The following is a 114084-nucleotide window of genomic DNA, read 5'->3' as shown; positions in this document are numbered from 1 at the left end:
GCTGGAGGCGATTCGGACTCGGGTGCCCAAGTCGGTGCCGGTCGGCGTGACGACCGGGGCGTGGGCGGAACCGGACCCCGCCGGGCGGCTGGGCCGTGTGCGGAGTTGGGCCTCCCTGCCCGTTCTTCCCGACCACGCGTCGGTCAACTGGCATGAGCAGGGTGCGGAGGAGGTGGCCGCCGCGCTTCTCGAACTGGGGGTGGGCGTGGAGGCCGGCGTCTGGTCGGGGACGGACGGAGCGGAGCGGTTCGCCGCGTCGCCGCTGGGTCCGAGGGTATTGCGCGTGCTGGCCGAGGTGACGGACACGGCCCCGGACACCGCCGTGGACTCCGCCGAGGCGCTGCTTTCCGAACTGGGCGCGGCTCATGGGCGTCCCGTGTTGCTGCACGGGGAGGACGGGGGCGCGTGGCCGGTGCTGCGGCTTGCGGGGCGGTTGGGGTTGGCCACGCGGGTCGGGGTGGAGGATGTGCTGGCGCTGCCGGATGGGAGGCCGGCCCGGTCCAACGCGGAGCTGGTGGCGGCGGGGTTGACGGAGTACGCGCGCGCCGCGTTGTGAGGTGCGGGGCGTTGGTGCGGGGGCCGCGGCGTTGCGCAGTCCAGCGTCGCGGGGTGCCGCTGCGCCCACCCGCGCCGCCCCAGCGGCACGACTGCCCGCAGCGGCGGCGGTCGGCGCCCGGTTCCAGGTACCCGGCGTTGGTGCGGGGGGCGGGGCGTTGCGCAACCCGGCGTCGCGGGGTGCCGCTGCGCCCACCCGTGCCGCCCCAGCGGCACGACTGCCCGCAGCTGGGGCGGCCACGACGCGCCCGCAGCCGCGTACGCACGGAAGGGGACGTGTCGGGGGGTGTCCGCCCGCAGCGGTTGGCGCGTCAACGGACAGTCACTCGTCATCCGACTCCATCGCGCCGTTCCGAGGACGGACACCCCCCGGCACGGCCCCGACCCACCACCCACCGCGTAGGCGCTACGCCCGCCGCCCCTCGACCATCAGCCGCGACCCCGCGAGGCGTTCACCGAAGACGTCGTCCGGATTGGAGAGGACACACGCCTCGAGGGACAGGCACCCACAGCCGATACAGTCGGTGAGGTGGTCGCGAAGGCGGTTCAGCTGCTTGATGCGTTCGTCCAGCTCCGAGCGCCAGACCTCGGACAGGTGCGCCCAGTCCTCCCGCGTCGGCGTCCGCCCCTCGGGAAGTGCCGCCAGCGCCTCACGGATCGTCGCCAGCGGAATGCCGACCCGTTGCGCGGCCCGGATGAAAGCGACCCGGCGCAGCGCGTCACGCGAGTAACGTCGCTGGTTTCCCGAGGTGCGACGGCTGCTGATCAGTCCCTTGGACTCGTAGAAGTGCAGCGCCGAGACGGCGGCCCCGCTGCGCGCCGCCAGCTGGCCGACCGTGAGCTCATGGATCTTCTCTGGAATCTGGGGCACTCCCCGAACCCTACCCTCGACCGTTGACAGGGCCCCCGCAGCCGACCATGCTAAGCAGTCGCTTAGAGAAGCACGAGCACGCAGACCTTCTGACGCGAGAGGCCGGTCATGGCAGAGCCGAGGATCTTCACATCCGTCGACGAACTGAAGTCGGCGGTGGGCGAGCAACTGGGGTACACCGACTGGCTCGACGTCGACCAGAAGCGGATCGACCTCTTCGCCGAGGCCACCGGCGACCACCAGTGGATCCACGTCGACCCGGAGAAGGCGGCCGCGGGCCCCTTCGGCACCACCATCGCGCACGGCTACCTGACCCTGTCGCTGCTGCCCCTCTTCGGACCGCAGCTGATCGCCGTCGAAGGCGTGAAGATGGGCGTCAACTACGGCACCAACAAGGTGCGTTTCCCCGCCCCCGTCCCGGTCGGGTCGAGGCTGCGCGCCACCGCCGCCATCACCGGCGTCGAGGACGTGACCGGCGGCGTCCAGGTCACGGTGGCCTTCACCGTGGAACGCGAGGGCGGCGACAAGCCCGTGTGCGTCGCCGAGTCCGTCGCCCGCTACTACCTCTGACCGCCGGGAGAGGGCTGCTTCTCCCCCACCATCCGCAGCACGAGGTCGGCGTAGAGCGCGCCGACCTCGTCCGGCGTCCACGGCCCGTCGACGTTGAACCAGCGGGCCACATCGATGCAGAGCGAGAGAACGGCCAGGGTCGTGCCCTTCACGTCCAGCACGTCGAACTCACCGGCCGCCACGCCGTCCTCGATGATCCCCCGCACCTCGTCGTCGCACTGCCGGCGCAGCGCCAGGATCTCGGCGCGGGCGTCCGGCCCGAGTGAGTCCAGTTCGTACTGCACCACCCGCGCGGTGGTGCGTCCGCCGGCGTGCCAGCGGACGAAGGAGCTGACCGCGTCGGCCAGGCGCTCACGGGCTGTGCCCTCCCGCCGGGACGCCGTCCGCAGGATCTCGACGGCCTTCTGGTGCCCGATCCTGCTGATGCGGTGCAGCAGCTCTTCCTTGGTCTTGTAGTGGATGTAGAGCGCGGCCGGACTCATCCCGGCGCGGCCGGCGATGTCCCGGGTCGTCGTGGCGTGGTAGCCGCGCTCGGCGAAGGCCTCCACCGCGGCGATCAGCAGTCGCCGCGCCGCGTCGGGCGTGACCTCGCCCCACGCCTGCGCATCGCCGCCGGCCGTCTCCTCCGCCGTACTCATCACTAGCCCCTCTCCACTGGCAGGGCACCACCATACCGCCGAGGGTGAGCGGGCGCTTAGCATGGCCGCTCAGTACCTGCTCCTGAAGGGGGCATGCCATAGAGCTGCTTGGATGACCTTCACCACTCGTCCAGCGGGACATCGAGTTCGAGGCGGCGTCGTTGTGAGGCTGTGACGGAAGAGAGGGTCCTCAGTCGAGTTCGGCAAGGTGGTCGGCGGAGCCCCCGTGCCACTCGATCATGAAAAGGGTGGCGTCGTCACTGGTGCGCCCGCCCCGCTGCTTCTTCAGCGTGTGGGAGAGGCGGCGCAGATCTGCTCGCACCCCTTGTGACGGCTCCTTGCCGAGGCGGTTGACGCAAGCAATGAGTCGTTCCTCACCGAACGGCTCCCCACCCTCGACGCGCTCCTCGATGATGCCGTCGGTGTAGCACAGGACCCGGTCGCCTTGCTGGAGCGTGTGCTCTTTGATCGGCGGCAGTTCACCGCCGAGGCCGATGGGCAGGGTCGTCGCGCTCTCCAGCTGCTGCACGACCTGGCCGTCGCGGATCAGCAAAGGGGCGGGGTGACCCGCGTTGACCAGCTCCAGCTCGCCGGTGGCGATGTTGATGTGCATCAGCTGTGCCGTGACGAAGTGGTCGGGTCCGAACTGCTGGGAGATGGCGTTGTCCATGAACGCATACTTCTCGGGCAGGCTGATGAACGCGCGCCGGGCATGGCGGTAGGCGCCGATCGCGATGGTCGCCGCCGTGGCGGCGTCCAGGCCGTGGCCCATGGCGTCGATCACGGTCGCGTGCAGGATGCTGTCGTTGAGCGCGTAGTCGAAGCTGTCGCCGGCGACCCGGTAGGCGGGTTCCAGCATGCCGGCGACAGCGACCTGCGGGACGGACATCGACAGCGGCGGCAGCAGGCTCCACTGGATCTCGGCGGGCACGCTCATCGGCTCCCGGCGGCGGGCCAGGAAGAACTGGTCGGTGTAGGCGTCCTTGGTGACCAGCAAGTCGGCGACCAGGGTCGCGAGCCTGCGCAGCAGCCGCCGGTCGTCGTCGCCGACGGCATCCAGGGTGAGGGCCATCACCCCCACCTTGTCGCTGCCGTCCAGCAGCGGCAAGTACATCCGGATGCCGTCAGCCTGCTTTACCTCGACAACCTCCACGCGCGCGAAGGCCCGGCCGGCGCAGGAGTCCGCAATCGGCTGGGCCTGGCTGACGCGCAGCTTCCTCCCCGGCAGCGCCACCAGCACTTCCTGCGCGTAGTCCTGAAGCAGGATGGAGACATCACGCCCGCCGATCGTGGCCACTTCCTCCGCGATCAGCGGGGCGATCAGCTGCGGCGGCATCAGCTGCGCCCGGTCCAGCAGCAGGCCGAGCAGCCGCTCGCCGAAGCCTTCGGATCGGTCCACCGCACCGTCTTCCATGGCCCGCCTTCCTTCGCTTCCTCACTCATTGGCGCCGGAGAGCCGGAGGGTCGGGCGGCCTGCTGGGGCCCTGCTGTCCACCCCTCCCATCCTGTCCGGTCGGCCACGCCCCGGCCACTCGTGGGCACCAGCCGCACCATCAGCACCGCGGCGGCCGACGGCGTGAATCGAGGAGGCGCGGCCGGAAGAGTTTCGGGGTGTTTGCTGCCGGGGGGTACGAGCAGGCCGTTCAGTGCTTCTCGAAGGGTGCGTACGAGGGCCTCGCCGCCCCCTCCTGCCGGTCGCGGATCACCTTGGCCAGGGTGAAGGAAGAGGTGACCAGGTACAGCACGGCGATGGCGAGGAAACCCCGCACCCAGGCGTCGGCGCTCAGCTGGTAGATGCCGATCGCGGTGGCCGCCATGGCGACGGCGAAGGAGGCGACGGCCTGGCCGTAGAAGGCTGCCGTGTTCTGCTGCTTGCCCGGTGTCTCACTCATGGGAGCGAGCTTCGGCCAAGGTGGCCCGCGCCACATCCGCCGGCGTACTCAGAAGGTACTCAGAACGCCGAAACCCCCGTCAGGGCCCGCCCGATGACCAGCTTCTGGATCTGGCTGGTGCCCTCGTACAGGGTCATCACACGGGCGTCCCGCAGCAGTTTGCCCACCGGGTACTCGTCGATGTAGCCGTAACCGCCGAAGACCTGGAGCGCGTTGTTGGCGGCGCGGACCGCCGCCTCCGAGGCGAACAGCTTGGCCTTCGACGACTCGACGGCGAACGGCTGCCCCCGGTCGATCAGGTCGGCGACCCGCCAGGTCAGCAGCCGGGCGGCGTCGACGTCCACGGCGATGTCGCTGATCAGCTCCTGGACCAGCTGGTGCCGGGCGATGGCCTTCCCGAACTGCTCCCGCTCCCCCGCGTACCGCACGGCCGCGTCCAGGGCGGCCTGGGCTATGCCGACACAGCCCGCGGCGACCGACATCCGCCCCTTGGCCAGAGCCGACATGGCGACGGAGAACCCCCTGCCCTCCTCCCCCAGCAGCGCGGAGCGCGGCACGCGCACGTCCTGCAGAACCAGCTCGGCGGTGGCCTGGCCGCGCAGCCCGAGCTTGCCGTGGATGGTCCGACGGGACAGGCCTGGTGTGCCGGTGGGGACGAGGAAGGCGGAGACGCCCTTGTGGCCCGGCGCGTCCGTGGAGCGGGCGAAGAGCAGGACGACGTCGGCCCAGGTGCCGTTGGTGATGAACATCTTGGTGCCGTTGATGACGTAGTCGCCGCCGTCCCGCACCGCTCGTGTCGCGAGGTTGCCGGCGTCCGAGCCCGTGCCCGGCTCGGTCAGCCCGAAGCAGCCGACGAGCTCACCGGAGGTCAGCCCCGGCAGCCACCGCCGCCGCTGCTCCTCGCTCCCCCACCCGGCGACGGTCTTGGCCACCAGCCCCAGGGAGACGGAGACGATCCCGCGAACGGACGAGTCGCCCCGGCCCAGCTCCTCGGTGACCAGGCAGTACGCGAGATGGTCGCCGCCGGAACCGCCGTACCGCTCGTCGATCGTCAGACCCAGGAAGCCGACCTCGCCGAGCTTCTTCACGATCGACCGGTCGACCTCCTCGGCCCGGTCCCAGGCGACGGCGTTCGGGGTGATCTCGCGCGCCACGAAGTCCCGGGCGAGCTGCCGTACGGCGGTCTGCTCCTCGCTGAGCTCCAGGTTCACCACGCGCACCCCACTTGAGAACGGCCCTTTAAATTAGCACTGCTAGTTTCTGTCGGCAGCCCTACTATGTGCGCCATGGCCCGACCGCGCAAGCCCTTGCTCAGCACCGACCGGATCGTCGAGACGGCTCGGGCGCTCGTGGACGCGGAGGGCCTCACGGCCGTCTCCACGCGCCGGCTCGCCGCCGAACTGGGGGTCAGCGGGCCCTCGCTGTACAACCACTTCCGCACCAAGGACGAGATCCTGGAGGCGGTCGCCGACTCGGTGAGCGGCCAGGTGGACCTCACGATGTTCCAGGACGGCCGGGACTGGCGGACCGCGCTGCACGACTGGGCCGTCTCCTACCGGGCCGCGCTGCGGGACCACCCGAACATCGTCCCCGTCCTGGCCCGCGGCCCCGGCCGCCGCCCGGCGGGGCTTCGGCTCGCGGACGCGGTCTACGGCGCGATGGTCGAGGCGGGCTGGCCACCGGCGCAGGCGACGTCCATCGGCGCGCTGATGCGGTACTTCGTCATGGGCTCCGCGCTCGGCTCCTTCGCCGGGGGCTTCGTGAACGACGCGAGCGCCTACGATCCCTCCGCCTATCCCCATCTCCAGCAGGCCCATCTCCTCGCCGAGCAGCAGGAGAAGATCGACGAGCGGGCCTTCGAGACGGGTCTGACCGCCTTGCTGGACGGGCTGGCCCGGCAGTACGAGCAGGTGCGGCGGGCGGTTTAGGGGGCTGCGGCGGGACACTTCGGCGGCGGCCGAAGCGTCCGTGTCCCATGCTGGGGGCATGACGACGAGGGACCCGACGGCCACCGGCCTGGCACGGCTCGCGGCACTGTTCGCGGACGAGACCCGGGCGGCCTGTCTGCTGGCCCTGCTCGACGGGCGCGCGTGGACGGCGAGCGAGCTGGCGCGGCACGCGGGTGTCGCCGCCTCGACGCTGAGCGAGCACCTGGGCCGGCTCGTCGCGGGCGGGTTGCTCACCGAGGAGCGGCAGGGCCGGCACCGGTACGTGCGGCTGGCCGGCGCGCATGTCGCGCAACTGGTGGAGGACCTCACCGCACAGGTGGCGCCGGGCACGGCGGTACGGCCGCGGAGTCTGCGCGAGGCGAGCGCCGGTTCGGCGATGGCCCGGGGCCGCACCTGTTACGACCACCTCGCGGGGCGGCTCGGCATCACGGTCACCGACGCGCTGACGGCGCGCGGGCTGCTGCAGCAGGAGACCGGGTTCGCGCTCACCGACGCGGGGCTGACGTGGTTCGAGTCCGCCGGGATCGGCCTCGACCGCAGGAGCCGCCGCCCGCTGACCCGCGCCTGCCTCGACTGGACCGAACGCCGTCCCCATCTCGCGGGCGTCGCGGGCGCGGCGCTGTGCAGACACGCCCTGGACACCGGCTGGTGCGTGCGCGTCGGCTCGGAACGGGCCGTGAAGGTGACGGCGGCCGGTGAACAGGCCCTGTTCGACCTGCTCGGGGTGGAGCCGGCGGCACTGCGCTGATCCCGGGAGCCCGCGGCGCGCCCCCGCACCCGCACCTCGCCCGGACGCCGACGCGCGCCCCTCCACGGCGCACCACCGCCCGAACCCAAGCGCGAGAGCCGCACCGCCCCGGCGACTCCGACACCCCATCCGGCCCCGCCGCGCGAGCCGCGCCCGGCGATCTGCACACCCCCGCGCCCCGTCCGAAATCCGCCAGGTCCCCTTCCTCTCCCCACCTAGCCTCTGGAGCATGATGAACCCCTCCCTGTCCCGTCCCGCCCGCCGGGCGGAGCTGTCGGCCGCCGGTGCGGCCGCGGTCACCGTCGTGCTGTGGGCGTCCGCCTTCGTCTCGATCCGCAGCGCGGGTGACGCGTACTCGCCGGGCGCGCTGGCGCTCGGGCGGCTGCTGGCCGGGGCTCTGACGCTGGGGGTGATCTGCCTCCTGCGACGGGAGGGGCGGCCACCGCGCACGGCCTGGCGCGGCATCGCCATATCGGGCCTGCTGTGGTTCGGCTTCTACATGGTCGCCCTCAACTGGGGCGAGCAGCAGGTCGACGCGGGTACGGCCGCCCTGGTCGTGAACACCGGGCCGATCCTGATCGCGCTGCTCGGGAACCGGCTGCTCGGTGACCCCATGCCGCCGCGGCTGCTGGCGGGGATGGCGGTGTCGTTCGCGGGTGCGGTGACCGTGGGGCTCTCGATGTCCGAAGAGGGCGGCTCCTCGGTGCTGGGAGTGGTGCTCTGCCTGCTGGCGGCGGTCGCGTACGCCGGTGGTGTCGTGGCGCAGAAGCCCGCGCTGGGGGCGGCGAGTCCCCTTCAGGTGACGACGCTCGGCTGCCTGGTCGGCGCCGTGGCGTGTCTGCCGTTCGCCGGGCAGCTCGTCCGGGAGGCCGCCGACGCGCCGGCCTCCGCGACGCTCAACATGGTGTACCTGGGCGTCTTCCCGACCGCTCTCGCCTTCACGACGTGGGCCTACGCCCTGTCCCGGACGACCGCGAGCCGGATGGGCGCGACGACGTACGCGGTGCCCGCGCTGGTGGTCCTGATGTCCTGGCTGTTCCTCGGCGAGGTGCCGGGGCCGCTCACCCTGGCCGGCGGGGTGCTGTGCCTGGCGGGCGTGGCGGTGTCCCGGTCGCGGGCGCGGGCGGCGGCTCGGGCCGGGGCTCCGGGAGCGGCACCGGAACCCCGGCCCGAGCGGGCGGCCCGGGACTCAGCCCGCTGACTCGGCCTCCGCCTTCGCCCCGGGCGCGGGCTCCGGCTCCGCCGCACGCGCCCGGCCGGCGAGGACCTTGATGGACACCAGCGCGATCACCGAGAGCGCGATGATGTAGCCGGAGACGGCCATCGAGGTGCCCGTCGCCTCCAGCAGCAGCACCATGACGAAGGGTGCGAGTCCGCCGCCGGCGACGGCCGCGATCTGGTACCCGAGGGAGGCTCCGGTGTAGCGCATCTCGGGCGTGAACAGCTCGGCGAACAGAGCGGCCTGGGGGCCGTACATGATGCTCAGGAAGCAGCTGGCGACGAACGTTCCGACCGCGAGCCACAGCAGCGAGCCGGTGTCGATCAGCAGGAAGAGCGGTACGGCCCACAGGGCGATGCCGATCGCGCCGAGCCCGTAGATCCGGATGCGGCCGATGCGGTCGGAGAGCGCGGCGGCGGCCGGGATCAGCACCAGCTGGGTGAGGCTGACGCAGAGCGAGACCATGAGCACCGGGCCCTTCTTCATGTCCAGTTCCCGGGTCGTGTAGTCGAGGACGCCGGTGATGAGGATGTAGAAGGTCGCGGTGTTCACGGCGAAGGAGCCGCCCGCGAGGAGCACCGTGCCGAGGTGGCCGCGCAGGATCGTGCGCAACGGCGAGCTCTTCTCGGACTGTTCCCTCTCCGCGAGCGCGCGCTCGGCCTCCCGGAACGCCGGGGTCTCCTCGACGCGGGTGTGGATGTACCAGGCGAGGCCGAGCACCAGCAGACCGACCAGGAACGGCACCCGCCAGCCCCAGGCCGCGAAGGCCGAGTCGGTGGTGAACGCGCCGGCCAGCAGGAAGACGGTGTTGGCGGTGACCACGCCGATGGGGACGCCGAGCTGGACGACGCTGCCGTAGACGCCGCGCTTGCCCTCCGGGGCGTACTCGGTGGCCAGGAGCATCGCACCGCCCCACTGGGCGCCGACGGCGACGCCCTGGGCGACGCGGAGCAGGACGAGCAGGATCGGGGCGGCGACGCCGATGGTGTCGTAGGTCGGGAGCAGGCCGATACCAGTCGTGGCGACGCCCATGAGAGTGAGCGCGAGGACCAGCATCGGCTTGCGGCCGCGCTTGTCGCCGAGGTGGCCGGCGACGATGCCGCCGAGCGGCCGGGCGAGGAATCCGACGGCGAAGGTGGCGAACGAGGCCATGACGCCGGCGGTGGGACTCCCGGCGGGGAAGTAGAGGTCGCCGAGGACGAGGGCGGCGGCGATGCCGAAGACGAAGTAGTCGTACCACTCGACGGCCGAGGCGAGCGCTGCCGCGGTGGCGACCCGGCGGCGGTTGCCGACGGCGGGCGTGGTGGTGACGGGCTGAGCGGAAGGTGCCGTGTCCATGCGGTGCACGCTCCGGTGGGTGCGGGGACGGAAGCGGGGGGTGGCTCGGGTTCCGGGAACGTACTGACCGGACGGTATGGGCGTCAACGGGTCGGACACCAGGAGTTTTTGCCTGTACGTGGCACACATGTGGGTCCGGGCATGCCTGAGGCCCCGGCCTCACCGCACGGAGGCCGGGGTGCGGGCGGGTCGGTCAGAAGACGACCAGTGCGCGGCCGCCCCTGCCCGCCAGCATGTTCTCGAAGGCCGCCGGGATGCCGTCCAGGGAGATCCGTTCCGTCACCAGGGCGCCCAGGTCGAGGCGGCCGTCCCGGATGTGGCCGGCCAGCACGGGGAGGTCCCGCGCGGGGTCGGAGTCGCCGTAGACGCAGCCGGAGAGGGTGCGGCCCCAGTGGAAGATCTCCAGGGCGTTGAAGGTGACCTGCTGGTCCTTGCCGCCGATGCCGACGACCGTGGTGCGGCCGCCGCGGCGGGTGGAGTCCCAGGCCGTACGGATGGTGACCGCGCGCCCGGCGCACTCCACGGCCACGTCGACGCCCTGCTTGCCGGTGAGGCCGCGGATCTCGCGGGCGGTGGTGTCGGACGCGACGAGGTAGTCGGTGGCGCCGGCCGTCCGGGCCAGTTCCTCCTTCTCGGCGGACACGTCCACCGCGATGATCTTCGAGGCGCCCGCGATCCGGGCCGCCTGGACGGCCGCGAGCCCCACTCCCCCGACACCGAACACCGCGACCGTCTCGCCCTGCCGGACCCGGGCCGAGTGGTGGACGGCGCCGTAGCCGGTGAGGACGGCGCAGCCGAGGAGGGCCGCGTCGGTGAGCGGGACGCCGTCGGGGACGGGCTGGACGCAGGACGCCTTGACCACGGTCTCCTCGGCGAACGCGGCGACGTTCAGGCCGGGGTGGAGGTCGGTGCCCTCGGTGGTACGGGCGTAGACGTCCGCGGCGCCGTTCAGGGCGTTGGCGCACAGCCACACCTCGCCGAGCGAGCAGGCGTGGCAGGCCCCGCAGGACGGGGCCCAGTTGAGGACGACCCCGTCGCCGGGCGCGACACGGGTGACGCCCTCGCCGACGGCGACGACCGTGCCGGCGCCCTCATGGCCGAGGACGGCGGGGACGGGCACGCGCATGGTGCCGTTGGACAGGGACAGGTCGGAGTGGCAGACCCCGGCGGCGGCGAGCCGGACGCGCACCTGGCCGGGTCCGGGGTCGGGCAGGTCGATGCCGGTGATCTCCAGCGGGGAGCCGACGGCGGGCAGGACGGCGGCGCGGACAGCCATGACGGAAGGAACTCCCCTGGGACTAGAACTGGAGGGACTTGGTCTGGAGGTACTCGGCCAGGCCGTGCGCGCCCAGCTCGCGGCCCACACCGGACTGCTTGTAGCCGCCGAAGGGGGCGAGCGGGTTGAAGCGGCCGCCGTTGATGTCGACCTGGCCGGTGTCCATGCGGCGGGCGAAGGCCACCGCCTCGGCCTCGTCACCGGCCCACACGGCTCCGGACAGTCCGTAGACGGTGCCGTTGGCGATCCGCAGGGCGTCCTCCTCGTCCTCGTAGCGGAGGATCGACAGGACCGGGCCGAAGATCTCCTCCTGCGCGATGGTCATGTCCGGGGTGACATCGGCGAACACGGTCGGGCTGACGAAGTAGCCCGTCTCGCGCGGTGCCTCGGGGCCGCCGGCGACCAGACGCGCGCCTTCGGCGACGCCCTTCTCGATGTAGCCGCGCACCCGGGCCTGCTGCTTCGCGTTGACGACCGGGCCGATGCGGTCGCCGTACTTGGCGGCGGCGGTGGCGGCGAGTTCGACGGCCTCGTCGTACTGGTCGCGGTGGACCAGCATCCGGGTCCAGGCGCTGCACGTCTGCCCGGAGTTGGACATGACGTTGGCGACGCCGACGCCCACGGCCTTGGCCAGGTCCGCGGTCGGCAGGATGACGTTGGCGGACTTGCCGCCGAGTTCGAGGGCCACCTTCTTGACGGCCCCGGCGGCGATCGCGGCGATCCGCCGGCCGACCGCCGTGGAGCCGGTGAAGGAGACCAGGTCGACGTCCCCGTGCTCGGCGAGGGCCTGCCCGGCGACCGGGCCGAGGCCGGTGACCAGGTTGAAGACACCCGCCGGGACCCCGGCCTCGTGCACCGCGTCGGCGAAGAGGCGGGCCACCAGCGGGGTGTCCTCGGCGGGCTTCACGACGATCGTGCAGCCCGCCGCGAGGGCCGGGGCGACCTTGGCGACGATCTGGTGCAGCGGGTAGTTCCAGGGCGTGATCGCGGCCACCACGCCGACCGGCTCGTGGTGCACGACCGAGTTGCCGGTCTTCTCCTCGAAGGCGTACGTCGCCGCCAGGTCGGCGTAGGAACCGGCGACCGCGATCGGCACGGCGGCGTGGACGGCCTGCGAGAACTTCAGCGGTGAGCCGAGCTCGGCGGTGACCGTCTCGGCGATCTCGTCCGCGCGGGCCACGAGGACGTCCCGGAGGGCGGAGAGGCGGGCGGCTCGCTCGGCCGGCGGGGTCGCGGCCCAGGCCGGGAGGGCGGCGCGGGCTGCCCGTACGGCGTTGTCGACGTCCTCGGCGGTGCCCGCCGGGACCGTGCCGATGACCTGCTCGTCGGCCGGGTTCACGACCTCGATCACATCCTGGCCGGCGGCGGGGCGCCAGACGCCCCCTATGTACATGCCGTCGTGTGCCTTCATCGCGCTTCCTCCGGGGCGGGGCGTCGTCGTCCGGCACATAAACTAGCGACGATAGTTTTCTGACGCCAGACGCCCCGGTGACTCGAACGGATCCCGGCCATCACAGCACGGTGCGGGCCCCGCCGAGGTGTGTGGCTCCTCACTGGGTGCCGGTGAGATGGGCGAAGACCACGAGGTTCCCGGAGTAGCCCTTCCTGCGGTCGTAGGTGCCGGTGCAGGTGATCAGGCGCAGCTCGGGGCGGTCTCGGGCGCCGTACACCTCCTGGCTCGGGAAGTTCGCCTTCTCGTACTTCTTGATCCTGTCGACGGTGTAGACGGCGGTCCGCGCGTCGGCGCGGCGGACCTGGACGATGCTGCCGGGTTCCAGCTCGGTCAGCCCCGCGAACACGGCGGGACCGCGGTCGGTGTCGAGATGCCCGACGGCCACGGCGGTGCCCTGCCCGCCGGGCGGGGCGCCGTGCCGGTACCAGCCGACCAGCTCGGGTTCGTTCTCCGGGGGTGCGGTGAGCCGGTGGTCGCGGTCGAGGCCGAGGTCTTCGACCGGGGCGTCGAGACTGAGGTGGGGGATGAGCAGACGGGTGGCCCGGGAGGGGGGCAGCGGGCGGGGCGACCGTGCGGTGGGGGCGGCGGCGTCGTTCGCCTCGGGGCCGGCGACCGGCGGAGGCTTGGAGGGCCGGGACCCGGGGGTCTCGGGGCCACGGGCGGTGGTCGCGGCCGTACGGGACGTGGGCGCCGTGGGCGTGCCCGTGTGGGGGCCGGTCGCGTGGGAGGGGCTCGGCCGGGCGGGGGCGCCGGTCGAGCCTCCCGGAAGGGCAGCGGCACCCGCGGCGGGACTCGGCGGCAGTGCCGTGGCCGCCCTGCCGGGTTCGCCGCCCCTGTCCCAGCAGACCACGGCCGCCAGCAACGACCCGGCCACCACGATCGTCCGCGTCAGCCGGTAGGCCCGCGTCCGGTACCAGGGCCGGCGGAACCGCCGACGCCGCGCCTTCGAAGCGGTGACGCGCCCGGCCCCGGCCCCACGTCGCACCCCGGCAGCGGGAACCGTCCCGGACCCGGCCCCACGTCGCACCCCGGCAGCGGGAACCGTCCCGGACCCGGCCCCACGTCGCACCCCGGCAGCGGTATCCGTCCCGGACCCGGCTCCACGTCGCACCCCCGGAACGCCGGGGACGCGGGCTCCGGCGACGCGCCGCACCACCGGGGCACCGGCGCTTACCCGGTCCGGCCCCTGCCGCACCACGGCGGCAGCACCGGAGCGTGACCCCCTCCCGCGTCGGCTCCCCGGATCAGCAGCGGCTCCCGCGCCGCCACGCCGTGCCGGAACCGCGGCGGGACCCGCCCCACCGCCACGCCGGACCGACGGCACGCCGCCGGAACCGGACGCCGCCCCGCGCCGCGCCACCGAGCCGGCCCCCGTCCCATGACCGGCTCCACGCCCGGTCACCGAGCCGTCCCCGTAGCCGGCTCCGCGCCGAACCACCGAGCCGGCGCCGGACCCGAGACCAGCCTCACGCCACGCCCCACCACAGCGGCGCGGTACGCGGAACGCGGCCTACGCCGCGCCATCGGAGCGGCGGCGGAGCCGGAACCAGACCGCCCCGGCGACGGCGGCCAGCCCCACGGCGGCGGCGCCGGTGACCGGAGTAAGTGCTTCGGCGCGGGCGATGCCGCCACCGCCCGCCGGCGCGGGGCCGCTCGGAGTGATGGCCGTCGGCGTGGGCCCGGGATCCGGGCAGTCGACCTGGAACAGCTTGAACTTGCCGGCTCCGTTGGCCCGGTCGGTGAGCCAGGTCAGTTTGTACTGCCCGTCGGGAAGGTCGATGAGCCGACTGCGGCCCGCGCCGGTCCCGTCGAGGGTGACGGAGCCGCTCTCGGCCGGCACCTCCGACAGGGTCTGGACGGTCCAGTTGACCGTCTCGCCCGCCTGGAAGTCGAACGCTGCGAGGTAGAAGTCGCAGACTCTCGAATCGTTGCTGCGGCTGGCGGCGGGCGTGTCGCGGGCGTGGATCATGACGTCCCCGTTGTCCCCGGGAGCGGCGGCGGCGGGCACCGCGCTCAGGGTGGTCCCTGTGAGGGTCAGGGCAGCGAGAACGGCCGTGCGGGTGCCGGCGCGGCGCACCAGGGGTACGAGGGGCATGGACATGGCTCTCCAAGTCAGATGATTGTCATACAAACATCTCGTCACCTGACTATGTGTCACCTACCGTCCGGAAACGCCGGAGCAGCGCCCTCGACGCGTCAGCTGTCGCTCTTCCGGCCCAACGCGCTTCCGTCCGGGCGGGGTTCGGCGTGCCCCCCGTTCGCCTCACCGGCCTCGGCCCCCTCGGCCCCCTCGGCCTCCTGGGTACGCGCCTCATCCGGCTTTCCCCTCGACCGCACCGCCACCCCGGACGACAGCAGCAACAGCACCCCCAGCATCACGAACGGCGCCGCCACACCCGCGACCCCGGCGATGAGCCCCGCAGCGGCCGGCGCGGCGACCTGGCCGAGCCGGTTGCCGGTCAGGCGCAGGGCCAGGGCCGTGGAACGGGCGTCGTCGGGAGCGGCCTGGACGACCGTCGTCATCGACAGCGGCTGCCCGACGCCGAGGCAGAAGCCGAGCAGCGTCAGCAGCAGGCCGAGTGCCCACACCGGCACCGGCAGGGCGATGCCCGCGCACAGCAGGGCGGCCAGCAGACAGGTCACCGTGAGCAGCACGGTCCGGCCGAGCAGCCGCAGCAGGGGCGTCAGGACCAGGCGGCAGGCGATGGTGGCCGCCGCGCGCAGGCTGAGCAGGACGCCGATCACGGACGGCGCGATACCCCGGTGCTCACCGACCACCGGAAGGTAGGCGGTGAGGATGTCGGTCGCGGACAGCACGGCGAGGCTGATGAGGATGCCGGCCGGCACGCCCCGGGTGCGCAGGATGCCCCGGACCGGAACGCGGTCGCCCTTGCCCGCCCGGGAGGTGGCTGCCGTGCTCCGGTGCTCGATGCGCCACAGCGAGGTGAGCGCGACCGCCGCGACCGCGCCCGCGACGACCAGCGCGAGCGCGCTGGTGCCCGTCATGTCCTGGCCGCCGATCAGCGCGCCGGCGGCGATCGGGCCGATCAGCTGGCCGAGCGCGGCCCCGATGGTGAAGTGGCCGAAGTTGCGGTCCTGATCGTGCGGCTCCGACTGGCGGGCGACGAGGGACTGGGAACCGATGACGAAGCAGAGATGGCCGAGCCCCATCACCCCGCTCCACAGGGCCATCGCCCACAGGGAGTCCGCTACGCCGCTCAGCGCGCAGCCGCCGGATATCAGGATCACGCCGACGGGCAGCAGGGGCGCGCAGCGGCCGTGGTCGGTACGACGACCGAGGGGGACGGCGGCGAACAACGGCAGCAGCGCGTACACACCGGCGATCACACCGACCGCACGCTCGTCCGCGCCCAGCGCGAGGGCCCGGTAGGAGACGGCGGGCCGGGCCATGGACACCGCCGCCTGCGCGAAGCTGAAGGCGATGACGAGGCGGAGCAGCCAGCCGCGGTTCCCACCGGGCCTCACAATGTCCTCCACGAGAACGGTCGAACGGTCAGATGATGCCGAACAGCATGCCTGCCCCGAGGATGACGAGGCATGTGAGGGCGGCCCACTTCACCACGAACTTCGTGTGGTCGCCGAACTCCACCTTGGCCATGCCGACCAGGACGTAGACGGCGGGGACGAGCGGGCTGGACATGTGCAGCGGCTGGCCGACCAGCGAGGCGCGGGCCATCTCCACCGGGGAGACACCGTGCGCCGCGCCCGCCTCGGCGAGGACGGGGAGGACGCCGAAGTAGAAGCCGTCGTTCGACATGAAGTACGTCAGGGGCAGGCTCAGCACACCGGTGACCATCGCCATGTGCGGGCCCATGCCCGCGGGGATGACGTCCACCATCCACTTGGCCATGTTGTCGACCATGCCGGTGCCCTGGAGGACGCCGGTGAAGACGGCGGCGGCGAAGACCATGCCGGCGACGTTCAGGACGTTGTCGGCGTGGGCGGCCAGGCGGGCCTTCTGGTCGGGGATGCGCGGGAAGTTCACCGTGAGGGCGAGCGCGGCACCGATCAGGAACAGCACCGGGATCGGCAGCCACTCCATGATCATGGCGGTGAGCAGCGTGACCGTGAGCAGCGCGTTGAACCAGTAGAGCTTGGGGCGCAGGGTGGGCCGGTTCGGGTCGAGACCCTGGAAGCCGCCCTCGTCCCGGGCGTCGTCCTCGGGGGTGTCCGTTCCGGAGCCCGCGGCGCCCGTGGCGCCCTTGCGCATGTCGACCTTGCCGTCGCCGGAGCCGCCGCCGGCTCCCACCAGAACCGTCTCGGTCTCCTTCTCCTCCTCCAGCACGTCGTCCAGCGTCAGCACGCCCAGCCGCCGGCGCTCACGCACGCCGAGCACGTAGGACAGGACGAACACGAAGGCCAGTCCGACCAGGAGCGCCGGGATCATCGGGACGAAGATCTCGCTGGCGTCGAGCTTGAGCGCGGTCGCGGCGCGGGCGGTCGGGCCGCCCCACGGGAGCGTGTTCATCACGCCGTTGGCCATGGCGGCGACACCGGTCATCACGACCAGGCTCATCTTCAGGCGCTTGTACAGCGGGTACATCGCCGAGACGGTGATCATGAAGGTGGTGGAGCCGTCGCCGTCCAGCGAGACGATGGACGCGAGCAGGGCGGTGCCCACGACGATGCGCATCGGGTCGGCTTTGCAGAATTTGAGGATGCCTCGGACGATCGGGTCGAAGAGACCGACGTCGATCATGACACCGAAGTAGACGATCGCGAACATGAGCATCGCCGCGGTGGGGGCGAGGTCGGTCACGCCGTCGAGGACGTAGTCGCCGAGGTTGGCGCCCTTACCGACGAACACGCAGAACAGCGCGGGAATCAGCACGAGCGCCGCGATCGGCGACATCTTCTTCATCATGATCAGGACCAGGAAGGTCGCGATCATGGCGAAGCCGAGGATGGTCAACATGAGTGGATACCTAACGTTCGCCCTTGAACATCCCACCAGGGCCGGCGGTTCCCGAGACGTTAGGTCCCGTCAAGCAGCGTTAACAAGACGTTGACGTGCGAGCAATAAGCGCAAAACTGCTGGTCACAGCTTTGCTCAGGTCAGGGGCATGAGCTTTTCGGCCGCGGGGGCGCATTCGACGGGCACGCCGTTGAGGACCGCGTTGCCCGACAGCGGATCGAGCATCCGGCCGTCGAGGAGCTGGTTGACGTTGACGCCGGGGTCCGTGGCGGCGTGGCTGAGGCGGGTTCCGGGACGGTCGTGGCCCCAGCCGTGCGGCAGGCTCACGACACCGCGCCGGATCGCGTCGGTGACCTCTGCCGGTGCGGTCACCTCTCCCCCGGCACCCTTGACCCGGACCGGCTCCCCGTCCCGCACGCCGAGCCGTTCGGCGTCCTCGGGGTGGATGTGCAGGGTGCAGCGGTTGGAGCCGCCGGTGAGGGCGGGCACATTGTGCATCCAGCTGTTGTTGGAGCGCAGGTGACGGCGGCCGACCAGGACCAGTCCCGCGGGGCGTTCGGTGAGGGCGGCGCGCAGTCGGGGCAGGTCGGCCGCGATCGGCCCGGGCAGCAGCTCCACCTTGCCGCTCCTGGTCTTCAGCGGTCCCGGCAGCCGGGGCCGCAGCGGCCCGAGGTCGATGCCGTGCGGGTGCGCCAGCAGCTTCCGCAGGTTCAGCCCGTCCGGCCGTACGCCGAAGCCGTCACCGTAGGGGCCGAGGCGCAGCATCATGTCGAGCCGTCGCTCGGGGCCGTTGTCGCCGGTGAGCTGTGCGGCGAGCTCGCGCGGGTCGCGGCCGCGCACGGGCGAGTGTTCCTCCTTGACCGCCTTGCCGAGCGTCTGGTCGATGACCATCTGGTCGACGGCGGCGGGATCGGCACCGTGCATGCCCGTCACGGCGAGGATCAGCCGGGCCAGGATCTCCGTCTCGGCCATGCGGCCGGGTTCCAGCGGGACCGCGGGGCGGGTGTAGCGGACCTGGTTGCGTACGGCGAGGGTGTTGAAGGCGAAGTCGTGGTGGGGGCTCTGCGACGGCGGGGGCGGGGGCAGGACCACGTCGGCGTGGCGCGAGGTCTCGTTGAGGTACGGGTCGACGCTGACCATGAAGTCGAGCGAGTCGAGCGCCTTGTCGAGCCGGTCGCCGTCGGGTGCGGACAGCACCGGGTTGGCGGCGATGGCGAGGAGCGCGCGCACCGGCTCGCCCTCCTCGGTCGCGGTGTCGATCTCCTCGGCCAGGGCGGAGAGGGGCAGCTCGCCCTTGGCCTCCGGGTGCCGGCTCACCCGGGAGTGCCAGCGGCCGAGGGCGAATCCGCGGCCGGGTCCGGCGGGGCGCGGGGTCCGGTCGGTGGCGGCCTGCGGGAAGAGCGCGCCGCCGGGCCGGTCGAGGTTGCCGGTGAGGATGTTCAGGACGTCGACGAGCCAGCTGGCCAGGGTGCCGTGCGGGACGGTGCAGCTGCCGATGCGGCCGTATACGGCGGCGGTGGGGGCGGCGGCGAGGTCACGGGCGAGGGTGCGGATGAGGCCGGCCTCGACGTCACAGGCCCCGGCGACGGCTTCGGGGGTGAACTCCCGCAGGGCGTCGGAGAGTTCGTCGGCGCCCTGCGCGTGGGGGGACGGCTCGACGAGGCCCTCGTCGAAGAGTGTGCGTGCCATCGCCGCCAGCAGCAGCGCGTCGGTGCCGGGCCGCACGGCGATGTGCCGGTCGGCGAGCTTCGCGGTGCGGGTGCGCCGCGGGTCGATGACGACGAGTGTGCCGCCCCTGGCCTTGAGGGCCTTCAGCTTGCCCGGGAAGTCGGGGGCGGTGCACAGGCTGCCGTTGGACTCCAGGGGGTTGGCGCCGATGAGGAGCAGATGGTCGGTGCGGTCGAGGTCGGGCACGGGGATGGCGTTCGCGTCGCCGTAGAGCAGTCCGCTGGAGACGTGCTTGGGCATCTGGTCGACGGTGGAGGCGGTGAAGACACTGCGGGTGCCGAGCCCGGCGAGCAGCACCGGCGGGTAGAGACCGCCGGCCATGGTGTGCACGTTGGGGTTGCCGAGGACGACCCCGACGGAGTGCGGGCCGTACCGCTCCACGACGGGCCGGATGCCGGCGGCGACCGCGTCGAAGGCTTCCTCCCAGGTGGCCTCGCGCAGTTCGCCGTCCCGGCGCACGAGCGGGGTGCGCAGCCGGTCGGGGTCGGAGTCGACGGCTCCGAAGGAAGCGCCCTTGGGGCAGATGAACCCCTGGCTGAACACGTCGTCGCGGTCACCGCGGGCGTGGGTGACGCGTGTCCCCTCGATGGTGAGCGTGAGGCCGCAGGTGGCCTCGCACAGGGGACAGATACGCAGGGCGGTGCGGGACACGGGTCCTCCCGGGGGCGGCGGCTGCGGCAGACGCGCGGACGCGGAGAGCATACCGACCGGTATGCACCGCGCGGGAGCCCCTGAGGGCCGGGAAGTCGCCGGCCCGGGCCGCAGGCCCTCAGTCGAGCACCCGCCCCAGATAGGCCCGCAGCATCTGCCGCATCTCCTCGATGACCTTGCGGTCCCCGTCCGGCGCGACCCGGAACGCCAGGTGCACCAGGGTGTCGGCGGTCTCGACGGCGACGAGGAAGACACGGCGCAGCTCCTCGTCGGGCTCGCGACCGAGATAGCCGGAGAGGAGGCCGGTGAGGCGGTCGGCGACCAGGTGATTGGGTTCGGTGCGGGACCCGACCGGGATCTGGTTGCCGAAGTCGACGAGGGAGAAGCCCGGGGCGGAGCGCTTCATCTCCAGGTACTCGTCGAGCACGACGTCCATGGCCACCCGCCAGTCCCCCGCCCCGGCATCGGCCAGGCGCCGGGTGACGCGTGCGGAGTACCGCTCGAGGTTGCGCTGGGCCAGGGCGTCGGCCATCTGCCGCTTGTTGCCGAAGAAGCGGTAGACCGAGCCGATGGGGACTCCGGCCCGTTGGGCGACGGCGCGGGTGCTCAGCGCGTCGTAGCCGACCTCGTCGAGGAGGTCGGCGCAGGCGTCGAGGATCCTGGTCAGGCGTTCGGCACTGCGCCGCTGCACGGGCGCACGACGGAGCGATGTCGCTTGGGGCACGGGCTTCATGATGCCTTTCCGGCGCGGTCCGGTGAACCTCGCCCCCCGGCCCGCCGCCGCGCGTCCGTGGCCTGCGGCGGCGACTGGCGCCGGACGTCCGCGCCCGACGCCGGGCCCGGCCCGGGCGCGGACGCGGTGATGTCGGCCGTGTTCTCCACGGGTGCGCCGTCCACCGCCCACACCGTCCCGTCGTCGGCGTGGAGGCGGGCCGTGACGTGGTGGGTGCCGCGCGGCACCAGTCGGCCCGCGAGACGGTACTCGGGCGTGCGGAGCCGGGCGACGAGACGGCCGTCGACGTAGAGGTGCGCGAGACCGCGTCCGGCCACCGCGCGGCCCGCCGCCCCGGCCGGCGAGAAGCGGAACCTCCGCACGGTCAGCCGTACCTCCCAGCCGCCGCCGGTGTCCGGCTGGACCTCGATGCCGACGCCGGGGGCGCTCTCCTGCTCCACCTCACGGTAGGCGCGCCCGTCCGTGCCGCGGCCCTCCGGCAGTCCGCCCACCGGCGTGGGCGACACCGCGTCCTCCCCGGTGCCCCCGGAGCCGCAGCCCGCGGATCCGGCCAGGAGGACACAGACCGCGAGCGCGGCGTGAAATCCCCGCGTCCATGACATGCCGGGAGCGTAGAACGCTCGTCCGGTTCGGCGGATCGTCCTGAAGTCGGGTTCCCGGTCCTCCGTCGAGAGGATGAGCCCCGGAGCGCGCGTCCCCCTTGCGTCGCGGAAATCGCAATCCTACGGTGTCGCATAGGAATCGGACCGCAAGGGAGCAGCGATCATGGGCGATGGGGGTATCACCCGCGCGAGCGCGTTCGAGCGCGACGGAGCGCGGAAGACCGCCGAAGGGCTGACCTATCTCTCCGGCTTCGGCAACGAGCACAGCTCCGAGGCCGTCCCGGGCGCGCTGCCCGTGGGCCGCAACTCGCCCCAGCGGGCCCCGCTCGGGCTGTACGCGGAACAGCTGAGCGGCACGGCGTTCACCGAGCCCCGGGCGCACAACCGCCGCTCGTGGCTGTACCGGATCCGCCCCTCGGCCGCGCACCCGGCGTTCACCCGGATCCCCAACGGCACGGTCGCCACCGCTCCCTTCACCCAGGCCGTGCCCGACCCCAACCGCCTTCGCTGGAGCCCCCTTCCCGACCCGGCCCCCGGAACCGACTGGCTGGCCGGCCTGTGGACCCTGGGCGGCAACGGCGACGCGACCCAGCGCACCGGCGTCGCCGTGCATCTGTACACCGCCAACGCCTCGATGGACCGGGTGTTCAGCGACGCCGACGGCGAGCTGCTGATCGTCCCGGAGCGCGGCGGGCTGCTGCTGCGCACCGAGTTCGGTCTGCTCCACGCGGAGCCGGGCCATGTCGCACTCGTCCCGCGTGGGGTCCGCTTCCGTGTGGAGCTCCTCGACGAGTCGGCCCGCGGCTATGTGTGCGAGAACTACGGCGCCCCCTTCCGCCTGCCGGACCTGGGTCCGATCGGCGCGAACGGACTCGCCAACGCCCGGGACTTCTGCGCCCCGGTCGCCGCCTACGAGGACGTCGAGGGCCCGGTGGAGGTGGTGAACAAGTTCTGCGGCAACCTCTGGACGGCCACCTACGACCACTCCCCGCTCGATGTCGTCGCCTGGCACGGCAACCATGTGCCGTACGTCTACGACCTGCGCCGGTTCAACGCCCTCGGCACCATCACCTACGACCACCCGGACCCGTCGATCTTCACGGTGCTGACGTCCCCGTCGGACACCCCGGGACTGGCGGGCGTGGACTTCGTGGTGTTCGCGCCGCGCTGGCTGGTGGGCGAGGACACCTTCCGGCCGCCGTACTTCCACCGGAACGTGATGAGCGAGTACATGGGGCTGATCGAAGGCGCGTACGACGCGAAAGCGGAAGGGTTCCTCCCGGGCGGCGGCTCGCTGCACAACATGATGTCGGCGCACGGCCCCGACCGGGAGACCTTCGACCGTGCGAGCTCCGCCGAACTGAAGCCGCAGAAGCTCGACGACGGCCTGGCGTTCATGTTCGAGACCCGCTGGCCCCTGACCCTGACGCCGCACGCCGCCGGGGCGGAGAACCTGCAACCGCGCTACGACGACGTCTGGCGGGGCCTGGAGCGGCACTTCAACCCCTTGCACTGATCATTTCCCAACCGGTACGGATGACCCGTGACCTCCTTCGCCCCGGACTCGATCGTCCTGAACCGCAAGCTGCCGCTCTGGTATCAGGTGTCGCAGTCGCTGCGCGCCTCGATCCTCGGCCGCTCGCCCCAGGACCCGCTGCGCCTGCCCACCGAGGAGCAGCTGGCCGGGCACTACGGCGTGAGCGTGCTGACCATGCGGCAGGCGCTGAAGGAGCTGGAGGAGGAGGGGCTGATCACGCGCCACCGGCGCCGCGGCACCTTCATCGAGCCGCATGCGCGGCGGGGCTCCCCGGTCCGCCTGCTGGGCTCGGTGGACGCGATCGTGGCACAGCAGTCCGGCATGACGACGGAACTGCTGGACCACGGCTGCGCCCCGGTACCCGGCGAACTCGCCGAGTTCTTCCCGGATGTGCCCGAGGTGGCGACGTACCACCGGCTGCGCGGCGACGAGCGGACCGGGGAGCCGACGAATCACGCCCGCAACTACGTCCGTCCCGAACTGGCCGCGAGGATCGACCTCGGCGACCTCGTCCGGTGGCCCATGACGAAAGTGCTGCGGGACGTGGTCGGGGCGGACATCGGCCGGATCACGGACACCGTGGAGGCGCGGCTGGCCGACCCGGAGACGGCGAAGCTGCTCCAGGTGCCGCTGCTCAGCCCGATCCTGCACTACACGGGCATCACCTACGACGCCGGGGGCAGGCCCCTGGACGTGGCCGTCATCCAGTACCGGGGGGACCGCTTCTCCTTCACGGTGACGCTCGAAGCCACCTGACCCGCGGGCCGGAGCCACACCGTACGATGCCCAGCGTGACGCACGACGACGCTCCGCCGCTGGCGGATCTCATGCCGTGGTCCGTCGCACCGCCGCGGCTCGGCCGCGGGTGGCCGGCGGGCCCCGATCCGGCGTCCCTGAAGGCCCGCTGGGAAGCCTTGGTGAAGGCCGAGGGGCCCGACCGTGAGGCCCTGTTCGAGCCGAGCCGTTCACGCGGTCTGACCACGGCGGTCGGCCAGTTGCCCGGTCAGAACGGCAGCGGCACGGAGAAACTGGTCCGCGCCTCGGGCCCCTGCCCGGAGCCGGTGCGTGTGCTGTACGCGCCCTTCGACGAGCAGTGGCTGATCCCCGACCAACGGCTGATCGACGCACCCCGCCCGGAGCTGTGGCGAGTGGCGGACGGGCGGCAGGCATTCGTGGTGGAGGCGCCCGAAGGCCTCCTGGTCACCTCACTGCTGCCGCTGCTCCGCCCCGGCCGCGTCCGTCCGCTGTTCCGGCGCCCGGGCGGTCGGGAACCGAACCTGGCGCCCGGGCTGCTGGAGCACCTCGGCGCCCGCCTGGGCAGCACCCCGACGCCGCTGGACGTACTGGCGTGGATCACGGCGACGGCCCGCCCGGACCTCACGGTTCCCCTCACCGGCGACGCCGGGGCGTGGGAACGGGGCCTCGAACTGGGTCACCGGCTGCTGTGGCTGATGCGCCGCGACGGCGATCGCCCGAAGCTCCCCGGCGGCCGCCGGCCCTACGTCCGTGCCCCGCTGCCCTCCCGGCCGGTGGCGCTGCGCTACGACCGGGACGAGGAGGCGCTGTTCCTGGACGAGGGCCGTATCTCCCCGGTGCCGCCGGAGGCCTGGGACTTCGAGGTGGGCGGGGTGCGCGTCCTGCAGGAGTGGTTCGCGACCCGCGTCGCCGCCCCCGAGCCGGGCACACTGGCGGCGATCCGTCCCGCCACCTGGCCCCAGGCCTGGACATCGGAGCTGCTGGAGCTGATCACCGTCCTCGCGCTCCTCGCGGAACTGCGCCCCTTGGAAGAGCCGGACATCGCCGACCCGGTCACGGCCGCGGACCTGCGCACGGCGGGCGTCCTCCCGGTGCCGGGCACGGCCCGCCGCCCCGCGTCGGTACTGGAGGGTCCCGAGGAGGGCCCGGAGGGTCAACTGGCGCTGCTCTAGCGCAGATCGGGGTCGAAGGCGTCCAGGATCCGTTCGAGGGCGCGCCGGAACACCGCCTCCAGGTCGACGGGGCCGCTCTGCTCCGTGAAGGCCGCGGTCATCCGGGGATACGCGCCGGTGGCGATCTGGCTGCCCAGGTAGGCCATGCGGACCGCGTTCTCCTCCTCCGCCGACCACGGCATCGCGCGGGCGCGTTCGGCGGTCGCGATCTCGTTGCCCGTGTACGTCGTCACCACTCCGTTGAGCAGCGCGATCAGCTCCGTCTTCGTGCCGGCCGGCACGTCGAGCGGTTCGAGGCAGGCCAGGCAGTGCTCCAGATAGCGCAGGGTGTTGGGGCTGAAGCCGAACACCCCCGGCATCAGGCGCGGCACCCAGGTGTGGCGGTGCATGATGGCGCGCGTCTCCTCGGCGTTGCGGAGCATGTCCGCGCGCCAGTCGCCCGTGGGCTCGAACATCTCGTGCTCGGCGCCGACGGCGTCGATCATCAGCTCGTACAGGTCCTCCTTGCGGGGGACGTAGTTGTACAGCGACATCGTGCCGCAGCCCAGCTCCGCGGCGACGTGCCGCATGGTGACCCCGTCCAGCCCCTGCGCGTCCGCGATCCGCACGGCCGCCGCCGCGATGTCGGCGCGGGTGAACGCCGGTTTCGGCCCACGGCCGGTGCGCTCGGGGCGCGCCCAGATCACCTCGGGTACGGCCGCTCGGCCTGCCATCGATCATCACCTCGGCCACCATCCTAGTTACGTACAGCGTACGTAGTGCGCTATGGTCGTGCCATGACTTCTACGTACGCTGTACTTAGTGAAGGTCTGGAGAAGCGCTTCGGGGAGGTCCGTGCCCTGCGCGGGCTCGACCTGGCGGTCCCCGAGGGGTCGGTCTGCGGGATCCTCGGGCCGAACGGGGCGGGCAAGACCACGGCGGTACGGCTGCTGACCACGCTGCTGCGGCCGGACGCCGGCTCGGCCCGGGTCGCGGGGCACGACCTCGTCCGCGAGGCCGCCGCCGTACGCGAGAGGATCAGCGTCACCGGGCAGGGCACCTCGATCGACGAGGACCTCACCGGACGCCAGAACCTCCGGCTGTTCGGCCGGCTGCACCGGGTGCGCGGCCCGGCCGGACGGACCGCGGAGCTCCTCGACCGCTTCGGTCTGACCGAGGCCGCCGACCGCCCCGCGTCCACCTGGTCCGGCGGCATGCGCCGCCGCCTGGACCTCGCGGCGAGCCTGGTCCGCCGCCCCGACGTGCTGTTCCTGGACGAGCCGACGACCGGCCTCGACCCGGTCAGCCGCACGCTCATATGGGACGTGGTGCGCGGTCTGACCGCCGAGGGCACGACGGTGCTGCTCACCACGCAGTACCTGGAGGAGGCCGACCAACTGGCCGACGACATCGCCCTGGTGGACCGGGGCCGGGTCACCCACACCGGGTCTCCGGCGCAGCTCAAGTCGCTGGTCGGGGCGCACGCCGAGGTCGTCGTGCCGGACACGGACACCCTTGCGAGGGCGGCGGCCGTGCTCGACCGGCTGACGGGCGCGCAGCCGTCGTTCGACCACGAGCGCAACGCCGTCGGCGCGGTCAGCAAGGACCCGACGCTCACGATCCCGCTGCTGGTGCGTGCCCTGGACACGGCGGGCGTGCCGCTGCTCGACGTGAGCCTGCGTCCGCCGACCCTCGACGACGTGTTCCTGCGCCTGACGGAGACCACGCCGCCCGAGACGACCGGGGCGACCGGGACGACCGACGAGAAGGAGCGTGCCGCATGAGCATGCTGGCGTACCACGGGACCGCGATGCTGGGCCGCCAGCTGCTGCGGCTGCGGAACAACCCGGGCCTGCTGATCCTCACCCAGACCATGCCGATCAGCATGCTGCTGTTCTTCGGCTACGTCTTCGGCAGCGCGCTGGCGGTACCGGGCGAGGCGTACCGGTCGTTCCTCGTGCCGGGCCTGCTGGTGGCGACCGCCTCGGGCGGGATCATGGCAGGCATGTTCCAGGCGGCCCAGGACACGCACCGGGGCGTGACGAACCGCTTCCGCACGCTACCGATGAGCCGGGCGGCCGTACCGCTGGGGCAGGCCGCCGCGGACCTGGTGGCCACCGCTGTCGGGACGGTGCCGTTCCTGCTGGTGGGCCTCGCGGTGGGCTGGCGGGTCGAGGGGAGCGCGCTCGAAGCGGTGGGGGCGCTCGCGCTGCTGATGCTGTTCCGCTTCGCCTGCACCTGGGCCGGGATCTACCTCGGCCTGCTCACCCGCAACGAGGAGGCGGCCGGCCAACTGGGCGGGGCGACGTTCCTGCTGCCGCTGCTGTCCAGCGCGTACATCCCGGCCGACGGACTGCCGGGCTGGCTGCGGACGGTCGCCGAGTGGAATCCGATCAGCGCGGTGGCGACGGCCCTGCGGGACCTGTTCGGCAACGCGCCGGTGCCCGACGGGGCGGCCTGGCCGGTGGCCCACCCCGTCGCGGGGTCTGTCGTGTGGTGCGCCGTGCTGCTCGGGGTGTTCGTGCCGCTGGCCGTGCGTCAGTACGCACACGGCGAGCGCTGAACGGGCGTCCGCTGCCGCGGACGTCGCCCCCGGTCACTGCCGGGCGGGGAGAGGCACCGACAGGGGGCGTACCGCGCTCGGGAACACTCCTGGCGCCGCTGCGTACCGCGGGGATGACGGACGACGAGTGCGCGGCGCCGCACCAGGACGGTGCGACCGCCCGAGCGCGGGCCCCTACCTGCCGCCGAACAACGAACGGCGCAGTCGGCGCAGCGGCGCGAAGAGCGAGACGCGGCGCACGCGCGCACCCCTGCCACTGCGGTCGTGCGGCCGGCGCGCGGTCAGTTCGCGCATCAGCGATGTCGCCTCGACCGTCTCCCGCTGCGGGACGGCGGGTCCCGCCAGCACCGAGAGGTGGCGGTCGAGACGCGAACTGGTCGCGCCGCTACCGCACGTGATCGCAGGGACCCTGGCCCTGCTGCGCACTGTTATCTGTTCCATGTCACTCCCCACCCGTACGAGTCCACCCGGCCCGGGCAGGTTAACCCTATCGTCCCGTCCGGGCACACGTGTATCGCGGTCACAGGATTCACCTTCCCCGTAAGGGGGTTGACGATGTATCTCCGATCACTCTCCGAATCCGACAGATTTCAGGGCGAGTTGGACGATGGGCTGGGAGGTCGGCTGCGGGGACCCCCCGGCGGGCTCAACGGTTACTGCCAGTGACGTGGCCGAGGTGCCGAGACCGGTGGCGACCAGCGGCGTGTCGCCCTGGAAGAGCCCCAGTGAGCGCGGTTGCGCGCCCGGGCGCATCAGCCACAGCTGGTGCACTCGGCCGCCCGGCGGGGCGTTGTATCCGCCGAGGGTGACCACCGCGCTCCCCTCCGTCGCGGAAGCGATCACTCCGATCGTGCGCCCCCGTCCGTCCCGGCCGTTGCTCGCACGGGCGTCCGGGGCCGACAGAACGTGGGCGATCTCACGTGACCGGTCCCGCTCGGCGGTCAGTTCGTCCCGGGCCTGGTTCGCCTGCACGGCGAACAGCGAGGCGACGACGAGGGCCGCGGCGGCGGTGGCCGTGGCGAAGGGCGCGAACAGCGGGAACCGGCGCCGTATCCGCTGCCGCGGCGGCGGTTGCGCGCCCCACACGTGCGGCGGCAGCTGGGTCGCACGCGCGCGTACCGGTCCGCGTGCCGCGTCCTGCGGTGCCGGGTCCTGCGGCGTCGTCCGTACGGCGGCCATGACCCGGTCGCGCATCGCGGCCGGGGCCGGGGCGGCCGTGGACCAGGCGAGCCGGACGGCGTCCTCGGACAGGGCGCGCACCTCGGCGGTACAGCGGTCGCAGTCCTTCATGTGCCTCTCGAAGCGGATTCGCTCCGCGGGTTCCAGGGCGTCGAGCGCGTAGGGGGCGGCGAGCGAGTGCGGGTCCTCGCGGCGCAGGAGGCTCATGCCACCCCTCCCAGGCACTCGCGCATCCGGGTCAGGCCGTCCCGCATCCGTGTCTTGACGGTGCCCAGCGGCAGGGAGAGCTGCTCGGCCACCTCACGGTACGTGTAGCCCTCGTAGTAGGCGAGGGTGACCGACTGGCGCTGCAGGACCGTGAGCCGGTCCAGGCAGCGGCGCACCCACTCGCGTTCCAGGCCGGCCTCGACCTCCTCGGTGACCATGTCGAAGGCCGGCTGGTTCGCCCGGAGCGCCTCGCGCTGCTCGCGCTCGCCGGCCGCGCGGGCGCTGCGCACCCGGTCGACGGCGCGGCGGTGGGCGAGGGTGAGGATCCACGACATCGCGCTGCCCCGGCCCGGGTCGAACTTGGCGGCCGACCGCCACAGTTCGAGGAGCACCTCCTGCGCCACCTCCTCCGACTGGGCGGGGTCGCGCACCACACGCCGTACGAGCCCGAACACCGGTCCGGACACCAGCCCGTACAAGTCCTCGAAGGCCTTCTGGTTCCCCTCGGCCACGAGCGGCAGCAGCTCGTCCGCCTCCACTCGGTCCCCCTCTCCCAGGCCACACCGAGCCTGTCCCCTCACACGAGGCATTCGCAACGCACACACCTCCGGATGGGGTTACGGATCAGCGCGCGGAAAACGCGGGTCTCCGACGATGAAACAACTTTTCAGATGGTCCGTAAGAACGTTTGAGATTCGACCAATCCACTCTGCCGACCGCTCCGAATGGCGTGTGTCAGGCAAGTTGGCACGGAGGACGGACGGCATGACACCTAACCCCAGGACCGGTGCGGGACGCAGGAGCATCGCGACCGCGATATGTGGCGCGCTGGCCGCCGGCGGGCTCACGGCCGCCGGTGTGGCCGCGTTGGCACCTGAGGAGGCCTCCGCCTCCAGCCACCGGGAGGCCCCGCTCATCTCGGGCACCCCGCAGTTCGACAACACGGACGTGTACGCGTTCGTCAGCCCGGACAAGCCGGACACGACGACCATCATCGCGAACTGGATCCCCTTCGAGGAACCGGCCGGCGGCCCCAACTTCTTCACGTTCGCCGAGGACGCCCAGTACGACCTGCGCATCGACAGCAACGGTGACGCGAAGGAAGACCTGCTGTTCCGGTACACGTTCAAGACCCACACGAAGAACGACAAGACGTTCCTCTACAACACGGGCCCGGTCGAGAGCCTCGACGACCCCGACCTCAACATCACGCAGACCTACGACCTCGAGCTGATCAAGCTGCGCGACCTGAAGGCGGTGTCGAAGACCAAGGTCGCCGACGACGTCCCGGTGGCGCCCTCGAACGTCGGCAAGGCGTCGATGCCGGACTACAACACCCTGCGCAAGCAGGCTGTCCACAAGCTCGCCGGGGGTGCCCAGACGTTCGCGGGGCAGGCCGACGACCCGTTCTTCCTCGACCTGCGCGTCTTCGACCTGCTGTACGGGGGGAACCTCTCCGAGGTCGGCAACGACACCCTGAAGGGCTACAACGTCAACTCGATCGCCCTCCAGGTCCCCAACAGCTTCATCACCGAGTCGCACGAGCAGCCGGTCGTCGGCATCTGGTCGACGACGCAGCGCAAGAACGCCAAGGGCTACTTCACGCAGGTCTCGCGTCTGGGCAACCCGCTGGTCAACGAGGTCGTCAACCCGCTGAAGGACAAGGACAAGTTCAACGCGTCCACGCCGCGGGACGACGCCCAGTTCCTGGAGAACGTCACCAACCCGGAGCTGCCGAAGCTCATCGAGGCGATCTACAAGATCCCGGCCCCGGCCGAGCCGCGCAACGATCTGGTCGACGTGTTCCTCAAGGGCGTCAAGGACCTCAACCAGCCGCCGCACGTGACGCCGTCGGAGCAGCTGCGGCTCAACACGTCCATCAAGCCGGCCGCCAAGCCCAAGCGGCTGGGTGTCCTGGACGGTGACACCGCGGGCTTCCCGAACGGGCGGCGGCTGACCGACGACGTGATCGACGCGTCGCTCCAGGTCGTCGAGGGTGAGCTGCTCGGCGCCAAGAACGACCTCGGTGACGCGGTCAACGAGAACGACAAGAAGTTCGGCAAGTCCTTCCCGTACCTGGCCAACCCGACCGAGGGTTCGCGCGGCCCGCTCGCCAAGGGCGTGAGCGGCGGCAACGACGTCCGCAGCCAGCTGGGCGACGCGCTGCAGCCGGCGGGCGCGCAGGGCGGCTCGGACGACATGCGCCTGATCGCCGCGTCCGCCGGAGCCGGAGCGGGCGGCATCGTCCTGATCGGCGCGGCCCTGATGTGGTGGCGCCGCATGCGGAACCGGGCGTACTGACCCGCTCCGCTCCCACCGACCGGCGCGGTCCGTTACCCCGTCCCCCACGGCACGGGCCGCGCCGCCCACTCCAGTACCGCACCCGCACAGCCGACTGAGGAGATCCATGCCTCCGCGTACGACGGACAGCGCCCCGAGGAGGCGCGGCGACGACCGCCGACGCCCGGACCAGGAGACCGAAACGGAGAGGTCTGCGGGACGTGAGCGAGGTGGCCCGACGTCCGGCACCGGTGCGGAGGCGGGGCGAGACGGTGGCCGCGGGGCCGTTGGAGCGCGAACGGAGCGAGGTCCACGCTCGAGCCGGCAACCGGAAGCCGGGCGGGACGTCGGCCCGGTCGACGATGAACAGGCAGCCGGGCCGGCCACCGCGTCGGCCGACGAGCGGGGCACCGGCCCGAAGCCCACTCCCGCGAACGAACCGGGCGCCACCCCGGACAGCAGCACCGACGCCACCCGAGCCGACGAACCGGACCCGGCCCGGGACACCACTCCCGCCGAGGAAGCGGACACCACCCCGGACACCACCCCCACCGACGAGCGGGCCCCCGGGCCGGGCGCCGCGCCCGGCGGTACGCGGGACTCCAGGCCGGGCGGCGTGCCGGGCGCGGGCGTAGCGAGTGGCGAGGCTCTTGTGGCCTGGCGGCCCCGTCCCGATGCCGCGCCCCCGGCCGTCACCGGAGACAGGACCGGCGCGGGCCTGGGTGCCGAAGGCGAGCCGCGCACCGACGGCAGCCCCGGCCCTCGCGCTGGGCACGGCTCCGGAGCCGGACCGCGCGTCGTCGCCGTGCGGCGGGCCGCCGCCGGTGGGCGGCGGTGGCGGGCCGCTCATCTGGGCGGGTGCGCCGCGCTGCTGGCCATGGCGCTGACCGGTGGGGCCCTGGCCTTCGGCGGCGCGGGGGACGGCCGGGCCGGTGCCGGGGTCGATGCCGTGGCCGCGGCGGGCGCGTTGTCGCCCGGTGTGCTGGCCGGTGGTGACCTCGACGCGGGGATCGCGTCGCTGCAGAAGCACCTCCGCGCCCAGCCGAGGGACTTCGGCAGCTGGGCCACGCTCGGTGTCGCCTATGTCGAGCAGGCCCGTACGAACGGGGACCCGTCGCGGTACCCCCAGGCCGAGCGCGCGCTGAAGCGGTCCCTGGAACTGCGGCCCGGCAACGACCCGGCCCTCGCCGGCCGCGCCGCCCTCGCCGCGGCGCGGCACGACTTCCCCGGCGCGCTGGCGTACGCCGACCGCGCCCTGAAGCAGAATCCCTACAACGAGCGCGCCCTGTGCAGCCGTATCGACGCCCTCGTCGAACTCGGGCGGTACGACGAGGCCGCCGAGGCGGCCGGGACCGCCGACGACAGGCGGCCCGGGATACCCGTCTTCACGCGGTACGCGTACGTGCACGAGCTGCGCGGCGATGTCCGCACGGCGCGGGACGTGCTGGAGCGCGCCCTGGGCTCCGCCAGCTCTCCCGCCGATGTGGCGTACGTCGCCACCGCCCTCGGGCAGCTCGCCTGGAACCAGGGCGAGTACAGGACCGCCCTCGACCACTACGCCCGCGCCCTCGCCGCCGACGAGGAGTATCTGCCCGCCCTGGAGGGCCGCGCCCGCGCCCAGGCGGCGAGCGGGGACCGGGCGGCCGCCGTGAAGGGGCTGGAGCAGGTCGTCGCCCGCTTCCCGCTGCCCGGCCCGCTGGTCGCCCTCGGCGAGCTGTACGAGGACCGCGGTGCCGACGGCGACCGGGCGAAGGCGAGTGACCAGTACGCCCTCGTCGACGCCTGGACCGCCCTGGCCCGCGCGGGCGGGGTCAACGCCGACCTCGACACCGCCATGGCCGTCGCGGACCACGGTGACAAGAAGGAGGCACTGCGCGCCGCCCGCGCCGAGTGGGACCGCCGGCGAAGCGTGCACACCGCCGACGCCCTGGCCTGGGCGCTGCACGTCAACGGCCGTGACGAGGAAGCCCTGCCGTACGCCCGCCGTGCCACCGCCACCGGCTACCGCAACGCCGTCTTCCTCTACCACCGCGGGGTCATCGAACGCGCCACCGGCGACGAACGCGGGGCCCGGAAGCACCTGAAGGCCGCGCTGGACCTGAACCCCGGCTTCTCGCCCCTCGGCGCGCGCGAGGCCCGCACCGCACTCAAGGATCTGGAGACGAACCGGTGAACCTGCGCCGGCTGTCCGCGTCAGGCGCCGCCGTCCTCACGGCCGCCTGCGCGCTCACCCTGCTGCCCGCCGGCACGGCGAGCGCCCACCCGCTGGGCAACTTCACCGTCAACCGCTACGACGGACTGGTCGCCGCTCCCGGTGAACTCCGCGTCCACCACGTGGAGGACCTCGCCGAGATCCCGGCGACCCAGGCCGGACCGGACATCGAGCGGCTGGGCATCGCCATGTGGGCCCGGGAGCGGTGCGCGGACGCCGCGGCTGACAGCAGGGTCACCGTCGACGGACGCACCGCCGCCCTCACCGCCGAGCGCAGCGACGCGCGGGTGCGGCCGGGGCAGGCCGGCCTGGACACCCTCCGCGTGGAGTGCGAGCTGACCGCTCCCCTGCCGAAGGACGAGGAGACCGTGTCCCTCGGTTTCCGCGGGGCCGGCGCCGCCTCCGGTCCGGGCTGGCGGGAGATCACGGCGCGCGGCGACCGAATGACGCTCGCCGCGTCGGACGTACCGGAGAAGTCGATTTCGGCCGAACTGACCCGGTATCCCGAGGAGTTGCTGTCCTCTCCCGCCGACACGGCGTCCGCCGCGCTGCGCGTGCGCCCCGGCGGCCCGGCTCTGGCCGGGCAGGAGCCGGACGCCCCGGCGGCCTCCGTGCTCCCCCGCGGCGCCGACCGCTGGACACGCGCCCTGGACGACCTGGTCGCCCGGCACGACCTCACCGTGGGCTTCGCCGCGCTGGCCCTCCTGATCGCCGTCGTCCTCGGCGCGATGCACGCGCTCGCCCCGGGTCACGGCAAGACCATCATGGCCGCGACGGCGGCGGCCCGGGGCGGACGGGCCCGGATGAAGGACGTCCTGCCCATGGCCGCGTCGGTGACGGTCACCCACACCCTGGGCGTGGTCGCGCTGGGCCTCCTGGTCACGGCCGGTTCGGCGGCGGCCCCCTCGGTGATCGCCTGGCTCGGCGTCGCGAGCGGACTGCTGGTGACCCTGGCCGGCGCGAGCCTCTTCCGCCGCGCCCTGCGCAACCGCGCGCACACCCACCACCACACCGGCCATACCCACACCCACGACGACAGCCACGGCCACGACCATCACAACGAGCAGGATCACGACCACAAGCACGATCACGGCCACGACCACAGCCACCCGCACGACCACACGCATCCCCACTCCCACCCCCACACGATCGAGCACACCCACGGCGGCTTCACCCACAGCCACCCCGTCGCCCCGACCCTCCGCGGCACGATCCTCATGGGCTTCGCGGGCGGCCTCGTGCCCAGCCCGTCCGCCGTCGTCGTGCTCGTGGGCGCCGCGGCCCTGGGGCAGGCCTGGTTCGGTCTGCTGCTCGTCGTCGCGTACGGCGTCGGGCTGGCGCTCACCCTCACCGCCGCCGGGTACGCCGTCGTCAAGGCCGGCAGCGGTATGACCCGGCTCCTGGACCGGCGCCCGCGCTGGACGGCCGGCCCGGTGGCGGCCCTGGTACGCCGGACCGCACCGCTCGGATCCGCCTTCGCGGTCGTCGTCCTCGGGGCCGGACTCGTGTTCAGGGGGGCGGCATCCGCACTGGGCTGAGCTACGTTCGTGAGGAAGACCGACGTCGTGGGGAACACAGACCTCATGGGGATTTCGCCCGGCTGCGAATGGGGGCTCCGTGTCCGAAGAACCGGGCCGTGATCGTGTGATCGCGGGTCGCTACCGGCTTCTCGCGCCGCTCGGCGAGGGCGGCATGGGGACGGTGTGGCGCGCCCGCGACGAGGTGCTGCACCGCGAGGTCGCCGTCAAGGAGGTGCGCGCCCCGGCGGGCCTGGGGGCCGACGACGTGCAGCGGATGTACGCCCGGCTGGAGCGCGAGGCGTGGGCGGCGGCCCGGGTCGCCAACCGGAACGTGGTGACGGTGTACGACGTGGCGGCGGACGGCGGACGGCCGTGGATCGTCATGGAGCTGGTCCGCGGGCTCTCCCTGGCCGAGGTGCTGGAAGCCGAGGGCCCCGTACCGCCGCAGCGTGCCGCGCACATCGGCGCGGAGGTGCTGGCCGCGCTGCGGGCCGCGCACGAGGCCGGGGTGCTGCACCGGGACGTGAAGCCGGCCAACGTGCTGATCGCGAACGACGGCCGGATCGTGCTCACCGACTTCGGGATCGCCATGGTCGAGGGCAGCTCCGCGCTGACCATGACCGGGGAGGTCATCGGATCGCCCGAGTTCCTGGCCCCGGAGCGGGCGCTCGGCCGCACGCCCGGCCCGGAGTCCGACCTGTGGTCGCTCGGCGTGCTGCTGTACGCGGCGGTGGAGGGCCACTCCCCGTTCCGCCGGGACACCCCGCTGAGCACGCTGCGCGCCATCGTCGACGAGGAGCTGCCGCCGCCGCGCCGGGCCGGTCCGCTCGCCCCCGTCATCGAGGGGCTGCTGCGCAAGGATCCGGCGGAGCGGCTCCCGGCCGAACGGGCCGAGCAGGACCTGCGGGTCGTCGGTGCCGGCGGATCGCCGAGCGCGGACACCGTACGGGCGGTCCCGTACCCGCCGACGGTCGCGGGCCACCCCGAGCCCGCTCCCACGCCCCCGATGCCGTTCCCTGGCCCGCCGGCGGGCTCCGGCTCGGGCGGGACGACGACGGCCACCCGGCAAGGGCCTGACCGCCGGGCCGGCCGGGTGCTGGTCGCGGGTGTGGCCGCACTGGCCCTCGCGGTGGGCGGGTTGACGTACGCGCTGCTGAACAACGGGGACGGCGACGGCTCCGGCGACCGGGGTGCCGGGGCGGGTACGCCCACCGAGACCAAGGCGCCTTCGCGGAACACCGGGAGTGGCAAGTCCAGCCCTTCGCCGACGCCCAGCCGGAGCGAGAGCGAGAGGAGCAGCCCGCCACCGCAGTCGGTGCGGGTCGGCCTGGACGGCACGCGCACGGACTACTCGGGCCCGTGTCCGCCGCCGCGCGATCAGGCACCGAGGTTCACTGCGACGATCACCGTGGGGAGCCTGCCGGCGGAGGTGCGCTACCGCTGGGTGACACAGGACGGCTCCGTGCTCGACGGGGGCTGGAAGACGCTGTCGTTCCCGGAAGGCGGCGACCGGACGAAGCAGGACGCGGTGACGGTGACGACCAACGAGGAGTCGGGGACGATCGAGAACGAGATCAGTGTCGAGGTGCGGGAGCCGGTGCGCACGACGTCCGAAGCGGTGCCGTTCTCCCTGACGTGCGAGACGGAGACCCCGACGGACGGGGCCTCCCCTTCTCCTTCTGACACGGATTCGGGCGCGGATTCGGGCGCGGGTTCGGGCGCGGGTTCGGGACCGGACTCCGGCTGAGGGTCAGTCGTTGGCGTTGAGCACCGGCAGATAACCGCCGGACTGCCCGGGGGCCTTCGGGTGGTACGAGTCGCCGATGTTGAGCAGGTTCAGGCTGTGCAGCCAGGCGTCGCCGGAGCAGAGTTCGTGGCCGGTGAAGGTGGTGCGTACGTCGCCGAAGACGAAGCCGTGGTTCGCGGCTCGCTTGGCGATGGCCGTGTTGAGGTGGTCGGAGGCGTCGTTGATGGCCTTGCGCTTGGTCTCGGACAGACCGGCACACGTGGTGCCGAGTTTGTAGAAGCGGGGGTAACCCAGGACGACGACACGGGCGGCCGGCGCCTTGGAGCGGATCGCCGAGTACACGCTGTCGAGCTTGCCGGGCAGCGTGGAGTCGACGTACGCCCGGGCGGTGTCGATACGGGAGACGCAGGCGCTGTCGGACTGGGTCACACAGGTCGTCATGACGTCGGCGAATCCCGCGTCGTTGCCGCCGACGCTGACGGAGACGAGGGTGGTGGCACTGCTGAGCGGGCCGAGCTGACCGGACAGAACATCACCGGTTCGGGCGCCCGAGCAGGCCGTGAAGTGGAACGTGGAGGGTGAGTGGGCCGCGGCCCAGAGGTAGGGGTAGGCCTTCGTGCTGCGCTTGCAGTCGCCGCTCGAGCTGATGTAGCTGCCGGCGCCGACTCCGGAGGAGTAGGAGTCACCCAGCGCCACATAACCGCCAGTTGCGGCGAGTGAGGACGCCTGCGCCGTGGCGGCCCCGGTGAGGGCGGTGCCGGCGGCGAGAAGGAGCGAGCTCACGAAGACGACAAATCGGGAACGTCTCATGGAACCTCCCTTAGCAGGATCTCTGCCCCAACCGTCGTAGCAGCTACGCGTGTTGACCGGAAGTGTCCATGCCAAGCTTTTCGGGGCTTTTCCGGGGCACTCGCGGCGCGCTTCGTCCACGCCCCGTCACCCGACGGCCACCTCTTGTTACGTGCCCATGACAGATTTGTTGACTAGTGCTCAACTCCCTTGTTCTACCCCAGTAGATGGTCGACGCTTTACTCCGGCCGGGAGCGGAACGCGACGCTCCCGGTCGTGTGCGCGAGCACGCGCACGCCCCCACATGACGCGCGCCCCACCCAGGCGCGCGCCGCCTAGAGGAGGACTCCCTCGTAATGGCACAACTGCGTAGCAAGAGACTCGGGTTCGCCGCGATCACCCTGACGGCGACCGCCGCCCTCGTGGGCGGACTCACCGCCCTTCCCGCCCAGGCGGCCCCCGCCGAGGGCCGGGTGCTCGCCGCGGACTCACCGACCGCGATCAAGGACAGCTACATCGTCACGCTCAAGAAGAGCGCGGCCCTGAAGGCGTCCTCGGCCGCGGGCAAGGGCCTCGTCAAGGAGTACGGCGGCACGGTCGACAGGACGTTCGGCAAGGCACTGAACGGCTACTCCGCCACCCTCTCCGCCACCGAGGCCAGGCGGCTCGCCGCCGACCCGGCGGTCGCCTCCGTCGAGCAGAACCAGCGCGTCCGGCTGGCGGCGACCCAGACCAGCGCCCCGTGGGGCCTGGACCGCATCGACCAGACCTCGCTCCCGCTCTCCGGCACCTACACCTACCCGGACAGCGCCGGCAGCGGTGTGACGGTCTACGTCATCGACACCGGTGTACGCATCACCCACCAGCAGATCAGCGGCCGCGCCGCGCACGGCTACGACGCCGTCGACGGCGACAACGACGCCTCCGACGGCAACGGCCACGGCACCCACGTGGCCACCACCATCGCGGGCTCGACCTACGGCGTCGCCAAGAAGGCGAAGATCGTGGGTGTCCGGGTGCTGAACAACAGCGGCTCCGGCACCACGGCCGGCGTGATCGCGGGCATCGACTGGGTGACGCGGAACCACTCCGGGCCCTCGGTCGCCAACATGTCACTCGGCGGCGGAGCCTCGGCCTCGCTGGACACGGCGGTCCGCAACTCCATAGCCGCCGGCGTCACGTACGCGGTCGCCGCGGGCAACAGCAGCACCACCGCCTCCTCGTCCTCCCCGGCCCGCGTCGCCGAGGCCATCACGGTCGGCGCCACCACCAGCACCGACGCCAAGGCGAGCTACTCCAACTACGGCTCGGTCCTGGACATCTTCGCACCCGGCTCGTCCATCACGGCCGGCTGGCACACCAGCGACACCGCGACCAACACCATCTCCGGCACCTCGATGGCGACCCCGCACGTAGCGGGGGCGGCGGCGGTCTACCTGTCGGGCCACACCTCCTCCACCCCGGCCCAGGTCGCCTCGGCCCTGGTGAACGGCGCCACCACCGGCAAGGTCACCAGCGCGGGTTCGGGCTCGCCGAACCGGCTGCTGAAGCTCGTCCAGTAGGCGACAGGGATTCCAGCACTTGAACAACCGTTCCCCGAAGGCTCCATCCGCCTTCGGGGAACGGCTCTTTTGCATGACCGAATCTTCCAACTTGCACCCCAGAAATCGCATGGAGCGACGACCAAACCAACAAAAACGTGAGATGCCGTTCCAGGTCTTGCCATTCTGGTTCAATCGTCAATACCATCATACATCTCACCCGCATCGGTCCGTCAGTACGCGGCTCCAGGGGAGGGCTCAAGGACCGCGACGAACCGGCGCGGGGCGCGGTAGGGGGGTGCCGTGCTCGGTGACCACGTCGGTGGCCGGGCCGTGCCGCGCGGTCGGCTGCCGTTTTCGCGGCCGGCCAGCTTTGCCAGCTCGCCCGGCGTGCCCGAGGCTCCATCTCGGCGTGCCACGGGTGAGAACCCCCCTTTCGAACCGGAGTGGATCCGGACTGCCCAGGGGGGGGCGGTCCACCGGACGAGAGGGACCGACTCATGAGTTCCGTTCTGCAGCCGGCCGCGGCGGACCAGCATCCGCCGGCCGCCGCCACGTACCGGCCCGTCTCCTCTCACCTGGCCATAGCGCCACCGGTGAGCGTGGTGATACCGGCCATGAACGAGGCGGAGAACCTGCCGTACGTCTTCAAGACCCTGCCCGACTGGATTCACGAAGTGGTCCTGGTCGACGGCAACTCCACCGACGACACCGTCCAGGTGGCCCGCGAGCTGTGGCCGGGCGTCAAGGTCGTCGAGCAGCGCGGCAAGGGCAAGGGCGACGCCCTGATCACCGGGTTCCAGGCCTGCACCGGCGACATCATCGTGATGGTCGACGCGGACGGCTCGGCCGACGGCAACGAGATCCTGTCGTACGTCTCCGCCCTGGTCTCCGGCGCGGACTTCGCCAAGGGCTCCCGCTTCGCCAACGGCGGCGGCACCGACGACATGACCTTCATCCGCAAGCTCGGCAACTGGGCACTGTGCACGGCCGTCAACCGCAAGTTCGGCGCCCGCTACACCGACCTGTGCTACGGGTACAACGCGTTCTGGCGGCACTGCCTCGACAAGATCGACCTCGACTGCACCGGCTTCGAGGTCGAGACGCTGATGAACATCCGGGTGGTCAAGGCCGGGCTCAAGGTGCAGGAGATCCCGAGCCACGAGTACCTGCGCATCCACGGCACCAGCAATCTGCGGGCCGTGCGCGACGGGCTGCGCGTGCTCCGGGTGATCCTCCAGGAGCGCTCCAACCGCCGTGCGCTGCGCCGCCGTTCGCCCCAGTCGCCGATGGTGGACGCGATGCGGGGAGAGGTGTCTTGAGCGGTCCCGGCATCTCCGTCGTGATCTGCGCGTACACCGAGGACCGCTGGGAGGACATCCTCGCGGCGGTCTCCTCGGTGCGGGCGCAGTCGCGGCCGGCCCTGGAGACACTGCTGGTCGTCGACCACAACGACACGCTCCGGGAGCGGCTGGCCAAGGAGTACAAGGAGCCGTCCGGGGGCGGCGTGGTGCGGGTGCTCGCCAACGCGGGCCCCCGCGGCCTGTCCGCCGGCCGCAACACCGGGATCGCCGCCGCCCGGGGCGAGGTCGTCGCCTTCCTCGACGACGACGCCGTGGCCGAGCGCGACTGGCTGCGGCACTTCGCCGAGGCGTACGACGACCCGCGTGTCATGGCGGTCGGCGGGCGTACGGAGCCGGTCTGGGCGTCCGGGCGGCGGCCCGGCTGGTTCCCGGAGGAGTTCGACTGGGTGGTGGGCTGCACCTACCGGGGCCTGCCGCGCGGCCGGGTCCGGGTGCGCAACGTGCTCGGCGGCAACGCCTCGTTCCGCCGCAGCGCCTTCGACGCGGCGGGCGGCTTCGCCACCGGCATCGGCAGGGACGGCGACAAACGCCCGCTGGGCTGCGAGGAGACCGAGCTGTGCATCCGCCTCAGCCGCGCCCGGCCCGACGCGGTGCTGCTGATCGACGACCGGGCGGTGATCCACCACCGGGTGCCCGAGGCCCGCGAGCACTTCCGCTACTTCCGCACCCGCGCCTACGCCGAGGGCCTGTCCAAGGCCCTGGTGGCCCGGAGTGTCGGGGCCGGCAAGGGACTCGAGTCGGAGCGCCGGTACGCGACCCGGGTCCTGCCCGCCGGGGTGGCGCGGGGCCTGCGGGACGCCCTGCTGGCCCGGCCGGGCGGCGCGGGACGTGCGGGCGCGATCGTGGCCGGCGTCCTGACGGCGGCGGGGGGCTACGTCGTGGGCAGCGTCCGGGCGCGCCGGGGCGGCGCCTCCTTCCGGGTGCCCGGGGTGGAGGTGGCGGCCCGTGAGTGACGTCGACGTACGCGTTCCGATCCTCATGTACCACGCGGTGGCGACCGATCCGAACGAGGCGACCCGTGCCCTGTCGGTGACCCCGGAGGCGTTCGCCGAGCAGATGGCGGTGCTCGCCGAGCTGGGCCTGAACCCCGTCACCACGGCCCGGCTCGCCGCGTGCTGGCGTTCCGGCCGCCCGCTGCCCGTGCGGCCGGTCCTCATCACCTTCGACGACGGCTATGAGGGCGTGCACCGGCACGCCCTGCCCGCCCTCGCCAAGCACGGCTTCCCGGCCACCCTGTTCGTCTCGACCGGGTGGATCCAGGGGCCGTACGACACCGGCGGCGGCCTGGACACCATGCTGGACTGGGACCAGGTCCGCGAGCTCGCGGCGGCGGGTGTGGAGATCGGCGGGCACAGCCACAGCCACCCGCAGCTCGACCAGGTCTGCGACGCCACCCTTCGGTTCGAGCTGATCCACTGCAAGGAGATCCTCGCGGACCAGCTGGGTGCCGTACCGGCCTCGTTCGCCTACCCCTACGGCTACTCCAGCCGCCGGGTCCGCAGTGCGGTGCGCGAGGCGGGGTACGCCCAGGCGCTCGCCGTCGGCAACGGCCTCGCGCGCCGCGCGCAGGGACCGTACGCGCTGCGGCGCGTGACGGTGCGCCGCGGTACGGACATCGCGGAGTTCGAGCGGGTGGTGCAGGGCCGGGCGATCGCCCGTACGTTCGCCGTGGACCGTGTCCTGACCAAGGGATACGCCCTGGTCCGCAGGACACGGCAGGCGCGCCGGCTGGTGCACCGCTCCGGGACCTGACCCGGACTCGGGGACACGCCGCGCGCACCGGGAAACCGGGTGCGCGCGGCGCCACCGTGCCGGATCATGGCGGCTATGTCTGGTAACCCGCACGAGGCGCTGCCGATCCGGCTCAACGTCGACGACTCAGACTCCCCGTCCGATGTCGTCGACGCGCTGTTCCTCGGCCGCTTCGCGACGGGCGAGCAGCCGTACTCCCACGCGGCGAACATCGACCGCGTACGGTCCGGGGCGACGCTCGTGCCGTCCGGCGCCCGCGTGCTGCGTGTCGCCCGGGACGACGACCGCAGCGCGACGCTGGCCGAGGGCGACGGGTGGACGCTGCTGGTCTCCCGCTGGAACCGGGGCGCCGACGTCACGGTGACGGCGACCAGCGCGGAACTGGCGAAGAACGTCCTCGACCAGGCCACGGACGGCGCGGCGGACGAACCCGAGCCGCAGCCGGAGAACGTCACGATGGGCTTCTGGTACGTCTCCCCGCGCCGCGGCCCGCATCGGACGACCCGCCAGATCGCTGCGGGCACCTGGGACGAGGTGCGGCCCAACTACACCGCGCCGGTGGCCGATGCGATGGACCGCCTGATGAAGACGACCCCCGAGGACATCTCGGGCCGTCTCCTGCTCCTGCACGGTCCGCCGGGCACCGGCAAGACGTCCGCGCTGCGCACCCTGGCCCGTTCCTGGCGGGACTGGTGCCAGGTGGACTGCGTCCTCGACCCCGAGCGGCTGTTCAGCGACGTCGGCTACCTGATGGACATCGCGATCGGCGAGGAGGACGCGGCGGGCAAGGGCCGCTGGCGGCTGCTGCTCCTGGAGGACTGCGACGAGCTGATCCGCGGGGAGGCCAAGCACACGGCGGGCCAGGCGCTGTCGAGGTTGCTGAACCTGACGGACGGACTGCTCGGCCAGGGTCGTAACGTCCTGGTGGGTGTCACGACCAACGAGGACCTGGAGCGGCTGCACCCGGCCGTGGTCCGCCCCGGCCGCTGCCTCGCCCGGATCGAAGTGGGCCCGCTGACCCGCATGGAGGCGGTGGGCTGGCTGGGCCGGGAGGACGGCATCGGCCGCGAGGGCGCGACACTGGCGGAGCTTTACGCGCTGCGCCGGGGCACCTCCCCGACGGCCCTGCCGGAGCCGCGCGGGGGCGCCGACGCGGGCCTCTATCTCTAGGTGTGCTGACCGGACAGGTCGGTGACGCGGCAGGCAACGTTCGCCCCGGCACTGGGTTCTCGCCGGCCACCGGTGCTTTGATGGGCTTATGACCCTGTTCGTCGGCACATCCGGATGGCAGTACAAGGACTGGCGGGACGTCCTTTACCCGACCGGGCTGCCGGTGCGGCTCTGGCTGGAGGAGTACGCGGGGCATTTCGCCACCGTCGAGATCAACAACGCCTTCTACCGGCTGCCGGCGCGGGAGACGTTCGAGGACTGGCGCGGCCGGGTGCCGGCGGACTTCGTCGTCGCGGTCAAGGCGAGCCGCTATCTGACCCACATCAAGCGGCTCAAGGACCCCGAGGAGCCGGTACACCGCCTGATGAGCCACGCGGCGGGCCTCGGCGACCGCCTCGGCCCGGTCCTGCTCCAGCTCCCGCCCAATCTGCGCGCCGATCCGGGACTCCTGGACGCCTGCCTGGCCTGCTTCCCCGCCTCGACCCGGGTGGCGGTCGAACCGCGCCATGACTCGTGGTGGACGCCGGAGGTCCGGGCGGTCCTGGAGTCCCGGCGAGCGGCCCTGTGCTGGGCCGACGTACTGGCCCGCCCCGCGACACCGCTGTGGCGCACCACCGACTGGGGTTACGTCCGCTTCCACCAGGGCCGCGCCCGGCCCTGGCCGCGCTACGGCCGCCGGTCCCTCACGACCTGGCTCGACCGCATCGCCACGACGTGGCCCCGCGGCGAGGACGTCTACGCGTACTTCAACAACGACCCGGGCGGTGCGGCGGTGGCGGACGCCATGACGTTCGCGAGGGTGGGGAGGTCGGCGGGCCTGGAGCTCACCCGCACGCCGGAACACCTGGCGCGGGCCTGAGCCTCCCCCTACTCCCCGTAAGCCGCCCGCAGGGCATCCCGTACCGCGGCCAGCGCGTCGTCCTCGGTGAGACCCAGCCGCCGGGCCCTCTCCACGTACGCCTGCGCGGCAACCGCCAGTTCGCGGTCGGCCGCCGAGCCGGCGGCGGCCACGAACGTGCCGTGACGCCCCCGCGTCTCGATCACCCCGTCCGCCTCCAGCGCCCGGTACGCCTTGGCGACGGTGTTCGCGGCGAGCCCCAGCGACTCGGCCAGCCCCCGGACGGTCGGCAGCCGGTATCCCACCGGCAGCTGCCCCGACCGGGCCTGCTCGGAGATGCGCGCCCGCACCTGCTCGTACGGCGGAGCACTGTCGTCGATGTCGATCTTCAAGGTCACGGGCCCGATTGTCGCGCAGTCCGGGGAAAATGGGAGGCACCCCGGGCACACGTCCGCGTAGCGTGCGCCTCCATGACCGTGATCGTGCGCGACCTGCGACCCGATGTCCGAGGCGACCCCGAGGGGTTCTCCCACACCCGCCGCCTGGCTCTTCCCTTCATGCTGTCCACCCCCGAGTCCGTGGTGCACACCCTGACGCACGCCCACCCGGACGCCCACTTCCAGCAGCTCGTGGCCGAGGAGGACGGCGAGATCATCGGCACGGCCCAGGTCAGCGTCGCCCACAGCAGCCCGGAACCCGGCCAGGGCTCCGCCAACGTCTACGTACGCCCCGACCGCAGGCACCGCGGCGCCGGTTCGCTCCTGCTGCGCACCGCCGAGGAGCGGCTGTCCGCGCTGGGCGTCAGGAAACTGTTCGCGTGGGTGCTGGACGAGCCGGACAACCGGGCCTTCGCCGAGCGGAAGGGCTTCAAGGCCAGCCGTTCCGCCTACTTCCTGCGCCTGGACCTGGCGGCCGGCACGCTTCCGCCCCGCCAGGATCCGCCGCCGGGCGTCGAACTGCGCACGGCCGCCGACTACGCGGACGACCCTCGCCCGGTGTTCGAACTGGACGCGATGACGTCGGCCGACGAACCCGGCGACATCGCGGTGGAGTTCACGGACTACGGGGCCTGGCTCGAGGAGACCTGGGAGCACCCGCTCCTCGACCGCGACCTGACCACGGTCGCGGTGGTCGACGGCCGGCCCGCCGCCTTCAGCGTGGCGCACACCGACGGCACCCGCTACGGCACCGCCATGACCGGCACCGCCCGCGCCTTCCGCGGCCGGGGCCTGGCCAAACTCGCCAAGAACGACTCCCTCCACCGGGCCCGCGCGGCGGGGTACACGGAGGCGTTCACCGGCAATGACACCGGCAACGAACCGATGATCGCCATCAACAAGTGGTTCGGCTACGAGATCTGCGCCAAGGAAGTGCACTATGTCCGCGAACTCGGCTGACCCGCCCGCACGGCTGGAGGTCGCGCTCGTCAAGGCGGGCCGTACGAAGATCCGCTACACCGGAGAGCTCCTGGCGGACGACGGCACCCGCATCACGGTCCGCGCCCCGTGGGCCGGCTCCGGCGTCCGCGACTTCGGCTTCGTCCGCTTCGAGCCGGGAGACGTCTTCACGGAGTACTACTGGCGGGACCGCTGGTACGCCGTCAAGGAGGTCCGCTCCGCCACGGGCGTGCTGAAGGGCTGGTACTGCGACATCACCCGCCCCGCCGTCCTCTCCCACGCTCGAACCCGCTCGCCCGGGGCGACTCCCATGGGCCGGGAGCTGGTCGTCGAGGACCTCGATCTGGACCTGTGGCGCTCCGCGGACGGCAGGGACGTACGCCGCCTGGACGAGGACGAGTTCGCCGAGAGCGGCCTCGCCCGGACCGATCCGGAGGCCGCGACCGCCGCACTGTCCGCGCTCGACGAACTGGAGTCACTGGCCCGCGGCGGCGGCGTCGCCGCTCTGCTCGCCTGAGGCCCCGGTCATCGCGACCACCGCGTACCGCTCGTCGGTCACCTCCTTGCCCCACAGCCGCGGGTCGTCCGAGAGCCGCTCCACACGCACCCGAGCCGCGACAGGGGCGAGCAGGCCGGTGAGCCGCTCCGGCGCGATGCCGACCGGGTCGACCGTCCCCCAGACGCCCTCCACCAGCACCAGCCGCCCTCCCGGCCGCAGCAGCGCGGCCCAGTTCCGCAGCGCGTGTCCGGGGTCGGGCAGGGCCCACAGGACGTGACGGACGAGCACGGCGTCGAAACGCCGCTCGCCGACGGGCGGCGCCGCCGCGTCACCGACCAGGAACACCGCGTCACGCCCGGCCAGCTTCTGACGGGCGAGTCTCACCATCGCCGGTGAGAGGTCCACCCCCGTCACGTGGTGTCCCTGCTCGGACACGAGAAGCGACAGACTGCCGGTGCCGCAGCCGAGATCCAGGACATCGCCCGCGCACCCGGACAGCCAGCCGCGCAGCCGCCCGGCCCAGGCGTGGCGCACCTCGGGATCGCGCAGCCCGTGGTCCGGCTCCTCGTCGAAGTCGGCGGCCCGCGCGTCCCAGTCCACGCCGGCGCCGATGTGCGCCGAGGTCACACCCTCGTTGTCGTTCGTCATGGCCCAAGAGTGACACCCGCCACTGACACTCGATTCGTGACTGCCACCACAGACAGACCAGGAGCGATGAGGAACTCTCCCCCGAAAGGTCTACCTCCGTGAGAACGCGGAACCCGGTAGACCCTTAAGGAGGCAGCCATGCGCCGTGTCACCGTGCAGAAGCCCCTGAAGAAGCCGGACGTCCGCCGGATCCGCGACGAGGCCGACGAGCGCCCCGCCGGGCGCCCGGAAGTCCGCAAGGACATCGCGCGCACGTGGTGGCCGGACAGCTGAGCGCGGCGCCTCTGACGAGACGCGTCAGAACTTCGTCTCCGTGCCGGGCGCACGGTACCTACCTGATGCAGGTCTGAGCACTCCCTTAACGCGGCCATAAGGATCTCCCCAACCCGCCCTCAGCAGGCGATTTCGCGGTTCCTCGGGGCTAGTTTCGGATCACCCCACGGGATCCGGCCCACTCGGGCCCGGTCCGGTTCCGCGCACCGCTTCGAGGAGTTCTCGCATGCCCGCACGCCGTATGGCAGTCTCCGTCGCCGCCCTCGGCACCCTCCCGCTCGCCCTGACCACGCTGACCGCCACGCCGGCGGCCGCGCACGGTTCGATGGGCGACCCGGTCAGCCGGGTCTCGCAGTGCTACGCCGAGGGGCCCGAGAGCCCGAAGTCGGCCGCCTGCAGGGCGGCGGTCGCGGCGGGCGGTACCCAGGCCCTCTACGACTGGAACGGCATCCGCATCGGGGACGCGGGCGGGCGGCACCGGCAGCTCATCCCGGACGGCAAGCTCTGCAGCGCGAACAACGCCGAGTTCAAGGGGCTCGACCTGGCCCGCGCCGACTGGCCGGCGACCTCCGTGCGCAGCGGCTCGCACACCTTCAGGTACCGCGTGACAGCCCCCCACAAGGGGACCTTCAAGGTGTACATCACCAAGCCCGGTTACGACCCGGCCAAACCGCTCGCCTGGAAGGACCTGGACCTGGGGAAGCCGGTGGCGACGTCCACCGACCCGGCCGCGACGGGCGGCTTCTACACCTTCTCCGGCAGCCTGCCGAAGCGTTCCGGCAAGCACCTGCTGTACGCGGTGTGGCAGCGGTCGGACAGTCCGGAGGCGTTCTACTCCTGTTCGGACGTCACGTTCGGTGGCGGTGCCGCGGCCGGAGGCGGCACGAAGGCCCCGGCCCCGAAGGCTTCCGCCCCCACCCGGAAGCAGATCGAGGACGGCACCGCCAAGTCGACGGTCGAGAACCACGGGCACGGCGACGACGACGCCAAGACGTCGGCAAAGCCGGGTGTGGCACGGGAGAACACCACCCCGGACAAGCCGAAGGCGGCGAGTGCCGCCCCCAACCTGCCCAAGGCGGCCGGCGCCACCGGCAGCCTCGCCGAGACGGGCGGCGACAGCGGCACCACGTACCTCGCGCTGGGCGGCGCGGCCGCGCTGGCGCTCGGCGCGTCGGCCCTGTTCCTCTCGACCCGGCGCCGGGCGGTGGGCGACGGCCGGTCTGGCCGCTGACCTCACCTGGCGCCCCATGACCGGGGCCTGTCCGGCGGCTCAGGCCGGACAGGCCCCGAAACGTTTCCCCGACACGTGTCAGCAAGCGACACGTGTCAGCTGAAAGCCGATGCGCAGGTGGTCGGTACGGCCCGCCCCGGATCCAGCGCGTTGGCCACCTCGTGGAACGCGATCCGGTCGGCCAGCCCGATGGCCACGTGCTCGGACAGGTCGACGGGACACAGGTCCTGGAGGAGGACGTTGCGCACGTCCGGCCCGCTCAGGTATTGGTTGCGCCACGACGTGACCACCTCGTCGTACCGGGTGGCGATGACGGTGTAGCGCACGCCGGGCACGGTGTCGCCGCCCGCGTTCAGCCGTTTCAGGAAGTCGGAGCCGACGACCTGGTCGGCGAGGGCGGGCGTGTGCTTCGACAGCAGGTCGGCCGCGCCCGGGAAGTAGGGCAGCAGGTTGGTGAAACCGTTCATGTCGGTGCCGTGGTTGCTGGGCGCGATACCGACGAGCGCGTTCACTTTGGCGGCCCCGCCGAGGAACCGCAGGTACCAGCGGGGCATCATGCCGCCCTGCGAGTGCCCGACGACGTCGGTCTCGGCGGCCCCGGTGGCGGCGAGCACCTTGTCGACGAAGTCCCTCAACTCTGCGGCCGACTCCTCGATGGGTCCGAGACCGTGGAAGAACGGGACGCCCTCGAGCCGGCCGTAGTCGAGGGAGAAGACGCAGTAGCCGCGGACCTTCAGATAGGGGGCGAGGCCCAGCCAGTTGTCGACGGAGTTCCCGAGGGTGCCGTGGACGAGGACGACGGGGCGGGGGTGGGCGGCGGACGGCTTGCAGGAGTAGTCGTTCCAGCCGGAGCTCGGGGCACCGGAGGCCTGGGCGGAGGTGGCGGGGACGGCGACGGCCGCGGCGGTCAGCAGCAGCGCGGCCAGGGGTCTGAGCACTCGCTTCCAGGGCAGCATCGGGTGATCTCCTTGCGGGTCATGGGGGGTGCGACGGCACGATGCCCTGTGATCCGGATCACGAGGATGCTGTTCACTCGTCAAGTTACGGGCGGGTAGCCGAACTGGGAAGTTACGCGTCAGTAAAAACTTCCGGCCTCGGTCGCCGAGAACGATCCACCCGACGACCTCTCACCAGGCGGGCCGCACCGGCCCCCGAGGCGCGATCCGCAGCAACTGCTCCAGCAGCACCCGCATTTCCCCCTCCCCCAGCAGCTCACCCCACTCCCGCACGACTCCCGCGGCGGCACCGGCGCACACCGTCGACCGGGAGGAAATCTTCCACCTGCTCGACAGTGAACTGCTGATCACCCTCGACGGCCGTCGCGCCGCCGTGGGCGAACTGACGTCAGACGGGAGGATCTACGCCGCCCGCCCCGCTAGCCCCCCGGGCATCACCGCCCGCGGCCCGAACTTCGCTCGCGCGCGGTCCGCGACCTCCTCGATGCGGCGGACCCTCTCGTCCACCGGGTCGAAGGTCAGCTGGCAGGAGGCCTGGTCGGCGGGGCGGAGCCCTTCGGCGCGCAGGGCGATCGCGCGGACCCGGGCGCGTTGCAGGCCGAGCGCCTCGTACATGCCGTACGCGGCCCTGGTCAGCGCCGGCGAGTGCGCGGTCGGTTCCTTCAGTGTGCGGTTGCGGGTCGTGGCGGAGCGGTCGGCGTACCGCACGGTGAGGGTGAGCGTGCGGCAGACCCTGTCCAGGGCGCGCAGCCGGGAGCCGATCTCCTCGGCGGCCGACAGCAGCGCCCGGCGATGCCGGTCCGGGTCCAGCTCGTCGCGCCCGAAGGGGCGTTCCGTCGCGAGGGAGCTGGAGACGGCGTTGGGTACGACCCGGCCGCGGTCGATGCCGTTCGCCTTCTCGTGCAGCTCCCGCCCGGCCTTGGCGCCGACCAGCCGCTGCAGCGTGGACAGCGGCGCGGCGGCGACCCGGCCGAGGGTGTCGAGGCCGTAGTCGGTGAGAGTGCGGGAGGTCGCGGCGCCGATGCCCGGCAGCACCCCGACGGGCCGGTCGGCGAGGAACTCCGCGATGGCCTCCGGCTCCTCGGGCACCGCACACGTCACCCCGGGCACGGCGTCGTGCAGCGCGACGCGGGCCAGCATCGGCCCGGGCCCTGCCCCGATCACGCAGTCGACGCCGTACAGCGCGAGCGAGCGCACCCGGATCACCGAGGCCAGCTCGACGGCGTCCCGCCCGAAGTACCGCTCGGCACCCCGCAGGTCGGCCAGGGCCCCGTCCGGCGGCAGGGCCTGGACGACGGGTGTGAACTCCTCCAGCATCCCGAGCAGCCGGGGCAGATCCGCCTCGCGCGCGGGCGGCAGCTGGAAACGTACGCAGAGGATGGTCATCCCGCACTCCCCGGACTCTGGTGCCACAACTTCCTTCCCACCGCGGGCCCTTCGCCCGCGGGACGCAGATCGGCCCAGGGGTGCATCTCGTACCCGGTGGACATGCGGATCCTCCGCTGCTCCATCGGGTCCTGGGCCGCGGAGCCCGCCGGTGCGGGCTCCCCCTCCGAGCCGGCGAGCCGCCGGCGCGCCGCTCCCTCACCGTCGTCGCCGGAACCGCCACCGGCGTCGCCGCCGGCCAGCCGGGCCGCGACGCCCTCCAGGCCTTCCTCCCGGCGCACCTCCAGCAGTTCCGCGAGGTTCCAGGCGGCGGAGCCCACCACGCTGAGGCTGCGCGGGCCGCGGCGCTGCACCACCCCGCGTACCAGCAGCAGCCAGGAGTGGAAGACGGTGTGGGCGCAGGCGTCGTGGGAGTCGTCGAAGAAGGCGAGGTCGACCAGGCCCGTGCCGTCGTCCAGGGTGGAGAAGATGACCCGCTTGCCGGACCGGATCGGCGGGGTCTGGGTGGCCGCCTTGGCGCCCGCGACCAGCACCGCCTCCCCGTGCCGGGCCTCGCGCAGCCGCCGCGCGGACACCACGCCCAGCTCGTCGAGGAACGCCCGGTGATCGTCCATCAGATTGCGCGAGGCGTCCATGGACAGCACGCCCAGCTCGGCACTGAGCCGTTCCGAGGAGGTGAGGTCGGGCAGCCCGGCCGGTGCGGTCTCACGCCCTCCGGCCAAGGGCAACTGCCCACCACCCGCGCCCCGCGCGCCCCGGTGCAGCTCGGTCAGATGCAGTTGCAGATCACGGCGGTTGGCGCCGAACGCGTCCAGCGCCCCCACCTGTGCGAGCCGCTGCGCCAGCGGACGGCTCGGCCGGCCGCGCTCCCAGAAGTCGACCAGCGAGGCGTAGGGCTGCCCTTCGGCGATCCGCGCCGCCTCGGCCTCGCTGATGCCGTGCACGTCGGAGAGAGCCAGCCGCAACCCCCACCGATCGGACACCAGTTCGATACGGTGTGCGACCCCCGATTTGTTCACGTCCAACGGCAGCACCGGAACCCCGCGCCGCCGCGCGTCCGCCAGCAGCAGCCGCTTCGGGTACATCCCCGGGTCGTGCGTCAGCAGCCCGGCGTAGAAGGCGGCGGGGTGATGCGCCTTCAGCCAGGCCGACTGGTACGTCGGCACCGCGAAGGCGACCGCGTGCGCCTTGCAGAAGCCGTACGACCCGAAGGCCTCGACGATCTCCCAGGTCCGCTGAATCGTTTCCGCGTCATATCCGTTCGCCGCCGCGTGCTGCGCGAACCACACCTTGATCCGCTCCTGCGACTCCGGGTCCGACAGCCCGCGCCGCACCCGGTCCGCCTCGCCGCGCCCGCAGCCGGTCATGATGTCGACGATGTCGATGATCTGCTCGTGGAAGACGACGACTCCGTAGGTGTCCCGCAGCGGCTCCTCCAGATCCGGGTGCGGGTAGCGGATCGGCGCCCGCCCGTGCCGCGCCTCGATGAACGGACGCACCATGTCGGCGGCGACCGGACCGGGCCGGAACAGCGAGATGTCGACGACGAGATCGTGGAAGCCGGCCGGCTGGAGCCGCCCGACCAGGTCCCGCTGGCCCGGCGACTCGATCTGGAAGCAGCCGAGCGTCTCGGTGGACCGGATCAGCCGGTACGTCTCCGGGTCTCCCGCCGGCAGGCCGTCCAGGTCGATCCTCGCCCCTGTCGCCCGCTCCACTTCCCCCACGGCGTGCGCCATGGCCGACTGCATCCGCACGCCCAGCACGTCCAGCTTCAGCAGCCCGAGGTCCTCGACGTCGTCCTTGTCGAACTGCGACATCGGGAGGCCCTCGCCACTGGTCGGCATGACCGGCGTACGCGCCAGCAGGGAGGCGTCGGACAGCAGCACCCCGCACGGGTGCATGGCCACCCCGCGCGGCAGGGCGTCCAGAGCCTCGACCAGCTCCCACAACCTGCCGTACTTCTCCTTCTCCCCCGCCAGGGCGCGCAGTTCGGGCAGCTCCTCCAGCGCCGCACGGGCGTCCCGCGCGCGGATATGGGGAAAGGACTTGGCCACCCGGTCGATCTCGGCCGGATCCATGGACAGGGCGGCCCCCACGTCCCGGATCGCATGCCGGACGCGGTAGGTCTCCGGCATCGCGACCGTCGCGACCCGCTCGGTGCCGAACCGGTCGATGATCGCGCGGTAGACCTCCAGCCGGCGCGCGGACTCCACGTCGATGTCGATGTCGGGCAGCACGACGCGCTCCTTCGACAGGAAGCGCTCCATCAGCAGCCGGTGCTCGATCGGATCGGCGTGCGCGATCCCGAGCAGATGGTTGACGAGCGATCCGGCCCCGGACCCCCGGGCGGCGACCCGGATCCCCATCTCCCGCACGTCGTCGACCACGCGGGCAACGGTCAGGAAGTAGGAGGCGAAGCCGTGGTGAGCGATGATGTCCAGCTCATGGTGCATCCGCTCCCAGTACTCCCGCCGCCGGTCGTACCCGCGCAGCACCATCCCCGCCGCCGCCCGTGAGGCCAGCGTCCGCTGGGCGGTACGCCCCCCGGCGCCGACCAGGTGCGGCTCGGGGAAGTGGACGGTCCCGATCCCCAGGTCGTCCTCGGGGTCGACGAGGCACTCGGCGGCCGTGGCCTCGGTCTGCTCCACCAGCCGGTGAGCGGCCTCTCGCCGGAACCCCGCGGCCTCCACGATCCGCTCCGCCACCCCGGCCATGGCCCCCGCGTCCTTGAGCCAGGCCTCACCGGAGTCCAGTTCCCCGGACGGGTCGACGGGCACCAGCCGACGGGCGGCGTCCAGGACGTCGGCGACCGGCCCCAGCCCCGGGTCGGCGTACCGCACGGCGTTGCTGAGCACGGGCCGGATCCGCTGCTCGGCGGCGAACCCGAGGGTACGGGCGGCCAGCCTCAGAGAACCGGGGCCCGTACCTGTCCGGCCGTGCCAGACGGCCTCCAGCCGTAGGGCGTCGCCATAGACCTCCCGCCAGGGCACGAGCAGCCTCTCGGCCCGGTCGGGACGTCCGGCGGCCAGGGCGCGCCCCACCTCCGAGCCGGGCCCGAGCAGCACGACCAGCCCCTCGGCACGATTGCGCTCCCACGGCAGCAGGGGTGTCCCCTCCCCCTCGTGCGCGGCGGAGACGAGCCGGCACAGCTCACCCCACCCCCGGCCACCGTCCCGGGCGAGGAAGGTCACACGAGGGGCCGATTCATCGACAAAGGCACCACCCCGCACCGGGGCCCGACGCCGTGCCCCGCGCTCCGGGGGCTCCACCCCCGCCACCGCCAGATCCGCCCCGAACACCGGACGAACCCCCACTTTCGCGCAGGCCTTCGCGAACCGGACAGCGCCGGCCAGCGTGTCGCGATCCGTCAGAGCCAAGGCGTCCATACCCCGCCCGGAGGCGCACTCGGCCAGCCGCTCCGGATGCGAGGCCCCATATCGCAAGGAGAACCCGGAGACAGTGTGCAGATGCGTGAACCCCGGCACACGCACCTCCCGCACTCGCGACCAACCCAGCTATCGAACGCTTGTTCCCAGCTGCCTCACCCCCACCATAGACCAATTTTCGAATGCGTGTACGACACCCACTCAACCCCACCCCACCTGCGCAAACACCGAGTCTCCCCTCCCCACGGAGCCACGCACCCGCAGAAGGGGCACCCACGGCGACCCGCACCCGCGCACGGCGAGAAGGGGACGTGTCGGGGGGTGTCCGCCCGCAGCGGTTGGCGCGTCAACGGGGTGTCAGTCGGTGTCCGACTCCGTCGCGCCGTTCCGAGGACGGACACCCCCCGGCGCGGCCCCGCCCCCCTCATGCCGCAGGCGCGGCCGCAGGCACACCGAAGCGGCCCCGCCCCTCACGCAGAGAGGGACGGGGCCGCAAACCCAGAGGGCCGACTCAGCCGATCTCGGTCCCGGTGGCGGACAGCGCCTCCGTCACCGGCTGGAAGAACGTCTCCCCACCGGAGGTGCAGTCACCGCTACCGCCGGACGTGAGACCGACCGCGTTGCTGCCCGAGAAGAGCGCACCACCGCTGTCACCGGGCTCCGCGCACACATCGGTCTGGATCAGACCGTTCACGACGTCACCGTTGCCGTAGTTCACGGTGGCGTCCAGCCCGGTGACCTTCCCGTCGTGCACCTGGGTCGTCGACCCGCTCCGCGTGACCTCCATGCCGACGGTCGCCTCGGCCGCGCCCGAGATCTTCTGCGTCGAGCCGTTGTAGAGGTTCACCTCACTCGGGTGAGCCACCTCGGCGGTGTACTTGACCAGCCCGTAGTCGTCACCCGGGAAGCGGGAGTCCGCGTTGGTGCCGATCTCCTTGCCGCTGGAGTCCGACCACGTGGAGATGCCCTCGGTGCAGTGCCCGGCGGTCAGGAAGAACGGCTCGCCGCCCTTGACCACGTTGAAGCCGAGCGAGCAGCGGCCACTGCCACCGGTGATGGCGTCGCCACCGGCGATGAAGGGCTTGTACTCCCCCTTCGTCCGCTTGAGTTCGGCCTTCGCACCGAGCCCGTCGACGACCTTCGTCAGCTTCGCCCATTCGGCCTTGGAGACCGTACGGTCGGCGGTCACGACGACCTTGTTCGCCGTCGGGTCGGTCACCCAGGAGGTGCCCGGAATCGTCGCGTCCGCCTTCAGCGTGCCGCGGGCGCTCTTCAGTTCGGCGAGTGAGTTCGCCACGACTCTCGCCTTGGCTCCGGCCTTCTCGACGGCATCGGCGGCGGCCTCGTCGAGCACGTTCACCACGAGGCTCTTGCTCTTCGTGTCGTAGTACGTCCCGGCCGCGTCGCCGCCCAGGTCCTGAGCCAGCGTCGAGGCGAGCTTTCCGGCCGCCGCGACCGACAGGGTCCTGGGCGCGGAGACCTCAGGCGTCTCGCTCGCGTTCGCGGACTGGAAGGTGAATCCCGCGGCGATCAGGGCGGCTATACCGCCACCCGCCACGGCTGCACGCCGCTTGGGTATGCGTCGGTGCTTCAACTCGTGTCCTCCTGTGGGGGGTCGGCCCGGGAGGTTGTGGGGACCTCACGAACCGGAAGGCTTCGTTGACGAGCGCCCACTATTCCGAGGACAACGGGGAGCACACAAGACCGAGTTCAGGACGCGCGTAGATGACGGACCGCCCGCCCCTCATAGTGACCGCTCAAGGTCAAATCGGACCCAACTCCCCCACGTTCACACCGCAAACATTACGCGTGAGTAGCTTGTGTGCACGCTGTGAGGAATCCGCGTGGCCGAAAACCACCCCTCAACCCAACTCCGACCAGTGCCCCGACAAGGGGTGATCCGCACAAAAGGAAGGCCCCCGCACACAGTACGTGCGGGGGCACAAAACCCTGCGAACCGCTTGCCCGTCAGGTTCTAGTACACGCTGACGCCGTACGCGCTCAGCGCCTCGGTGACGGGCTGGAAGAACGTCGTACCACCGGAGGTGCAGTCGCCGCTGCCCCCGGAGGTCAGGCCGTACGCGACACCGTTGCTGCCGTAGAGCGAACCGCCGGAGTCACCGGGCTCGGCACAGACGGTGGTCTGGATCAGGCCGGAGACGATGTCGCCGCCGCCGTAGTTGACGGTGGCGTTGAGAGCGGTGACACGGCCGCTGTGCGTACCGGTCGTGGAGCCGTCGCGGATGACGGTGGTGCCCACGCTCGGGGTGGCCGCGCGGGTGATGTCCACACCGTTCGCGGTACCCGGCCTGCTGACGGACCCGCTGTAGCGCACGAGACCGTAGTCGTTGCCCGGGAAGCTGGAGCCGGCGGTCGAGCCGATGACCGTGGTGCGGCTGGAGTTGGAGTACCAGGTGCCCGCCCCGTCGGTGCAGTGACCGGCGGTCAGGAAGTACTCGGTTCCGTTGCTGGCGCGGACGTTGAAACCGAGGGAGCAGCGCCAGCTACTCGCATAGATGGCGTCGCCGCCCTGGATCAGCTTGTTGAACTTGCCGGGCGTGCGCTTGATGGTGAGCGCGTCGGCGTTGGCGCCGGCCTGCTGCTTGATCTTCGCTATCTCGGCCTGGGTGACCGTGCTGTCGACGGTCAGCAGCACCCGGTTGGTCTTGCTGTCGACGGCCCAGGCGGTGCCCGGGATGTCGGCCTTCAGCAACGAGCCGCTTGCGCTCTTGAGCTCGGCGGCGCTGAAGGTGGCGGTGGTGTCGGACGCGTTCGCGCTGGGGATCGCGATCGCGGCAGCGGCGACGAGGCCGGTGGAGACGGCGATCAGCCGGGTCCGTCTCGAGATGCCACTGCGCGGGGTGGTGCGCTTGATCCTCACTTTTCGTTCCTCCACAAAGGAAGTCGGGGGCCCTCGTGGGGTCGGGCCCGTGAGGCGCAGCCTGAGACCGGCTGTCCGGATTTCGAACACGCCGTGCCCCTGACAAGCGCTGGGGGGAGTATTCGGCCGAACGGCCGGTAGGCGCAAGAGGGCCTTTCAGCCGTCAACAGTTACAACCGCAGTCGCAGCCGTCGCAACCGCAGTTCTCACAGCAGCTTCCGCCGCACTCGCAGCAGCTGCAGCAGTCCCCGCATCCGCTGCAGTCGCAGGTGCTGCAGTGGCCTTCCTTGCGCTCGCCCGACCACGGGTCGTGATAGGTGCCGCAGCACATCTGGCAGGTGCAGGCGAGCCCGAGCCACACCGCGCACCCGGCGAGCAGGCCGCGCCGGGTGCCGCGCGGCGGCCCCGGCGGGGTCGGTGCACCGGGGCCGCCCGGCGTGCCGGTGCCGGGCGGCGCGTAGGGGCCGGCCGCCTCCGGTGCGGGGATGTGGGCACAGACGGACGTGCCGAAGGCGCGGTCGACGGCGGTGCGCAGTTCGTGCACGAGGAGCCGGTGCACCAGCCGCCCGTCGGTGAACTCCGCCTCCCGCAGCGCCAGCCGGACACCGTGCACCGCGTCGTCGGCGAGGCGCCGCGCCTCGGTCAGGGAGGTGCCGGTCGCGGCGAGCGGGTTCCAGACGCCTGACACGGCGTCAGCGTGACGGTCCGCCACGGCGTCCAGCAGGTGCGCGAGGCGTCCGAAGAGCCGGCCGGCCTCGGCGAGCGGCTCGGCGTTGTGCGGTCGGTCCGCGAGGATCGCCGTGTGCGCGAAGGCCGCGGCGGTGGCGGTCTCGGTCGGTTCGGTCACCGTCAGGAGCGGCGTCCCCGGCCCGGCGAGCGCCTCGATCCCGGCCTGCCGGTCCACCGCGTCGACCAGGACAGTGGTGTCGAAGCCCACGGCGGTGCCGGTGCGGGCGCCGGCCGCGTCCCAGCCCGCGGCGACCCGGCGGGCGGCGCGCGCCACCGGCCTGCGGGCCAACAGCCCGTCGCCGTCCAGGACGTGGTCGCGCACCTTCGCCGAGGCCAGCACCAGGGACACGGCCGCGGCCAGCCGGGCTCCCTCGCCGTGTGCGACGGAGGCGGTCCGCATACCGCGCAGCGGACAGGGCCCGGCCGTACGCCGTGCGGCCTTGTCCGGTCCGGTCTGAGCCTCCGTCAAAACCGATATGAGAAGCCCGTCATAGTTCGTCACTATTCGAGCGAACTGTCCGTGGTCACCACGCAGTGCGAGGCACAGTCCGCACAAATGCGCCATCCACTGTTCGCCGAGCTTCTCCCCGAGACGGTGCCTGCAGGGCCTGACGATTCCGAACACGACGCTCCCCCGAACTTCGCTGCGACGCTGAGCTGCGGCATCGTATCGGTCCGCGCATTCACCCGTACGCCCTGCCCGTCACCCGTACGCCGGGAAGAATCATATTTCACTCACAGTCAGCAGCCGTTTGGGAAACGACCCTTGGGACACACGGACTCTCGACGGATTCGCTGTGCACCAGTACCGTCACAAACCCCCCGCGCGGCGTCTATCCACTTGGCGCGGCATCCGCATCATGGACGACGATAGGGGTGCGGAATGCGAGAAAGACCGCTGTGAGAGGAGGCGTCCATGGGATCGGTACGCAAGGCAAGTGCCTGGCTTGGCCTCGTCGACGACAACGAAGACGAGCGTTACTACGACGACGACTACTCCGACGGGACCGAGCCCGGGGAGGCCTGGGTCACCGATCCGCGCGTCAAGGTGGCCTCGGACGTCGCCGAGGAGAAGGGCCGCCGCATCGGCACGGTGACCCCGGACAGCTTCCGGGACGCGCGCGCCATCGGCGAGCTGTTCCGTGAGGGCGTGCCGGTCATCATGAACCTCACGGCGATGGAGGCCGCGGACGCCAAGCGCGTGGTCGACTTCGCGGCCGGGCTCATCTTCGGCCTGCGCGGTTCCATCGAACGGGTGTCGACCCGGGTCTTCCTGTTGACCCCCGCCCACACGGAGATCGTGAACGGTGACCCGGGCGGGCACCGCACGGACGGCTTCTTCAACCAGAGCTGAGGCAGGGCCGCTCACCGGCCCTGCCTCCGCGCGGGGTCACCGGAAGGCGTCGAGCCCGGTGAGCGCCTTGCCCAGCACGAGCTGGTGCATCTCGACGGTGCCCTCGTAGGTGAGCACCGACTCGAGGTTGGTCGCGTGCCGCATCACGGGGTATTCGAGCGAGATCCCGTTGGCCCCGAGAATGGTGCGGGCGGTGCGGCAGATCTCGATCGCCTCGCGCACGTTGTTGAGCTTGCCGAAGCTGACCTGCTCGGGACGCAGGCGGCCGGCGTCCATGCGCCGCCCCAGATGGTGGGCGAGCAGAATCCCCTTGTGCAGTTCGACCGCCATGTCGGCGAGTTTGGCCTGAGTGAGCTGGAAGCCGCCGATGGGCCGCCCGAACTGCTCCCGCGACTTCGCGTAGTCGACCGCGGCCTCGAAACTGCTGCGCGCCGCCCCCATGGCGCCCCAGACGATTCCGTACCGGGCGTGCGACAGACAGCTGAGCGGCCCGCGCAGGCCGGTCACCTCCGGCAGGACGGCGTCGGCGGGCAGCCGGACGTCGTCCAGGACGAGCTCGCTGGTGACGGAGGCCCTGAGGGACCACTTGTGCTTGATCTCCGGCGCGGAGAACCCTTTGCTGCCGGTCGGCACCACGAACCCGCGGATCCCGTCCTCGGTCTGCGCCCACACGACGGCGACACCGGCGACCGAGCCGTTGGTGATCCACATCTTGCGGCCGTTGAGGATCCAGTCCGATCCGTCGCGCTTGGCGTACGTCCGCATGGAGGCGGGGTCGGAGCCGTGGTCGGGCTCGGTGAGCCCGAAGCAGCCGATGACGTCGCCGGAGGCCATCGAGGGCAGCCACTGCTGTTTCTGCGTCTCGCCGCCGAACCGGTGGATCGCGTACATGGCGAGGGAGCCCTGCACGGACACCAGGGACCGGATCCCGGAGTCGGCGGCCTCCAGCTCCAGACAGGCCAGCCCGTACTGCACGGCGGACGCACCGGCGCACCCGTACCCGTCGAGGGACATCCCGAGGGCACCGATCCCACCGAGCTCCCGGGCGAGCTCCCGGACGCCGGGCAGCTCGCCCTTCTCGTACCACTCGGCCACATGGGGCAGCACCCGGTCCGCGGCCCAGGCACGCACGGTGTCCCTGATCCCCAGGTCCTCCGGCTCCAGCAGGTCGTCGAGGCCGAGGGGGTCGGCGGGGTCGAAGGGAGGCAGCTTAGGCGAACCGGACATCTCGACACCCTCCGAAACTCTTTAACTAGCAGCGCTAGTCAGACGCTACGGCCTCGGCACACCCACGCACCACCCATAGCCGCCAACTGACACCGGAGGTCGCCGGCGGGGGTGGAGGCCGGCCGGCGACCGCTGGCACCGTGCCGTCGCGCCGCCGATCGCTCCACCGCCGCCAGCCGCCGACGGGGCGTGCCACCCACTGGCGACCTTGACCCTTCACTCGAACGGTTAAGAGTGGTGCGCGGGTGGGCGGCTCACACCGAGACGCGCGACTCCTCGGCGCCCCGCTGCGCGGGCACCTCCACCGGCGCCGCCTCGCACTGCATCACCCGCGGCAACCGCAACGCCATCACCGCCCCCAGCAGCAACAACCCCGCACTCACCAGCAACGTCACATGCAGCCCGTGCACGAACGCGTCCCGGGCGGCATGCCGCAGAGCGACCCCGGCAGTCCCGCCCAGCTGCGCGGCAACCTCGTACGCCTCCCCCAGCGAATGCCCCGCAGAGGAGGAGGCCGACTCCGGCACGCCCGGCACGCCCGACAGCCCCGGCGCGTACGCGGCGTTCATCACGCTGCCGAGCAGCGCGATCCCGATCCCCGCCCCCAGCTGGTACGACGTCTCCCCGATCGCCGCCGCCCCACCGGCCTGCTCCGGCGGCGCCTCGCTCAGCATCGACTCGTACGCCCCGAACAGCGTCGTCTCCAGCCCGAAGCCCAGCAGCACGAACGCGGCCAGCATCAGCGCGCACTGGTCCGTGCGGCCCATCGCCGTCAGCAGCACGACCGCGAACGCCGTCAGACAGAACCCGGCGCACACCATCCGCCGCGGCCCGAACCGCCGCAGCAGCCGCGCCCCCGCCAGCCCGGCCGCCATCGCGGCGAACGTCAGCGGGAGCAGCCGCAGCCCCGTCTCCAGCGGAGAGAGACCGAGCACCAGCTGGAGGTACTGCGCCGCGATCAGTTCCAGACCGACCAGCGCGAGCATCGCCAGCACGATGCACCCGACGGACGTGCTGAACGCCGGCCGCGCGAACATCCTGAGATCCACCAGAGGGTGTGCCCGCCGCCGCTGCCGCCGTACGAAGCCGGCCAGCAGCGCCGCGCCCACCACCAGCGGCACCAGCGTGAACATGCTCCACACCGGCTCCCCGCCCCCGAGCCGCTTGACGCCGAGCACCACACCGAACAGCCCGGTCGCCGCCATCAGCGCGCCGACGACGTCCCAGGGGCCGGTGCCGTCCCCCTTCGACTCGGGCAGCAGCAGCCGCCCGACCGGGAGACTCACCAGCATCAACGGAATGTTGACGAGGAAGACCGAACCCCACCAGAAGTGCTCCAGGAGGAATCCGCCAAGCAGCGGCCCCACCGCCGCACCGACCGCCGCCACGGCGCTCCAGATGCCGATGGCGAGCGCCCGCTCACGCCGCTCCGGGAAGACCTGACGCAGGATCGACAGGGTCGCGGGCATGATCATCGCGCCGCCCACTCCGAGCAGCGCCCGCGCCACGATCAGCACCTGGGCGTTGTCGGCCAGTGCCGCCATGCCGGAGGCGAGGCCGAAGAGCGCGTACCCGAGGAGCAGGACCCGTCTGCGGCCGACGCGGTCGCCCAGGGTGCCGAACAGGATCAGCAGCGAGGCGCAGACCAGCGGGTAGACGTCGACGATCCAGAGCAGCTCTATCCCGCCGGGCCTCAGGTCCTCGCTGACGGCGGGGACCGCCACGTGCAGCACGGTGGCGTCGACCGCGACCAGCAGCAGGCTGACGCAGAGGACGACGAGAACCACCCAGCGGTTGGCACCGGCCCCGGCCGCCCGACGGCGCAGCGCAGCGCCGGCCGTGGTCGTCCCGGACATGTACGTACCTCCCAGATGTTCCCTCGCGATCGGCGGGCTCACGGGGTGGGGACGCCCCCGCGGCTCGGCCGGAGAGGAGCGGTGGTCTCCGGCCCGCGCAAGCGAAAAGCGAGTGACACGTCAGGGTACGCGAGTCCGGGACGGAGCCTAGTGGCGGACCTCTCACCCGTCCGGCGGAAGGATGTGGCGTACGCCACTTCCTTCCTCCTCGATCACGCACCGGGCGGCCGGGCGGTTCCGGCCCCGGTCGATAATCGGGCCCGTGACCGATCTTGAGACGCGTGCGGCTCCGTCCCGCGCCGGGGCGCTGCGCCGGGCAGCTCCGGCGCTCCTCGGGTACGCGGCCGTCCGCGCCCTCGGCCTCGTCGCCCTGGCCCTGTGGAGCGCGGCACGCGACAAGAGCGCCTACACGCTGCTCACCGCCCGCTGGGACGCGCTCTGGTACACCAGGGTCGCCGAACTCGGCTACGGGTACGAGGTGCGCCTGCCGAACGGGGACGTGCACTCCAACCTCGCGTTCTTCCCGCTCCTGCCCTGGCTGGAGCGGCTGCTGGCGGCGGTGTCCCCGCTGTCGTACGCGGACGGCGGTTTCGTCGTCAGCCTGGGTGCCTCGATCGCCGCGGCCTGGGGGATCTTCGCGGTCGCCGACCATGTGTACGGGCGCCGGGCCGGGGTGTGCGCGGTGCTGCTGTGGGCCGTGCTTCCGGTCGGGATCGTGCAGTCGATGGCGTACAGCGAGTCCCTGTTCACGGCGCTCGCCGCGTGGTCGCTGTACGCGGGGCTGACCGGCCGCTGGGTGACCGCGGGCGCGCTGGCCCTGCTGGCGGGTCTGACCCGCCCGGTGGGGATGGCGGTGGCCGCGGCGGTGTGGGTGGCGGCCATCGGCTCCTTCGTACGGGACCGGCGCGCGGGTGTCGCGCCCGGCCCGGGCCCCGGTGCCCGCCGCGTCCTCGGCGTGCTGCTGGCGCCCCTCGGCACCGCCGGGTACGTCCTGTGGGTCGGTCACCGCACCGGCGGGGGTCCGCTCGGCTATCTCGACGTACAGGCCGGATGGCGCAACGGGTTCGACGGGGGCTACGCGTTCGCCCGGTTCGTCGGCGAGAAGTTCACGTCGTTCCCGTCGGCCCCGGCCGGCGTGGGGCTGGTTCTCGGGGTCGCGTCAGCCGTCTGGCTGTATGTGGCCGGAGTACGTCAGCGCCAGCCGCTTCCGCTGCTGGTCTACAGCGGCGTCGTGACCGCGCTCGCGCTCTGCGCGTCGAGCTACTTCGGCTCGAAACCGCGCCTGCTGCTGCCCGCCTTCCCACTGCTGCTGCCCCTCGCCCTGACCCTGGCCCGGCTGCGTTTGCGCAGGTCAGCGCTGGTGCTCGGGTCCATGGCCGTCCTGTCGGCGGGGTACGGGGCGTTCTGGCTGAACGGCTCCGGTCCACCCTGACCCGCTGTGAGCGACAGGGGAATTCCGCGCCATGCCAGGGTGAACGAATTCAAAAGCACACCAAAACCCGCGTCCAGAATGATCAAAGGAATTGAAGGCCACAGCACCCGGCGATTGCAGATTCGCTGGAAATAAACCTCCTCCTGAGAGGAATCCCACATCACATCGTCATCACAAAGCCGTTGATTCACCCGGGATCTGAGCTCACTCGCTGTAACGTCGATTGGGTGCGTAACGAACCGAAGCTCACCCGTCTGGACCGGGTGTTCGCCCGGCTGGATCGTGAGCCGGAACGACCGGCCCTCATCGATCAGCCGAAGATGAGCAGGCACCGCATCGTGCTCCTGGCGGCGACCCTGGTCTTCTACGGCGCGATCGTGTGGGCCGTGGTGATCACGTCCTGGCTTGTCCGGCTCGACTGGCAGGTCATGTTCTTCCGGCCGTACCAGCAGTGGTCGGAGATCCACTGGTTCGTCGACTACTACGTGGTCCTCGGCCAGCGCGGCCCGACCGCCGTGATGGTCGCGGCCTGGCTGGGCTGGCGCTCCTGGCGGCAGCACACCCTGCGCCCCCTGCTCGCGCTCGGCGTCTCGCTGCTGCTGCTGAACGTCACGGTCGGCGCCGCCAAGTACGGCATGGGCCGCCTGGGGCCGCACTACGCGACCGTGATCGGCTCGAACGAGATGTGGCGCGGCGGCGATATATTTCCGAGCGGTCACACCGCCAACGCCGTGGTGACCTGGGGAATCCTGGCCTATATGGCCTCCACCGAGAGAGCGCGCCGCTGGCTGTCCGCCGTCTCCGCCGTCACCTCGCTCGGCGTCGGGATGGCCACCGTCTACCTCGGTACGCACTGGCTGAGCGATGTGCTCCTGGGCTGGGCCGCGGGCCTGCTCATCCTGCTCGCCCTGCCGTGGTTCGAGCCGTTGATCGCCCGTTCCGAGGCCGTGATCTTCGACCTGCGCGAGCGCCGGCGCGCCCGCCGTGCGGCGCCCGCCGCCACCCCGGTCGGCGCACCGCCCGTGGTGATCACGCCGCTGCCGAGCGACCGGGAGGACGTCGCGGCCCGCTCGCCCCGGACCCCTGCCTACCTGGCGCCAGGTCCCCACACGGCCCGCTCCGAGCGCACGCCGACCACCCCGGCCGGCAGCCGCCGCCCGCCGCACCCGGAGCGGCACCCACGCGGCTCGTCCTCCACGACACGCCCCCTGGCGGGCGGCTGACCAGGCCGGACGGCGGAGGGCCGGAGTGCCCGCCCCCGGCACGGCGAAGGCCCCCGGTTCCACGGCGAACCGGGGGCCTTCGCCCGCTCTCAGCCTTTCCAGGCCCGCGCCACCCGGCCGCCCTTCACCTCGAAGTTCAGCCGGCCCACGCGGTACTCCATGGTGATGATCGTCCCCGGCGACAGTGAGCGCACCGTCGACCAGCCGCGCTCACGCGCGAGGCGTTCGGCCCGGTCGGCCTCCAGGCCGACATAGGTGTCCGGCGTGTCGTCGGGTTCCGCGTCAGGTGTCGGAATCGGTGCCATGCCGCCACGCTACCTCCCTCTGTTCCTCTCCTGTCCTCTTCCTGTCACGCTTCTGTCACAAGATCAGGCCAGTGGTTTCGGGGGTTCTCCGTCACACGGACGAGCGGTTCCGTAGGCCTTCCGCAGGCATTCCACAGGGAATTCCGCGCGTCCTGTGACCCCATGGGAAAAGCCCGGCGGAAAGTTCCGGAAGAAGCGCCTGAGGGGCCCGTTCCATTCCGATGCCGGACGGAGTCCGCCCAGTCGGCGCCGCTCGGGAAATGCATGGCTTCGGCGGGAAGAGGCCGGTACGCGCCCTGCCGTAGCGGGCTGCGCCGCGCGCATCATGGCGTGGGCCCGCGGGTACGGGTGGCGCGGGCTACGGCGGGCCCGGTACGCGATGAGCGAAGGGGCGAGCGAGCGATGGGGACGCAGACCGTACAGGCGGCGACGCCGCACGAGCCGCGCACACGGCACGGGCGGGTGGTGGTCGACTGGCTGACGACGACGGACCACAAGAAGATCGGCCACCTCTACCTGGTCACCTCGTTCGTGTTCTTCCTGATCGCCGGGGCGATGGCGCTGCTGATGCGCGCCGAGCTCGCCCGTCCGGGCCTGCAGATCATCGACAACGAGCAGTTCAACCAGGCGTTCACGATGCACGGCACGATCATGCTGCTGCTGTTCGCGACGCCGAGCTTCGCGGGCTTCGCCAACGAGCTGATGCCGTTGCAGATCGGCGCGCCCGACGTCGCCTTCCCGCGGCTGAACATGTTCTCGTACTGGCTGTTCCTGTTCGGCGGGTTGATCGTGCTCGGCTCGCTGCTGGTGCCCTCCGGTCCGGCGGACTTCGGCTGGACCGCCTACGCCCCGCTCAACAGCGCGGAGCGGTCGCCGGGTCTCGGTGCCGATCTGTGGATCATGGGGCTGGCCCTGTCGGGCTTCGGCACGATCCTCGGCGCGGTCAATTTCGTCACCACCATCATCGGGATGCGCGCCCCCGGCATGACGATGTTCCGGATGCCGATCTTCGTCTGGAACACGCTGTTCACGTCGATCATGATCCTGATGGCGTTCCCCGTGCTCGCGGCGGCTCTGCTGGTGCTGGAGGCGGACCGGCGGTTCGGGGCGCAGGTCTTCGACGCGGCCAACGGCGGCGCGATCCTGTGGCAGCACCTGTTCTGGTTCTTCGGCCACCCCGAGGTGTACATCATCGCGCTGCCGTTCTTCGGCATCATCACGGAGATCATCCCGGTCTTCAGCCGCAAGCCGCTGTTCGGCTATCTGACGCTGGTCGGCGCGACGATGGCGATCACCGGTCTGTCGATGATCGTGTGGGCGCACCACATGTTCGCCACGGGTGCGGTGCTGCTGCCGTTCTTCTCCTTCATGAGCTTCCTTATCGCGGTGCCGACCGGTGTGAAGTTCTTCAACTGGGCCGGCACCATGCTGAAGGGCTCGTTGTCCTTCGAGACGCCGATGCTCTGGGCGACGGGCTTCCTGGTGACGTTCCTGTTCGGCGGGCTGACCGGGGTGATCCTGGCGTCGCCGCCGATGGACTTCCACGTGACGGACTCGTACTTCGTGGTCGCGCACTTCCACTACGTCGTCTTCGGCACGGTCGTCTTCGCGATCTTCGGCGGCTTCTACTTCTGGTGGCCCAAGTTCACCGGGAAGATGCTCGACGAACGGCTGGGCAAGATCCAGTTCTGGGCACTGTTCACCGGCTTCCACACCACGTTCCTGGTGCAGCACTGGCTGGGCGCCGAGGGCATGCCGCGGCGGTACGCGGACTACCTCGCCGCGGACGGTTTCACGGCGCTCAACACCGTCTCGACGATCGGCGCGTTCCTGCTCGGGATGTCGACGCTGCCGTTCCTCTACAACGTGTGGAAGACCGCCAGGTACGGCCGGAAGGTGGAGGTCGACGACCCCTGGGGTTATGGCCGTTCGCTGGAGTGGGCGACCTCGTGCCCGCCGCCCCGGCACAACTTCACGACGCTGCCCCGGATCCGGTCGGAGTCGCCGGCGTTCGACCTGCGTCATCCGCAGTACGCGGCGGTGACGTCGCAGCCCGAGCCAGCGCGGCATCAAGCCGGTCGCGAGTCCTCCTGATCGCGTCGATCAGCTCCACCGGTTCCAGCACCTCGAACTCGAAGCCCAGCATCACCACGTGGATCACCATCACGTCGAGGCTTCCGGCGCCGCAGCGCAGCAGGCAGCTGTCCGGACCCTCGGCCTCCAGCACGCCGGCGCTGGGCGAGATGCGGGTGGCGGCCTCCTCCAGGGGCGCCAGGATCCGTACCACGGCGTGGGTGGCGTACACGCGCGTGGAGACGCCCTGGGAGACGTAGGCGGCCAGGTCCTCCGCGGGCGGCTCGCGCGGTACGAAGCGCGGGCCGTGGGGTGGCCTGGGCGTGACGCGGTCGACGCGGAAGGTGCGCCAGTCCGCCCGGTCGAGGTCCCAGGCGACCAGGTACCAGCGGCGTTCGGTGCACACCAGGCGGTGCGGTTCGACGCTGCGGCGGCTGGTGGTGCCGTCGTGGCCGCGGTACTCGAAGCGCAGCCGTTCGGTGTCCCGGCAGAGGTGGGCGAGCTCGGTCAGCACGGCCGGGTCGACGGCGTCCGGCACGGGCCCGCGCAGCATCGGCACGGTGAAGGCGTTGAGGGCGCTCACGCGGCGGCGCAGCCGGCCGGGCAGCACCTGTTCCAGTTTGGCGAGGGCCCGGACCGAGGTCTCGCCGATGCCCTCGATGCCCTGCCCGGCGGCCGTGCGCAGGCCGATCGCCACGGCCACGGCCTCGTCGTCGTCCAGGAGCAGCGGCGGCAGCTCGGCGCCGGCGCCCAGTTGGTAGCCGCCGCCCGTGCCCGGGCTGGCGTTGACCGGGTAGCCGAGCCCCCGCAGCCGGTCGACGTCCCGGCGCAGGGTGCGGGCGCTGACACCGAGCCGTTCGGCCAGGTCGGCGCCGGACCACTCGCGGTGGGCCTGGAGCAGGGACAGCAGACGCAGCAGGCGTGCGGAGGTCTCCAACATGGGGGCGAGTGTGCCAGCCCTTGCGGACAGCCGTTGTCCTCAAGGCTCGTACGCCAGCTGGGGGACGTCGAAGCAGGTGCGGTTCATGTCCCCCTGTCCGACCCAGCCCCTGCCGTCCCGCCAGCGGGCCACCGACAGACAGGTCCGGCTGGTTTCCGGCGGTTCGGGCAGCCGCTCGAACCTGACGGGCAGCAGCAGTCCTTCGGCGGTGAATCCCTCACTGCGGTTCAGGTAGGCGTCGACGCACCCGCGCGTGATGCCCGTCCTGGCGCAGGACTCCGCGGCGTCCGTGAACCACCGGGCGGCCGCCCAGCCCTCCAGCTGCCACTGGGAGTGCGTCTCGAGGCCCTTCGTCGCCTCGCGGAACTCCCGTACGGCCGGGTCGCCCGTGTCGTCGTAGTTGCGGCTGGAGCCGGTCGCCCAGAGGGCGTTGCGGCAGCGCGGGGCGTCCTTGTAGGCCTCGGGGACGGTGGACGTCCAGTTCTGCACGTTGGTCACCTTGGCGGTGACCTCGGCGCCGACCTGGTCCATGGCCTGGCACAGCCGGGCGTTGCCGTGCCCGTCGATGGCGTCGAACACGAGGTCGGCGCCCTGCTCCTTCAGATCGGCCGCGACGGCACGGAAGTTGGGCAGGGCGAAGTCGACCTGTTCGGGGACGACCCGGTATCCCTCGGCGCGCAGGCCCCGCTCGACGAGCCGGGCGTAGGCGGCCGAGGCGGACTGGTTGTAGGAGACGACGGCGGCGGTGCGGGCGCCGTGCTCCCGCTTGAAGTAACGGTAGACCTCGGTGCCGCCGTACAGCTTGCCGTCCCAGCCGGTGGTGCCGTCGCGGGGCGCGAGGCTGCCGTAGATGCCGTAGAGGTGCGGGTAGGTGTCGTAGGCGCTGCCGATGGGCTGGCCGCCGACGTCGGGCACCCGGGCGCGGGAGACGCGGGAGGCGCCGGCGTAGTCCAGAGCGGTGGTGGCGACCAGGGCGACGACCTCGTCCTCCTCGACGAGCCGGTGCACGCACTCGTTGTTGCCGACGCCGCTGCCGCCGTCGTCGCACGTGCGTACCTCGACGCGGCGTCCGTCGATGCCGCCGCGCGCGTTGAGCCGGTCGAACCAGGCCTTGGCACCGTCGCGCGGGCCGGTGAACGCGCTGCCGCCGACCGGGCTGGTGGCGCTCGCGATGATGCCGACGCGCAGGGGCGTCGAGTCGCCGGGTGGCCGGGTGCGGCCGTCGTGTTCGAAGTCGCTCTCCGGGAGCCGGCTGCCGCAGGCGGCGGTCAGGGCGAGCAGCAGCACTGCGGCGAGGATCTCAGCAGCCCGGGACCGGCGACCCATTGCCGCTCATCCGCACCAGCGAGCACAGCGTCTTGACGGACACCTTCCAGGTGCCCTCCTGCTCGACGGCTGTCCCGGAGGCGTCCGGCAGGGCGGTGGCGCCCTTGAGGGTGAGCGTGTACGTGACGTCCGCCTCGGTCGCCGAGGTGAACTGGACCTTGGTGACCTGCGCCTCGACCTGGCCGCCGCGGGCGTCACCGCTGAAGGCCTGCAGGACGGGTCCCATCCGGTCGCCGTTCTCCAGGACGGCCTGCTTGTCCTCGGTCGAGGTCTGCGGGTCGAAGAACTTCTGCCAGTTCTGCTTGATCTCCGCTTCGGCCGCGGCCCGGTCCGCCGGCGCGCTGGCCGGGGCGCTCGTGGTCCGTTCAGAGGTCGGTGTGGGAGGTGTGCTCTCGCCGCCGCCGCTGTCGTCACCGCATGCCGCGAGGGCCGGGGCGAGGGCCAGCACCAAGGCTGCCGCGATCGCCGTGCCCCGTCCCGCGGCTCGTGGGCGCGCCTTCCCGTTCCCCCGCCTGAGGTCGCTGCCGAGAACCATCTGGCTCACCACCGGGTGTCGGTCCGGGCCATGCGCGCCCGGTGCTTTCAGGGTCAGCTTCCAAGGGGCATAGTGCAAGCGAGCGGCGGACTTGAACAGGCAGCCAGGCGCGTGCCCGGACAACCGACGTGTGGGAGGCAGCGATGCGGACAATCCGACTGCGGACCGTGCATCCCGTCCTCTGGGCCGGCTGGGCCGCCCTGGCCGCCGGCGCGGTGCTGTGCGTCGTCGGCTGGTACGGCGTCTCCGGGGAGCGCTTCGCCGAACGGCAGCTGCCCTACCTCGCCTCCTGCACGATCCCCGGCGCCGCGTTGATCATCTCCGGGGCGGTGTTGCTGGCCCACGGCCGGAGCTCGGTCGCCGCCGCGCGGGTGGAGGAGCTGTACGGCCTGCTCGTGGCGGCCGGACCGGCCGAGGCGGACGCGAGCGGGCAGGCGGCGCTCGCGCCGCTCGCGGTCGGCCGCGAGCTGCTGACGGTGCCCGGGGGCACGCTGTACCACCGGGCCGACTGCCCGCTGGTCGCGGGCAAGGCGGAGGCGGTCCCGGTGGACCCCGGGCTGGTGGCGAGTGGCGAGCTGGGCCCGTGCCCGGTCTGCGAGCCCGCCGAAGAGACCGGCTGAGCAGGGCCGATGTCCTCGCTGACGTACGACCTCACGCTGGCCGGCCTGTCGGTCGGCAGCGCGGCGGCGCTGACCGGCATCGGACTGATCGTGACGTACCGCGCGACCGGCGTGCTGAACTTCGCACACGGCGCGATCGCGATGGTGTGCGCGTACGCCCTGCGGCAGTGCGTGGTCGGGTGGGGGTGGCCGCTGTGGCTGGGGGCCTCGGTGACGCTGCTGGTGCTGGCGCCGGGGCTGGGTGTCGCCCTGGAACGGTTCGTCTTCCGGCCGCCGGCCGTCCTCGGCGGGGACCCGGCGCAGACGCTGGTCGCGTCCATCGGGGTGTTCGTGCTGCTGGTGGGCGGTGCGGCGCTGCTGTGGGGGCAGGGGGCCCGGGACGACGCGCCGGAGCTGGTGCCGGACGAGCCGTGGGTGCAGCTCGCGGTGGTGCTGGCGCTGGCCGCCGGAGTCACGGCGATCGTCCGCCGGACTCGGTTCGGCCGGGAGCTGCGGGCCGTGGTGGACAACCGGCAGCTCGCCGTGCTGGGCGGCATCGACGCGGACCGGGTCGCGGCCGCGGGATGGGCGTTCGGCTCGTTCACGGCGGGCCTGACGGGGGTGCTGCTGGCCCCGTACGTGCGTCTCGACCCGTACGGGCTGCCGTTGCTCGTGGTGGAGGTCGTGGCGGTCGCGGTGGCCGCGCGGATGCGGAGTCTGCCGGTCGCGGTGGCGGTGGCGCTGGCCGTCGGGGTGGCGCAGAGCCAGCTGACCCGGCTGCACCCGTCCGGGTGGTCCGAACCGCTGCTCCAGGCGGTCGGCACGAACCTGTTCGTCGTCGCCCTGCTGGTCGCGGCCCTGACGCTGCCGGGTGTGGGCGCCCGGGACGCGCTGCCGCGCACGGCCACCACCCGGGCACCGGCGCCGCCGGGCGTGTGGATCGTGGCGGTCGCGCTGCTCCTGCTGCCGCTGGGTCTGGCGGGCCGGGATCTGCACACCTCGATCCAGGTTCCGGCGCTGGCGGTGATCCTGCTGTCCCTGGTGGTGGTCACCGGCCGCGGCGGCCAGATCTCACTGGGGCAGGCGGCGTACGCGGGTCTCGGCGCCCTGTTCACCGCGCTGCTCGCGGCCGGGCGCTTCCCGGGCCTGCCGGTCATGCCGGAGCTGGCGGCCCTCGCCGTGGCGGTCGTGCTGGTGGCGCCGCTCGGACTGCTCACCGGGTGGCCCGCGATCAGCCGCCGGGGCCTGGCGCTGGCGCTGGCGACGTTCGCCGTCGGCGTGGGGGTGAGCCGCTTCGTCTTCGCCCAGCCCTACGCCACGGCCGGGCTGTCGCTGGGCCGCCCGGCGGGGTTCGACGGGGACCGCGCGTACTACCTGCTGGAGTTGCTCCTGCTGGCCGTCGCCCTGCTGGCGGTGCAGGGTCTGCGCCGGGGCCGGACCGGCCGGGCGCTCGCGGCCATGCGCGACCACGAGGCGGGGGCGCAGGCGGCGGGGGTTCGGGTGCCGTCGCTCAAGCTGTTCGCCTTCGTCGCGGGCGCGGCGCTCGCCGCGCTGGGCGGCGGAATGCTCGGCATGGGGCTGCGCGCCTTCGACGCCGCCGCGTACGACCCGGTGCGCGGTCTGCTGTGGTTCGCCGCCGTCGTGGTGCTGGGCGCCGACAGCACCCTCGGCGCGCTCGCCGCCGCCGCGCTGCTGGTCGGCCTGGACGCGGGTACCCGCGGCGGCGTGGCGGCGGCCCTGATCGGTGTCCTGGCGGTCCTGGTGGGACGCTTCCCCGGCGGCCCGTACGAGGCCCTGCGCACCGCGGGGCAGCGCCTGCGCCCGCGCCGCGCACCGGCCCTGACAGCGGCGGGCGACCGAGCCCGCGGGCTGCTGCGCCCGACGCGGCACCGGACGCCCCGGACAGCGCCGGTGCCCACGGGCGCGACGCCGGTACGCCTGGCGCCGGCGGCCGGGGGACGCGGCACGGCGCCAGACGTGCGGGCGGGTGCCGAACTCACAGACCAGAAGCCGCCGGAGGCATCCGAACACGGCCTGCCGGACCGGCCAGGCGCTTCCGGAGACCGCCCAGGGCCTGCGGACAGCCACCGCTCGCCCCACCCGCGCGGCACGGCACCAGACGAGCGGGCAGGTGCCGAACCCACAGACCAGAAGCCGCCGGAGGCATCCGAACACGGCCTGCCGGACCGGCCGGACGCTTCCGGAGACCGCCCAGGGCCTGCGGACAGCCACCGCTCGCCCGGCCCGCGCGGCACGGCACCGGACGAGCGGGCAGGTGCCGAACCCACAGACCAGAAGCCGCCGGAGGCATCCGAACACGGCCTGCCGGACCGGCCAGGCGCTTCCGGAGACCGCCCAGGGCCTGCGGACAGCCACCGCTCGCCCGGCCCGCCGGGCGAGCCCTTCGGGGACCGGCCGCGAGGGGCAGGGCCCCCGCGGCCCCCGGTACCGCCCACCGGTCGGGCCGCCCCCGCCTCCCCCGTGCTCACCGCCCACCGGCTGCACGCCCGCTACGGCGGCTTCACCGCCCTCGACGGAGTCGGCCTGGACCTCTTCCCCGGGCAGATCACCGCTGTGGTGGGGCCGAACGGGGCCGGGAAGAGCACCCTGTTCCACTGTCTGGCCGGGAGTCTGCGGCCCGCGCGCGGCACCGTCGGACTGGACGGACAGGACATCACCACGCTGCCCGCGCACGCCCGCACCCGGCTCGGTGTGGCGCGTACCTTCCAGCAGCTGGCCGTCTTCCCGTCGCTGACCGTGGCGGAGAACGTCCGGGTGGGTGCCGAGCAGGGCCGGGCGGGCGACCCCGGGGCGGTGGAGCGGACGCTGAGGCTGCTCGGGCTGGACGGGCCGGTGCGGGCGGTGCCCGCCGCCGGGCTGCCCACGGGGACGCTGCGCCGCGTCGAACTGGCCAGGGTCCTCGCGGGCGCCCCGCGGGTCCTGCTGCTCGACGAGCCCGCCGCGGGCCTCGACACCGCCGAAGTGGCCGCCCTGGCCCGGGTCCTGAAGGCCCTGGCCGCCGACGGTACGGCCGTGCTCGTCGTCGAGCACGACCTGGACCTGGTCGCCGGCCTCGCCGACGTCGTGCAGGTGATGACCGCGGGGCGGATCATCGCCTCCGGTCCGCCCGAGCGCGTACTGGACGCCCTGGAAACGGGGGCCGGGCCATGACGACCGTCTCCTTGCGCCACGCGCGCGTGCGCTACGGCCCCGTCGAGGCCCTGCACGGCATCACCCTGGCCGCGCCCGGCCCGGGCCTCACCGTGCTGCTGGGCCGCAACGGCTCCGGGCGCAGCACCGCCCTGCGGGCCCTGGCGGGCACCGTGCCGCTGTCGGGCGGCATGGTGGTGTGGGACGGCGTCGACGTGACCCGTGTGCCCGCGTACGAGCGGGCCCGGCGCGGGCTGTGCCTGGTGCCGGAGCGGCAGGCCGTGTTCGGCTCGCTCACCGTGCGCGAGAACCTCGAACTCGCCGCCCCGGACCACGGCCCGGCCCTCGACGCCTACCCGCGGCTGGGCTCCCTGCTGGAGCGGCGGGCGGGCACCCTGTCCGGTGGGGAACAGCGCATGCTCGCCCTGTCCCGTGCCCTGCTGGCACACGCGCGTGTGGTGCTCGTCGACGAGCCCGCCCAGGGCATGTCGCCCTCGGTCGCGGCACGCACCTACGAGTTGCTGAGCTCGCTCGACGCGTGCGTGGTGGTCGCCGAGCAACGGCTGCCGTCCGCCCTGCGGGACCGGCCGGTCCTGGTGTACGAACTGCGCCGCGGGGCCGTTGTGTTCGCCGGGGAGGCGAGGGAACTCGGACACTGAACAGGCCGCCGGGCACACGGGCCCCGTCCGGTCAGGTGACCGGACGGGGCCCGTGTCGCGGCGAGGGGGAATCGCTCAGAGGTCGAGGCGCAGGCCGGGCACGATCACGTCGGGATCGCCGCCGATGGCGGCCTCGTTGGCGGTGTAGAGGCGCTGCCAGGTCGTCCCGTGCCGGGCGGCGATACCGCTCAGCGTGTCGCCCTGACGGACGGTGTAGTCGCCGCGGGAGGTGCCGCGGTCCGCGCGTGCCGTGGAACGCTCCGGCGCCTTCGCCGGCTGCGCCTGCTTCGCCGGAGCCGGCTTCGCCGGAGCCGGCTTGGCGGAGGTGACCGGGCCGGCGGCGGGTGCGCTGCCGCTCGCCCCGGCGCGTGCCGAGCAGACGGGCCAGGCGCCCCACCCCTGGGCGGCCTGGACCTTGGTGGCGACGGCGATCTGCTGGGACCTGCTCGCCTGGTCGGCGGTGGGCGCGTAGGCCGTGCCGCCGTAGGCCCGCCAGGTGGAGCCGGCGAACTGGAGTCCGCCGTAGTAGCCGTTGCCGGTGTTGATGTGCCAGTTGCCGCCGCTCTCGCACTGGGCGATGCGGTCCCACACTCCGCTGTCAGCCGCCGCGGCGTTTCCGGTCGCGGCCAGCAGTCCGAGGGGCGCGAGCAGTGCCGCCCCGGCGAGGACCGCCGTCGTACGAACCTGGTTCTTCCGAGCGTTGACGCGAGTGGTATCGGCACATTCGGACATGTAGTTCCCTCTCGAAGCACTCGAGATCCCCCAAGGCGGGACGCCGCCCTGCACGCCATGGGGCGTGCGGGCCGCGCTCGCCCCGTCCACCGGCGTGTTGCCGGGCGCGGTTCCGGGGAACCGTGCGGCCGGTGGACGTACTCGAGCGGTGCTCGTTGCACACGGCGGAGGAATGTATGGAAGGTGACGGGCCGACAGCAACCAGTTCTCCGTAAGGGCAGGCCAGTTCGTCGATACCTCAGGTAACGGCGATTTCCGGACACCCACTTCATTCGTGGATTTCCGGATTTGTCGACCAATCCGTCAGAGGATCTGTGACCCACTTCACCACCTCAACCCCCTTTACAGATGAGGTAGTTGACAGTGAGTGCGCGATTCCGCGCTGAGTGTGACCCGGTGCGCTGGTTGGTTCGATTCCGTTCGCCGTAAGGCGTGACTCCCGCCACAGATCGCCCGTTGTCTTCTTCATGAGCCGGGGCCCACCCGGACCACAGGCCGGGAGCCACCCGGCCTCGCCACGCACCGCACCCCCGAGGGAGCCACCCGTGCCGCGCATGCTCGACGTCAGCGACGACGTACGCGCCGAGATCGGCGACGAGGAAGCCGACCGCCTGCTCGCCGGAGAGACCGCCCCGGGCAGTTACGACTGCACGTCCTGCCGCACTCCGGGCGACTCCGAGCAGGAGCGCACCAGCACCGTCCTGTTCATCGGGGACGAGACCGCCGTCCTCGCCTTCGCCCACGCCGGCTGCCTGCCCTCGCAGGTCGTCCAGGTCACCGAGGAACAGCTCAAGGGCGCCGTGAAGTCCATCACCGGCGACACCGCGGACCTGGAACCCGACACGACGGTGCCCGAGCAGGCGGTGCTCGGTGTGACCAGCGGGCTCGTCCTGATCGGCGGGGAGTTGTACCCGGCCCTGGTCGTGGAGCCGACCGCGCCCATCGCCCGGCCCGGCACGACCGGCGGCGGCGGTGACGACTTCCTGCCCCTCCTCATCGAGCAGGGCTTCATGCCCCTGACCGAGCTGTCCGCCGTACCGCCCGTGCTGCACGGCTGGTCCGTGCTGCTCGCCGTCGGCCAGCTGCACGCGGTGCTCCAGCCGGGCCAGAACGGCGGCCGGCCGGTGGCCTGGTGGCAGGCGCACGAGCCGCTCCAGGTGACCGACGGCTGGCGCGCGGCCGCCAACAAGCGCCAGCAGGCGCTGATGTTCGCCGCCCCTGTCGGCTCGATCGGCCGTCAGCCGCGCGAGGACCTGCTGCGGGACGCCCTGGACAAGGCGGCGGCGAACGGAAAGCTGGTCGCGGCGGCGCTGCCGCTGGCCGGCACCTGAGCGGCGCGTCACCCGCCCGCACCGTATCCCTGCGAAAGCCGTACCCCGGCCGCATCCCTTGACCCGCGGGGTCGTTTGGACATACGTGCACGCATACGACGTTCCCCGCCGCCAGTCCTTCTCGCCGATCCCCTCCGCGCGGTCGGCCCAGGACACCCAGGGCGGCCCATCGGCCACGCCGATCTACGACGCTCTCTACGCCGAGTACGTCAAGTCCTTCCGCGCACTGCCCGGAGACCGCAGTGGCGAGGAGAAGCTGGGCTTCACCGCCTTCGGGAACATCCCGCACAGTACGGGCTCCTACAGCCATACGCACAGCTCGTACAACTCGTACAGTGCGTACAGCGCCGGAGCCCAGAGCGCCCGGCACGCCGCCGGGCAGCAGGCGCAGTGGTACCGCGTCGGGGCCACCGGCTCGCACGACACGGGCATGCACCACGTGCCGGCCGCCCTGCCACCGGGAGGACGCGGCGACGTCTGAGCGAGCACCGGACACAGCGGAAGGGCGGCCCCCATGGGGGCCGCCCTTCCGCTGTGTCCGGCTCCGGCTTCCCGCCTACTTCTTCTTCGCGCCGCGCTTCTCACGCACCCGCACGGAGATGTGGATCGGCGTGCCCTCGAAACCGAACTCCTCGCGCAGCCGGCGCTCGATGAAGCGCCGGTAGCCCGCCTCGATGAAGCCGGAGGCGAACAGCACGAACCGCGGCGGCTTGGTGCCCGCCTGGGTGCCGAACAGGATGCGCGGCTGCTTGCCGCCCCGGACGGGGTGCGGATGGGCGGCGACCAGCTCACCGAGGAAGGCGTTCAGCCTGCCGGTCGGGACCCGGGTCTCCCAGCCCGCCAGGGCCGTCTCGATCGCCGGGACCAGCTTCTCCATGTGACGGCCGGTCCGCGCCGAGACGTTCACCCGCGGTGCCCACGCCACCTGGCCGAGCTCCGTCTCGATCTCCCGCTCCAGGTAGTAGCGGCGTTCCTCGTCGAGGGTGTCCCACTTGTTGTACGCGAGCACGATCGCGCGGCCCGCCTCGACGGCCATGGTGACGATGCGCTGGTCCTGCACGGAGATCGACTCGGACGCGTCGATCAGGATGACCGCCACCTCCGCCTTCTCCACCGCCGCCGCCGTACGCAGCGAGGCGTAGTAGTCGGCGCCCTGCTGGAGGTGGACCCGCTTGCGGATACCGGCCGTGTCGACGAACTTCCAGGTGACGCCGCCGAGTTCGATCAGCTCGTCGACCGGGTCACGGGTGGTGCCGGCCAGCTCGTTGACGACGACGCGCTCCTCGTTCGCGACCTTGTTCAGCAGCGAGGACTTGCCCACGTTCGGGCGGCCGATCAGCGCGATCCGGCGCGGCCCGCCGATGCCGCCCCCGCCGAAGGTCTCACGCGGCGCCTCCGGCAGCACCTCGAGGACCTGGTCGAGCATGTCGCCGGTGCCGCGGCCGTGCAGCGCGGAGACCGGGTACGGCTCCCCCAGGCCCAGCGACCACAGGTACGCCGCGTCGGCCTCGCCACTCGGGCCGTCCACCTTGTTGGCGCAGAGCACGACCGGCTTGCCGGCCTTGCGCAGCAGCCGTACCACGGCCTCGTCGGTGTCGGTGGCCCCGACCTTGGCGTCGACGACGAACACGACGGCGTCGGCGGCGTCGATGGCGTACTCGGCCTGGGCGGCGACGGAGGCGTCGATGCCGAGGACGTCCTGCTCCCAGCCGCCGGTGTCGACGACCTTGAAGCGGCGGCCCGCCCACTCCGCCTCGTACGTCACCCGGTCGCGGGTGACTCCGGGCTTGTCCTCGACGACGGCCTCACGGCGGCCGATGATGCGGTTCACCAGAGTCGACTTGCCGACATTGGGGCGGCCGACGACGGCGAGCACCGGCAGCGGACCGTGGCCGGCCGCCTCGATCGCGCCCTCGACGTCCTCGACGTCGAAGCCCTCCCCCGCGGCGAGCTCCATGAACTCCGCGTACTCGGCGTCGCCGAGCGCCCCGTGGTCGTGCTCGTGCACGCCCTCGGAGGCGTCCGAGCCGTCGGGCTGGATGTGGTCGTTCATGAAGTCCGTACCTCGTCGTTCATCGTGGTGGTCGGTGGAGTACCCGCTGCCTGCCGGGCTGATCCACTACTCAGTGTTGCCTAGCGCCCGGTGGAGCGCCTGGCGTTTTCCAGGTGGGCGGCGAGCTGCTTCTGGATGCGCCCGGTCGCCTCGTCCAGCGCCTTGCGGGTCCGGCGCCCGCTGCCGTCGCCCGCCTCGAAGGGCTCGCCGAAGACGACGTCGACACGGGACCGCAGCGGCGGCAGCCCCTTTATCAACCGTCCGCGCCTCTCGGAACTTCCCAGCACGGCGACCGGCACGATCGGGGCGCCGCTGCGCACCGCGAAGTACGCGAGCCCGGCGCGCAGCGCGGCGAAGTCGCCCTCGCCCCGGGTGCCCTCGGGGAAGATGCCCAGCACGCCGCCGTTCTCCAGGACGCCGAGCGCCTGGGTGATCGCCGTGCGGTCGGTGGTGTCGCGGTCGACCTTCACCTGCCCGATGCCGAGCAGGAAGGGGTCCAGCGGCCCGATGAACGCCTCCTTCTTGATCAGGAAGTGCGTCGGCCGGGGCGCCACGCCCATGACCATCGGGCCGTCGATGTTGTGGGAGTGGTTGACCGCGAGGATCACCGGTCCGTGCGTGGGCACCTTCCAGGCACCGAGCACGCGCGGCTTCCACAGCCCGTACATCAGGCCGACGCCGATGCGCCGGCCGACCTCGGCGCCCTTTTCCGAGGGGAGGTTCACTTCCCGGCCCGCTTCTCCTCGACGAGGGTGACGACACACTCGATGACCTGGGCCAGCGTGAGGTCGGTGGTGTCCACCTCGACGGCGTCGTCCGCCTTGGCGAGCGGAGAGGTCTTGCGGCTGGAGTCGGCGGCGTCCCGCTTGATCAGGGCCTCGCGGGTGGAGTGCACGTCGGCGCCCTTCAGCTCGCCGCTGCGGCGGGCGGCGCGCGCCTCCGGGGAGGCGGTGAGGAAGATCTTCAGGTCGGCGTCGGGCAGCACGGTCGTGCCGATGTCACGGCCCTCGACCACGATGCCGTGCTCAGCGGAGGCGGCGAGCGAGCGCTGCAGCTCGGTGATCCGGGCGCGCACCTCCGGCACCGCGCTGACCGCGCTGACCTTGGAGGTGACCTCCTGGGTGCGGATCGGGCCGGCCACGTCGACACCGTCGACGAAGATGGTGGGGGCCTGCGGGTCGGTGCCGGAGACGATCTCGGGCTTGCCGGCCGCGGCGGCGATCGCGGACGGGTCGTCGATGTCGATGCCGTTGTTCACCATCCACCAGGTGATCGCCCGGTACTGGGCGCCGGTGTCCAGGTAGCTCAGCCCGAGCTGCGCCGCCACGGCCTTCGAGGTGCTCGACTTGCCCGTGCCGGACGGGCCGTCGATGGCGACAATCACTGGCGTGGCGCTTTCCACAGTGGGGACCTTCCTGAAACCGGGTCGGCGGGGGTGAGGGCGCGACCGCCCCGCACAAGGTTACTGGGTTCGCATCACTCGTCCGGCCGCCCCCGGCGACGACGGCACTCGGCCCCTCCCAGCCCGCCCGGCACGCGGGGCGAAGGCGGCGGTCGGCCCCTCCCAGCCCGCCCGGTGATCGAGGACGAGGCCGTTCAGGCCGAAGCGGGGGCCTGGGGGCGGCAGCCCCCCGGAACACTGACCCGCCACGCCCCGCGGCCTACTGGCGGATGGCCCAGCCCCGCTCCCGCAGCGCGGCGGTCAGAACGGGCGCGGCCTTCGGCTCGACCATCAACTGCACCAGACCGGCCTGCTGCCCCGTCGCGTGCTCGATCCGCACGTCCTCGATGTTGACCCCGGCCATCCCGGCGTCCGCGAAGATCCGGGCCAGCTGCCCCGGCTGGTCGTCGATGAGTACGGCCACGACCTCGTACACCCGCGGAGCGGACCCGTGCTTGCCGGGAACGCGGACCTGCCCGGCGTTGCCGCGCCGCAGCACGTCCTCGATCCCGCTGGTGCCCTCGCGCCGCTTGTGGTCGTCGGTGGACTGGAGTGCGCGCAGGGCCCGCACCGTCTCCTCCAGGTCGGCGGCGACGTCCGTGAGCAGGTCGGCGACCGGCCCGGGGTTCGCGGAGAGGATGTCGATCCACATCCGGGGGTCGGAGGCGGCGATCCGGGTCACGTCCCGGATGCCCTGCCCGCACAGCCGTACGGCGGCCTCCTCTGCGTGCTCCAGGCGTGCGGCGACCAGGCTGGACACCAGGTGCGGCATGTGGGAGACCAGGGCGACCGCACGGTCATGGGCGTCGGCGTCCATCACGACCGGCACGGCACGGCAGTGCGAGACCAGCTCCAGGGCGAGGTTGAGCACCTCGGTGTCGGTGTCCCTGGTCGGGGTGAGCACCCAGGGACGGCCCTCGAAGAGGTCCGCGGTCGCGGCGAGCGGGCCCGACTTCTCGCGGCCCGACATGGGGTGCGTGCCGATGTACGCGGCGAGGTCGAGGCCCCGCGCCTGCAACTCGCGGCGCGGCCCGCCCTTGACGCTGGCGACGTCGAGGTAGCCGCGCGCCACACCGCGGCTCATGGCGTCGGCGAGCACGCCGGCCACGTACGCGGGCGGGGCGGCGACGACCGCGAGGTCGACGGGCCCGTCCGGTGTCTCGTCCGTGCCGGCGCCGAGCGCGGCCGCCGTGCGGGCCTGTTCCCGGTCCGGGTCGGCGAGGTGCACGGTGACGCCCCGCTGGGACAGGGCGAGGGCGGCGGACGTGCCGATGAGCCCGGTTCCGATGACGAGAGCGGTTCTCACTGGGCGATGTCCTTGCGCAGGGCGGCGGCGGCGCCGAGGTAGACGTGCGAGAGGTCGGCGCGGGCCTTGTCGGACTCGATGTGCGCGAGGACCCGGACGACGCGCGGCATGGCGCCCTCGATGTCCAGTTCCTGGGCGCAGATCAGCGGCACGTCGGTGATGCCGAGCTTGCGGGCGGCGGCCGCCGGGAAGTCGCTGTGCAGGTCGGGCGTGGCCGTGAACCAGATGCTGATCAGGTCGTCGGCGGTGAGCTCATTGCGCTCCAGGATGGCCGTGAGCAGGGCTCCGACCCGCTCGTCCATGTGCCCGGCCTCGTCCCGTTCCAGTTGGACGGCGCCCCGGACCGCTCGTACCGCCACGGCGATGCTCCTTGCTGATGTGCGTGTCGCTCTGCGTCCGTCCAGCCTAGTCAGCCCCCGGAGCCGGGGTGATCGATGCCCAGCCGATGAGACACCGGAGTCGCCGTTCTTTGGGTATTTTCGAACTCAACATGCAGACGTATCCGGTTTGCCCCTCTTCTGTGCGTTCGGAGTGACGACATGACCCACGAGACCACCCGCCGCACGGTTCTCCTCGCCACGGGCGCGACGGGCGCGGCGGCGTTCGTCGCGGCCTGCGGCGGGGGCGGCGACGGCACCACGACGACGAGCTCTCCCACCGGCCAGGGCGCGTCGAGCACCCCGGCCGGCCGGGAGCTGGCCACGACCGACGAGATCCCGGTCGGCGGCGGCAAGATCTTCAAGGAGGAGAAGGTCGTGGTGACCCAGCCGGAGCGGGGCCGGTTCAAAGCTTTCTCGGCGATCTGCACCCACCAGGGCTGCACGGTGGGCTCCGTCTCCGACGGCACGATCGACTGCCCCTGCCATGGCAGCAGGTTCAAGATCGCCGACGGCTCGGTGGCGCACGGCCCGGCGGCCCGGCCGCTGCCCGCCGAGCAGATCACCGTCGAGGGCGACTCGGTCCGGCTGACCGGCGGCTGATCAGGAGTCCCAGAGCGCTCCGAGAGTCAGCAGGTCGCTCCGGTACTCGATCCGGTCGGCCCACTCGGCCGGCCAGGCCTGCGCGCCCAGGTAGGAACCCGCGAACGCGCCCGCCAGGCAGGCGATCGAGTCCGAGTCACCGGCCGTGCAGGCGGCACGCCGCAGGGCCGTCAGCGGCTCGCCGGGGAAGAGCAGGAAGCACAGCAGCCCGGTCGCCAGGGCCTCCTCGGCGATCCAGCCCTCCCCGGTGGCCAGGCACGGGTCGGTCTCGGGCGAGACGGTGCGCACCGCTTGCTCGAGGCGGTCGAGGACGGCCAGGCACTCGTCCCAGCCGCGTGCGATGAACCGCTCGGGTCTCGGGTCCCCGGCCCGGCGCCACAGGTCGCCGAGCCAGCGCTCGTGGTAGCGGCCGCGGTTGTCCAGGGCGTACGAACGCAGCAGCCCGACCAGCCCGGCGGGCTCCGCGCCCTGCGCGAGCAGCCGTACCGCGTGCGCGGTGAGGTCGGACGCGGCGAGCGCGGTGGGGTGCCCGTGGGTGAGGGCGGACTGCAACTGGGCGGCGCCCGCGCGCTGTTCGTCACTCAGTCCCTGCACCAGGCCGAGGGGGGCGACGCGCATGTCGGCGCCGCAGCCCTTGGAGTGGATCTGGCTGGCGTCCTGCCAGGGGCGGGACTCGTCCTTCAGCAGCGAGCAGGCCGTCAGGCAGGTACGCCCCGGGGCCCGGTTGTTCTCCGGCGACTCGTACCAGGCCACGAACTCCTCACGCAGGGGCCCCAGCAGCCCCGCAGGAGTGAGCGGCCCACGGTCCATCGCCGTCCGCACGGCCCGGCCGAGTGCCAGCGTCATCTGCGTGTCGTCGGAGACGCGGGCGGGTTCCGGCAGCGGCATCTCCCGCCACGGCCCGTGCGTGGCGACGATCGTCGGCACGTCGTTGAACTCGGTCGGGTACCCCAACGCGTCCCCCAGCGCGAGGCCGGTGAGCGCTCCCGTGGCGGCTTGCTTGTGGACGAGCGTGGCCATGTCAGAAGTCCTTCCGTCCCCGCCCCCTGACGAGGGAGCGGGGAACCCTGCGGCGTGCGGCGTCCGCGTGAGCCTAGAGATCGACTTCCTGCATCAGCATGCCCACCTCCGTGTTGGACAGCCGCCGCAGCCAGCCCGACTTCTGGTCGCCCAGGGTGATCGGCCCGAAGGCGACCCGCACCAGCTTGTCGACCGGGAAACCGGCCTCGGCCAGCATCCGGCGCACGATGTGCTTGCGGCCCTCGTGGAGGGTGACCTCGACGAGGTAGTTCTTGCCGGTCTGCTCCACGACCCGGAAGTGGTCCGCGCGGGCGTAGCCGTCCTCCAGCTGGATGCCGTCCTTGAGCTGCTTGCCAAGGTCGCGCGGGATGGGGCCGACGATGTGCGCGAGGTAGGTCTTCTTCACCCCGTACTTGGGGTGGGTCAGCCGGTGCGCCAGCTCGCCGTGGTTGGTGAGCAGGATGACGCCCTCGGTCTCGGTGTCGAGCCGGCCGACGTGGAAGAGCCGGGTCTCGCGGTTGGTGACGTAGTCACCGAGGCACTGCCGGCCCTCCGGGTCCTCCATGGTGGACACGACGCCGGCGGGCTTGTTCAGCGAGAAGAACTGGTAGCGCTGGGTGGCGACGGTCAGGCCGTCGACCTTGATCTCGTCCTTCTCCGGGTCGACGCGCCGCCCCTGTTCCAGGACGATCTCGCCGTTGACCTCGACCCTGGCCTCCTCGATCAGGTCCTCGCAGGCCCGCCGGGAGCCGAAGCCGGCCCGCGCGAGGACCTTCTGCAGCCGCTCGCCCTCCTGCTCGGCGCCGGGGAAGGTCTTCGGGAGCTTGACGTCCTTCTTCCCGGCGTACCGGTCGCGGTTGCGCTCCTCGATCTGCGCCTCGTACTCACGCGGGCGCGCCGGGGCGGTACGCCCCTGCTTCTGGGGCTGCTTGGGCCCGCCCTTGGCGCCGCCCCGCGCGGCGCCGCCACGCCCGGCCTTGGGGCCGTCCTTCGTCGCCCCGGGGCCCACGTCGTAGCGGCGCTCCTCGGGGCGGGGCTTGCGGGGGCGGCCCTGCCCCTGCTTCTGGTCCCTGTTGTTACCGGCGCCGCGGTGGTTACCGCGTCCGCCGCTCTTGCCGCTGCCGCTGCTTCGCATCAAAGTTCCGTCTGGTCGTCTTCGTCGTCGGTACCCGGGGTGACCGGGCGGCCCGGCACGTCGTCGTCAGGCGCGTCCGGGTCGAACGACGGTACGCCCTCCTGGGTCTCGGCCTCGATCGCCTCCGCCTCCGGGAGGAAGGGCGCGAGCTCCGGGAGCTCGTCCAGACCGCGCAGGCCCATCCGCTCCAGGAAGTAGTTCGTCGTCACGTACAGGATCGCACCTGTTTCGGGTTCCGTGCCCGCCTCCTCGATCAGACCCCGCTGCAGGAGGGTGCGCATGACACCGTCGCAGTTCACTCCGCGCACGGCCGAGACCCGGCTGCGGCTGACCGGCTGCCGGTAGGCGACGACGGCCAGGGTCTCCAGGGCGGCCTGGGTGAGGCGGGCCTGCTGGCCGTCCAGGACGAAGCGCTCGACGGCGGGCGCGAACTCGGCGCGGGTGTAGAAACGCCAGCCGTTCGCGACGTATCGCAGCTCGAAGCCGCGCCGCTGGACCGTGTACTCGTCGGCCAGCTCGCGCAGGGCGTCCGCGATCTGGCGTCTCGGCCGCTCCAGTATCTTCGCGAGGTGTTCCTCGGTCGCGGGCTCGTCCACGACCATGAGGACCGCCTCCAGAGCGGGTTTGAGGTCGAGGCCGGAGACGTCGCGCAGCCCGGCCGGAAGGTCCCTGGTGTCCTCACTCACGCCTTCTTCTCCTCCTTCGGCGGTTCGGGCGGCCGGTCGAACTCGTCGGTGACGGCCGGGGTGTCGTCGCCGTCGCCGCCGGTCCACCGCACGAGCAGTTCCCCGAGGGCGGCCTCCTGCTCCAGCGCCACGGCCTTCTCGCGGTACAGCTCCAGCAGTGCGAGGAAGCGGGCCACGACCGTGAGTGTGTCGTCGGTGTCCTCGACCAGCACCCGGAAGGCGGCCTCGCCGAGTTCCCTCAGCCGCGCGACCACGATCCGCGCCTGCTCCTGCACGCTGACCAGCGGGGCGTGGATGTGGTCGACGTACACCTGCGGCTTGGGCTTCGGCTGCATCGCCTTCACGGCGAGTTCGGCGAACCCCTTGGCTCCTATGTTGATGACGACCTCGGGCAGCAGCTCGGCGTGGTGGGGCTCGAGCCCGACGGTGCGGGGATAGCGCCGGGCCTCGTCGTCGAGCCGGCCGTTGAAGATGTCGGCGATCCGCTTGTACGCCCGGTACTGGAGCAGCCGGGCGAACAGCAGGTCCCGGGCTTCCAGCAGGGCGAGGTCGGCCTCGTCCTCCACCTCGGCGGCGGGCAGCAGCCGCGCGGCCTTCAGATCGAGCAGGGTGGCCGCGACGACGAGGAACTCGGTCGTCTCGTCCAGGTCCCAGTCCGGCCCCATCGCCCTGATGTACGCCATGAACTCGTCGGTCACCCTCGACAGCGCGACCTCGGTGACGTCCAGCTTGTGCTTGGAGATCAGCTGGAGCAGCAGATCGAAGGGGCCTTCGAAATTCGCGAGCCGGACCTTGAAGACCCCGTCGTCGGCATCGCCGGCGTCAGCCGGGGACTGTGCGCCGTCCCCCTCCTCGCTGCGGGCCTCCGGGGCCCGCGCCGGGCCGGCCACCGCTTGCCCGGCCGCGGAGCGGGAGAGGAACGGTTCGCTCTCCTCTCGCGCAGGAGCGGGCACGGGCCGACGCCCGTCACCGGCGGGTCCGGCGTCCTCTGGTGGGGCGACGCCGTCGTACTCGACCGCGGCGGTGGTCGTCGCGGACGCCGCAGCCGTGAAGTCGCCCCCGCTGTGTGGCCCCGCCGAACCGGGCCCTGCCCAAGGCCCCGAGGCCCGGCCGACGGCCTCGGCCTCCGCCCCAGCCGAACCGGACACGGCCTCCACGGGCGACCCGCCCGGTCCGGCCGGTTCCGCCGCCTCGGCCGGCGCGGCCCCGGCGGAGGCGGCCTGCGGTCCCGCTCCCGGTTCGGTGCGGGGAACGCCCGGCCCACGCCCCAGCGTGCGGCGACGGCCGGCGGGTGGCGGGGTGGCGTTCGAGGTCATGGCCCCCGCAGGTTATCGCTACCGCCCGCGCAGCCGTCGTACGAGGATGCTTGCTTCTCCGCGGGTCTCCAGGTCGGCGAGGACCACGGCGACCGCCTCGCGGACGATGCGGCCGCGGTCGACGGCGAGGCCGTGCTCGCCGCGGAGCACGAGACGGGCGTGCTCCAGATCCATGAGCTCCTCGGCCGACACGTACACCGTGATCTTCTCGTCGTGCCGTTCACGGCCACTGGGGCGGCGTGCGGCGGCCCGCCCGCGCTTGCGTGGCGCCGCGGCGGCAGCGGCGGCACCGGCGGCGGAGCCTTCCTGCGCCGCCTGCCGACGGCCCGAGCCGGAGCGGCTGCGGGACTCCCCGGCCTCGACCTGCTCCGCGTCCGCCGCGACATGCTCCGGGCCCTCGCCGTCACCGCCCTGCGCGGGCACCGACTGCGGTGCGTCGTCCGCGGCCGCTGCCGCCGTGTCGCCCTCTGCCGCCGGAGCGGGCACCCGGGCGTCGCCGCCCGCCTGTCGCCTGGGCGTGGACGACTGCAGCCCCATCCCCCCTGTCGTACGGAAGAGTTCGTCGGCCCCCGGCAGACTCACTCGGCGTGACACCGGGCGAGCACCTCCCTGGCGAGCTGGCGGTAGGCGGCGGCACCGACGGAGTTGGAGGCGTACGTGGTGATCGGCTCACCGGCGACGGTGGTCTCCGGGAAGCGGACCGTGCGCCCGATGACCGTGTGGTAGACGTGGTCGTCGAACGCCTCGACGACACGCGCGAGCACCTCACGGCTGTGCACGGTGCGCGAGTCGTACATCGTGGCGAGGATCCCGTCGAGCTCCAGGTCGGGGTTGAGCCGTTCCTGGACCTTCTCGATGGTCTCCGTCAGCAGGGCCACACCGCGCAGCGCGAAGAACTCGCACTCCAGCGGCACGATCACCTTGTGCGCGGCCGTCAGGGCGTTGACCGTGAGCAGGCCGAGTGAGGGCTGGCAGTCGATGACGATGAAGTCGTAGTCGTCCAGCAGCGGCTTCAGGGCGCGCTGCAGGGTCGACTCGCGGGCGACCTCGGAGACCAGCTGGACCTCGGCCGCCGACAGGTCGATGTTGCTGGGCAGCAGGTCCATGTTGGGGACCGCCGTCTTCAGCAGCACCTCGTCGGCCGCCATCCCCCGCTCCATGAGCAGGTTGTAGACGGTGAGGTCGAGTTCCATCGGGTTGACGCCGAGTCCGACCGACAGCGCGCCCTGCGGGTCGAAGTCCACGAGCAGCACCCGGCGTCCGTACTCCGCGAGCGCGGCGCCCAGGTTGATGGTCGACGTCGTCTTGCCGACGCCGCCCTTCTGGTTGCACATCGCGATGATCTTCGCGGGTCCGTGGTCGCCCAGCGGGCCCGGGATCGGGAAGTACGGCAGCGGGCGCCCGGTCGGGCCGATACGCTCCCGGCGCTGTCTGGCCGCGTCGGGCGCGAGCGTGGCCGCGTACTCGGGGTCGGGCTCGTACTCCGCGTCGGGGTCGTAGAAGTGCCCCTCGGGCAGTTCGTCGTAGTCGGCGAAGTGGTTGTGGGGCGCGCCACTTCCGTCGCCGGCCATGGCGTTCACGTGATGGCCATCCATCTTCTGGTGTGCAGTGTGAGTCGTCTGCTGACTCTGGTGGGCTGCGAAGGTGCGCACAGCGACGGAGCCGACAGCCGCGAACCCCGCGGGCGCCTGGTCCCGTGCGGGCATTCCTGGTTGGCCACCCCCGGGAGTAAATGTCGACTCATTCACAAGTCGTCTTACCTCCTTGGTGACCAGGAAACTTCTAGACAGGTCAGCGTGGCACCATGCCGACGGTTGGCGACTCTATGGCGTGTCGGGCGTCCGCAGCAACACAATCCGCCGGACCCGGCCCGATGTGTCGGCAATGAAACATCCCGCTGTCAAGGGCGTACGGCCGTCGCACGGCAGGTTTCACCGGTGTGCGAATCGGTTGAAGGGTTACGTTCGAGGCGAGTTGCCCGAGAACCGCGAAGTGACCATACACACATTCAGCCGGACCTTGTCGGGCAAGGTCCGGCCGGACGTGCGGCGTTGACGACCTGTGTTGACGTATCGCCTTTGCCTTCTGGTGACTTGGTTGACTTACCGTCACACGCACTCAGCCGAGCAGCGAGGACAGCTCCACGTGCTCCGCGCCGTGCGCCTCGGCGACCTCGCGGTAAACGACCTTGCCGTCATGGGTGTTGAGGCCCTTGGCCAGCGCCGGGTCGCGGCGCAGGGCGTCCGCCCAGCCGTGGTTGGCCAGCTCCACGATGTAGGGCAGCGTGGCGTTGGTCAGCGCGTAGGTGGAGGTGTTGGGCACGGCGCCGGGCATGTTGGCGACGCAGTAGAAGACCGAGTCGTGGACCTGGAAGGTCGGCTCGGCGTGGGTGGTCGGACGGGAGTCCTCGAAGCAGCCGCCCTGGTCGATCGCGATGTCGACAAGGACACTTCCGGGCTTCATGCGGGAGACGAGCTCGTTGGTGACCAGCTTCGGGGCCTTGGCGCCCGGGACCAGCACGGCGCCGACGACGAGGTCGGCCTCCAGGCAGGCCTTCTCGAGTTCGAGGGCGTTGGAGACCACGGTCTGGATCTTCGTGCCGAAGATCTTGTCCGCCTCGCGGAGCTTGTTGACGTCCTTGTCGAGCAGGGTCACGTGGAAGCCCAGGCCGATGGCGATCTGCGCCGCCTGCCAGCCGGAGACGCCGCCGCCGATGACGACGGCGCGGCCGGCCGGCACACCGGGGACGCCGCCGGGCAGCACGCCCCGGCCGCCGTTGGCGCGCATCAGGTGGTAGGCGCCGACCTGCGGGGCGAGCCGGCCCGCGACCTCGGACATCGGCGCGAGCAGCGGCAGGGCGCGGTTGGGCAGCTCGACCGTCTCGTACGCGATCGCCGTGGTGCCGGACTCCAGGAGGGCGTCCGTGCACTCCTTGGATGCGGCCAGGTGCAGGTAGGTGAAGAGTGTCTGGTCCTTGCGGAGGCGGTGGTACTCCTCAGCGATGGGCTCCTTGACCTTGAGCAGCAGGTCGGCGGCGGCCCAGACCTCGTCGGCGGTGTCCAGGATCTGCGCGCCGGCGGTGACGTACTCGGTGTCGGGGATCGAGGAGCCGACGCCGGCGCCGCGCTCGATGACGACCTGGTGGCCGTGGCGCACCAGCTCGTTCACGCCGGCGGGGGTGATGGCCACCCGGAACTCGTTGTTCTTGACCTCGCGGGGGATGCCGACCTTCACGTCGATCACGGTCCTTGGCTCAGAGGGTATGGGGGCATTAGTAGACATACCCGGGCACGTACGGGCACACCGGGAGAGACCGCAGGAGAACGTGCGGCGGAGCCAGTCTAATGAAGGTGTTCCCGCTGTCTAGCCTTTCATTACATCAATCTTCAGCGGATGTACTGCGGATTTCGCAGGCGTCAGGGCGATGTTTCCGGTTTGGAGTCCCCGACCAGGGCTTTGTCGGTCTCCACGGCGTCGTCCGGCTCTTCGCCGAGCAGCCGCTCGGCGGCGCCCCGGTGCAGGCCCGCGGACGCGGGATCACCGAGGCGCTCGAGCGTGTCGGCGATCCGCAGGTGCAGCGCGGCCTGCAACCGCGTGTCGTCCGCTCGCCGCGCCCACTCCACGGCCTCCCGGCAGCTGCGCAGCGACTCCTCGGGGCGGCCCGCGTACTCCTGGACCCGCGCCAGTTCGCTCATGGCCCGCGCCTGGGCGGCCACGTCCCCCAGCTTGCGGTGCCCGGCGATGGCAGACCGCCAGTTCCGCAGGGCCTCGCCGTAGCGGCCGGCATAGGTGTGGGCGGCGGCGATCCGCCCGTACAGCCGCGCCGCGTCCGCCCGCTCGCCCCGGGCGAGCCGCTCGGCCAGGGCCCGGCCGAACCAGTCGGCGGCCCGGTCGAAGTCACCGAGCTCCAGGTACGCGCCGCCCACGGATTCCATCGCGCGCCCGGTCGCGTACGGGTCGTTCACCTCACGTCCGGCGTCCAGCGCGGCCCGGTAGCGCCCCAGCGCGTCGTCCGTGCGGCCGGTCCGGGCGTCGAGGTCGCCCAGGTTGAGCAGGGCGGCGGCCCGCTCGCGGGGCAGGTTCCGGCGCTCGGCCACGTCGAGGACCAGGTTGTGGATGACGTACAGGTCGGGCGCCGCCGCCTGGGTGCCGACGTGTGCCACCATCGCCCGCACCAGCTGGGACATCAGCCGCCGGGCCAGCGTGTCCAGCTCTCCGTCGGCGACCGCGAGCCGGGCCGAGGCCAGCAGGGCGGGCCGGGTCAGACGCAGCCACTCGGCGGCTGCCCGCGGGGTGGGGAAGCGCAGGGCTCGCGGCATGTCGAGCAGTTTCTGGCGGGCCTGGGGGCTGTCGGTCTCGGTGATCACCCGGCAGGACTGGAGCAGCCGTACCGTCCGCTCCAGCATGCGAGCGCCGGCCAGGCGGCGCTCGGCCGGGCGCTCGTGGTGCTCGACGAGAACGCGGAGCAACGGGTGCAGGCAGCCGGGTACCTCGTACTGGGGCAGCGGTGAGTCCACCGCGTGCAGGAAGCCGAGGGCGACGAAGTCGTCCAGGGTGGCGCGGGCGCTGCCGACCGAGCAGCCTGCCAGCGCGGAGGCGCTCTGCGGGTCGACGAGTCCGGCCGGAGCGAGCGCGAGCAGGCGCAGCACCCGTGCCGCGGTGGCGGGCAGGGCGGCGTAGGCGAGGCGGAAGACCCGGCTCAGCGCGGTGCCCTCGTCGTCCTCGGCGCGCAGCTGCTTGGCGAGGTCGGAGACGGCCGCCTTGGGGCGGGCGGCGAGCCAGCCGCCCGCCAGCATCAGCGCGGCCGGCTGCCCCTGGCACTCCTCGGCGAGGCCCTCGGCGGCCCGGGGGTCGACGGTGATGCGGACCGAGCCGGTGTACCGGGACAGCAGCTCCACCCCGGACTTGGCGTCCAGCCCGCCCAGCGTGCAGGGGCGGACGTCCGGGATGCCGGTCAGCGGGCCTTCGGAGACCGCGACGACCAGGCAGTCCGGGGAGTCCGGCAGGAGGGCGCCGACCTGCCCGGCGTCGGCCGCGTCGTCCAGCAGGAGCAGGGCCCGGCGGTCGGCCAGGGCGGTGCGCAGGGCGTCGGTGAGGTCGTCTTCGCCGGCTCCGGCCGGGGCGTCCTCGTCCAGAGCGGCGAGCAGGTCCCGTGCGGTGCGTTCGACGGGCACGGGGGTGCCGTCGGCGTCGGTCAGCCGGGCGCGCAGCACGCCGTCCGGGTATCGGCCGGCGACCTGTCGCGCGAGCTCCTCGGCGAGTGCGGTGCGTCCGGAGCCGGGCCGGCCGGCGATGAGCAGCACACGGGCGCGTGGCGGTTTGCGTCCTGCCAGGGTGTCGAGTCCGGCGCGTTCGATGTCGGCGCGCAGTTCCTTCAACTCCCGCGTGCGGCCGAGGAACCGACTGTCCCCCGCTGCGTGCCCGGTCAGCCGCACGTCGCCTGTCTCCACGACCTGATCCGTCACGGGCCACACTCCCGTCCACCGCACCTGCGAGCCCGCCGGGACTCCGGTGCGGGCGTGCTCAGAGCCTAGTTCACGCTCTGCAACGTTCCCGGAGGAGCACGGCGGGCACGGCGGACGCATCCCCCGATCGGATCAGCACATCGTAGGACTGACGGCGTCACGGTCGCGCCCCCGCAGGGGCGCGGGGAACTGCGCGACAAACCACGACGCCGCCGCACCCGGCCGACGGCCTCTGCGGCCCCGTCCCGGCACCACCAGCGGAGCGCCTATGCCTCGAACGGACGCGCGGGCCACGGCGCCTGAGCGGGGCGCAGCGCGTCCAGGCCGTCACCGCCGCGCGCGGCGACCAGCGACAGCACGCCCACCACCAGGCAGTTGTTGTGCAGCTCCCCCGCCAGCACGCCCCGGACCAGGTCCTCGACCGGCACCCGGTCGAGTTCCATGTCGGCCTCTTCCTCCTCGACCGCGAACCGCTCGCCGTCGGCCTCGGACAGCTCACGCGCCAGGAAGATCCGTACCGCCTCGTCGCAGCCGCCGGGCGTGGTGTAGACGTCGGTCAGCACCCGCCAGTCCTCGGCCTTGACGTGGGCCTCCTCGTACAGCTCGCGCTGCGCGGCGTGCAACGGGTTCTCGCCGGGGACGTCGAGCAGGCCGGCCGGGATCTCCCACAGCTTGTGGCGCACGGGGTGGCGGTACTGGCGCAGGACGAGGACGCGGTCGGCCTCGTCGAGGGCGAGGACGGCCACGGAGCCGGGGTGGACCTGGTAGTCCCGGCCGACCACGGTGCCGTCGGGCATGACCACGTCGTCGGTGCGGACGGAGGTCTTGTTGCCCACGAAGGGGGTGTCCGTCGCCCGGATCTCCCACTCCTCCGGGGTGTCCTTGATCGTCATGCCTGTCCTTCCACGTGCCCTGCGCGACCTGCCGGAACGAAACCGGGGTGCACACCCTTTGAAGGGATGCACCCCGGCCACCGTACAACTGGTGTGTTACTTCGAAGTCTTCCGCTCGACCGCGGCCTTGACGAGCCCGGCGAACAGCGGGTGCGGACGCGTCGGCCGCGAGCGCAGCTCCGGGTGCGCCTGGGTGGCGACCAGGTACGGGTGGACGTCGCGCGGGTACTCGACGTACTCGACGAGCTTGCCGTCCGGCGAGGTGCCGGAGAACAGGATGCCCGCCTTCTTCTCCAGCTCGGCGCGGTAGGCGTTGTTCACCTCGTACCGGTGACGGTGCCGCTCCTCGACGTACTCCTTGCCGTCGTACACCTCGCGCACGATCGAGCCCTCGGCGAGCTTGGCCGGGTACATGCCGAGCCGCATGGTGCCGCCCATGTCGCCCTCACCGGCGACGATGTCGAGCTGCTCGGCCATGGTGGAGACGACCGGGTGCCCGGTGGCGGGGTCGAACTCGGTGGAGTTGGCGTCCGCGATGTCGGCCAGGTTGCGCGCGGCCTCGATGACGATGCACTGCAGGCCGAGGCAGAGGCCGAGCAGCGGGACCTTGTTCTCGCGGGCGTAGCGGATGGCGCCGACCTTGCCGGTCACACCGCGCTCGCCGAAGCCGCCGGGGATGCAGATGCCGTCGACGTCGCCGAGCTGCTGGGCCGCGCCCGCCGGGGTCTTGCAGTCGTCGGAGGTGACCCACTTGATCTTCACGCGGGCCCGGTTGGCGAAACCGCCGGCCCGCAGGGCCTCGGTGACCGACAGGTAGGCGTCGGGCAGGTCGATGTACTTGCCGACCAGCGCGAGGGTGATCTCGTGGTCGGGGTTGTGGACGCGGTCGAGCAGGTCGTCCCAGGTCGTCCAGTCGACGTCGCGGAACGGCAGGTCCAGCTTGCGGACCACGTAGGCGTCCAGGCCCTCGCCGTGCACGGTCTTCGGGATGTCGTAGATCGAGCGGGCGTCCGGGCAGGCGACCACGGCGGCCTCGTCGACGTCGCACATCAGGGAGATCTTGCGCTTGATCGCGGTGGGGACCTCGCGGTCGCAGCGCAGCACGATCGCGTCCGGCTGGATACCGATGTTGCGCAGCGCCGCGACCGAGTGCTGGGTGGGCTTCGTCTTCAGCTCACCCGAGGGGCCGATGTACGGCAGGAGCGAGATATGGACGACGAAGACGTTGTCACGGCCGACCTCGTGACGGACCTGGCGGACCGTCTCCAGGAACGGCAGCGACTCGATGTCGCCGACGGTGCCGCCGACCTCGGTGATCACGACGTCGACCTCGTCCGTCGCCATGCGGCGGATGCGGTGCTTGATCTCGTTGGTGATGTGCGGGATGACCTGCACGGTGTCGCCGAGGTACTCGCCGCGCCGCTCCTTGGCGATCACCGTGTTGTAGACCTGACCGGTGGTGACGTTCGCGGAGCCGTCGAGGTCGCGGTCGAGGAATCGCTCGTAGTGGCCGATGTCCAGGTCGGTCTCGGCGCCGTCGTTGGTGACGAACACCTCACCGTGCTGGAAGGGGTTCATCGTGCCCGGGTCCACGTTCAGGTACGGGTCGAGCTTCTGCATCACGACGCGCAGGCCCCGGGCCTTGAGCAGCATGCCGAGGCTGGAGGCCGTCAGGCCCTTGCCGAGCGAGGAGGCGACACCCCCGGTGACGAAGATGTGCTTGGTCGTCGAATTACGAAAAGCGGCGGGCGGCATGGCCAAGACGGGGCTCCCGTGGTCGCGGTCTGGGGGTGCGGTGCGGCCGCCTGCCGGAGATTTCCGGGGGCTGCCTTCGCTGCGGTTCGGGGGTTTGCTGCCCACCGGTCCACGGGCTACCAGCGTATCAGCGCCTCGGGGCGATGGCTTCCGGCCACCCTCCGCGCACGCACCGACACGGAAGTGACCCCAGTTACCCGTTTCTCACCCCTTGCTCACTCGTTCGGCGTACCCGCCTTGCCGGAAGCGGCACACAGATCATCTGCGTGCGTCGTATCCTGCTCGGACACTCACTGCCGAGCGCGCCCGGCCCAACGGCACCACCCCCCGCCCGTAAGCACCGGAACAAGGTGAGCTCGTCAGTTCGTTGAGCAACAGTTGGCGCTTTGCCTCACGGCCGGGCGACCTGTTTTGCTTCATCGCTCAGCGACGCACTGCAAGACTGCTGAAAACCCCCCTTGACCGCACTAGCGACAGCCCCCTCGCGGGGTGACGTGGCCGTTCGACTGGAGTTGCACGTGGCCGGGCGCATCGAAGATTACGCACTCATCGGAGACATGCAGACCGCTGCCCTGGTCTGCCGGGACGGGACAGTCGACTGGCTGTGCCTGCCCCGCTTCGACTCGCACGCCATCTTCGCCGGACTGCTGGGCAACGAGGAACACGGCTTCTGGCGGCTCGGCCCCGCTTACGCCTCCGACCAGGAGCCGCCCACCGCCGCCCGGCGCAGCTACCGCGGTGACTCGCTGATCCTGGAGTCCGAGTGGGACACCCAGCGGGGCACGGTCAGGGTGACGGATTTCATGCCGCCGCGTGACGGCGCACCGCAGCTGATCCGGATCGTGGAGGGCGTCTCGGGCCGGGTGCCGATGCGCTCGGCGCTGCGGATGCGGTTCTCCTACGGGCGGGTGGTGCCGTGGGTGCACAAGCACGAGGGACGGACGGTGGCCGTCGCGGGCCCCGACTCCGTGTGGTTCGACACACACGCCGAGACGTACGGCAAGTCGCTGACCACCTACGCGGACTTCACGGTCGCGCCGGGTGACCGGATCGCGTTCACGATCTCCTGGCAGCCCTCGCACAAGGAGCCGCCGCCGCTGCCCGAGCCGGAGCAGTCGCTGGAGGCGACGGAGGACTTCTGGCGCGAGTGGGTCGACCACTGTACGTACCACGGGCCCTACCGGGAGGCCGTGGTCCGCTCGCTGATCACGCTGAAGGCCCTGACGTACGCCCCGACCGGCGGCATCGTCGCCGCGCCCACCACCTCCCTGCCTGAGGACATCGGCGGCGTCCGCAACTGGGACTACCGCTACACCTGGCTGCGCGACGCGGCGATCACCCTGTCCTCGCTGCTGCGCACCGGCTACCGCGAGGAGGCCCGCGCCTGGCGCGAGTGGCTGCTGCGGGCGGTGGCCGGCGACCCGGAGAACCTCCAGATCATGTACGGCATCGCCGGTGAGCGGGAGCTGGGCGAGGCGGAGCTCGACTGGCTGCCGGGCTACGAGAACTCCACCCCGGTCCGGGTCGGCAACGGCGCCGCGCACCAGCTCCAGCTGGACGTCTACGGCGAGGTCACCGAGGCCCTGCACCTGGCCCACATGACGGGCCTCGCCCGCAACGACTACGCCTCGCTGCTCCAGCTGAAGCTGATCCGCTACCTGGAGGACCACTGGCAGGACCCGGACGAGGGCATCTGGGAGGTGCGCGGCCCGCGCCGCCACTTCGTGCACTCCAAGGTGATGGCCTGGGTCGCCGTCGACCGCACCATCAAGCTGATCGAGTCCGGCGACGCGGACGGCCCGCTGGAGCGCTGGCGGGAGCTGCGCGACGACATCCACCGGGACGTGTGCGAGCGGGGCTACGACAAGGAGCGCAACACCTTCACGCAGTCCTACGGCTCGAAGGAGCTGGACGCCTCCCTGCTGCTGATCCCGCAGATGGGCTTCCTGCCGCCGGACGACAAGCGGGTCATCGGCACCATCGAGGCGATCCAGCGGGAACTGTCCACGCCGGACGGATTCATCCTGCGCTACCCGACTTCGGGCGGCGACGAGGGCGTCGACGGCCTGCCCGGTGACGAGGGCGCGTTCCTGGCCTGCTCGTTCTGGATGGCCGACGACCTGGCGATGATCGGCCGCGTGGACGAGGCCCGCAGGCTCTTCGAGAAGCTGCTGTCCCTGCGCAACGACCTCGGCCTGCTGGCCGAGGAGTGGGACCCGCGCCTGCAGCGTCAGGTGGGCAACTTCCCGCAGGCCTTCAGCCACGTGCCGCTGATCGACACGGCCCTGCGTCTGACGGCCTCGGGGGCGTACGGCGGCTGAACGGGTTGCAGGTCGCCGGATCTCCTGGCCACTTCCCGTGAGCGATGGTCACGGGCTCCCCGACAGGCCGGTTGGAGGACCGGCCTGCCCGGAACCGGTCGTGGCCCGCACCGGTGACCTGGCCCGCTGCGCACCCTGGGGCGACCTGGCCCGGCCGGCGAAGACGCAGGCGTACGGCTCCCGGCCGAACAGGCCCGGCAGGCCGTGGCCGCCTAGGCTGGAAGCGGACGATGCCCCTGGCGGAAGGGGGCGGCCATGGCTCCCCTCTGGAAGGCGGGCGCGGCGCTGGCCGCGCTGCGCGAGGAACTGAGCGGCGACGTGTTCGCCCCGCAGGACCCGGGCTATGACGAGGCCCGGGCCGTCTTCAACGCCATGATCGACCGGCGGCCCGCGGTGATCGCGCAGTGCGCCGACGCGGACGACGTGGTGCGGACGGTGCGGTTCGCCAGGGAGCTCGACCTGAACGTCGCGGTCCGCGGCGGCGGGCACAGCGTGGCGGGCATGGCGGTCAACGACGGCGGTGTGGTGGTCGATCTGCGCCGGATGCACGCGGTGACCGTGGATCCGGCGGCCCGGGCGGCCCGGGTCGCCGGCGGGGCCACCATGAGCCACCTGGACCGGGCCACCGAGCCGTACGGACTGGCGACGACCGGCGGCCGTGCCTCCACCACCGGTGTCGGCGGCTTCGTGCTGGGCGGCGGCACGGGCTGGCTGGACCGCTGCTTCGGGCTGGCCGTGGACAACCTCCTCGGCGTCGAACTCGTCACCGCCGACGGCAGCCGGGTCCACGCGAGCGCCGACGAGAACCCGGAGCTGTTCTGGGCCCTGCACGGCGGCGGCGGGAACTTCGGCGTCGCCACCGCGCTCACGCTGCGCCTGCACGAACTGCCGGAGTTCTCCCTGGCGCTGCTGCTGTACCTCCCGGAGCACGGCCCCGAGGCCGTCCGCACCTACCGCGAGGTGATCGCGAACGGACCCGACGAGGCGGCCGGTGGTGTCATCTACCTCACCGGCCCGCCGGAGGAGTTCGTCCCCGAGCACCTCGTCGGCCGGCTGGTGTGCGGCGTGCTGCTGACGTACGCCGGCGGCGAGGACGACATGCGCAAGGTCGCCCAGCCGCTGCTGGCGCTGCCGCACGAGGCCGAGATCGTCGGCCCGATGCCGTACGCCGACCTGCAGTGCATGATCGACGACCCGCCGGGGATGCGGAACTACTGGTCGGCGGAGTATCTGGCCCAGGCGCCCGACGACTTCGTGGACGTCTTCTGCGCCCGGGCCGGGTCCATGCCGGTGCCGACCGGCACCCAGCACGTGCTGTTCCCGCAGGGCGGCGCGATCGCGGCCGGACCGCGCGAGTACCCGGTGCCCTATCGGGACGCGCCCTGGGCGGTGCACCCGTTCGGCGTCTGGGAGGACCCGGCGGACGACGAACGCTGTGTGCGCTGGGTGCGCGACGTGCGCGCCGACGCGCGGCCGTGGAGCACCGGCGCCGTCTACCTCAACTTCATCGGCGACGAGGGCGACGATCGTGTCACCGCCGGGCTGGGCACCGACAACACCAGGCGGCTGGCGGAGCTGAAGCGGCGCTACGACCCGGACAACGTGTTCCGCTTCAACCACAACATCACGCCGGCCTGAGGGCCGTGAGCGTCCGCTCACCCGCCGGGTCGCCCGCCGTGGCGGGCACCAGGGCGATCTCGTCGAGCCCGGCCTCGGCGTAGGCGTCGATGCGGGCCCGGACCGTGGCGGCGTCGCCGACGAGGGCGACCGTGCCCGCGGCCCTCGGCGGCAGGGCCCGCAGCAGGGTGTCCGGGTCGGCGCCCTTGGCGGCCAGCTCCACGACGTCGGCGAGCCCCGCGTCGACGAACACGTCGCTGTAGCCCGGCACCCGGAGATAGCCGACGACGCTGCGCAGGACCTGCCGGAGCGACTCCGGCTCCGGATCCACGGCGGCGGGCAGCCAGGCGGCCAGCCGCGGCGGCGTACGCCCCGCCTGCTCGGCCGCCGCGAGCATCCGTGCCCGCAGGGTCCGCACCTGCTCGGGGGAGACGATGTCGAGGAGCATCCGGTCGGAGTGTTCGACGGCCGCGGCGACCGCGCGCTCGCCGAACGCCGCGACGGTCACCATGCCGCCGGGCGGCGGCAGCCGGCGCGGGAACGTGCTGCCCGGCACGATCGGCTCGCCCGGCACGCTGTCCCACAGCGCGCGCACGGCCGCCGCCGACTCCGCGAGGGTGGCGGCCGGCCGGGTCCGCGGCCGTCCGTGCACGCCCTCCACCACACGCTTGCTGGAGGTGCCCAGGGCCACGCCGACGGGCCGGTCGGTGACGGCGGCGGTGGAGGCGGCACCCCGGACGACGGTGAGCGGGTCGCGCACGTTCACCGGCACGGGTCCGGCGGTCAGCACGGCCTGTTCGGTGGCCGCTCCGATCGCCGCCGCCAGGACGAACGAGTCCCAGGTGGCGCCCTCGCCCGCCCACACCTCCCGGTATCCGAGCCGGTCCGCGAGGACCGCGACCCGCAACGGCTCCGCGACGGGGCTGTCGTCCTCCCGCCCTGCGGCGACCACGCTGATGTCCATGACGGCGCCCGTACCCGGTCGCTTCCGCCGTAACCCCGGGGCTTGATCGCGCTCGTGCCGCTCCCGGGATGTCCGCCGGGCACCGGCACGGGTAGCGTCCGGCACATGGACAGCGGGACGGAGAGCGGCCACGGCAGCCGGGGCGACGGGATCACCGTGCGGCGGGCGCTGGAGCTGCCGGGGCTGCGCGGCGGGCTGCCCGAGGTGCTGGCGGGCGCCGAGCGTCTCGGGCGTACCGTGCGCTGGGTGCACGCCGGTGAGGTGCCGCACATCGCCTCCCTCCTCAAGGGCGGCGAGCTGCTGCTGACCACGGGCTATGGCCTCGGTACCCGCCCGGCCGAACAGCGGGCGTTCGTGCGCACCCTGGCCGAGCGCGGCATCGCCGCCCTGGTGGTGGAGCTCGGCCCGCGCTTCGCACGGCTGCCGGCCGCCCTCGTCGACACGGCACGGTCCGCCGGGCTGCCGCTCGTCCAGCTCCACCGCGAGGTGCCGTTCGTCACGGTCACGGAGGAGATCCACACCGAGATCGTCAACGGCCACTACGCGCTGCTCCAACGGGCGGAGGAGGTGCACCGGCGGTGCACCGAGGCCCTGCTGGGCGGCGGCGGTGTGCCCCAAGTGCTCGGCATCCTGGCCGACTTCGCCGGCAACCCCGTCTTCCTGGAGACGGCGGACGGACAGTTGCTGTACGCCGCGGGGGCCGGTCCCGAGGGCACCGACCCGCTGCAGGTGTGGGAGGGGCTGCGCGGGCAGCACCGGGACGAGCCGCCGCCGACGGGCTCGGTCCTCGTGGACGTGCCGGGCGGCGGTCCCGGCAGCGGAGGCGTCCGGGCACGTCTCGTGCTGCTTCCCGTACGGGCCCCCCTGGCGCCCGTGCACCGGATGGCGGCCGACCGGGCCGCCGGCATCCTGGCCGTGGTGCTGATGCAGGCACGGCAGGAGGAGGAGCTGGCGGCCCGTGGGCGGGGCGACTTCCTCACGGACCTCGCCGAGGGCCGGGTCACCGCGCAGGACGCCCCGGCGCAGGCGCGGGTGCTGGGCTTCCGACCGGGCGACGGCCCGCTGCTGCCGGTGGTCATGCGGCTCGGGGACGCCCTCTCGCCCGGGGGAGGCTGGGCGGTGCTGGCCCGGGCGGTGTCGGAGGAACTGGCCTCGGTGGGCGTGCCGGTGCTGCTCGGGGTGCGGCCGGTCGAGGGCCGGGTGCTGGTGCTGCTCGGCCTGCGCTCGGAGCCGGAGCGGCCATCGGTCGCGGACCGGGTCGCGGCGGCCCTGCGGGCCGGTGTGGCCCGGGCCGGGATGCTCCGGCCGGGCGGCCTGCCGCCCGTGGTGGTCGTGGGGACGGCCGGCGGCTGGACGGCGGCGGCGTCGGGCCTGCGGCACGCGGCCGAGACGGCCACGGCGGCCCAGGGCCTGCCCGACCGGCCCTGGTACGACGCGCGCCGCCTGGACATCGACCTGCTGCTGTGGCGGCTGCGCGACCATCCGGACCTGGCCGCGTTCGTCGACCGGGCCCTCGGCCCCGTCCTGGAACACGACGCCCGCTCCCGGCCGCCGCTGCTGCCCACCCTGTCGACGTACCTCGCGCACGCGGGCCGCAAGGCGGAGACGGCCCGGGAACTCCACCTCAACCGGCAGACCCTGTACAACCGCCTGGCGCGCATCGGTGAGTTGCTGGGCACGGACCTCGACGACCCGCAGACCGTTCTGGCCCTGAGTCTGGCGCTGCGGGCCCGCAGGCACGTTCCCTAGGAAGCCCGCTACGGGAGGGGCCGGGGCTGGGTCAACTCGTCGTACACGCTGAGTACCTGGGCGACCGTCTCGTCCTCGGTCGGCCAGGTCACCGCCTGCCGGCTGCCCTTCTCCTTCATCAACTCCCGGCGCTCCGGGTCGCCGAGCAGGCGTACGACGGAGCCGGCGAGCGCCTCCGCGTCCTCGCACGGCACGAGTTCCGCCGCGTCTCCGACGAGTTCGGGGACACCGCCGACCGCGGTCGCGACGAGCGGCACGCGCGCGTGCAGGGCCTCCTGGGCGAGGACGGAGCGCGCCTCCTCCCGACGGCTGGGCAGCAGGGCGAGATCGGCGGCGGCGAGCAGGTCGGAGATGTCGTCGCGCCGCCCGATGAGCCGGACGGGCAGTCGCTCCCGCTCGATCCGCTCCTGGAGTTCGCCGCGCAGTGGCCCCTCCCCCGCGATCACGACCAGGGGGACGGGGTCGAGGCGGTTCCACGCGCGCGCGGCGTCCAGCAGCACGTCGTATCCGCGGTGCCGCTCCAGGGATCCGACGGCCATCAGCAACGGGCGCCCGATGGAGCCGAGTTCGGCACGCACCTTGGGCCGCAGGCCGTCGGGGTCGTCGGCTTCCGGGGGCCGGCGGGGACCGGGCAGCGCCACGGCCGCGAGCCGGGCGTCCCGCGCCCCCGCCCGCCGTGCCCGGTCCACCAGCGCCGACGTCGTTCCCAGCACCACCGTGGCCGCCTTCACGACCCGCCGCTCCAGCACCCGCAGCAGATGGGCGCGGGTGCCGTCGGCATGCGCCCGGTCGTGCCACGTCACGACCAGCGGAGTACTCACCCGCCGCCCGCTCAGCGCCAGAACGGCACGGAAGGAGGCGTGCAGCCCGTGCGCGTGCACCAGGTCGGCGTGGGCGCAGGCCGCGCGCAGCGCCGCCACCGACACCGGGTCGCTGCTGCGCGGCACGTGCACGTGGTCGGCCCCGACGCCCCTGAAGTCATAGGCGCGATCCGCCTCGAAGGGGGCGCACACGGTGACTCTCACGCCCCGTGCGACGAGCCCCGCGGCCAGGGAGCGCACATGCGCACTGCTGGCCGCATTGCCTCCGCCCAGCACCTGCACGGTGCGCAACGGCGACTGGCCATGCGGTGAGTGGCTGCTCACGGGGGTCACGTGGCCGGGCTCCTGGTTCGGGTCGGGCGGTCACGAAGCGGTTTCCCGCGCGTACTCCGCCAAGGATGCCAGGACATCCGGGGGTGGAGGGACCGCCCGAATCCCAACAGCGCGACAGTGGGGCGCGGCATCGGGGGAACGCCCTGAGCCGAGTCACCCACACGAGTGACAACGGGTACACCTGCCCGCCCCGCCCACGACCGCCGCTACGGCTACCCGTCCGTCTGGGCCGTCGCCAGCAACTCCTCCGCGTGTGCCCGGGCCGTCTCCGAGTCCTCCTGCCCGGCGAGCATGCGGGACAGCTCCCGGACCCGGTCCTCCCCCTCCAGCACCTTGACGCCGGAACGGGTGACCGACCCGTCGTTGGTCTTCTCGACCAGCAACTGCCGGTCGGCGAAGGCGGCCACCTGCGGCAGATGTGTCACGACCACGACCTGCGCGGTCTTCGCAAGGCGTGCGAGCCGCCGTCCGATCTCCACCGCCGCCTTGCCGCCCACACCGGCGTCGACCTCGTCGAACAGATACGTGGGCACGGGATCCGTCCCCGCGAAGACGACCTCCACGGCCAGCATCACACGGGACAGCTCACCGCCGGACGCCCCCTTGGCGATCGGCCGGGGCGGCGCGCCCGGGTGCGGGGCCAGCAGCAGCTCGACCTCGTCGGCGCCGGCGGGCCCGTACGCGACGGCACGGCCGCCGACCTCGACGCCCTCCGGGTCCTCGGTCTGCCTGATGTCGAACGACACGCGTGCGTGCGGCATGGCGAGCGAGGCCAGCTCGGCGGTCACGGCGGCGGCGAACCGCTCGGCGGCCTCCGTCCGGGCGTCCGTCAACGCCTGTGCGAGTCCGCTCAGTTCGGCCCGCAGCGCGTCCCGCTCGGCGGTCAGTTCCCCGATCCGCTCGTCGTCGCCGTCGAGTTCTGTCAGCCGGGCGGCACTGCGCTCGGCCCAGGCCAGCACGGAGGCGATGTCCTCGCCGTACTTCCGCGTCAGCCCGGTCAGCGCGGCCCGCCGTTCCTCGACGGCGGCCAGCCGCAGCGGGTCGGCGTCCAGATCGTCGGCGTACCCGGCCAGGTCCCCGGCCGCATCACGCAGCAGGATCCCGATCTCCCCGATGCGGTCGGCGAGCGCGGCCAGCGACGGGTCGTGCGACCGTACGGCGTCCAGGGCCCGCTGGGCGCCCGCGACGAGCGTCCCGGCGTCGACACCCTCCGGGTCCTCCGGATTGCCCGCGAGGGCGGCGTGCGCGGCCGCCGCCGCGGCCGCCAGCGCCTCGGCGTGCCCGAGCCGCTCGGCCTCCTCGGCCAGCTCCGTGTCCTCACCGGCCCGGGGCTCGACGGCGGCGATCTCGTCGAGGCCGAAGCGCAGCAGATCGGCCTCCTGGGCCCGTTCCCGCGCCCGGGTGGTGATTTCGTCGAGCTCGGCGGCGACGGCCCGCAGCCGCTTGTACGCCGCTTGGTACTTGGCCAGCGGCACCGCGACCGAGTCACCCGCGTACCGGTCGAGCGCCTGCCGCTGCCGGGACAGCTTGAGCAGCCCCTGCTGGTCGGTCTGCCCGTGCACGGCCACCAGCTCGTCGGCGAGCTCGGCGAGCACTCCCACGGGCACGCTGCGCCCGCCCAGGTGCGCCCGCGAGCGCCCCTCGGCGGAAACGGTACGGCTGATCAGCAGGGCACCGTCGTCGAGCTCGGCCCCGGCCTCCTCGGCGCGTACGGCTGCTGTGGCGTCGTCCGGGACGGTGATCCGGCCCTCCACGACCGCCTTCCCGGCCCCGATCCGCACGAGCGCCGGGTCCGCCCGCCCGCCCAGCAGCAACCCGAGGCTGGTGACCACCATGGTCTTGCCCGCCCCCGTCTCACCGGTGACCGCGGTGAACCCGGGCGACAGCTCGACAACCGCGTCGTCGATCACACCGAGCGACCGTATCCGCATCTCCTCCAACACGGACACGACCTTACGAGGTCCGGGCCGAGGATTGCGACTGGCCCACTCCTGTCACCCACGCGAGTGGCAGCGCCTCCTTGGGGGCGCGGGGAACTGCGCGACCAGCCACAGACACGGCCCGCACCCGCCAACGACGAGCAACCACCCCCCCATGAACCGCTAGTGAGGAGCCCCCCGCCACCCGGAGACAGGCAGCGCGAACTTGGCCACCAGCCGGTCCGTGAAGGACGCGTGATGCAGCCGGGCCAGCCGCACCGGCACAGCACCCCGCCGCACCTCGACCCTGGCACCGGGCGGCAACTCCACGGTCCGCCGCCCGTCACACCACAGCACACCCGGCGGAATGTGTGGCAGAACCTCCACAGCCAACACAGAATCCGGCGACGTCACCAACGGCTTCGCGAACAGCGCGTGCGCGGAGATCGGCACCATCAGCAGTGCCTCGACCTCCGGCCACACCACGGGCCCGCCCGCGGAGAACGCGTAGGCCGTCGACCCCGTGGGCGTCGCACACACGATCCCGTCACAGCCGAACCCCGTCACCGGGCGCCCGTCGATCTCGAGGACGATCTCCAGCATCCGCTCCGCGGACACCTTCTGCACGGCCGCCTCGTTCAGCGCCCAGTCGGTGTGCACGATGTCGCCGTTGCGGTGCACCACGACGTCGACGGTCATCCGCTCCTCGACCTCGTACGCCTTCGTCACCACCCGGTCGACAACCTTGTCGAGGTCGTCACGTTCGGCCTCCGCGAGGAACCCGACCCGCCCGAGGTTGACACCGAGCATCGGCACGCCGGAGGCCCGGGCGAACTCCGCACCGCGCAGCAGCGTCCCGTCACCGCCCAGCACGATGAGCAGCTCGCATCCGTCGAGGCACTGCGGGGTCGCCTCCTTGACCAGCTCCACCTCGTCCGGCAGCGGCAGGTCACGCGCCTCGGCCTCCAGGACGCGCACGCCGAGTCCGGAGCGCAGCAGCCCCTTCACGACGAGCTCGGCACTGCGCACGGCCGCGGGCCGCCCCGTGTGGGCGAGCAGAAAAACAGTACGAGCTCGGTTCTCGGTCAACGCGGCCCCTCCGCCACTGCTCGGTCGACATCGGCCGGGTCCAGTTCCGGTGCCCCGGACCGCAGCCACAAGAAGTATTCGACATTCCCCGACGGCCCGGGCAGCGGACTGGCCGTCACGCCCTTCACCCCGAGCCCCAGTCCCCAGGCCTTCCCTGCAACCCCCGCCACCGCTTCGGCGCGCAGCTGGGGGCTGCGTACGACTCCCCCGCTGCCCAGCCGCTCCTTCCCCACCTCGAACTGCGGCTTGACCATCATCACCAGGTCTGCGTCCGGCTTCACGCACCGCACCAGGGCGGGCAGGACCAGCCCGAGCGGGATGAAGGACAAATCCCCCACGACAAGATCCACAGGCTCACCATCGATCTCTTCAAGTGTCAACTCGCGTACGTTCGTACGGTCCTTGACGGTGACGCGTTCATCGTTCTGCAGGGACCATGCGAGTTGGCCGTATCCGACGTCCACGGCGACGACGTGGGCGGCGCCCGCGCGCAGCAGCACATCGGTGAATCCGCCGGTGGAGGCGCCTGCGTCCAGGGCCCTGCGGCCCTGGACGGCCAGCCCCTGCGGCACGAAGACCTGCAGCGCGCCGGCGAGCTTGTGGCCGCCGCGCGACACGTAGTCGGGATCGTTCTCGTCGGCCGCGACGACGATCGCCGCGGCGGTCTCCACCTGCGTGGCGGGCTTGGTCGCGACGGTCTTGCCGACGGAGACGCGCCCGGCGGCGATCAGCTGGCCGGCATGCTCACGCGAGCGCGCGAGCTTCCGGCGGACCAGCTCCGCGTCGAGACGGCGGCGTGCGACTCCTGCCACGGTGCGTTCAGCTCCTAGGTCCGTGCGGTGATCAGAGGGGGCGACCCGAAGGGTCTCGTTGAGGGGTGGTGGTCGGGTGACGGGCGGGAGCCGGAGGTCCCGGGCGGGCGTCGAGCGCGGTGAGCGCGTCGCGCAGCCCCCGGTGTACATCCTCGTACACCTCCACATGTCCGTCGGTGGCGAGGTGGTCCGCGTCGCCGAGCCGGTGCAGGGCGGCGTCCACCTCGGCGTCGCCGGTGGGGGTGCGGGGCACGTTCAGGGGAGCCGGGGCGGCGGGGTCGTGGTCGGGCTCCGCCCGCTGCCCTTCCTCCGGCGGGTCCGTCGGGGGTACTGCGTCGTCCATGCCCCGACGCTACCGCGAACCGCTGCGGTACCGTCGATCGCGATGGCCACGATCGAGGAGTGCCGCAGCGCACTCGACAAGCTCTCGGACAACATGCAGCGCGCCGAAGGGGACGTCCGCGACGCCGCGGCCCTGGACCGTTCGGTGAGCTGCCACATCACGGACCTGGACGTCACCTTCGTCGGCCGTATGCGCGGCGGGCGGATCGAGGTGCACGACACCGTGCAGGGACCGCCGGCCACAAGGGCCGAGATCAGGCTCGCCATGGCCGGTGACGACCTGGTGGCGCTGGTGGACGGCGAACTGCACTTCGCCAAGGCCTGGGGCTCGGGCCGGGTGAAGCTGCACGCGGGAGTGCGGGACCTCATCCAGCTCAGGAAACTTCTGTAGCCGCCACCTCCCCGGCCCCGGTGGCCGCCCCGGCGCGTGCCTTGCGCGCCGCCGGCACCACCAGCGGCGTGCCCGTCTCCGGGTCGTCGATCACCTGGCAGCGCAGCCCGAAGACCTCCTCGACCAGCTCGGCCGTGACGATGTCCTTCGGCGCGCCCTCGGCGACGATCCGGCCCTCGCGCAGGGCGATGAGGTGCGTGGCGTAGCGGGCGGCGTGGTTGAGGTCGTGCAGCACGGCGACGAGCGTGCGGCCCTGCTCCTCGTGCAGTTCCGCGCACAGGTCCAGCACGTCGATCTGGTGCTGGATGTCCAGGAACGTGGTCGGCTCGTCGAGCAGCAGCAGCGGGGTCTGCTGGGCGAGGGCCATGGCGATCCACACCCGCTGGCGCTGACCGCCCGACAGCTCGTCCACGTAGCGGTCGGCGAGTTCGGCGACGCCGGTCTGCCGCATGGACTCCTGGACGACGCGCTCGTCCTCGGTCGACCACTGGCGCAGGATGCCCTGGTGCGGATAGCGGCCGCGGCCCACCAGGTCACCGACGGTGATGCCGTCGGGCGCGATGGACGACTGGGGCAGCAGGCCGAGCGTGCGGGCTACCTTCTTCGCGGGCATCGACTGGATGACCTGACCGTCGAGCAGTACCCGGCCCGTACTCGGCTTGAGCATCCGCGACAGCGCCCGCAGCAGTGTCGACTTCCCGCACGCGTTCGGGCCGACGATCACGGTGAAGGAGTTGTCGGGTATCTCCACCGACAACTGCTCGGCGATGACCCGCTGGTCGTAGGCGAGGGTGACGCTCTCGGCGGACAGACGGTTCACGGTGCTCCTTCGGTTCTTGCTCATATCCGGCCCGCCCGGCGTTCGGTGACCAGCAGCCACAGCAGGTAGACGCCGCCGAGTACGCCGGTGACGACGCCCACGGGCAACTGCTCGGCGCCGAACGCCCGCTGCGAGAGCCAGTCGGCGGCGACCAGCAGCGTGGCGCCCATGCACAGGGACGCCAGCAGGTTCGGGCCGGGCGCGCGGGTCAGGCGCCGGGCCAGCTGGGGCGCGGTGAGCGCCACGAAGCTGACGGGGCCGGCCGCGGCGGTCGCGGACGCGGTCAGCAGCACGGCCGCCACCATCAGCAGCAGCCGTACGCGCTCCACCCGTATCCCGAGGGCGTACGACACGTCATCGCCCATCTCCATCATCCGCAGCCCGCGCGCGTTCACCAGGACGAGCGGCACGAGCACGGCGCACAGCCCGAGCAGCGGCCAGACCTGCGCCCAGTCACGGCCGTCGAGCGACCCGGTCATCCACACGACCGCGCGGGCCGCGTCCACGATGTCCGACTTGGTCAGCAGATAGCCGTTGACCGCCGTGACGATCGCCGAGACGCCGATGCCGACCAGCACCAGCCGGTATCCGTGCACGCCCCGCTTCCAAGCGAGCACGTAGATGGCGAGGCCGGTGACCAGGCCGCCCACGAGCGCACCGACGGCGACCTGGCCCGCGGTCCCGGAGAACAGCACGATCACGGTGAGCGCACCGGCCGTCGCGCCCTGCCCGAGGCCCAGGACGTCCGGACTGCCCAGCGGGTTGCGGGAGATGGACTGGAACAGCGCGCCGCCGAGTCCGAGCGAGGCACCGACCAGCAGCCCGACCAGGACGCGCGGCAGCCGCAGCTCGTTGACGATGAACTCCTGGCCCGCGTCGCCCTCGCCCACCAGTGTCCTCAGCACGTCGGCGGCAGGGATCGGGAAGTCTCCGGTGCCGATGAGGGCGACGCTCGCCGTGAGCGCCGCGACCAGCAGCAGGAGTACGACGGTGAACGCCCGTACGTCCAGGCGCAGGGAGAGCCCGCCCGGAGTCCGCACAGCACGGTTGGTGGTCTTCACAGCTGCGCCGTCCTCCGCCGTCGTACGAGAAAGATGAAGACCGGGCCGCCGAGGATCGCGGTGATGATGCCCACCTGGAGTTCCGCGGGCCGGGCCACGATCCGGCCGATGACATCGGCGCCGAGGAGCAGCACCGGCGACAGTATCGCCGCGTACGGCAGGATCCAGCGCAGATCGGGCCCGGTGAAGGAACGCACGACGTGCGGCACCATCAGCCCCACGAAGACGATCGGCCCGCAGGCGGCGGTCGCGGCCCCGCAGAGCACGGTCGCGGCCAGCATGGACAGCGCCCTCGTCCGGTTCAGGTTGGCGCCGAGCGCCTTGGCGGTGTCGTCCCCCATGGCCATGGCGTTCAGCGGCCGGGCCAGGGCCAGGGCCAGGATCGTCCCCGCCAGCAGGAACGGCAGGACCTGCCGGATGGTCGAGTCGGTCGCCGAGGACAGCGAACCGACCGTCCAGAACCGCATCTTGCCGAGCGCCGCGTCGTCCATGATCATCACGGCTTGGAGGTAGCCGTAGAGCGCGGCGCTGATCGCCGTGCCGGCGAGGGCGAGCCGTACCGGCGTCGCGCCCCGGCTGCCGCCGAGGAACCACACCAGCGCCCCGACCGCCGCCGCGCCGAAGAACGCGAACCACACATAGCCGCTGAGCGAGGTGATCCCGAGGTACGTGATGCCCGTGACGACGGCGGCGGACGCGCCCGCGTTGATGCCGAGCAGCCCGGGATCGGCCAGCGGGTTGCGCGTGAGGGCCTGCAGCACCGCACCGGCCAGGCCGAGGGCGGCGCCGGCGAGCAGTCCGAGCACGGTCCGCGACAGCCGCTCGGCGACGACGACGTCGCCGTACGTCCCCGAGTCCTCGAACAAGCCGTGCCACACCTGTCCTGGGGACAGCTCCTTCGCTCCGATCGCGATGCTCGCCAACGCGACGAGAACCAGGATCGCGAGGGCGAGGAGCAGCCCAAAGGCTCGTACCGTCCGTCGGGTTGGGGGCGCGGGGGCGGTCTCCGCGCGCTGTTCGGGGGGACTCTCGACCAACACGCAGTTAGGTTAGCCTACCCTCTCATCTGGTCACGATTCCGGAGCCGTCCGCCGCCGGAGACCCTGGACGCAGCCGAAGTCTGCCCGCCGGCCGTGGGTTCCAACCGGCTCCCGGTTCCGCCGCGCTCCGGCAACCCGGCTGCGAGCCGGCGCTCAGAGCCCCAGCCGTGCCAGCGCCTTCCCCCCGTCCAGCTCGCACCGGCCCTCACCGGCGGTCGTCCACGCCGCGGCACACAACGCGCGCAGCCCGTCCAGCGCCTCGCCGTCCCCGTCGAGCTCCAGCCGGTCCGTACCGGCCGTCGCCGTCCAGCCGCCGCACCGGAACCCGCCGTCGCCCGCCGCGACCTCCGGCTGGCCACGGAGCATGCCGCGCAGATCGGCGTCCACATACGTCGGCCGGTGCTGCGGCGGCGCGGCCAGCAACTGCGCGCCGTCGGTCACCCCGGTCAGGACGAGCAGCGAGTCGACGTCCCCGTTGAACGCGCCCTCGATGTCCGTGTCCAGCCGGTCCCCCACCACGAGCGGCCGCTCGGCCCCGGTCCGCAGGATCGTCTCGCGGTGCATCGGCGGCAGCGGCTTGCCCGCGACCTGCGGCTCGGCCCCCGTGGCGATCCGTACGACCTCCACCGCCGCCCCATTGCCCGGCGCGATTCCGCGCCCGCTCGGAATCGTCAGATCGGTGTTGGAGGCGAACCACGGCACACCCCGCGCGATCGCGTAACAGGCCTCCGCGAAGCGGCCCCACGGCAGCTCGGGCCCGCCGTAGCCCTGCACCACCGCCGCCGGATCGTCGTCCGCCGACTCGACGGGCGTCAGCCCGCGTTCCCGCAGCGCCACCCGCAGCCCCTCACCGCCGATCACCAGCACCCGGGCACCCTGCGGCACCTGTTCGCTGATCAGCCGCGCGACCGCCTGCGCCGAGGTGATGACGTCGTCCGCGCCCGTGGGCCGTATCCCCAGCTCGGTCAGATGCGCGGCCACGGTGTCCGGCGTCCGCAACGCGTTGTTGGTCACGTACGCCAGGCGCATCCCGCCCTCCCGCGCCTCGGCCAGCGAGTCGACCGCGTGGGCGATCGCGCTCCCACCCGCGTACACGACTCCGTCCAGATCGAGCAGAGCCGTGTCGTACGCCTCGCTGAGGGCCTGCCCACTGCCCTCGGGCTTCGTCCTGACGCTCCGGCTCATCCCGCATCGCTCCTCGTTCGACGGCTTTCCCCCGATCATCCCCCATGCCGCTGACACCCGTACGATGCCGGGATGAACACAGCAGGTCACTCGGAGGCAACGGCGCACCGAGGCCTGGAACTCACCCCGTTCCGAGGCCTTCGTTACGACCCCGACCGGGTCGGCAGCCTTGCCGCCGTGACATCTCCGCCGTACGACGTCGTGGTACGCCCCGACGGCCTGCACCACCTCGAGTCCTCCGACCCGTACAACATCGTCCGTCTGATCCTGCCCCAGGCCTCCACGCCCAGCGCCCGCAACGAGCAGGCCGCCGACACCCTGCGCCGCTGGCTGTCCGAGGGCGTCCTGACCACCGACCCGGAACCCGGCCTGTACGTCTACGAACAGCGCCACGACGACGGCATGCTGCAGCGCGGCATCATCGGCGCCCTGCGCGTGTCGGACCCTTCCGAGCAGGTGGTGCTGCCGCACGAGGACGTCATGCCGCACGTCGTCGCCGACCGCGCGGACCTCATGCGGGCCACTTCCGCGAACCTCGAACCCCTCCTGCTCACCTACCGCGGCAACGGCTCGACGACCGCCACAGCGGACCTCGTCGAGCGCACCGCCGAACAGCCGCCCCTCCTCGCGACCACCACGGAGGACGGGTTCAGCCACCGCCTGTGGTCGGTCACCGAGCCGGCCGACCTGGCCACGATCCAGACCGATCTGGCCCGGCATCAGGCCCTGATCGCCGACGGCCACCACCGCTGGGCGACTTACCGCCGGCTGCGCGCCGAGCACCCTTCCCCCAGCCCGTGGGACCACGGCCTGGTCCTCCTGGTCGACACGGCCCGCTACCCCCTCCGGGTCCGCGCCATCCACCGCCTCCTCCACGGCCTGCCCGTCCACCGGGCCGTGGCCGCCCTGCACGGCCTGTTCCGGGTACGGCGCCTCCACGCCCCCCTGCCCGAGGCACTGGAGGCGCTGGCCGACTCGGCCTGCGCGGGCAACGCGTTCCTGCTGGCCGGCGACGGTTCCTTCCACCTCGTCGACCGTCCTGACCCTGACCTCCTGGCCCGGACGGTCCCCGCCGACCGCCCCGAGGCGTGGCGGGCCCTCGACGCGACGGTCCTGCACGCCACGCTCCTCGACCACGTCTGGCGGATCCCCGAGGACTCCCCCGCCCACATCGCCTACATCCACGACACGGCCGCCACGGTCGCGAAGGCCGAACGCGACGGCGGTACGGCCGTCCTGATGCACCCGGTCCGCGAGGAGGTCGTCCGTGACCTGGCCCGGCAGGGCGTGACGATGCCGCGCAAGTCGACCTCGTTCGGCCCGAAGCCGGCGTCGGGCCTCGTGCTGCGAGCACTGGACGTCTGACACCTCGGACCGGACCACTGCGACCTCCGAACACACGAAGGGGGGCGGATCCCGAACGGGATCCGCCCCCCCTTTCCTTGTGCGGAGCGTCAGTCCTCCGTCTCCGCGGCGGCGTCCCCGCCCTCAGCCTCGTCGTCGGACAGGGCGTCGACGAACTCCACTCCGTCCAGCTCGGCGAGCCGGTCCGAGGCGTCCGTGCTGCCGTCGCGGTCGGCCTCCACGGCCTTCGCGAACCACTCGCGCGCCTCGCTCTCCCGTCCGGCGGCCAGCAGCGCGTCGGCGTACGCGTACCGCAGCCGCGCGGTCCACGGCTGTACGGAGCTGGCGGCCAGCTCCGGGCTCTGCAGCGTCACGATGGCCGCGTCCAGCTGCCCCATGTCCCGCCGCGCACCGGCCGCCACGAGCCGCATCTCGACCTGTCCGGCCTTGTCGAGCTTGTGCACCTCGGGCGCACCGGCCATGTCGAGCGCCTTCTCGGGTCGCCCGAGCCCGCGCTCGCAGTCGGCCATGACGGGCCACAGGTCGATGTTCCCGGTCATCCGCTTCGCGGCCCGGAACTCGGCCAGTGCCTCGCCGTACTTCTGGTTGGCGTACGAGGCGAACCCGGCGGCCTCCCGCACGGCGGCGACCCGCGAGGCCAGCCGCAGGGCCACCCTGGAGTAGCCGTAGGCGCCCTCGGGGTCCTCGTCGAGGAGCCGGGCCACCATCACCAGGTTCCTGGCGACGTCGTCGGCGAGCGTCTTCGGCAGGCTCTGCAGCTCCTGCCGTACGTCCTTGTCGATCTCCTCGCCCGTGATGTCCTCGGGGATCGGCAGCCGCTTGATCGGCTCCCTGTCCCGCTCCCGCTCCTCACGGAACCGGCCACCACCGCGGCGGTCGTCACCACGCCGGTCGTCACGGCCCCGGAAGCCGCCGGGACGCCCAGCGCGGTCATCGCGCCTGGGGCCACGCCCACCACGGTCGTCACGACCCCGGAAACCACCGCGGTCGCCGCGGTCGTCACGCCGGAACTCACCGCGGTCGCCGCGGTCGTCACGCCGGAACTCACCGCGGTCGCCGCGCGGGGCGTCCTCACGGCGGAACCCGGGACGCCCGCCACGACCGGCGTCATCACGCCGGAACCCGCCACGGTCCCCGCGGTCGTCACCACGCCGATCGTCACGGCCCCGGAAACCCCCGCGGTCGTCACGCCGGAACCCGCGATCGCGGTCGTCGCCGCGGTGCCCCCGGTCGCGATCGTCGCCGCGGAAGCCGCGGTCCCGGTTATCGCTGCGGAAGCCACGGTCATCACGGCGGGGGAACCCGCCGCGCTCGCCGTCGCGCCGGTCATCCCGCCTGTCGTCCCGACGGTCATCCCGCCGGAAACCACCGCGCTGCCCGCGGTCATCGCCTCGGCGGTCATCGCCTCGGCGGTCGTCGCGCCGGCCGTACCCGCCGCTGCGGTTGTCATCGCGACGGCTGTCGTCGCGACGATAGCCTCCGCGCTCCCCGCGCTCGTCGCGCCGGAAGGAGGGGCGGTCACCGCCACGGTCATCGCGCCGGAAGGAGGGGCGGTCACCGCCACGGTCGTCCCGGCGTGGTCCACGGTCTCGGTCGTCGCGCCGGCCGTACCCGCCACCACGGTTGTCGTCCCGGCGGAAGCCGCCCCGATCGCCCCGATCGCCCCGATCTCCTCGGTCGGTGCGGTCGCCCCGGTCGCCTTCACGGCGTCCGTAGCCGCCGCGGTCGTTGTCGCGGCGGAAGCCTCCACGGTCTCCACGGTCCCCGCGCTGACCACCACGGTTGCCGCGGTCGTTCCGGTCCCCCTCCCGTCCCCGCTGCTCGCGATCCGGTCGGTCGTCGGGAGAGTTGGTGGACATGGTGACTCCTGTCTTCGGTACTGCAGTCATTCTCGCGCAGCCGGGTACCCGACGGCGCCCCGCGAAAATAAAAAAGGACCCCTGGTCCCAGCTGAACGCTGGTGACCAGGGGTCCTTCCAAAGATTGTTCGGCGGCGTCCTACTCTCCCACAGGGTCCCCCCTGCAGTACCATCGGCGCTGTAAGGCTTAGCTTCCGGGTTCGGAATGTAACCGGGCGTTTCCCCTACGCTATAACCACCGAAACCCTAATGGTTTCGAGCGAACAAGCACACTCTTCAATTGTTTGTTCTGCTCGAAGCCGACAACTGTTCGTTGTCTCAGAACTAACACAGTGGACGCGAGCAACTGAGGACAAGCCCTCGGCCTATTAGTACCGGTCAACTCCACACGTTACCGTGCTTCCATATCCGGCCTATCAACCCAGTCGTCTACTGGGAGCCTTACCCTCTCTA

Annotated in this window: 100 protein-coding genes, 2 rRNA genes and 2 pseudogenes (1 of these 104 only partly in view); 41 read left to right on the top strand and 63 right to left on the bottom strand. The window is 72.3% G+C overall.

Translation table 11 applies throughout. The annotated features are described in order from the left end of the window. Positions 1 to 556: the 3' portion of a 3-keto-5-aminohexanoate cleavage protein gene (locus tag IE212_RS06355; RefSeq protein WP_190196719.1), read on the top strand. Its footprint begins 182 nt before the window's first position; 556 of the gene's 738 nt are visible here — the last part of the coding sequence; its start codon lies beyond the left edge, outside the window; its stop codon occupies positions 554 to 556. A gap of 405 nt (positions 557 to 961) precedes the next feature. Here IE212_RS06355 and soxR read toward each other — a convergent pair whose 3' ends face one another. Then, positions 962 to 1426, bottom strand: coding sequence for a redox-sensitive transcriptional activator SoxR (gene soxR / locus IE212_RS06350; RefSeq protein ID WP_190196718.1), 465 nt, complete (start codon positions 1424 to 1426; stop codon positions 962 to 964). A 108-nt stretch (positions 1427 to 1534) separates the two neighbouring features. Here soxR and IE212_RS06345 point away from each other — a divergent pair, with 108 nt between their 5' ends. Beyond that, the gene (locus IE212_RS06345) at positions 1535 to 1996 is read left to right on the top strand and encodes a MaoC family dehydratase (RefSeq protein ID WP_003989183.1); all 462 of its coding nucleotides are present in this window, start codon (positions 1535 to 1537) and stop codon (positions 1994 to 1996) included. Here IE212_RS06345 and IE212_RS06340 read toward each other — a convergent pair. The 4 genes from IE212_RS06340 to IE212_RS06325 all read right to left on the bottom strand — a co-directional run bounded on the left by IE212_RS06340 (position 1987) and on the right by IE212_RS06325 (position 5737). Further along, the gene (locus IE212_RS06340; protein ID WP_190196717.1) at positions 1987 to 2634 is read right to left on the bottom strand and encodes a TetR/AcrR family transcriptional regulator; all 648 of its coding nucleotides are present in this window, start codon (positions 2632 to 2634) and stop codon (positions 1987 to 1989) included. The genes IE212_RS06345 and IE212_RS06340 overlap by 10 nt on opposite strands. 190 nt (positions 2635 to 2824) lie before the next feature. Then, entirely contained in the window at positions 2825 to 4048 is a 1224-nt protein-coding gene (locus IE212_RS06335) for a PP2C family protein-serine/threonine phosphatase (protein WP_190196716.1), read from the bottom strand. A 229-nt stretch (positions 4049 to 4277) separates the two neighbouring features. Then, complete coding sequence (locus IE212_RS06330; RefSeq protein ID WP_190196715.1) at positions 4278 to 4526, bottom strand: YiaA/YiaB family inner membrane protein; 249 nt, start codon at positions 4524 to 4526, stop codon at positions 4278 to 4280. A gap of 59 nt (positions 4527 to 4585) precedes the next feature. Next, positions 4586 to 5737 carry an acyl-CoA dehydrogenase family protein gene (locus IE212_RS06325; RefSeq protein WP_190196714.1) on the bottom strand — a complete coding sequence of 384 codons (1152 nt, stop codon included), beginning with the start codon at positions 5735 to 5737 and terminating at the stop codon, positions 4586 to 4588. Positions 5738 to 5812: 75 nt separating this feature from the next. Here IE212_RS06325 and IE212_RS06320 point away from each other — a divergent pair, with 75 nt between their 5' ends. From IE212_RS06320 to IE212_RS06310, 3 genes are all read left to right on the top strand, one after another. Beyond that, positions 5813 to 6454, top strand: coding sequence for a TetR/AcrR family transcriptional regulator (locus IE212_RS06320; protein WP_190196713.1), 642 nt, complete (start codon positions 5813 to 5815; stop codon positions 6452 to 6454). 58 nt (positions 6455 to 6512) lie between these two features. Next, positions 6513 to 7223 (top strand): ArsR/SmtB family transcription factor, encoded by a 711-nt coding sequence (locus tag IE212_RS06315; protein WP_190196712.1) that lies wholly within the window; start codon positions 6513 to 6515, stop codon positions 7221 to 7223. A 229-nt stretch (positions 7224 to 7452) separates the two neighbouring features. Then, positions 7453 to 8424 carry a DMT family transporter gene (locus IE212_RS06310; protein ID WP_190196711.1) on the top strand — a complete coding sequence of 324 codons (972 nt, stop codon included), beginning with the start codon at positions 7453 to 7455 and terminating at the stop codon, positions 8422 to 8424. Here the strand turns inward: IE212_RS06310 and IE212_RS06305 are convergent. From IE212_RS06305 to IE212_RS06260, 10 genes are all read right to left on the bottom strand, one after another. Further along, positions 8413 to 9780, bottom strand: a complete 1368-nt coding sequence (locus tag IE212_RS06305; protein WP_190196710.1) for an MFS transporter — start codon at positions 9778 to 9780, stop codon at positions 8413 to 8415. The genes IE212_RS06310 and IE212_RS06305 overlap by 12 nt on opposite strands. A 193-nt stretch (positions 9781 to 9973) precedes the next feature. Next, a complete protein-coding gene (locus tag IE212_RS06300) occupies positions 9974 to 11056 on the bottom strand; it encodes a Zn-dependent alcohol dehydrogenase (RefSeq protein WP_190196709.1) in 1083 nt (360 codons plus the stop codon). Positions 11057 to 11078: 22 nt separating this feature from the next. Then, positions 11079 to 12467 (bottom strand): aldehyde dehydrogenase family protein, encoded by a 1389-nt coding sequence (locus IE212_RS06295; protein WP_190196708.1) that lies wholly within the window; start codon positions 12465 to 12467, stop codon positions 11079 to 11081. A gap of 139 nt (positions 12468 to 12606) precedes the next feature. Then, on the bottom strand, positions 12607 to 13494 hold the full coding sequence (locus tag IE212_RS06290; RefSeq protein WP_229864100.1) for a class F sortase: 888 nt from the start codon (positions 13492 to 13494) through the stop codon (positions 12607 to 12609). 525 nt (positions 13495 to 14019) lie between these two features. Then, positions 14020 to 14604: a hypothetical protein gene (locus IE212_RS06285; RefSeq protein ID WP_229864098.1), complete on the bottom strand. Its 585-nt coding sequence runs from the start codon at positions 14602 to 14604 to the stop codon at positions 14020 to 14022. Positions 14605 to 14705: 101 nt separating this feature from the next. Next, positions 14706 to 15995 (bottom strand): MFS transporter, encoded by a 1290-nt coding sequence (locus IE212_RS06280; RefSeq protein WP_229864119.1) that lies wholly within the window; start codon positions 15993 to 15995, stop codon positions 14706 to 14708. A gap of 28 nt (positions 15996 to 16023) precedes the next feature. Further along, positions 16024 to 17445 (bottom strand): CitMHS family transporter, encoded by a 1422-nt coding sequence (locus tag IE212_RS06275; protein ID WP_190196706.1) that lies wholly within the window; start codon positions 17443 to 17445, stop codon positions 16024 to 16026. 135 nt (positions 17446 to 17580) lie between these two features. Beyond that, complete coding sequence (locus tag IE212_RS06270; protein ID WP_190196705.1) at positions 17581 to 19824, bottom strand: molybdopterin oxidoreductase family protein; 2244 nt, start codon at positions 19822 to 19824, stop codon at positions 17581 to 17583. A 118-nt stretch (positions 19825 to 19942) separates the two neighbouring features. Next, the gene (locus IE212_RS06265) at positions 19943 to 20557 is read right to left on the bottom strand and encodes a TetR/AcrR family transcriptional regulator (RefSeq protein ID WP_190196704.1); all 615 of its coding nucleotides are present in this window, start codon (positions 20555 to 20557) and stop codon (positions 19943 to 19945) included. Continuing rightward, positions 20554 to 21159: a hypothetical protein gene (locus IE212_RS06260; protein WP_190196703.1), complete on the bottom strand. Its 606-nt coding sequence runs from the start codon at positions 21157 to 21159 to the stop codon at positions 20554 to 20556. The genes IE212_RS06265 and IE212_RS06260 overlap by 4 nt, the downstream gene beginning before the upstream one ends. 163 nt (positions 21160 to 21322) lie before the next feature. Here IE212_RS06260 and hmgA point away from each other — a divergent pair, with 163 nt between their 5' ends. The 3 genes from hmgA to IE212_RS06245 are packed head-to-tail and all read left to right on the top strand — an operon-like array spanning position 21323 to position 24624. Then, a complete protein-coding gene (gene hmgA / locus IE212_RS06255; protein ID WP_190196702.1) occupies positions 21323 to 22675 on the top strand; it encodes a homogentisate 1,2-dioxygenase in 1353 nt (450 codons plus the stop codon). Positions 22676 to 22702: 27 nt separating this feature from the next. After that, positions 22703 to 23452, top strand: coding sequence for a GntR family transcriptional regulator (locus tag IE212_RS06250; protein ID WP_190196701.1), 750 nt, complete (start codon positions 22703 to 22705; stop codon positions 23450 to 23452). A 26-nt stretch (positions 23453 to 23478) separates the two neighbouring features. Beyond that, entirely contained in the window at positions 23479 to 24624 is a 1146-nt protein-coding gene (locus IE212_RS06245; RefSeq protein ID WP_190196700.1) for a type ISP restriction/modification enzyme, read from the top strand. Here IE212_RS06245 and IE212_RS06240 read toward each other — a convergent pair. Further along, a complete protein-coding gene (locus IE212_RS06240) occupies positions 24621 to 25337 on the bottom strand; it encodes a TetR/AcrR family transcriptional regulator (RefSeq protein WP_190196699.1) in 717 nt (238 codons plus the stop codon). The two genes, IE212_RS06245 and IE212_RS06240, sit on opposite strands and share 4 nt — an antisense overlap. 63 nt (positions 25338 to 25400) lie before the next feature. On the opposite strand from IE212_RS06240, the gene IE212_RS06235 reads away from it, so the two are divergent. Both IE212_RS06235 and IE212_RS06230 read left to right on the top strand, forming a co-directional pair. Continuing rightward, entirely contained in the window at positions 25401 to 26387 is a 987-nt protein-coding gene (locus IE212_RS06235) for an ATP-binding cassette domain-containing protein (protein WP_190196698.1), read from the top strand. Continuing rightward, positions 26384 to 27166 carry an ABC transporter permease gene (locus IE212_RS06230; protein WP_190196697.1) on the top strand — a complete coding sequence of 261 codons (783 nt, stop codon included), beginning with the start codon at positions 26384 to 26386 and terminating at the stop codon, positions 27164 to 27166. The genes IE212_RS06235 and IE212_RS06230 overlap by 4 nt, the downstream gene beginning before the upstream one ends. 174 nt (positions 27167 to 27340) lie before the next feature. Here IE212_RS06230 and IE212_RS06225 read toward each other — a convergent pair whose 3' ends face one another. The 3 genes from IE212_RS06225 to IE212_RS06215 all read right to left on the bottom strand — a co-directional run bounded on the left by IE212_RS06225 (position 27341) and on the right by IE212_RS06215 (position 29091). Further along, the gene (locus IE212_RS06225; RefSeq protein ID WP_190196696.1) at positions 27341 to 27607 is read right to left on the bottom strand and encodes a hypothetical protein; all 267 of its coding nucleotides are present in this window, start codon (positions 27605 to 27607) and stop codon (positions 27341 to 27343) included. Between the two features lie 126 nt (positions 27608 to 27733). Next, positions 27734 to 28552: an anti-sigma factor gene (locus IE212_RS06220; protein WP_190196695.1), complete on the bottom strand. Its 819-nt coding sequence runs from the start codon at positions 28550 to 28552 to the stop codon at positions 27734 to 27736. Beyond that, the gene (locus IE212_RS06215) at positions 28549 to 29091 is read right to left on the bottom strand and encodes a sigma-70 family RNA polymerase sigma factor (protein ID WP_190196694.1); all 543 of its coding nucleotides are present in this window, start codon (positions 29089 to 29091) and stop codon (positions 28549 to 28551) included. Before IE212_RS06215 ends, IE212_RS06220 begins: the two co-directional genes overlap by 4 nt. A 226-nt stretch (positions 29092 to 29317) precedes the next feature. Between IE212_RS06215 and IE212_RS06210 the strand changes: the two genes are divergently transcribed. The 4 genes from IE212_RS06210 to IE212_RS06195 all read left to right on the top strand — a co-directional run bounded on the left by IE212_RS06210 (position 29318) and on the right by IE212_RS06195 (position 36311). Beyond that, complete coding sequence (locus tag IE212_RS06210; RefSeq protein ID WP_190196693.1) at positions 29318 to 30853, top strand: DUF4331 domain-containing protein; 1536 nt, start codon at positions 29318 to 29320, stop codon at positions 30851 to 30853. A gap of 106 nt (positions 30854 to 30959) precedes the next feature. Then, the gene (locus IE212_RS06205; protein ID WP_229864096.1) at positions 30960 to 33005 is read left to right on the top strand and encodes a tetratricopeptide repeat protein; all 2046 of its coding nucleotides are present in this window, start codon (positions 30960 to 30962) and stop codon (positions 33003 to 33005) included. Beyond that, on the top strand, positions 33002 to 34582 hold the full coding sequence (locus IE212_RS06200) for a HoxN/HupN/NixA family nickel/cobalt transporter (RefSeq protein ID WP_190196692.1): 1581 nt from the start codon (positions 33002 to 33004) through the stop codon (positions 34580 to 34582). The genes IE212_RS06205 and IE212_RS06200 overlap by 4 nt, the downstream gene beginning before the upstream one ends. Positions 34583 to 34661: 79 nt before the next feature. Further along, complete coding sequence (locus IE212_RS06195) at positions 34662 to 36311, top strand: serine/threonine-protein kinase (RefSeq protein ID WP_229864094.1); 1650 nt, start codon at positions 34662 to 34664, stop codon at positions 36309 to 36311. Positions 36312 to 36314: 3 nt separating this feature from the next. Here the strand turns inward: IE212_RS06195 and IE212_RS06190 are convergent, their stop codons facing one another. Beyond that, the gene (locus tag IE212_RS06190; protein ID WP_190196691.1) at positions 36315 to 37121 is read right to left on the bottom strand and encodes an SGNH/GDSL hydrolase family protein; all 807 of its coding nucleotides are present in this window, start codon (positions 37119 to 37121) and stop codon (positions 36315 to 36317) included. A 335-nt stretch (positions 37122 to 37456) separates the two neighbouring features. Here IE212_RS06190 and IE212_RS06185 point away from each other — a divergent pair, with 335 nt between their 5' ends. From IE212_RS06185 to IE212_RS06160, 6 genes are all read left to right on the top strand, one after another. Next, the gene (locus tag IE212_RS06185; protein ID WP_190196690.1) at positions 37457 to 38662 is read left to right on the top strand and encodes a S8 family peptidase; all 1206 of its coding nucleotides are present in this window, start codon (positions 37457 to 37459) and stop codon (positions 38660 to 38662) included. A gap of 479 nt (positions 38663 to 39141) precedes the next feature. Beyond that, a complete protein-coding gene (locus IE212_RS06180) occupies positions 39142 to 39963 on the top strand; it encodes a glycosyltransferase family 2 protein (RefSeq protein WP_190196689.1) in 822 nt (273 codons plus the stop codon). Then, entirely contained in the window at positions 39960 to 40958 is a 999-nt protein-coding gene (locus IE212_RS06175; protein WP_190196688.1) for a glycosyltransferase family 2 protein, read from the top strand. Before IE212_RS06180 ends, IE212_RS06175 begins: the two co-directional genes overlap by 4 nt. 25 nt (positions 40959 to 40983) lie before the next feature. Beyond that, a complete protein-coding gene (locus tag IE212_RS06170) occupies positions 40984 to 41757 on the top strand; it encodes a polysaccharide deacetylase family protein (protein WP_190196985.1) in 774 nt (257 codons plus the stop codon). 75 nt (positions 41758 to 41832) lie between these two features. Then, a complete protein-coding gene (locus tag IE212_RS06165) occupies positions 41833 to 42927 on the top strand; it encodes a DUF5925 domain-containing protein (RefSeq protein WP_190196687.1) in 1095 nt (364 codons plus the stop codon). Positions 42928 to 43015: 88 nt separating this feature from the next. Then, positions 43016 to 43786: a DUF72 domain-containing protein gene (locus IE212_RS06160; protein ID WP_190196686.1), complete on the top strand. Its 771-nt coding sequence runs from the start codon at positions 43016 to 43018 to the stop codon at positions 43784 to 43786. Between the two features lie 8 nt (positions 43787 to 43794). On the opposite strand, the gene IE212_RS06155 is transcribed toward IE212_RS06160, so the two are convergent. After that, the gene (locus tag IE212_RS06155) at positions 43795 to 44163 is read right to left on the bottom strand and encodes a GntR family transcriptional regulator (protein ID WP_190196685.1); all 369 of its coding nucleotides are present in this window, start codon (positions 44161 to 44163) and stop codon (positions 43795 to 43797) included. A 72-nt stretch (positions 44164 to 44235) separates the two neighbouring features. Between IE212_RS06155 and IE212_RS06150 the strand changes: the two genes are divergently transcribed. Both IE212_RS06150 and IE212_RS06145 read left to right on the top strand, forming a co-directional pair. Further along, entirely contained in the window at positions 44236 to 45162 is a 927-nt protein-coding gene (locus tag IE212_RS06150) for a GNAT family N-acetyltransferase (RefSeq protein WP_190196684.1), read from the top strand. Then, positions 45143 to 45679, top strand: a complete 537-nt coding sequence (locus IE212_RS06145) for a ribonuclease FAU-1 family protein (RefSeq protein ID WP_190196683.1) — start codon at positions 45143 to 45145, stop codon at positions 45677 to 45679. The genes IE212_RS06150 and IE212_RS06145 overlap by 20 nt, the downstream gene beginning before the upstream one ends. On the opposite strand, the gene IE212_RS06140 is transcribed toward IE212_RS06145, so the two are convergent. After that, positions 45638 to 46309 (bottom strand): class I SAM-dependent methyltransferase, encoded by a 672-nt coding sequence (locus IE212_RS06140; protein WP_190196682.1) that lies wholly within the window; start codon positions 46307 to 46309, stop codon positions 45638 to 45640. The genes IE212_RS06145 and IE212_RS06140 overlap by 42 nt on opposite strands. A 138-nt stretch (positions 46310 to 46447) precedes the next feature. Here IE212_RS06140 and IE212_RS35390 point away from each other — a divergent pair, with 138 nt between their 5' ends. Further along, entirely contained in the window at positions 46448 to 46582 is a 135-nt protein-coding gene (locus IE212_RS35390) for a hypothetical protein (RefSeq protein ID WP_268250585.1), read from the top strand. Positions 46583 to 46808: 226 nt separating this feature from the next. Beyond that, positions 46809 to 47813, top strand: coding sequence for a lytic polysaccharide monooxygenase auxiliary activity family 9 protein (locus tag IE212_RS06135; RefSeq protein WP_190196681.1), 1005 nt, complete (start codon positions 46809 to 46811; stop codon positions 47811 to 47813). 95 nt (positions 47814 to 47908) lie between these two features. Here IE212_RS06135 and IE212_RS06130 read toward each other — a convergent pair whose 3' ends face one another. Continuing rightward, complete coding sequence (locus IE212_RS06130) at positions 47909 to 48769, bottom strand: esterase/lipase family protein (protein WP_190196680.1); 861 nt, start codon at positions 48767 to 48769, stop codon at positions 47909 to 47911. A 286-nt stretch (positions 48770 to 49055) separates the two neighbouring features. Here IE212_RS06130 and IE212_RS34810 point away from each other — a divergent pair. Beyond that, positions 49056 to 49145, top strand: a pseudogene (locus tag IE212_RS34810) (cupin domain-containing protein); the annotation flags it as partial. A 26-nt stretch (positions 49146 to 49171) separates the two neighbouring features. Here IE212_RS34810 and IE212_RS06120 read toward each other — a convergent pair. The 5 genes from IE212_RS06120 to IE212_RS06100 all read right to left on the bottom strand — a co-directional run bounded on the left by IE212_RS06120 (position 49172) and on the right by IE212_RS06100 (position 57776). Then, positions 49172 to 50155 carry a DNA polymerase Y family protein gene (locus IE212_RS06120; RefSeq protein ID WP_190196679.1) on the bottom strand — a complete coding sequence of 328 codons (984 nt, stop codon included), beginning with the start codon at positions 50153 to 50155 and terminating at the stop codon, positions 49172 to 49174. After that, the gene (locus IE212_RS06115) at positions 50152 to 53640 is read right to left on the bottom strand and encodes a DNA polymerase III subunit alpha (RefSeq protein ID WP_190196678.1); all 3489 of its coding nucleotides are present in this window, start codon (positions 53638 to 53640) and stop codon (positions 50152 to 50154) included. The genes IE212_RS06120 and IE212_RS06115 overlap by 4 nt, the downstream gene beginning before the upstream one ends. A gap of 412 nt (positions 53641 to 54052) precedes the next feature. Further along, positions 54053 to 55135 (bottom strand): S1 family peptidase, encoded by a 1083-nt coding sequence (locus IE212_RS06110; RefSeq protein WP_190196677.1) that lies wholly within the window; start codon positions 55133 to 55135, stop codon positions 54053 to 54055. A gap of 381 nt (positions 55136 to 55516) precedes the next feature. Beyond that, positions 55517 to 56422 (bottom strand): S1 family peptidase, encoded by a 906-nt coding sequence (locus IE212_RS06105; RefSeq protein ID WP_190196676.1) that lies wholly within the window; start codon positions 56420 to 56422, stop codon positions 55517 to 55519. A 163-nt stretch (positions 56423 to 56585) separates the two neighbouring features. Next, positions 56586 to 57776 (bottom strand): DUF5685 family protein, encoded by a 1191-nt coding sequence (locus IE212_RS06100; protein WP_190196675.1) that lies wholly within the window; start codon positions 57774 to 57776, stop codon positions 56586 to 56588. A gap of 291 nt (positions 57777 to 58067) precedes the next feature. Here IE212_RS06100 and IE212_RS06095 point away from each other — a divergent pair, with 291 nt between their 5' ends. After that, positions 58068 to 58505, top strand: a complete 438-nt coding sequence (locus tag IE212_RS06095; protein WP_190196674.1) for a cell division protein SepF — start codon at positions 58068 to 58070, stop codon at positions 58503 to 58505. 36 nt (positions 58506 to 58541) lie between these two features. On the opposite strand, the gene IE212_RS06090 is transcribed toward IE212_RS06095, so the two are convergent. Then, on the bottom strand, positions 58542 to 59732 hold the full coding sequence (locus IE212_RS06090) for an acyl-CoA dehydrogenase family protein (RefSeq protein WP_190196673.1): 1191 nt from the start codon (positions 59730 to 59732) through the stop codon (positions 58542 to 58544). 254 nt (positions 59733 to 59986) lie between these two features. Further along, on the bottom strand, positions 59987 to 61588 hold the full coding sequence (locus IE212_RS06085) for an MFS transporter (RefSeq protein ID WP_190196672.1): 1602 nt from the start codon (positions 61586 to 61588) through the stop codon (positions 59987 to 59989). A gap of 262 nt (positions 61589 to 61850) precedes the next feature. Between IE212_RS06085 and IE212_RS06080 the strand changes: the two genes are divergently transcribed. Together IE212_RS06080 and IE212_RS06075 are read left to right on the top strand one after the other, a co-directional pair. Next, on the top strand, positions 61851 to 63020 hold the full coding sequence (locus IE212_RS06080; RefSeq protein ID WP_190196671.1) for a putative hexosyltransferase: 1170 nt from the start codon (positions 61851 to 61853) through the stop codon (positions 63018 to 63020). A 227-nt stretch (positions 63021 to 63247) separates the two neighbouring features. Continuing rightward, positions 63248 to 64243: a phosphatase PAP2 family protein gene (locus tag IE212_RS06075; RefSeq protein WP_190196670.1), complete on the top strand. Its 996-nt coding sequence runs from the start codon at positions 63248 to 63250 to the stop codon at positions 64241 to 64243. Between the two features lie 89 nt (positions 64244 to 64332). On the opposite strand, the gene IE212_RS06070 is transcribed toward IE212_RS06075, so the two are convergent. After that, the gene (locus IE212_RS06070; RefSeq protein WP_190196669.1) at positions 64333 to 64548 is read right to left on the bottom strand and encodes an I78 family peptidase inhibitor; all 216 of its coding nucleotides are present in this window, start codon (positions 64546 to 64548) and stop codon (positions 64333 to 64335) included. A gap of 162 nt (positions 64549 to 64710) precedes the next feature. On the opposite strand from IE212_RS06070, the pseudogene ctaD reads away from it, so the two are divergent. Then, a pseudogene (gene ctaD / locus IE212_RS06065) lies at positions 64711 to 66522 on the top strand (aa3-type cytochrome oxidase subunit I); the annotation flags it as partial. On the opposite strand, the gene IE212_RS06060 reads toward ctaD, so the two are convergent. The 3 genes from IE212_RS06060 to IE212_RS06050 are packed head-to-tail and all read right to left on the bottom strand — an operon-like array spanning position 66521 to position 69422. Beyond that, positions 66521 to 67561, bottom strand: a complete 1041-nt coding sequence (locus IE212_RS06060; protein WP_190196668.1) for a helix-turn-helix transcriptional regulator — start codon at positions 67559 to 67561, stop codon at positions 66521 to 66523. The pseudogene ctaD and the gene IE212_RS06060 overlap by 2 nt on opposite strands. A gap of 39 nt (positions 67562 to 67600) precedes the next feature. Then, a complete protein-coding gene (locus tag IE212_RS06055; protein WP_190196667.1) occupies positions 67601 to 68887 on the bottom strand; it encodes an ABC transporter substrate-binding protein in 1287 nt (428 codons plus the stop codon). Next, positions 68862 to 69422, bottom strand: coding sequence for an MTB12 C-terminal domain-containing protein (locus IE212_RS06050; protein WP_190196666.1), 561 nt, complete (start codon positions 69420 to 69422; stop codon positions 68862 to 68864). The genes IE212_RS06055 and IE212_RS06050 overlap by 26 nt, the downstream gene beginning before the upstream one ends. Positions 69423 to 69565: 143 nt before the next feature. Here IE212_RS06050 and IE212_RS06045 point away from each other — a divergent pair, with 143 nt between their 5' ends. Genes IE212_RS06045 through IE212_RS06035 form a run of 3 tightly spaced genes read left to right on the top strand, consistent with a single transcriptional unit; the run spans position 69566 to position 73830 of the window. Then, complete coding sequence (locus tag IE212_RS06045; RefSeq protein WP_190196665.1) at positions 69566 to 70042, top strand: hypothetical protein; 477 nt, start codon at positions 69566 to 69568, stop codon at positions 70040 to 70042. 9 nt (positions 70043 to 70051) lie between these two features. Beyond that, positions 70052 to 73192 carry an ABC transporter permease subunit gene (locus IE212_RS06040; RefSeq protein WP_190196664.1) on the top strand — a complete coding sequence of 1047 codons (3141 nt, stop codon included), beginning with the start codon at positions 70052 to 70054 and terminating at the stop codon, positions 73190 to 73192. Then, complete coding sequence (locus IE212_RS06035) at positions 73189 to 73830, top strand: ABC transporter ATP-binding protein (protein ID WP_190196663.1); 642 nt, start codon at positions 73189 to 73191, stop codon at positions 73828 to 73830. The genes IE212_RS06040 and IE212_RS06035 overlap by 4 nt, the downstream gene beginning before the upstream one ends. A 75-nt stretch (positions 73831 to 73905) precedes the next feature. On the opposite strand, the gene IE212_RS06030 is transcribed toward IE212_RS06035, so the two are convergent. Beyond that, positions 73906 to 74562 (bottom strand): LysM peptidoglycan-binding domain-containing protein, encoded by a 657-nt coding sequence (locus IE212_RS06030; RefSeq protein ID WP_190196662.1) that lies wholly within the window; start codon positions 74560 to 74562, stop codon positions 73906 to 73908. Between the two features lie 545 nt (positions 74563 to 75107). Between IE212_RS06030 and IE212_RS06025 the strand changes: the two genes are divergently transcribed. Next, entirely contained in the window at positions 75108 to 75893 is a 786-nt protein-coding gene (locus IE212_RS06025) for a DUF8842 C-terminal domain-containing protein (protein ID WP_190196661.1), read from the top strand. Between the two features lie 85 nt (positions 75894 to 75978). After that, positions 75979 to 76374: a hypothetical protein gene (locus tag IE212_RS06020; protein ID WP_190196660.1), complete on the top strand. Its 396-nt coding sequence runs from the start codon at positions 75979 to 75981 to the stop codon at positions 76372 to 76374. A gap of 75 nt (positions 76375 to 76449) precedes the next feature. Here the strand turns inward: IE212_RS06020 and der are convergent, their stop codons facing one another. The 5 genes from der to aroH form a co-directional block, all read right to left on the bottom strand. Further along, positions 76450 to 77946, bottom strand: coding sequence for a ribosome biogenesis GTPase Der (gene der, locus IE212_RS06015; protein WP_190196659.1), 1497 nt, complete (start codon positions 77944 to 77946; stop codon positions 76450 to 76452). 80 nt (positions 77947 to 78026) lie between these two features. Continuing rightward, positions 78027 to 78710 (bottom strand): lysophospholipid acyltransferase family protein, encoded by a 684-nt coding sequence (locus tag IE212_RS06010; protein WP_190196658.1) that lies wholly within the window; start codon positions 78708 to 78710, stop codon positions 78027 to 78029. Further along, complete coding sequence (gene cmk / locus IE212_RS06005) at positions 78668 to 79330, bottom strand: (d)CMP kinase (protein WP_373301347.1); 663 nt, start codon at positions 79328 to 79330, stop codon at positions 78668 to 78670. The genes IE212_RS06010 and cmk overlap by 43 nt, the downstream gene beginning before the upstream one ends. Positions 79331 to 79607: 277 nt before the next feature. Then, complete coding sequence (locus IE212_RS06000; RefSeq protein WP_190196656.1) at positions 79608 to 80693, bottom strand: prephenate dehydrogenase; 1086 nt, start codon at positions 80691 to 80693, stop codon at positions 79608 to 79610. Beyond that, a complete protein-coding gene (aroH, locus tag IE212_RS05995) occupies positions 80690 to 81052 on the bottom strand; it encodes a chorismate mutase (RefSeq protein WP_190196655.1) in 363 nt (120 codons plus the stop codon). The genes IE212_RS06000 and aroH overlap by 4 nt, the downstream gene beginning before the upstream one ends. A gap of 180 nt (positions 81053 to 81232) precedes the next feature. Here aroH and IE212_RS05990 point away from each other — a divergent pair, with 180 nt between their 5' ends. Continuing rightward, entirely contained in the window at positions 81233 to 81673 is a 441-nt protein-coding gene (locus IE212_RS05990) for a Rieske (2Fe-2S) protein (protein WP_190196654.1), read from the top strand. Here the strand turns inward: IE212_RS05990 and IE212_RS05985 are convergent, their stop codons facing one another. The 10 genes from IE212_RS05985 to pyrG form a co-directional block, all read right to left on the bottom strand. Then, entirely contained in the window at positions 81674 to 82693 is a 1020-nt protein-coding gene (locus IE212_RS05985; RefSeq protein ID WP_190196653.1) for an ADP-ribosylglycohydrolase family protein, read from the bottom strand. A gap of 73 nt (positions 82694 to 82766) precedes the next feature. Continuing rightward, complete coding sequence (locus IE212_RS05980; protein ID WP_190196652.1) at positions 82767 to 83828, bottom strand: pseudouridine synthase; 1062 nt, start codon at positions 83826 to 83828, stop codon at positions 82767 to 82769. Continuing rightward, positions 83828 to 84514 (bottom strand): SMC-Scp complex subunit ScpB, encoded by a 687-nt coding sequence (gene scpB, locus IE212_RS05975; RefSeq protein WP_190196651.1) that lies wholly within the window; start codon positions 84512 to 84514, stop codon positions 83828 to 83830. Before scpB ends, IE212_RS05980 begins: the two co-directional genes overlap by 1 nt. Beyond that, entirely contained in the window at positions 84511 to 85830 is a 1320-nt protein-coding gene (locus tag IE212_RS05970; protein WP_190196650.1) for a segregation and condensation protein A, read from the bottom strand. The genes scpB and IE212_RS05970 overlap by 4 nt, the downstream gene beginning before the upstream one ends. 18 nt (positions 85831 to 85848) lie before the next feature. Further along, complete coding sequence (locus IE212_RS05965; RefSeq protein WP_190196649.1) at positions 85849 to 86424, bottom strand: hypothetical protein; 576 nt, start codon at positions 86422 to 86424, stop codon at positions 85849 to 85851. After that, a complete protein-coding gene (locus tag IE212_RS05960; protein ID WP_190196648.1) occupies positions 86409 to 87536 on the bottom strand; it encodes a ParA family protein in 1128 nt (375 codons plus the stop codon). The genes IE212_RS05965 and IE212_RS05960 overlap by 16 nt, the downstream gene beginning before the upstream one ends. A gap of 412 nt (positions 87537 to 87948) precedes the next feature. Beyond that, complete coding sequence (ald, locus tag IE212_RS05955) at positions 87949 to 89073, bottom strand: alanine dehydrogenase (protein WP_190196647.1); 1125 nt, start codon at positions 89071 to 89073, stop codon at positions 87949 to 87951. 173 nt (positions 89074 to 89246) lie between these two features. After that, positions 89247 to 91295 (bottom strand): tetratricopeptide repeat protein, encoded by a 2049-nt coding sequence (locus IE212_RS05950; protein ID WP_190196646.1) that lies wholly within the window; start codon positions 91293 to 91295, stop codon positions 89247 to 89249. Positions 91296 to 91561: 266 nt separating this feature from the next. Beyond that, on the bottom strand, positions 91562 to 92188 hold the full coding sequence (locus IE212_RS05945) for an NUDIX domain-containing protein (RefSeq protein WP_190196645.1): 627 nt from the start codon (positions 92186 to 92188) through the stop codon (positions 91562 to 91564). Between the two features lie 96 nt (positions 92189 to 92284). After that, positions 92285 to 93943, bottom strand: a complete 1659-nt coding sequence (gene pyrG / locus IE212_RS05940) for a CTP synthase (protein ID WP_190196984.1) — start codon at positions 93941 to 93943, stop codon at positions 92285 to 92287. A gap of 518 nt (positions 93944 to 94461) precedes the next feature. On the opposite strand from pyrG, the gene IE212_RS05935 reads away from it, so the two are divergent. Next, entirely contained in the window at positions 94462 to 96264 is a 1803-nt protein-coding gene (locus IE212_RS05935) for a glycoside hydrolase family 15 protein (RefSeq protein WP_190196983.1), read from the top strand. A 255-nt stretch (positions 96265 to 96519) separates the two neighbouring features. Further along, positions 96520 to 97902 (top strand): FAD-binding oxidoreductase, encoded by a 1383-nt coding sequence (locus IE212_RS05930; protein ID WP_190196644.1) that lies wholly within the window; start codon positions 96520 to 96522, stop codon positions 97900 to 97902. On the opposite strand, the gene IE212_RS05925 is transcribed toward IE212_RS05930, so the two are convergent. Beyond that, the gene (locus IE212_RS05925) at positions 97889 to 98845 is read right to left on the bottom strand and encodes an LLM class F420-dependent oxidoreductase (RefSeq protein WP_190196643.1); all 957 of its coding nucleotides are present in this window, start codon (positions 98843 to 98845) and stop codon (positions 97889 to 97891) included. The two genes, IE212_RS05930 and IE212_RS05925, sit on opposite strands and share 14 nt — an antisense overlap. Before the next feature lie 105 nt (positions 98846 to 98950). Between IE212_RS05925 and IE212_RS05920 the strand changes: the two genes are divergently transcribed. Then, a complete protein-coding gene (locus IE212_RS05920; RefSeq protein WP_190196642.1) occupies positions 98951 to 100594 on the top strand; it encodes a PucR family transcriptional regulator in 1644 nt (547 codons plus the stop codon). An 8-nt stretch (positions 100595 to 100602) separates the two neighbouring features. Here IE212_RS05920 and IE212_RS05915 read toward each other — a convergent pair whose 3' ends face one another. The 5 genes from IE212_RS05915 to IE212_RS05895 all read right to left on the bottom strand — a co-directional run bounded on the left by IE212_RS05915 (position 100603) and on the right by IE212_RS05895 (position 105911). Further along, positions 100603 to 101748: a glycosyltransferase family 4 protein gene (locus IE212_RS05915; RefSeq protein WP_190196641.1), complete on the bottom strand. Its 1146-nt coding sequence runs from the start codon at positions 101746 to 101748 to the stop codon at positions 100603 to 100605. 212 nt (positions 101749 to 101960) lie between these two features. Beyond that, a complete protein-coding gene (gene recN / locus IE212_RS05910) occupies positions 101961 to 103679 on the bottom strand; it encodes a DNA repair protein RecN (protein WP_190196982.1) in 1719 nt (572 codons plus the stop codon). 171 nt (positions 103680 to 103850) lie between these two features. Further along, a complete protein-coding gene (locus tag IE212_RS05905; RefSeq protein WP_190196640.1) occupies positions 103851 to 104756 on the bottom strand; it encodes an NAD kinase in 906 nt (301 codons plus the stop codon). Next, positions 104753 to 105568 carry a TlyA family RNA methyltransferase gene (locus IE212_RS05900; RefSeq protein ID WP_190196639.1) on the bottom strand — a complete coding sequence of 272 codons (816 nt, stop codon included), beginning with the start codon at positions 105566 to 105568 and terminating at the stop codon, positions 104753 to 104755. The genes IE212_RS05905 and IE212_RS05900 overlap by 4 nt, the downstream gene beginning before the upstream one ends. A 31-nt stretch (positions 105569 to 105599) precedes the next feature. Continuing rightward, positions 105600 to 105911, bottom strand: a complete 312-nt coding sequence (locus IE212_RS05895) for a hypothetical protein (protein ID WP_190196638.1) — start codon at positions 105909 to 105911, stop codon at positions 105600 to 105602. Positions 105912 to 105953: 42 nt separating this feature from the next. On the opposite strand from IE212_RS05895, the gene IE212_RS05890 reads away from it, so the two are divergent. Further along, the gene (locus IE212_RS05890; RefSeq protein ID WP_190196637.1) at positions 105954 to 106301 is read left to right on the top strand and encodes a sterol-binding protein; all 348 of its coding nucleotides are present in this window, start codon (positions 105954 to 105956) and stop codon (positions 106299 to 106301) included. Here the strand turns inward: IE212_RS05890 and IE212_RS05885 are convergent. The 4 genes from IE212_RS05885 to IE212_RS05870 form a co-directional block, all read right to left on the bottom strand. Beyond that, the gene (locus IE212_RS05885; protein ID WP_190196636.1) at positions 106285 to 107145 is read right to left on the bottom strand and encodes an ABC transporter ATP-binding protein; all 861 of its coding nucleotides are present in this window, start codon (positions 107143 to 107145) and stop codon (positions 106285 to 106287) included. The two genes, IE212_RS05890 and IE212_RS05885, sit on opposite strands and share 17 nt — an antisense overlap. After that, positions 107142 to 108182 (bottom strand): FecCD family ABC transporter permease, encoded by a 1041-nt coding sequence (locus IE212_RS05880; RefSeq protein ID WP_190196635.1) that lies wholly within the window; start codon positions 108180 to 108182, stop codon positions 107142 to 107144. Before IE212_RS05880 ends, IE212_RS05885 begins: the two co-directional genes overlap by 4 nt. Then, on the bottom strand, positions 108179 to 109222 hold the full coding sequence (locus tag IE212_RS05875) for a FecCD family ABC transporter permease (RefSeq protein ID WP_190196634.1): 1044 nt from the start codon (positions 109220 to 109222) through the stop codon (positions 108179 to 108181). Before IE212_RS05875 ends, IE212_RS05880 begins: the two co-directional genes overlap by 4 nt. 153 nt (positions 109223 to 109375) lie before the next feature. Next, complete coding sequence (locus IE212_RS05870; RefSeq protein ID WP_190196633.1) at positions 109376 to 110407, bottom strand: HAD hydrolase-like protein; 1032 nt, start codon at positions 110405 to 110407, stop codon at positions 109376 to 109378. A gap of 72 nt (positions 110408 to 110479) precedes the next feature. Between IE212_RS05870 and IE212_RS05865 the strand changes: the two genes are divergently transcribed. Beyond that, a complete protein-coding gene (locus tag IE212_RS05865; protein WP_190196632.1) occupies positions 110480 to 111772 on the top strand; it encodes a DUF1015 domain-containing protein in 1293 nt (430 codons plus the stop codon). Between the two features lie 89 nt (positions 111773 to 111861). Here IE212_RS05865 and IE212_RS34710 read toward each other — a convergent pair whose 3' ends face one another. Next, a complete protein-coding gene (locus IE212_RS34710) occupies positions 111862 to 112587 on the bottom strand; it encodes a tetratricopeptide repeat protein (protein WP_194632171.1) in 726 nt (241 codons plus the stop codon). Positions 112588 to 112992: 405 nt separating this feature from the next. Between IE212_RS34710 and IE212_RS34705 the strand changes: the two genes are divergently transcribed. Next, entirely contained in the window at positions 112993 to 113736 is a 744-nt protein-coding gene (locus tag IE212_RS34705) for a hypothetical protein (protein WP_194632174.1), read from the top strand. 21 nt (positions 113737 to 113757) lie between these two features. Here the strand turns inward: IE212_RS34705 and rrf are convergent. Both rrf and IE212_RS05850 read right to left on the bottom strand, forming a co-directional pair. Beyond that, a 5S ribosomal RNA gene (rrf, locus tag IE212_RS05855) occupies positions 113758 to 113874 on the bottom strand. Positions 113875 to 113979: 105 nt separating this feature from the next. Continuing rightward, positions 113980 to 114084, bottom strand: a 23S ribosomal RNA gene (locus IE212_RS05850); the annotation flags it as partial.

The sequence above is a fragment of the Streptomyces djakartensis genome (assembly GCF_014651075.1).
Classification (GTDB): domain Bacteria; phylum Actinomycetota; class Actinomycetes; order Streptomycetales; family Streptomycetaceae; genus Streptomyces; species Streptomyces djakartensis.
This window is presented reverse-complemented; position numbering and strand designations above follow the sequence as displayed.

What these genes read in the sequence shown, in the direction of transcription:
- IE212_RS06345 (WP_003989183.1), top strand. Translation starts at nt 1,535, where the DNA reads ATGGCAGAGCCGAGGATCTTCACATCCGTCGACGAACTGAAGTCGGCG.
- IE212_RS06340 (WP_190196717.1), bottom strand. Translation starts at nt 2,634, where the DNA reads ATGAGTACGGCGGAGGAGACGGCCGGCGGCGATGCGCAGGCGTGGGGC.
- IE212_RS06335 (WP_190196716.1), bottom strand. Translation starts at nt 4,048, where the DNA reads ATGGAAGACGGTGCGGTGGACCGATCCGAAGGCTTCGGCGAGCGGCTG.
- IE212_RS06330 (WP_190196715.1), bottom strand. Translation starts at nt 4,526, where the DNA reads ATGAGTGAGACACCGGGCAAGCAGCAGAACACGGCAGCCTTCTACGGC.
- IE212_RS06320 (WP_190196713.1), top strand. Translation starts at nt 5,813, where the DNA reads ATGGCCCGACCGCGCAAGCCCTTGCTCAGCACCGACCGGATCGTCGAG.
- IE212_RS06315 (WP_190196712.1), top strand. Translation starts at nt 6,513, where the DNA reads ATGACGACGAGGGACCCGACGGCCACCGGCCTGGCACGGCTCGCGGCA.
- IE212_RS06310 (WP_190196711.1), top strand. Translation starts at nt 7,453, where the DNA reads ATGATGAACCCCTCCCTGTCCCGTCCCGCCCGCCGGGCGGAGCTGTCG.
- IE212_RS06305 (WP_190196710.1), bottom strand. Translation starts at nt 9,780, where the DNA reads ATGGACACGGCACCTTCCGCTCAGCCCGTCACCACCACGCCCGCCGTC.
- IE212_RS06300 (WP_190196709.1), bottom strand. Translation starts at nt 11,056, where the DNA reads ATGGCTGTCCGCGCCGCCGTCCTGCCCGCCGTCGGCTCCCCGCTGGAG.
- IE212_RS06295 (WP_190196708.1), bottom strand. Translation starts at nt 12,467, where the DNA reads ATGAAGGCACACGACGGCATGTACATAGGGGGCGTCTGGCGCCCCGCC.
- IE212_RS06285 (WP_229864098.1), bottom strand. Translation starts at nt 14,604, where the DNA reads ATGCCCCTCGTACCCCTGGTGCGCCGCGCCGGCACCCGCACGGCCGTT.
- IE212_RS06275 (WP_190196706.1), bottom strand. Translation starts at nt 17,445, where the DNA reads ATGTTGACCATCCTCGGCTTCGCCATGATCGCGACCTTCCTGGTCCTG.
- IE212_RS06265 (WP_190196704.1), bottom strand. Translation starts at nt 20,557, where the DNA reads ATGAAGCCCGTGCCCCAAGCGACATCGCTCCGTCGTGCGCCCGTGCAG.
- IE212_RS06260 (WP_190196703.1), bottom strand. Translation starts at nt 21,159, where the DNA reads ATGTCATGGACGCGGGGATTTCACGCCGCGCTCGCGGTCTGTGTCCTC.
- hmgA (WP_190196702.1), top strand. Translation starts at nt 21,323, where the DNA reads ATGGGCGATGGGGGTATCACCCGCGCGAGCGCGTTCGAGCGCGACGGA.
- IE212_RS06245 (WP_190196700.1), top strand. Translation starts at nt 23,479, where the DNA reads ATGCCCAGCGTGACGCACGACGACGCTCCGCCGCTGGCGGATCTCATG.
- IE212_RS06240 (WP_190196699.1), bottom strand. Translation starts at nt 25,337, where the DNA reads ATGGCAGGCCGAGCGGCCGTACCCGAGGTGATCTGGGCGCGCCCCGAG.
- IE212_RS06235 (WP_190196698.1), top strand. Translation starts at nt 25,401, where the DNA reads ATGACTTCTACGTACGCTGTACTTAGTGAAGGTCTGGAGAAGCGCTTC.
- IE212_RS06230 (WP_190196697.1), top strand. Translation starts at nt 26,384, where the DNA reads ATGAGCATGCTGGCGTACCACGGGACCGCGATGCTGGGCCGCCAGCTG.
- IE212_RS06225 (WP_190196696.1), bottom strand. Translation starts at nt 27,607, where the DNA reads ATGGAACAGATAACAGTGCGCAGCAGGGCCAGGGTCCCTGCGATCACG.
- IE212_RS06220 (WP_190196695.1), bottom strand. Translation starts at nt 28,552, where the DNA reads ATGAGCCTCCTGCGCCGCGAGGACCCGCACTCGCTCGCCGCCCCCTAC.
- IE212_RS06210 (WP_190196693.1), top strand. Translation starts at nt 29,318, where the DNA reads ATGACACCTAACCCCAGGACCGGTGCGGGACGCAGGAGCATCGCGACC.
- IE212_RS06205 (WP_229864096.1), top strand. Translation starts at nt 30,960, where the DNA reads ATGCCTCCGCGTACGACGGACAGCGCCCCGAGGAGGCGCGGCGACGAC.
- IE212_RS06190 (WP_190196691.1), bottom strand. Translation starts at nt 37,121, where the DNA reads ATGAGACGTTCCCGATTTGTCGTCTTCGTGAGCTCGCTCCTTCTCGCC.
- IE212_RS06185 (WP_190196690.1), top strand. Translation starts at nt 37,457, where the DNA reads ATGGCACAACTGCGTAGCAAGAGACTCGGGTTCGCCGCGATCACCCTG.
- IE212_RS06180 (WP_190196689.1), top strand. Translation starts at nt 39,142, where the DNA reads ATGAGTTCCGTTCTGCAGCCGGCCGCGGCGGACCAGCATCCGCCGGCC.
- IE212_RS06170 (WP_190196985.1), top strand. Translation starts at nt 40,984, where the DNA reads ATGTACCACGCGGTGGCGACCGATCCGAACGAGGCGACCCGTGCCCTG.
- IE212_RS06165 (WP_190196687.1), top strand. Translation starts at nt 41,833, where the DNA reads ATGTCTGGTAACCCGCACGAGGCGCTGCCGATCCGGCTCAACGTCGAC.
- IE212_RS06160 (WP_190196686.1), top strand. Translation starts at nt 43,016, where the DNA reads ATGACCCTGTTCGTCGGCACATCCGGATGGCAGTACAAGGACTGGCGG.
- IE212_RS06150 (WP_190196684.1), top strand. Translation starts at nt 44,236, where the DNA reads ATGACCGTGATCGTGCGCGACCTGCGACCCGATGTCCGAGGCGACCCC.
- IE212_RS06145 (WP_190196683.1), top strand. Translation starts at nt 45,143, where the DNA reads ATGTCCGCGAACTCGGCTGACCCGCCCGCACGGCTGGAGGTCGCGCTC.
- IE212_RS06140 (WP_190196682.1), bottom strand. Translation starts at nt 46,309, where the DNA reads ATGACGAACGACAACGAGGGTGTGACCTCGGCGCACATCGGCGCCGGC.
- IE212_RS35390 (WP_268250585.1), top strand. Translation starts at nt 46,448, where the DNA reads ATGCGCCGTGTCACCGTGCAGAAGCCCCTGAAGAAGCCGGACGTCCGC.
- IE212_RS06135 (WP_190196681.1), top strand. Translation starts at nt 46,809, where the DNA reads ATGCCCGCACGCCGTATGGCAGTCTCCGTCGCCGCCCTCGGCACCCTC.
- IE212_RS06130 (WP_190196680.1), bottom strand. Translation starts at nt 48,769, where the DNA reads ATGCTGCCCTGGAAGCGAGTGCTCAGACCCCTGGCCGCGCTGCTGCTG.
- IE212_RS06120 (WP_190196679.1), bottom strand. Translation starts at nt 50,155, where the DNA reads ATGACCATCCTCTGCGTACGTTTCCAGCTGCCGCCCGCGCGCGAGGCG.
- IE212_RS06095 (WP_190196674.1), top strand. Translation starts at nt 58,068, where the DNA reads ATGGGATCGGTACGCAAGGCAAGTGCCTGGCTTGGCCTCGTCGACGAC.
- IE212_RS06090 (WP_190196673.1), bottom strand. Translation starts at nt 59,732, where the DNA reads ATGTCCGGTTCGCCTAAGCTGCCTCCCTTCGACCCCGCCGACCCCCTC.
- IE212_RS06085 (WP_190196672.1), bottom strand. Translation starts at nt 61,588, where the DNA reads ATGTCCGGGACGACCACGGCCGGCGCTGCGCTGCGCCGTCGGGCGGCC.
- IE212_RS06070 (WP_190196669.1), bottom strand. Translation starts at nt 64,548, where the DNA reads ATGGCACCGATTCCGACACCTGACGCGGAACCCGACGACACGCCGGAC.
- IE212_RS06060 (WP_190196668.1), bottom strand. Translation starts at nt 67,561, where the DNA reads ATGTTGGAGACCTCCGCACGCCTGCTGCGTCTGCTGTCCCTGCTCCAG.
- IE212_RS06055 (WP_190196667.1), bottom strand. Translation starts at nt 68,887, where the DNA reads ATGGGTCGCCGGTCCCGGGCTGCTGAGATCCTCGCCGCAGTGCTGCTG.
- IE212_RS06050 (WP_190196666.1), bottom strand. Translation starts at nt 69,422, where the DNA reads ATGGTTCTCGGCAGCGACCTCAGGCGGGGGAACGGGAAGGCGCGCCCA.
- IE212_RS06045 (WP_190196665.1), top strand. Translation starts at nt 69,566, where the DNA reads ATGCGGACAATCCGACTGCGGACCGTGCATCCCGTCCTCTGGGCCGGC.
- IE212_RS06040 (WP_190196664.1), top strand. Translation starts at nt 70,052, where the DNA reads ATGTCCTCGCTGACGTACGACCTCACGCTGGCCGGCCTGTCGGTCGGC.
- IE212_RS06035 (WP_190196663.1), top strand. Translation starts at nt 73,189, where the DNA reads ATGACGACCGTCTCCTTGCGCCACGCGCGCGTGCGCTACGGCCCCGTC.
- IE212_RS06030 (WP_190196662.1), bottom strand. Translation starts at nt 74,562, where the DNA reads ATGTCCGAATGTGCCGATACCACTCGCGTCAACGCTCGGAAGAACCAG.
- der (WP_190196659.1), bottom strand. Translation starts at nt 77,946, where the DNA reads ATGAACGACCACATCCAGCCCGACGGCTCGGACGCCTCCGAGGGCGTG.
- IE212_RS05990 (WP_190196654.1), top strand. Translation starts at nt 81,233, where the DNA reads ATGACCCACGAGACCACCCGCCGCACGGTTCTCCTCGCCACGGGCGCG.
- IE212_RS05985 (WP_190196653.1), bottom strand. Translation starts at nt 82,693, where the DNA reads ATGGCCACGCTCGTCCACAAGCAAGCCGCCACGGGAGCGCTCACCGGC.
- IE212_RS05980 (WP_190196652.1), bottom strand. Translation starts at nt 83,828, where the DNA reads ATGCGAAGCAGCGGCAGCGGCAAGAGCGGCGGACGCGGTAACCACCGC.
- IE212_RS05970 (WP_190196650.1), bottom strand. Translation starts at nt 85,830, where the DNA reads ATGACCTCGAACGCCACCCCGCCACCCGCCGGCCGTCGCCGCACGCTG.
- IE212_RS05960 (WP_190196648.1), bottom strand. Translation starts at nt 87,536, where the DNA reads ATGCCCGCACGGGACCAGGCGCCCGCGGGGTTCGCGGCTGTCGGCTCC.
- IE212_RS05945 (WP_190196645.1), bottom strand. Translation starts at nt 92,188, where the DNA reads ATGACGATCAAGGACACCCCGGAGGAGTGGGAGATCCGGGCGACGGAC.
- pyrG (WP_190196984.1), bottom strand. Translation starts at nt 93,943, where the DNA reads ATGCCGCCCGCCGCTTTTCGTAATTCGACGACCAAGCACATCTTCGTC.
- IE212_RS05930 (WP_190196644.1), top strand. Translation starts at nt 96,520, where the DNA reads ATGGCTCCCCTCTGGAAGGCGGGCGCGGCGCTGGCCGCGCTGCGCGAG.
- IE212_RS05925 (WP_190196643.1), bottom strand. Translation starts at nt 98,845, where the DNA reads ATGGACATCAGCGTGGTCGCCGCAGGGCGGGAGGACGACAGCCCCGTC.
- IE212_RS05920 (WP_190196642.1), top strand. Translation starts at nt 98,951, where the DNA reads ATGGACAGCGGGACGGAGAGCGGCCACGGCAGCCGGGGCGACGGGATC.
- recN (WP_190196982.1), bottom strand. Translation starts at nt 103,679, where the DNA reads ATGCGGATACGGTCGCTCGGTGTGATCGACGACGCGGTTGTCGAGCTG.
- IE212_RS05895 (WP_190196638.1), bottom strand. Translation starts at nt 105,911, where the DNA reads ATGGACGACGCAGTACCCCCGACGGACCCGCCGGAGGAAGGGCAGCGG.
- IE212_RS05890 (WP_190196637.1), top strand. Translation starts at nt 105,954, where the DNA reads ATGGCCACGATCGAGGAGTGCCGCAGCGCACTCGACAAGCTCTCGGAC.
- IE212_RS05885 (WP_190196636.1), bottom strand. Translation starts at nt 107,145, where the DNA reads ATGAGCAAGAACCGAAGGAGCACCGTGAACCGTCTGTCCGCCGAGAGC.
- IE212_RS05870 (WP_190196633.1), bottom strand. Translation starts at nt 110,407, where the DNA reads ATGAGCCGGAGCGTCAGGACGAAGCCCGAGGGCAGTGGGCAGGCCCTC.
- IE212_RS05865 (WP_190196632.1), top strand. Translation starts at nt 110,480, where the DNA reads ATGAACACAGCAGGTCACTCGGAGGCAACGGCGCACCGAGGCCTGGAA.